The 103,446-nt window shown below is 36.1% G+C and carries 99 protein-coding genes, 3 pseudogenes and 1 riboswitch; of the genes and pseudogenes, 79 read left to right on the top strand and 23 right to left on the bottom strand.

What is annotated here, in order from left to right:
* Nucleotides 1-481: 481 nt before the first annotated feature.
* Nucleotides 482-739, top strand: coding sequence for a hypothetical protein (locus BKP35_RS17055; RefSeq protein WP_071314582.1), 258 nt, complete (start codon nucleotides 482-484; stop codon nucleotides 737-739).
* 93 nt (nucleotides 740-832) lie between these two features.
* Here BKP35_RS17055 and BKP35_RS17050 read toward each other — a convergent pair whose 3' ends face one another.
* Nucleotides 833-1,399 (bottom strand): TetR/AcrR family transcriptional regulator, encoded by a 567-nt coding sequence (locus tag BKP35_RS17050; RefSeq protein ID WP_071314581.1) that lies wholly within the window; start codon nucleotides 1,397-1,399, stop codon nucleotides 833-835.
* Between the two features lie 143 nt (nucleotides 1,400-1,542).
* Here BKP35_RS17050 and BKP35_RS17045 point away from each other — a divergent pair, with 143 nt between their 5' ends.
* From BKP35_RS17045 to BKP35_RS17020, 6 genes and pseudogenes are all read left to right on the top strand, one after another.
* A complete protein-coding gene (locus BKP35_RS17045) occupies nucleotides 1,543-3,609 on the top strand; it encodes an efflux RND transporter permease subunit (protein WP_071314580.1) in 2,067 nt (688 codons plus the stop codon).
* Nucleotides 3,606-5,441 carry a coiled-coil domain-containing protein gene (locus tag BKP35_RS17040; RefSeq protein ID WP_071314579.1) on the top strand — a complete coding sequence of 612 codons (1,836 nt, stop codon included), beginning with the start codon at nucleotides 3,606-3,608 and terminating at the stop codon, nucleotides 5,439-5,441. Before BKP35_RS17045 ends, BKP35_RS17040 begins: the two co-directional genes overlap by 4 nt.
* A 136-nt stretch (nucleotides 5,442-5,577) precedes the next feature.
* Nucleotides 5,578-5,754 (top strand): annotated as a pseudogene (locus BKP35_RS19065) (hotdog family protein); the annotation flags it as partial.
* 225 nt (nucleotides 5,755-5,979) lie between these two features.
* On the top strand, nucleotides 5,980-6,639 hold the full coding sequence (locus tag BKP35_RS17030) for a Crp/Fnr family transcriptional regulator (protein ID WP_084031722.1): 660 nt from the start codon (nucleotides 5,980-5,982) through the stop codon (nucleotides 6,637-6,639).
* 288 nt (nucleotides 6,640-6,927) lie between these two features.
* Nucleotides 6,928-8,871 carry an anaerobic carbon-monoxide dehydrogenase catalytic subunit gene (cooS, locus tag BKP35_RS17025; RefSeq protein WP_071314578.1) on the top strand — a complete coding sequence of 648 codons (1,944 nt, stop codon included), beginning with the start codon at nucleotides 6,928-6,930 and terminating at the stop codon, nucleotides 8,869-8,871.
* A 21-nt stretch (nucleotides 8,872-8,892) separates the two neighbouring features.
* On the top strand, nucleotides 8,893-9,678 hold the full coding sequence (locus tag BKP35_RS17020; RefSeq protein ID WP_071314590.1) for an ATP-binding protein: 786 nt from the start codon (nucleotides 8,893-8,895) through the stop codon (nucleotides 9,676-9,678).
* Between the two features lie 210 nt (nucleotides 9,679-9,888).
* Here the strand turns inward: BKP35_RS17020 and BKP35_RS17015 are convergent, their stop codons facing one another.
* Nucleotides 9,889-10,482, bottom strand: a complete 594-nt coding sequence (locus tag BKP35_RS17015) for a CBO0543 family protein (RefSeq protein ID WP_071314577.1) — start codon at nucleotides 10,480-10,482, stop codon at nucleotides 9,889-9,891.
* Nucleotides 10,483-10,850: 368 nt separating this feature from the next.
* On the opposite strand from BKP35_RS17015, the gene BKP35_RS17010 reads away from it, so the two are divergent.
* Both BKP35_RS17010 and BKP35_RS17005 read left to right on the top strand, forming a co-directional pair.
* Nucleotides 10,851-11,336: a cation:proton antiporter regulatory subunit gene (locus tag BKP35_RS17010; protein WP_071314576.1), complete on the top strand. Its 486-nt coding sequence runs from the start codon at nucleotides 10,851-10,853 to the stop codon at nucleotides 11,334-11,336.
* Entirely contained in the window at nucleotides 11,336-12,505 is a 1,170-nt protein-coding gene (locus tag BKP35_RS17005; RefSeq protein ID WP_071314575.1) for a cation:proton antiporter, read from the top strand. Before BKP35_RS17010 ends, BKP35_RS17005 begins: the two co-directional genes overlap by 1 nt.
* Nucleotides 12,506-12,737: 232 nt before the next feature.
* On the opposite strand, the gene katG is transcribed toward BKP35_RS17005, so the two are convergent.
* From katG to BKP35_RS16990, 3 genes are all read right to left on the bottom strand, one after another.
* Nucleotides 12,738-14,948 carry a catalase/peroxidase HPI gene (gene katG / locus BKP35_RS17000; RefSeq protein WP_071314574.1) on the bottom strand — a complete coding sequence of 737 codons (2,211 nt, stop codon included), beginning with the start codon at nucleotides 14,946-14,948 and terminating at the stop codon, nucleotides 12,738-12,740.
* A 689-nt stretch (nucleotides 14,949-15,637) separates the two neighbouring features.
* Nucleotides 15,638-15,823, bottom strand: coding sequence for a YjcZ family sporulation protein (locus tag BKP35_RS16995; protein ID WP_071314573.1), 186 nt, complete (start codon nucleotides 15,821-15,823; stop codon nucleotides 15,638-15,640).
* A gap of 183 nt (nucleotides 15,824-16,006) precedes the next feature.
* Nucleotides 16,007-16,864, bottom strand: coding sequence for a protein-glutamine gamma-glutamyltransferase (locus tag BKP35_RS16990; protein WP_071314572.1), 858 nt, complete (start codon nucleotides 16,862-16,864; stop codon nucleotides 16,007-16,009).
* 370 nt (nucleotides 16,865-17,234) lie between these two features.
* Between BKP35_RS16990 and BKP35_RS16985 the strand changes: the two genes are divergently transcribed.
* Nucleotides 17,235-18,242, top strand: coding sequence for a zinc-binding dehydrogenase (locus BKP35_RS16985; RefSeq protein WP_071314571.1), 1,008 nt, complete (start codon nucleotides 17,235-17,237; stop codon nucleotides 18,240-18,242).
* Nucleotides 18,243-18,298: 56 nt separating this feature from the next.
* Here BKP35_RS16985 and BKP35_RS16980 read toward each other — a convergent pair whose 3' ends face one another.
* The 4 genes from BKP35_RS16980 to BKP35_RS16970 all read right to left on the bottom strand — a co-directional run bounded on the left by BKP35_RS16980 (nucleotide 18,299) and on the right by BKP35_RS16970 (nucleotide 23,552).
* The gene (locus BKP35_RS16980; protein ID WP_071314570.1) at nucleotides 18,299-18,859 is read right to left on the bottom strand and encodes a hypothetical protein; all 561 of its coding nucleotides are present in this window, start codon (nucleotides 18,857-18,859) and stop codon (nucleotides 18,299-18,301) included.
* A 136-nt stretch (nucleotides 18,860-18,995) separates the two neighbouring features.
* Nucleotides 18,996-19,124 (bottom strand): hypothetical protein, encoded by a 129-nt coding sequence (locus tag BKP35_RS20165; RefSeq protein ID WP_281244266.1) that lies wholly within the window; start codon nucleotides 19,122-19,124, stop codon nucleotides 18,996-18,998.
* A 594-nt stretch (nucleotides 19,125-19,718) separates the two neighbouring features.
* The gene (locus BKP35_RS16975) at nucleotides 19,719-21,977 is read right to left on the bottom strand and encodes a TOTE conflict system archaeo-eukaryotic primase domain-containing protein (RefSeq protein WP_071314569.1); all 2,259 of its coding nucleotides are present in this window, start codon (nucleotides 21,975-21,977) and stop codon (nucleotides 19,719-19,721) included.
* Nucleotides 21,978-22,352: 375 nt separating this feature from the next.
* Nucleotides 22,353-23,552, bottom strand: coding sequence for a flavodoxin family protein (locus BKP35_RS16970; protein ID WP_071314568.1), 1,200 nt, complete (start codon nucleotides 23,550-23,552; stop codon nucleotides 22,353-22,355).
* 402 nt (nucleotides 23,553-23,954) lie between these two features.
* On the opposite strand from BKP35_RS16970, the gene BKP35_RS16965 reads away from it, so the two are divergent.
* Nucleotides 23,955-25,334, top strand: a complete 1,380-nt coding sequence (locus BKP35_RS16965) for a Glu/Leu/Phe/Val family dehydrogenase (protein WP_071314567.1) — start codon at nucleotides 23,955-23,957, stop codon at nucleotides 25,332-25,334.
* Between the two features lie 35 nt (nucleotides 25,335-25,369).
* Here BKP35_RS16965 and BKP35_RS16960 read toward each other — a convergent pair whose 3' ends face one another.
* Complete coding sequence (locus tag BKP35_RS16960) at nucleotides 25,370-25,753, bottom strand: N-acetylmuramoyl-L-alanine amidase family protein (protein ID WP_084031721.1); 384 nt, start codon at nucleotides 25,751-25,753, stop codon at nucleotides 25,370-25,372.
* A gap of 185 nt (nucleotides 25,754-25,938) precedes the next feature.
* Between BKP35_RS16960 and BKP35_RS16955 the strand changes: the two genes are divergently transcribed.
* The gene (locus BKP35_RS16955; RefSeq protein WP_245741993.1) at nucleotides 25,939-27,351 is read left to right on the top strand and encodes a serine hydrolase domain-containing protein; all 1,413 of its coding nucleotides are present in this window, start codon (nucleotides 25,939-25,941) and stop codon (nucleotides 27,349-27,351) included.
* A 101-nt stretch (nucleotides 27,352-27,452) separates the two neighbouring features.
* Here the strand turns inward: BKP35_RS16955 and BKP35_RS16950 are convergent, their stop codons facing one another.
* Nucleotides 27,453-27,650: a hypothetical protein gene (locus tag BKP35_RS16950; protein ID WP_071314564.1), complete on the bottom strand. Its 198-nt coding sequence runs from the start codon at nucleotides 27,648-27,650 to the stop codon at nucleotides 27,453-27,455.
* 505 nt (nucleotides 27,651-28,155) lie between these two features.
* Between BKP35_RS16950 and BKP35_RS16945 the strand changes: the two genes are divergently transcribed.
* The 6 genes from BKP35_RS16945 (at nucleotide 28,156) to BKP35_RS20290 (ending at nucleotide 34,747) form a co-directional block, all read left to right on the top strand.
* On the top strand, nucleotides 28,156-29,421 hold the full coding sequence (locus BKP35_RS16945) for an MFS transporter (protein WP_071314563.1): 1,266 nt from the start codon (nucleotides 28,156-28,158) through the stop codon (nucleotides 29,419-29,421).
* A gap of 119 nt (nucleotides 29,422-29,540) precedes the next feature.
* A riboswitch (cobalamin riboswitch) is annotated at nucleotides 29,541-29,733 on the top strand.
* Between the two features lie 236 nt (nucleotides 29,734-29,969).
* Nucleotides 29,970-31,346: a cobyrinic acid a,c-diamide synthase CobB gene (locus tag BKP35_RS16940; RefSeq protein WP_071314562.1), complete on the top strand. Its 1,377-nt coding sequence runs from the start codon at nucleotides 29,970-29,972 to the stop codon at nucleotides 31,344-31,346.
* Complete coding sequence (locus BKP35_RS16935) at nucleotides 31,339-32,868, top strand: cobyric acid synthase (RefSeq protein WP_071314561.1); 1,530 nt, start codon at nucleotides 31,339-31,341, stop codon at nucleotides 32,866-32,868. Before BKP35_RS16940 ends, BKP35_RS16935 begins: the two co-directional genes overlap by 8 nt.
* Complete coding sequence (gene cobT / locus BKP35_RS16930) at nucleotides 32,855-33,904, top strand: nicotinate-nucleotide--dimethylbenzimidazole phosphoribosyltransferase (RefSeq protein ID WP_084031720.1); 1,050 nt, start codon at nucleotides 32,855-32,857, stop codon at nucleotides 33,902-33,904. The genes BKP35_RS16935 and cobT overlap by 14 nt, the downstream gene beginning before the upstream one ends.
* Nucleotides 33,905-33,939: 35 nt before the next feature.
* Nucleotides 33,940-34,500: a cob(I)yrinic acid a,c-diamide adenosyltransferase gene (gene cobO, locus BKP35_RS16925; RefSeq protein WP_071314560.1), complete on the top strand. Its 561-nt coding sequence runs from the start codon at nucleotides 33,940-33,942 to the stop codon at nucleotides 34,498-34,500.
* A gap of 70 nt (nucleotides 34,501-34,570) precedes the next feature.
* A complete protein-coding gene (locus tag BKP35_RS20290; RefSeq protein ID WP_420534847.1) occupies nucleotides 34,571-34,747 on the top strand; it encodes a DUF6979 family protein in 177 nt (58 codons plus the stop codon).
* Here BKP35_RS20290 and BKP35_RS16920 read toward each other — a convergent pair.
* Nucleotides 34,719-35,492: an RpnC/YadD family protein gene (locus BKP35_RS16920; protein ID WP_071314559.1), complete on the bottom strand. Its 774-nt coding sequence runs from the start codon at nucleotides 35,490-35,492 to the stop codon at nucleotides 34,719-34,721. The genes BKP35_RS20290 and BKP35_RS16920 overlap by 29 nt on opposite strands.
* 152 nt (nucleotides 35,493-35,644) lie before the next feature.
* Here BKP35_RS16920 and BKP35_RS16915 point away from each other — a divergent pair, with 152 nt between their 5' ends.
* Nucleotides 35,645-36,625 carry a tRNA dihydrouridine synthase gene (locus tag BKP35_RS16915; protein ID WP_071314588.1) on the top strand — a complete coding sequence of 327 codons (981 nt, stop codon included), beginning with the start codon at nucleotides 35,645-35,647 and terminating at the stop codon, nucleotides 36,623-36,625.
* A gap of 146 nt (nucleotides 36,626-36,771) precedes the next feature.
* Here BKP35_RS16915 and BKP35_RS16910 read toward each other — a convergent pair whose 3' ends face one another.
* Nucleotides 36,772-37,152 carry a toxin-antitoxin system HicB family antitoxin gene (locus BKP35_RS16910; RefSeq protein ID WP_211274638.1) on the bottom strand — a complete coding sequence of 127 codons (381 nt, stop codon included), beginning with the start codon at nucleotides 37,150-37,152 and terminating at the stop codon, nucleotides 36,772-36,774.
* Between the two features lie 12 nt (nucleotides 37,153-37,164).
* A complete protein-coding gene (locus BKP35_RS16905) occupies nucleotides 37,165-37,362 on the bottom strand; it encodes a type II toxin-antitoxin system HicA family toxin (protein ID WP_071314558.1) in 198 nt (65 codons plus the stop codon).
* 421 nt (nucleotides 37,363-37,783) lie between these two features.
* Here BKP35_RS16905 and BKP35_RS16900 point away from each other — a divergent pair, with 421 nt between their 5' ends.
* From BKP35_RS16900 to BKP35_RS16875, 6 genes are all read left to right on the top strand, one after another.
* Nucleotides 37,784-38,227 (top strand): HEAT repeat domain-containing protein, encoded by a 444-nt coding sequence (locus tag BKP35_RS16900; protein WP_071314557.1) that lies wholly within the window; start codon nucleotides 37,784-37,786, stop codon nucleotides 38,225-38,227.
* 95 nt (nucleotides 38,228-38,322) lie between these two features.
* On the top strand, nucleotides 38,323-39,771 hold the full coding sequence (locus tag BKP35_RS16895; RefSeq protein ID WP_071314556.1) for a DEAD/DEAH box helicase: 1,449 nt from the start codon (nucleotides 38,323-38,325) through the stop codon (nucleotides 39,769-39,771).
* Between the two features lie 146 nt (nucleotides 39,772-39,917).
* A complete protein-coding gene (locus BKP35_RS16890; protein WP_071314555.1) occupies nucleotides 39,918-40,118 on the top strand; it encodes a cold-shock protein in 201 nt (66 codons plus the stop codon).
* Between the two features lie 676 nt (nucleotides 40,119-40,794).
* The gene (locus tag BKP35_RS16885; protein WP_071314554.1) at nucleotides 40,795-41,025 is read left to right on the top strand and encodes a hypothetical protein; all 231 of its coding nucleotides are present in this window, start codon (nucleotides 40,795-40,797) and stop codon (nucleotides 41,023-41,025) included.
* Nucleotides 41,026-41,212: 187 nt separating this feature from the next.
* Nucleotides 41,213-41,374 carry a hypothetical protein gene (locus tag BKP35_RS16880; RefSeq protein WP_169819255.1) on the top strand — a complete coding sequence of 54 codons (162 nt, stop codon included), beginning with the start codon at nucleotides 41,213-41,215 and terminating at the stop codon, nucleotides 41,372-41,374.
* Between the two features lie 553 nt (nucleotides 41,375-41,927).
* The gene (locus tag BKP35_RS16875; protein WP_084031719.1) at nucleotides 41,928-43,148 is read left to right on the top strand and encodes a YecA family protein; all 1,221 of its coding nucleotides are present in this window, start codon (nucleotides 41,928-41,930) and stop codon (nucleotides 43,146-43,148) included.
* A 278-nt stretch (nucleotides 43,149-43,426) separates the two neighbouring features.
* Here the strand turns inward: BKP35_RS16875 and BKP35_RS16870 are convergent, their stop codons facing one another.
* Nucleotides 43,427-43,762, bottom strand: coding sequence for a hypothetical protein (locus BKP35_RS16870; RefSeq protein ID WP_071314552.1), 336 nt, complete (start codon nucleotides 43,760-43,762; stop codon nucleotides 43,427-43,429).
* 738 nt (nucleotides 43,763-44,500) lie between these two features.
* On the opposite strand from BKP35_RS16870, the gene dcuS reads away from it, so the two are divergent.
* The 4 genes from dcuS to BKP35_RS16850 all read left to right on the top strand — a co-directional run bounded on the left by dcuS (nucleotide 44,501) and on the right by BKP35_RS16850 (nucleotide 49,485).
* The gene (dcuS, locus tag BKP35_RS16865; protein ID WP_337959655.1) at nucleotides 44,501-46,099 is read left to right on the top strand and encodes a DcuS/MalK family sensor histidine kinase; all 1,599 of its coding nucleotides are present in this window, start codon (nucleotides 44,501-44,503) and stop codon (nucleotides 46,097-46,099) included.
* The gene (locus tag BKP35_RS16860) at nucleotides 46,092-46,799 is read left to right on the top strand and encodes a response regulator (RefSeq protein WP_071314551.1); all 708 of its coding nucleotides are present in this window, start codon (nucleotides 46,092-46,094) and stop codon (nucleotides 46,797-46,799) included. Before dcuS ends, BKP35_RS16860 begins: the two co-directional genes overlap by 8 nt.
* Nucleotides 46,800-46,925: 126 nt before the next feature.
* Nucleotides 46,926-48,116 carry an NAD(P)-dependent malic enzyme gene (locus BKP35_RS16855; protein WP_071314550.1) on the top strand — a complete coding sequence of 397 codons (1,191 nt, stop codon included), beginning with the start codon at nucleotides 46,926-46,928 and terminating at the stop codon, nucleotides 48,114-48,116.
* A 37-nt stretch (nucleotides 48,117-48,153) separates the two neighbouring features.
* Nucleotides 48,154-49,485, top strand: a complete 1,332-nt coding sequence (locus BKP35_RS16850) for a 2-hydroxycarboxylate transporter family protein (RefSeq protein WP_071314549.1) — start codon at nucleotides 48,154-48,156, stop codon at nucleotides 49,483-49,485.
* Between the two features lie 467 nt (nucleotides 49,486-49,952).
* Here the strand turns inward: BKP35_RS16850 and BKP35_RS16845 are convergent, their stop codons facing one another.
* A complete protein-coding gene (locus tag BKP35_RS16845) occupies nucleotides 49,953-50,228 on the bottom strand; it encodes an HPr family phosphocarrier protein (RefSeq protein WP_071314548.1) in 276 nt (91 codons plus the stop codon).
* Between the two features lie 128 nt (nucleotides 50,229-50,356).
* Between BKP35_RS16845 and BKP35_RS20215 the strand changes: the two genes are divergently transcribed.
* From BKP35_RS20215 to BKP35_RS19870, 6 genes and pseudogenes are all read left to right on the top strand, one after another.
* Nucleotides 50,357-50,437: a cyanase gene (locus BKP35_RS20215; RefSeq protein ID WP_337959656.1), complete on the top strand. Its 81-nt coding sequence runs from the start codon at nucleotides 50,357-50,359 to the stop codon at nucleotides 50,435-50,437.
* Nucleotides 50,438-50,514: 77 nt separating this feature from the next.
* Entirely contained in the window at nucleotides 50,515-50,793 is a 279-nt protein-coding gene (locus BKP35_RS19730; protein ID WP_169819254.1) for a hypothetical protein, read from the top strand.
* Nucleotides 50,794-51,042: 249 nt separating this feature from the next.
* The gene (locus BKP35_RS20015; RefSeq protein WP_245741992.1) at nucleotides 51,043-51,435 is read left to right on the top strand and encodes a hypothetical protein; all 393 of its coding nucleotides are present in this window, start codon (nucleotides 51,043-51,045) and stop codon (nucleotides 51,433-51,435) included.
* A 491-nt stretch (nucleotides 51,436-51,926) separates the two neighbouring features.
* A complete protein-coding gene (locus tag BKP35_RS16830) occupies nucleotides 51,927-52,184 on the top strand; it encodes a hypothetical protein (RefSeq protein WP_071314546.1) in 258 nt (85 codons plus the stop codon).
* Nucleotides 52,185-52,353: 169 nt separating this feature from the next.
* A pseudogene (locus BKP35_RS16825) lies at nucleotides 52,354-52,671 on the top strand (DUF3427 domain-containing protein); the annotation flags it as partial.
* Between the two features lie 122 nt (nucleotides 52,672-52,793).
* Entirely contained in the window at nucleotides 52,794-54,425 is a 1,632-nt protein-coding gene (locus BKP35_RS19870) for an ADP-ribosylglycohydrolase family protein (RefSeq protein WP_071314544.1), read from the top strand.
* A gap of 9 nt (nucleotides 54,426-54,434) precedes the next feature.
* Here BKP35_RS19870 and BKP35_RS20160 read toward each other — a convergent pair whose 3' ends face one another.
* The 3 genes from BKP35_RS20160 to BKP35_RS20005 all read right to left on the bottom strand — a co-directional run bounded on the left by BKP35_RS20160 (nucleotide 54,435) and on the right by BKP35_RS20005 (nucleotide 55,598).
* Entirely contained in the window at nucleotides 54,435-54,569 is a 135-nt protein-coding gene (locus BKP35_RS20160) for a hypothetical protein (protein ID WP_281244265.1), read from the bottom strand.
* Between the two features lie 115 nt (nucleotides 54,570-54,684).
* The gene (locus tag BKP35_RS20010; protein WP_245741991.1) at nucleotides 54,685-54,906 is read right to left on the bottom strand and encodes an RpnC/YadD family protein; all 222 of its coding nucleotides are present in this window, start codon (nucleotides 54,904-54,906) and stop codon (nucleotides 54,685-54,687) included.
* 134 nt (nucleotides 54,907-55,040) lie between these two features.
* Nucleotides 55,041-55,598 (bottom strand): RpnC/YadD family protein, encoded by a 558-nt coding sequence (locus BKP35_RS20005; protein ID WP_245741990.1) that lies wholly within the window; start codon nucleotides 55,596-55,598, stop codon nucleotides 55,041-55,043.
* A 345-nt stretch (nucleotides 55,599-55,943) separates the two neighbouring features.
* Between BKP35_RS20005 and BKP35_RS16810 the strand changes: the two genes are divergently transcribed.
* From BKP35_RS16810 to BKP35_RS16790, 5 genes are all read left to right on the top strand, one after another.
* Entirely contained in the window at nucleotides 55,944-57,566 is a 1,623-nt protein-coding gene (locus BKP35_RS16810) for a sigma-54 interaction domain-containing protein (protein WP_071314543.1), read from the top strand.
* A gap of 167 nt (nucleotides 57,567-57,733) precedes the next feature.
* Nucleotides 57,734-58,882 (top strand): iron-containing alcohol dehydrogenase, encoded by a 1,149-nt coding sequence (locus BKP35_RS16805; RefSeq protein WP_071314542.1) that lies wholly within the window; start codon nucleotides 57,734-57,736, stop codon nucleotides 58,880-58,882.
* 24 nt (nucleotides 58,883-58,906) lie between these two features.
* Entirely contained in the window at nucleotides 58,907-60,286 is a 1,380-nt protein-coding gene (locus tag BKP35_RS16800; protein WP_071314541.1) for a hypothetical protein, read from the top strand.
* Nucleotides 60,287-60,416: 130 nt separating this feature from the next.
* On the top strand, nucleotides 60,417-62,123 hold the full coding sequence (locus BKP35_RS16795; RefSeq protein WP_071314540.1) for an aldehyde ferredoxin oxidoreductase C-terminal domain-containing protein: 1,707 nt from the start codon (nucleotides 60,417-60,419) through the stop codon (nucleotides 62,121-62,123).
* Between the two features lie 34 nt (nucleotides 62,124-62,157).
* On the top strand, nucleotides 62,158-62,379 hold the full coding sequence (locus BKP35_RS16790; RefSeq protein WP_071314539.1) for a MoaD/ThiS family protein: 222 nt from the start codon (nucleotides 62,158-62,160) through the stop codon (nucleotides 62,377-62,379).
* Nucleotides 62,380-62,531: 152 nt separating this feature from the next.
* Here the strand turns inward: BKP35_RS16790 and BKP35_RS16785 are convergent, their stop codons facing one another.
* On the bottom strand, nucleotides 62,532-62,873 hold the full coding sequence (locus BKP35_RS16785; protein ID WP_071314538.1) for an RpnC/YadD family protein: 342 nt from the start codon (nucleotides 62,871-62,873) through the stop codon (nucleotides 62,532-62,534).
* A gap of 134 nt (nucleotides 62,874-63,007) precedes the next feature.
* On the opposite strand from BKP35_RS16785, the gene BKP35_RS19715 reads away from it, so the two are divergent.
* From BKP35_RS19715 to cyoE, 6 genes are all read left to right on the top strand, one after another.
* Entirely contained in the window at nucleotides 63,008-63,151 is a 144-nt protein-coding gene (locus tag BKP35_RS19715; RefSeq protein WP_169819253.1) for a hypothetical protein, read from the top strand.
* A 9-nt stretch (nucleotides 63,152-63,160) separates the two neighbouring features.
* On the top strand, nucleotides 63,161-63,628 hold the full coding sequence (locus BKP35_RS16780; RefSeq protein ID WP_071314537.1) for a cytochrome c oxidase subunit II: 468 nt from the start codon (nucleotides 63,161-63,163) through the stop codon (nucleotides 63,626-63,628).
* Nucleotides 63,629-63,642: 14 nt separating this feature from the next.
* The gene (locus BKP35_RS16775; protein ID WP_071314536.1) at nucleotides 63,643-65,328 is read left to right on the top strand and encodes a cbb3-type cytochrome c oxidase subunit I; all 1,686 of its coding nucleotides are present in this window, start codon (nucleotides 63,643-63,645) and stop codon (nucleotides 65,326-65,328) included.
* 70 nt (nucleotides 65,329-65,398) lie between these two features.
* A complete protein-coding gene (locus BKP35_RS16770; RefSeq protein WP_071314535.1) occupies nucleotides 65,399-66,031 on the top strand; it encodes an SCO family protein in 633 nt (210 codons plus the stop codon).
* A 3-nt stretch (nucleotides 66,032-66,034) separates the two neighbouring features.
* Complete coding sequence (locus BKP35_RS16765) at nucleotides 66,035-66,592, top strand: hypothetical protein (protein WP_139192907.1); 558 nt, start codon at nucleotides 66,035-66,037, stop codon at nucleotides 66,590-66,592.
* Between the two features lie 19 nt (nucleotides 66,593-66,611).
* On the top strand, nucleotides 66,612-67,544 hold the full coding sequence (gene cyoE / locus BKP35_RS16760; protein ID WP_071314533.1) for a heme o synthase: 933 nt from the start codon (nucleotides 66,612-66,614) through the stop codon (nucleotides 67,542-67,544).
* A gap of 508 nt (nucleotides 67,545-68,052) precedes the next feature.
* Here cyoE and BKP35_RS16755 read toward each other — a convergent pair.
* On the bottom strand, nucleotides 68,053-68,451 hold the full coding sequence (locus tag BKP35_RS16755; protein WP_071314532.1) for an HlyD/EmrA/EmrK family protein: 399 nt from the start codon (nucleotides 68,449-68,451) through the stop codon (nucleotides 68,053-68,055).
* A gap of 311 nt (nucleotides 68,452-68,762) precedes the next feature.
* Complete coding sequence (locus tag BKP35_RS16750; RefSeq protein WP_071314531.1) at nucleotides 68,763-69,425, bottom strand: hypothetical protein; 663 nt, start codon at nucleotides 69,423-69,425, stop codon at nucleotides 68,763-68,765.
* Nucleotides 69,426-69,713: 288 nt separating this feature from the next.
* On the opposite strand from BKP35_RS16750, the gene BKP35_RS19710 reads away from it, so the two are divergent.
* The 19 genes from BKP35_RS19710 to BKP35_RS20155 all read left to right on the top strand — a co-directional run bounded on the left by BKP35_RS19710 (nucleotide 69,714) and on the right by BKP35_RS20155 (nucleotide 87,589).
* On the top strand, nucleotides 69,714-69,872 hold the full coding sequence (locus BKP35_RS19710) for a hypothetical protein (RefSeq protein WP_211274637.1): 159 nt from the start codon (nucleotides 69,714-69,716) through the stop codon (nucleotides 69,870-69,872).
* A 138-nt stretch (nucleotides 69,873-70,010) separates the two neighbouring features.
* Nucleotides 70,011-71,939 carry a DEAD/DEAH box helicase gene (locus BKP35_RS16745; RefSeq protein WP_071314530.1) on the top strand — a complete coding sequence of 643 codons (1,929 nt, stop codon included), beginning with the start codon at nucleotides 70,011-70,013 and terminating at the stop codon, nucleotides 71,937-71,939.
* Nucleotides 71,917-72,498: a hypothetical protein gene (locus BKP35_RS16740; protein ID WP_245741989.1), complete on the top strand. Its 582-nt coding sequence runs from the start codon at nucleotides 71,917-71,919 to the stop codon at nucleotides 72,496-72,498. The genes BKP35_RS16745 and BKP35_RS16740 overlap by 23 nt, the downstream gene beginning before the upstream one ends.
* A gap of 19 nt (nucleotides 72,499-72,517) precedes the next feature.
* Nucleotides 72,518-72,679, top strand: coding sequence for a hypothetical protein (locus BKP35_RS20000; protein WP_245741988.1), 162 nt, complete (start codon nucleotides 72,518-72,520; stop codon nucleotides 72,677-72,679).
* Nucleotides 72,680-73,315, top strand: a complete 636-nt coding sequence (locus tag BKP35_RS16735; RefSeq protein WP_071314528.1) for an HIRAN domain-containing protein — start codon at nucleotides 72,680-72,682, stop codon at nucleotides 73,313-73,315.
* Between the two features lie 125 nt (nucleotides 73,316-73,440).
* The gene (locus BKP35_RS16730) at nucleotides 73,441-74,232 is read left to right on the top strand and encodes a hypothetical protein (protein WP_169819252.1); all 792 of its coding nucleotides are present in this window, start codon (nucleotides 73,441-73,443) and stop codon (nucleotides 74,230-74,232) included.
* Between the two features lie 687 nt (nucleotides 74,233-74,919).
* Nucleotides 74,920-76,713: a competence protein CoiA family protein gene (locus BKP35_RS16725; protein ID WP_071314526.1), complete on the top strand. Its 1,794-nt coding sequence runs from the start codon at nucleotides 74,920-74,922 to the stop codon at nucleotides 76,711-76,713.
* A 171-nt stretch (nucleotides 76,714-76,884) separates the two neighbouring features.
* On the top strand, nucleotides 76,885-77,253 hold the full coding sequence (locus BKP35_RS16720; RefSeq protein ID WP_071314525.1) for an HIT family protein: 369 nt from the start codon (nucleotides 76,885-76,887) through the stop codon (nucleotides 77,251-77,253).
* A 20-nt stretch (nucleotides 77,254-77,273) separates the two neighbouring features.
* A complete protein-coding gene (locus BKP35_RS16715) occupies nucleotides 77,274-77,600 on the top strand; it encodes a nucleoside triphosphate pyrophosphohydrolase (RefSeq protein ID WP_071314524.1) in 327 nt (108 codons plus the stop codon).
* The gene (locus tag BKP35_RS16710) at nucleotides 77,593-80,004 is read left to right on the top strand and encodes a DEAD/DEAH box helicase family protein (protein WP_071314523.1); all 2,412 of its coding nucleotides are present in this window, start codon (nucleotides 77,593-77,595) and stop codon (nucleotides 80,002-80,004) included. The genes BKP35_RS16715 and BKP35_RS16710 overlap by 8 nt, the downstream gene beginning before the upstream one ends.
* A 321-nt stretch (nucleotides 80,005-80,325) precedes the next feature.
* A complete protein-coding gene (locus BKP35_RS16705; protein ID WP_071314522.1) occupies nucleotides 80,326-80,538 on the top strand; it encodes a hypothetical protein in 213 nt (70 codons plus the stop codon).
* A 37-nt stretch (nucleotides 80,539-80,575) separates the two neighbouring features.
* Nucleotides 80,576-81,769, top strand: coding sequence for a DNA (cytosine-5-)-methyltransferase (gene dcm / locus BKP35_RS16700; protein WP_071314521.1), 1,194 nt, complete (start codon nucleotides 80,576-80,578; stop codon nucleotides 81,767-81,769).
* A gap of 117 nt (nucleotides 81,770-81,886) precedes the next feature.
* Nucleotides 81,887-83,047 (top strand): phospholipase D-like domain-containing protein, encoded by a 1,161-nt coding sequence (locus tag BKP35_RS16695; protein ID WP_071314520.1) that lies wholly within the window; start codon nucleotides 81,887-81,889, stop codon nucleotides 83,045-83,047.
* A gap of 443 nt (nucleotides 83,048-83,490) precedes the next feature.
* A complete protein-coding gene (locus tag BKP35_RS16690) occupies nucleotides 83,491-85,092 on the top strand; it encodes a DUF262 domain-containing protein (RefSeq protein WP_071314519.1) in 1,602 nt (533 codons plus the stop codon).
* A gap of 330 nt (nucleotides 85,093-85,422) precedes the next feature.
* Nucleotides 85,423-86,241 carry a ParA family protein gene (locus BKP35_RS16685; protein WP_071314518.1) on the top strand — a complete coding sequence of 273 codons (819 nt, stop codon included), beginning with the start codon at nucleotides 85,423-85,425 and terminating at the stop codon, nucleotides 86,239-86,241.
* Nucleotides 86,241-86,741 carry a hypothetical protein gene (locus BKP35_RS16680; protein WP_071314517.1) on the top strand — a complete coding sequence of 167 codons (501 nt, stop codon included), beginning with the start codon at nucleotides 86,241-86,243 and terminating at the stop codon, nucleotides 86,739-86,741. The genes BKP35_RS16685 and BKP35_RS16680 overlap by 1 nt, the downstream gene beginning before the upstream one ends.
* 22 nt (nucleotides 86,742-86,763) lie before the next feature.
* A complete protein-coding gene (locus BKP35_RS19225) occupies nucleotides 86,764-86,913 on the top strand; it encodes a hypothetical protein (protein WP_169819251.1) in 150 nt (49 codons plus the stop codon).
* Entirely contained in the window at nucleotides 86,906-87,292 is a 387-nt protein-coding gene (locus BKP35_RS16675) for an HRDC domain-containing protein (RefSeq protein ID WP_071314516.1), read from the top strand. Before BKP35_RS19225 ends, BKP35_RS16675 begins: the two co-directional genes overlap by 8 nt.
* Before the next feature lie 165 nt (nucleotides 87,293-87,457).
* Nucleotides 87,458-87,589 carry a hypothetical protein gene (locus tag BKP35_RS20155; RefSeq protein ID WP_281244264.1) on the top strand — a complete coding sequence of 44 codons (132 nt, stop codon included), beginning with the start codon at nucleotides 87,458-87,460 and terminating at the stop codon, nucleotides 87,587-87,589.
* A gap of 798 nt (nucleotides 87,590-88,387) precedes the next feature.
* On the opposite strand, the pseudogene BKP35_RS20210 reads toward BKP35_RS20155, so the two are convergent.
* Nucleotides 88,388-88,612: pseudogene (locus BKP35_RS20210) on the bottom strand (SDR family NAD(P)-dependent oxidoreductase); the annotation flags it as partial.
* 196 nt (nucleotides 88,613-88,808) lie between these two features.
* Between BKP35_RS20210 and BKP35_RS16670 the strand changes: the two are divergent.
* The 14 genes from BKP35_RS16670 (at nucleotide 88,809) to BKP35_RS16605 (ending at nucleotide 103,263) form a co-directional block, all read left to right on the top strand.
* Nucleotides 88,809-91,949 carry a type ISP restriction/modification enzyme gene (locus tag BKP35_RS16670; RefSeq protein ID WP_071314515.1) on the top strand — a complete coding sequence of 1,047 codons (3,141 nt, stop codon included), beginning with the start codon at nucleotides 88,809-88,811 and terminating at the stop codon, nucleotides 91,947-91,949.
* A gap of 511 nt (nucleotides 91,950-92,460) precedes the next feature.
* Nucleotides 92,461-93,132 carry a hypothetical protein gene (locus BKP35_RS16665; protein WP_071314514.1) on the top strand — a complete coding sequence of 224 codons (672 nt, stop codon included), beginning with the start codon at nucleotides 92,461-92,463 and terminating at the stop codon, nucleotides 93,130-93,132.
* A 19-nt stretch (nucleotides 93,133-93,151) separates the two neighbouring features.
* Nucleotides 93,152-93,502: a hypothetical protein gene (locus BKP35_RS16660; protein ID WP_071314513.1), complete on the top strand. Its 351-nt coding sequence runs from the start codon at nucleotides 93,152-93,154 to the stop codon at nucleotides 93,500-93,502.
* Between the two features lie 549 nt (nucleotides 93,503-94,051).
* Complete coding sequence (locus BKP35_RS19220; RefSeq protein WP_071314512.1) at nucleotides 94,052-94,294, top strand: HRDC domain-containing protein; 243 nt, start codon at nucleotides 94,052-94,054, stop codon at nucleotides 94,292-94,294.
* Nucleotides 94,260-94,382: an HRDC domain-containing protein gene (locus tag BKP35_RS20285; RefSeq protein WP_084031716.1), complete on the top strand. Its 123-nt coding sequence runs from the start codon at nucleotides 94,260-94,262 to the stop codon at nucleotides 94,380-94,382. The genes BKP35_RS19220 and BKP35_RS20285 overlap by 35 nt, the downstream gene beginning before the upstream one ends.
* A 165-nt stretch (nucleotides 94,383-94,547) precedes the next feature.
* Nucleotides 94,548-94,898, top strand: coding sequence for an endonuclease NucS domain-containing protein (locus tag BKP35_RS16650; RefSeq protein ID WP_071314511.1), 351 nt, complete (start codon nucleotides 94,548-94,550; stop codon nucleotides 94,896-94,898).
* Nucleotides 94,899-95,703: 805 nt separating this feature from the next.
* A complete protein-coding gene (locus tag BKP35_RS16640) occupies nucleotides 95,704-96,393 on the top strand; it encodes a response regulator (protein WP_071314509.1) in 690 nt (229 codons plus the stop codon).
* Nucleotides 96,390-97,757: a sensor histidine kinase gene (locus BKP35_RS16635; protein ID WP_071314508.1), complete on the top strand. Its 1,368-nt coding sequence runs from the start codon at nucleotides 96,390-96,392 to the stop codon at nucleotides 97,755-97,757. The genes BKP35_RS16640 and BKP35_RS16635 overlap by 4 nt, the downstream gene beginning before the upstream one ends.
* A gap of 119 nt (nucleotides 97,758-97,876) precedes the next feature.
* Nucleotides 97,877-98,821: a Gmad2 immunoglobulin-like domain-containing protein gene (locus BKP35_RS16630; RefSeq protein WP_071314507.1), complete on the top strand. Its 945-nt coding sequence runs from the start codon at nucleotides 97,877-97,879 to the stop codon at nucleotides 98,819-98,821.
* A 713-nt stretch (nucleotides 98,822-99,534) separates the two neighbouring features.
* A complete protein-coding gene (gene merR, locus BKP35_RS16625) occupies nucleotides 99,535-99,942 on the top strand; it encodes an Hg(II)-responsive transcriptional regulator (RefSeq protein WP_071314506.1) in 408 nt (135 codons plus the stop codon).
* A gap of 174 nt (nucleotides 99,943-100,116) precedes the next feature.
* A complete protein-coding gene (locus tag BKP35_RS16620; RefSeq protein WP_071314505.1) occupies nucleotides 100,117-100,578 on the top strand; it encodes a putative iron-sulfur cluster-binding metallochaperone in 462 nt (153 codons plus the stop codon).
* Nucleotides 100,579-101,086: 508 nt separating this feature from the next.
* A complete protein-coding gene (locus tag BKP35_RS16615) occupies nucleotides 101,087-101,596 on the top strand; it encodes a CBO0543 family protein (protein WP_245741987.1) in 510 nt (169 codons plus the stop codon).
* Entirely contained in the window at nucleotides 101,593-102,042 is a 450-nt protein-coding gene (locus tag BKP35_RS20280; protein WP_071314504.1) for a CBO0543 family protein, read from the top strand. The genes BKP35_RS16615 and BKP35_RS20280 overlap by 4 nt, the downstream gene beginning before the upstream one ends.
* A gap of 846 nt (nucleotides 102,043-102,888) precedes the next feature.
* On the top strand, nucleotides 102,889-103,263 hold the full coding sequence (locus tag BKP35_RS16605; protein WP_071314503.1) for a hypothetical protein: 375 nt from the start codon (nucleotides 102,889-102,891) through the stop codon (nucleotides 103,261-103,263).
* Nucleotides 103,264-103,446 lie beyond the last annotated feature (183 nt).

Below are 103,446 nucleotides of genomic sequence, written 5' to 3'. Positions count from 1 at the left end.
TCATTATGAAGTCCTCCTTGGTTAACTAAGTTAGGGGTCATCTCGGTGCACGATTTGACACCCCGTATCATACCAGGAGGGCTCTTTTTTTTTCAAGTCCCCGAAAATCCTTCTAACAGGAATGCTCCTTATATCTTTTTAGAATTTCAGTAAAAAAGTCGCATAAAACACTTATAGATATGTATCTTTTTTAGATTATATTTTATCTAAATAAATAACAACTACAATGAAATTATTTTCATAAAATAGTCACAAAATTGCACTTTTAATAATTTAAGCAAGTTTAAAACATTTATTACCTTTTTAATATAATAAATGTGAAATCCGAAGTGCAGTAAACTTTAACGAACTAGGGGCAGGTCTACCTATGCCATAAATTACTTTTTCCCAATATTCGTTTCATAACAGGCGTTAACCCAATCCGATTAGGCTATAGACGCATATCATTTAGTGTAATGAGAATAAAAGAGGAGGAATCACTTTGTATAATCATTATCATTACATGCTACATCCTCAGCCGTATAGCCGTCATGCCGGTGACCAACGAGTTGCACCTGGATTTATTGGACCAGGACTTGGATTAGGGCTTGGTTTTTTAGGTGGTCTTGCTACTGGAGCACTATTAACTCCAGGACCAGGATTCGGATATGCCTATCGACCACCATACTATTACCAATACCCATATCATTACCCATACCCAGTTTACGGATATCCTCAAAGTCCTTACTTCCATTACTAAAACTGAGATTTATTAAAGTAAGTAGGGCTATTGGATATAAGTACTCTATTTTTAAAAGAGTATATATAGGTAGTGTACCTGCCCCTCAGTACCTTATTGAAAAGCGGAAAGTCCTTTATTGGCAAGCTTAGTAATCAATTCGGCCATCTCTTTCGGTGATTCTTTTACCCCGTTTTTCAACCAATGTTGGACAATATGAATACTTCCGTTGGCGATATATAGACTTACGTATTCGGAGTAGAAGGGGATGTTATTACTGTCGGCCATCAATGAATTTAATAAATGAGTATGGGCTAACACCATTACTTTTTTTTGGAAATTGGGATCACCATGTTCACTGAATAAGATTTGACAGCTTTCACGATTTTCGGCAAGGTACTGTAATAACTTTTCTGTCATTTGAATGGCTTCATCATCTTTAGTGTAATTATAAGCGGACAGCGTTTGATTCATGTCTTCGATGATGCCATCCTCGATTTGATATAGAAGATCATATAAATCTTTGTAATGGGAATAAAAGGTTGATCGATTAATATCTGCAGCTTCGCACACTTCTGTAATTGTGATGGTTGATAATGGCTTTTCTTTCATTCGTTTCATAAAACTTTCTTTCAAAACGTTGCGAGTATATTTTTTACGTCGGTCTAATTTTAAACTCATCGAAATTCTCCTTTTTGTTACTTAACCAACAATTAAGTTTTAATTGTTGGTTATTTGGCGTTTGCTAACCAACTGTTCGTTGATTATTCAACACAGTGTTATTATAATTAGACATTAGTTACTATGCAAGGAGTGGGTTAGTTATGTCAGACATCGCTCGAAAAATCATTAAATATAAAAAACCTATTGTGATTATTTTTATGATTTTAACAGTGGTCAGTGCAATTGCACAGTTTTTTGTTTCGGTCAACTACAATATGAGTGACTACATGCCAGAAGATGCACCTTCGACAAAAGCGATCGAGGTCATGGAAGAAGAATTTGATCGCTCACTGGCGAACGCGCAAGTAATGATACAAGATGTATCCTTGCAGGAAGCACTTTTATATAAAGAATTGCTTGCAGAAATTGATGGTGTTTCTGATGTAGTTTGGCTTGATGAGGTCATTGATTTAAAAATTCCTATAGAAATGATAGAAAAGGATTTAGTAGAGTCTTATTATAAGGAAAATAATGCCTTGTTTTCTTTGACGATACGTGAAGGTGATGAAGTAGCAGTTACAGACGCGATTTATGAGCTGATCGGTGATGAAAATGCGTTGGCAGGAGAAGCGGTCGATACTGCGGTTTCTCAGAAAATGGCATTTAGCGAATCGTTGTATGCAGCTTTGTTGTTAGTTCCTCTCATTGTTATCATTCTCATCCTATCGACAACCTCGTGGATCGAACCGGTGTTTTTCCTAACTGCGATTGGTGTATCTGTCATTATAAACTTAGGTACGAACATATTTGTTGGAGAAGTTTCCTTCGTTACTCAATCTGTGGCTCCTATTTTACAGCTTGCTGTGTCACTAGATTATGCCGTTTTTCTTCTGCATAGTTTTTCAGATTATCGAAAACAGACGAATAATCCAGAAGAAGCGATGCAACTAGCGATAAAAAAATCATTTCCTGCGATCTCAGCGAGTGCTGCCACTACGTTCTTCGGTTTTATGGCACTTACGTTTATGCAGTTTGAAATTGGCGCAGATTTAGGTATCAACCTTCTTAAAGGGATTGTGTTGAGCTTTATTAGTGTAATGGTGTTTTTGCCAGCATTAACGGTATTGTTTTATAAATGGATCGATAAAACTCAACATCGATCTTTCGTACCAAGTTTTAACTCTGTCGGTAAGAGCGCTATGAAGGTAAGAGTGCTTAGCTTACTTATTGTTTTTCTCGTCATTGTTCCGAGTTACTTAGCACAAAAAGAAACAACATTTATTTATGGAATCGGTGAACAGCCAGAGACCACCCGATTAGGAAGCGACATTGTCGCAATTGATGAAGTATTCGGAACGTCAACGCCTATTGTGCTACTCGTTCCGAAAGGGGATGTCGCGAGAGAAGTAAGCCTTGAACAAGATTTAGAAAAAATCGATCGCGTTACAAGCTTGATTTCTTATAATCAATCGGTCAGTCCGGCTATACCACCAGAGTATTTAGATGAATCTATTACGGAGCAGTTTCATTCAGAAAACTATAGTCAAATCATCCTTTTTACAAATACTGAATCTGAAGGTGATGTGGCGTTCAACGTCGTCGAAACGGTTCTCGATATAGCCGCGTCGTACTATGGTGAAGAATTTTTCGCTCTTGGCGAAAGTGTTTCCTTGTACGATATGAAAACAACGGTATTGAAAGATAATACAGTTGTCAATACATTGACCGTCGTTGCGATTGCTACCGTATTATTATTTACATTCAAATCGATTTCGATTCCGGTCGTTTTATTACTGACGATCCAAGCGTCCGTATGGATTAATCTTGCAGTACCATATTTTACAGAAACACCTTTAGTGTTTGTAGGTTACTTGGTCGTTGGTACTGTGCAGCTTGCAGCAACGGTCGATTATGCGATTCTCTTTACTGAAAATTATCTAGAAAATCGAAAAGAGATGACTGCTCGAGAATCGATTGTAAAAACATTAAATGAAAAGACGTTCTCGATTTCGATCTCGGCGGCGATTTTATCGAGTGTCGGCTTCATTTTATGGATTACTTCTACGAATCCTATTGTCGCATCGATCGGTTTACTACTTGGTAGAGGAGCCTTGCTAGCTTTTGTGATGGTACTGTTTTTCCTACCAGCGGTGTTGATTGTGTTTGACAAGGTGATTGGTAAAACCACGTTAAAAGCGAAATTCTTTAAGGGGGAAAATGCAAAATGAAAAAAATTACTTTAGTTTTTATGGCGATGTTACTCGTCTTTCCCTACTATGGAGGGGCTGATCGAAACGATGGAAGTGATCGTTCCACCGATGAAGCAAAAATAGATACGAATGCCATTGGCGAAGTTTCTTCAAAGGATGAAGTTGTGTACGGCAGGTTAAGTGCGAACGGTACTTTAAATGAACTATATGTTGTGAATATGTTAAATGTAACGAAACCTGGTTCGATCATCGATTTTGGAGATTATACGTCAGTGAGAAATTTAACAAATTTATCCGAAATTGAGCAAGTTGGTGATAAGGTTCAACTCGAAGCTTCGCCCGGATGGTTTTACTATCAAGGTAATTTAGAAGACCACGAATTGCCATGGGATGTTAAAATCTCCTACAACCTAGAGGGAGATGAAATTTCTCCTGATCAACTGGCAGGAAAAGAGGGCAGCTTACTGCTAAAGATAAAAACATCTCAAAATGAAAACGTCGACCCGCTGTTTTTTGAAAACTATGCTATGCAAATTTCTTTAACTCTTGATACAGACTTAATGAGCAATATCCAAGCACCAGAGGCGACGATTGTAAATGTCGGGAAGCAGAGACAATTCACTTATACGGTGATGCCTGAAAGTAACGGGGAAATTAGTCTTCTAGGAGATGTCGTGGATTTTGAGATGGAAGGGATCGATATCTCTGCGGTTCCATTATCAATGACGATCGATAATCCAGAGCTTGACGAAATGACGAGCGAAATGCGGACATTAAGTGATGCCATTGGAGAAATAAATGACGGTGTTTTTGATTTAAAAACAGGTGTTTCAGAGTTGAACGATGGTGTTCAAAGCTTAAATAACGGCTCTAGTGAATACAATATCGGAATGAGCGAAATCAATGATTCTTCCTCTGAAATCAAGGAAGCGTCAGAGGTGATTGGTGAATCACTTGTACGGTTAAACGAGGAGTTGAATGGCTCATCTGAAGAGATGGACTTAAGCGAATTGGAACAATTGCCAGAAGGCTTATTATTAATCGCCGATGGTCTAGGGGAAGTAGCTGAAGGCTTAACTCTATTAAATGAAAATTTCTCGATCGCCTATTCTGCTTTGGACGATGCGATGTCACACATTCCTGCGCAAGCTGTGACAGAAGAAGATATTCAGCAACTATATGCGACTACGTCTGTAGAAAATCATGAAACGATCGATTATCTTATGGATGTCTATGTTGCTGCTCAAACTGCCAAAGCAACATACGACAAAATAAAAGAAGCATTTACTGCAGTAGAGACGACACTTGAAGAAACAAGCGGAGCTGTCAATGAGATGGGGAACCAATTAACGTTGATCGCTAGCGAACTTTCCGTAGCTTTTGAAAATATGGAAGGGTTGGACGCATTAAGCGAATTAAAAGAAGGGATCGCCTTGCTTAGTAACAATTACGGTGAGTTCCATTCAGGTCTTGTTTCCTATACCGACGGGGTTTCTCAGCTTGCGGACGCCTATAATGAAATTGATTCGGGGTTCGATGAATTGGCACAAGGAACGTCTGAACTAGAAAGTGGTGTAGGAGAGCTTTATGACGGAACCGAAGAATTAGCTGATGAAACTAAAGATTTACCTGAAAAGATGCAGGAAGAGATTAATGAGATGATGGACGAATTCAATACATCTGACTTCGAGCCGGTATCCTTTGTGTCACCGAAAAACACAAACATTAATTCTGTACAATTTATTTTAAAAACAGAAGCAATTGAACGAGAAGACGAAGAAGAAACAGCGATTGTTGAGGAAGAAGAGAGCGTTGGATTTTGGCAACGTTTAAAGAATTTGTTTACGTAATAGAGCAAGAGTTCTTAGTGAGAGAAGAGAATTGATGTAAGAAGGTAAATCTCGAGCTACTAGGTCATTGAAGGAAGCATCAAGTTGTAATAGAGCGCTATACTCAAATAAAAGAGTAGGCGCCTTCTTTTGTTTAGAACGGGTTCATCATATCACCCCAGATGAACAAGGAAGACTTGTGGTTCAAGGTTTACTTACTTCAACTTTACCAACAAAAGTGGGTGGGGATCATAACTTATTGGCTCGTAAAATGAATTTCGAATTTTTGAGACCTGTATATACAGAAGACACAATCATTTGTGAAGAGAGAATTTATTTAATCAATTCCTTATGTGAGTGAATTTCATAATTACTAAAAACGAGCCACATCAAGCAATATATAGTTTGCGAATGGTTTTGACGCAACTATATATTGATCTTCGTGGCGAAAATAATGAATTATGAAATTCATTAATGTACGCTATAATAGAAAAGTATTTTAATATTCTGTAATTCCAGGCAGTGTTAGTACCTATAAAATTACAGGGAGTGTAATAAATTGGATGAATTGAAACAATCAAAAATACTTCATGAACTACCAGAAGCGATGTTAGAAAAATACGTATACAATTGCCGAATTGAAACGTTTAGAAAAAAAGAAATTGCTTTTAAACCGTATAGTCATAATGAATATATGTACTTAATTTTGAATGGTAGAATACGAGTTACATTAAACTATCCGAACGGTAAAGAATTTACAGTGGCCCTTTTAGACAAAGGGGATGTGTACAGTGGGCATGCTCGCGGGCTAGGGATTGCGGTCGAAGAAACGGAAGTCGCCTTTTTACCGTTGCGACTGTTTCGGGAAATGATTATAGAGTACCCTAGCTTTGCTTTAAATGTTTTATCAGCAGTAGGAAGTACACTTGAAACAACATTTAATGTCATCGAAAATTTAGCATTCCGTGATGTCAATGAACGAATCTATGCTTTTATTTTATCGATGTTAGATTCAAAGGGAAAGGTCAAGAAAGATGGAGTTGAAATACCATTAGGTTTGACTCAAGAGGAACTTGCAACAATTGTTGGCTCAACTAGGCAAACGGTTAGTTCGGTGTTAACGTACCTTCAAAAAGAACAAATCATTAGTTTTAGTAAAAAAAAGCTTACGGTCCATAACATAGATCAACTAAAATCACTCATAAATGAAAAACATTAACGCCACTAATATACTACACCAAGCTGAGTTCAACTTCTTTGGTGTAGCATGATGTGTCTATTTTTTGATATTTCACTCAAACAAGTGAATTTCATTACTACATAAATTGAGCCATATGAAACTATAAGTAGTTGCGAACGACTTAACGCAAGTGCATATAGTTACTTAATGGCAATAATCTTGAATTATGACATTCATTAAAATAATAAATAAATTCTGAAAATGTCATCTCCCCGACAGTTTTCATCTTCACGGTTTCTTATAATGGAACAAAAAGGAGGAGATTTCATGGCAAAGATGCGTGATTTAGAAAGCGTTTCCATCGACCCTCAAGTACAATTTTTACTAGATAAGGCGAGAAATGAAAATGTTTTAACTGCGTTTGATCGAGCCGATATGATGAATATTTGTGGTTTTGGTTCAACCGGTGTCTGTTGCAGGCATTGTTTGGAAGGACCTTGCCGTATTGCTCCAAATGGAAAAGGGCCACAAACTGGTGTATGTGGCGCCGATGTTCACCAAATCGTCGCTCGTAGTTTTTTAAATCATCTTACTCAAGGGTCTTCAGGGCACGCCGAGCACGGTAGAGAAGTGGCGTTAACATTGTTGGAAGTGGCTGAAGGAAAAGCCCCTTATCAAATTAAAGACGTCGATAAGTTATATCGAGTCGCTCATGATTTAGAAATTGTTACTGAAGATTTATCGATGAATGAAGTGGCGAAAGAAGTTGCTTTAAAAGCGTTAGAAGATTTTCAAAAGCAAACAGGGATTATGAACTGGGTAAAGCTTCGCGCTCATGAAGATTCATTAAATACGTGGAACAAACTGGGCATTACTCCGGTGAATGCTCATTTAGAAATTACGAAAGCAGTCGCTAGAAATGCGATGGGATGTGATGCAGACCCAACAAACTTAATCCTCGGTGGAGTGACGATGGGATTGATTGATGGGTATGCGGGACTTCATTTATCGACCGACCTTCAAGATATATTATTTGGCACCCCGAAAGCAGTAAAAGCAAAATATAGCATGGCTGTTTTAGATGAAAAAAAGATCAATATTGCAGTGCACGGTCATATTCCGATGCTATCGGAAAAAAGCGTGGAGTGGTCAAGAAGGCTTGAAGATGAAGCAATCAAACAAGGAGCGACCGGAATTAACATTGTTGGCGTTTGCTGTACTGGAAATGAATTATTAATGAGACAAGGAGTTTCAGTCGCTTCTAGCTTTTCAAGTCAAGAGTTAGTAATCGTCTCAGGAGTACTCGAAGCGATGGTTGTTGATATTCAATGTATTATGCCAGGTATCCAACAAGTAGCAGAGTGCTATCATACTGAAATCATTACAACTCTTCCGTACGTTAAAATTGCAGGAGCAACTCATGTAAACTTTGAACCATCAGAAGCAGACGAAGCTGCCCAAGAAATTGTTATGAAGGCGATCAACAGGTTTTCTAAACGCGATCCCGAAAAAATTTCGATACCTGATCAAACAGTCGATGCTTACGCAGGTTTTTCAACCGAACAAATCGTTGAAGCTTTATCAGGGCTTAATGGAGAAGATCCATTAAAGCCAGTGATCGATGCGCTTGTTTCTGGTAAAATACGTGGGATTGCTGCACTCGTTGGCTGTACGAACCCAAGAGAAAAACAAGATTACGGAAATACGGTCGTAACAAAAGAACTATTAAAAAATAATGTATTAGTCGTATCAACAGGGTGTGCCGCGCATTCGTTAGCGAAGCATAATTTAATGAACTTTGATGGATTAGAGTATTGTGGTGAAGGTTTAAAAGAAGTGTTAGAAGCCGTAGGGAATGCCGCTGGTTTACCAAGTTTGCCACCGACAATGCATATGGGGAGTTGCGTTGATAATTCTAGACCCGCAGATTTATTAACGGCGATTGCTAATCGTTTAGGTGTTTCGATGAATGAACTTCCAGCTGTTGGCTCGTGTCCGGAAACTCATAGCCCGAAAGCTTTATCGATTGGGACGTTCTTTATCGCTCATGGCATTGACGTTCACATTGGGGTTAGTCCACAACTATCTGGTTCCGAATTTGTAACGAATGTCCTTTACGGAGATCGAACAGATGAACATGAAGTCAATGCAGATAAATTATTTGGTGGCAAACTCATTTATGAACAAGACCCTTATACTGCTGCCAAATTATTACTAGAACGAATTGATATGAAACGAGAGACATTACTAAATAAATTAGTAGCTAAATAGGGGGGAAGATCCGTGAAAGGAATGAAGATTGCAATTACTGGAAAAGGTGGCGTCGGAAAAACGACTTTATCGGCCTGTTTAGCACACCTTTTAAAACAAAATGGAAAAGAAGTTTTAGCCGTTGATGCAGATCCAGATGCTAACTTTGGGATGGCACTTGGCTTTTCAGAAGAAGAATTAGCAGATGTTAAAACAATTGCAAATGATAGAAAACTTATTAAAGAGCGAACAGGGGCTGAACCTGGTATTAGTGGACAATGGTTTTCGTTAAATCCAACGGTTGACGACGTACCTAAAAGATATGTTTCAGTTCATAATGACATTAAACTGTTGCAGTTAGGTTCTGTTGAAAGTGGTGGAGCAGGCTGTGCTTGTCCGGAAAGTACAATTTTAAAAGCTTTGTTAAATCACATTATCTTAAATGATGATGATGCCGTGATCTGTGATATGGAAGCAGGAATTGAACATTTAGGAAGAGGAACAGCAGGCAGTGTCGATGCGTTCATCATTGTCGTTGAGCCTGGAAAAAGAAGTATTGCAACTGCTAAGACAATTGTTAAATTAGCAAATGACATTGGCGTAAATAATATTTATGCCGTAGTTAATAAATGTGTCGGAAACAATGCGGCAGAAATTGAAAAAGCATTAGGAAATATTCCAGTCATCGGTACGATCCCTTACATGCGGGAAGCACCAGAAGCGGACTTAAATGGTATCCCATTATTTGAGCATTCACCTAGCTGCTTGTCTTATGTACAACCGATTTATGATTTTTTATTAAAACAATACGAAATGAAACCTGTGTAAATATAGTTCCAAAAGTGGGGGACAGCCAGTCATAAATAAATTATATAAATAACAAATGCAATAAGTGACTATAGTTCATGATAGTTACTTATTGCATTTTGTTTCTAAGAAATTACTCACATTTAAGAACGCAACATAAGTAAGTGACAAAGTTTCCTGATAAACTGGAATAAACTTTTTGTGAAACAAGAATTTTCGGGGAGTGACACGCTACATATTTTTCTTCTTTTCAACTTGTTTCACTTTGAGAATTATCCATCTAAGAACAGCGCCACCAAAAATATAAATAGGGAAGGAATATATGTATTTCCAGTGATATATTTCGTAGATCCCTAACCACGCAGTCACTGGCTCTAATATGAAAGCAAAAATAAAAGAAGCGGTTGTTAAAGCAATTAAGAAAGACTTCCAAGTGTTGTAGTATTGATAAATAATCATATAAATAATCGGTAGATGAAACTTATGAATTTCAACGATTGGGGTTATCAACGGGAATAATCTGTCTGGATAAGACCATAAAACTAACGAAATACCGATCATGTCTAAAACGAATACAGCTGTTCCGACTAAAAGGCCAAATGAAGCAATCTCTATAATTCTTTTCTTGTCCAAAACGATTAACCATACGACGAAAAAAACAATGGTAGTGAACAAAAGAAACCACCAATTGAAAGTAACTACAGTTTCGGTCATCCAATATGTCATTAACATATTTTTAAGCTCACGGTGTAAGTGGATGATCTCATCCCAGTTAGTAGTGGCCGAAGATACATTTATTGCGGTTAATAGTTTAAATAAAGACATGAAGTGATATCTCCTAAAAAAATTATTTCCATTTATTACTTATAATTGGCTAAATATTAGAGATATATTCTTGAAAGAAGTATAAGGGTTCAAATAAATGGTGTTAGCAACTTGTTTTTGCACGTTTGAGGAAATTAGTTTAAATTCAATGAAGTTCATAATTCATTATTCTCGTCACTAAGATCAATATATAGTTGCGACAAAATCGTTCGCAAACTATATATTGTTTAGTGTGACTCGATTTTGGTAATTATGAAATTCACTCTATTAAATGAAAAAGGAATTTCACAAAAAAACTAGTTACTTTTATTTATGAAAATACTAAAATGTAGTTACTAACTAAATTATTTTTAAAGTGAGGTAAGCGAATGAAAGTCAAAGTTACAGATTTACCACATATCGGAAAAAAGGTCACACTCATAACAGCAAAGAGAGAAAAGATTAATATAATCTCTCATTACTGTGGGAAGCGAGATTTATATTTTTCACAACACGAAGATGATGATGAGGCTGACTATGCAGTAGAACTCTCATCTCAAGAAACACGAGAGTTAGGCGCACAACTTTTAGGCGCAACATACCAACCAGTCGATCAAGAGCAAGTAAAGTTTCTAAAAGGAAAACTAGTAATGGAGTGGTTCAATGTAAGTGTGAGCAGCAAGTTTGTAGACAAAACAATAACTGATTCAAACATTCGTCAACAAACCGGTGTTTCGATTATCGCAATCACACGTGGTGATGATACGATCATAACTCCAGCACCGGATGAAGTTATAAAGGTAGGCGACACGTTGATGGTCGCAGGAAAACGTGAACATATTGATGCATTCGAAGTGTTAGTGGGTGCCAAATAATGTTTACAGAATTTCCGATTATTTTGAATGCAGGAATATTATTTTTACTATTATTTGCTGCAGGTTTCATTGGAGTTAAAGTGAAAATACCGAATGTCATTATTTATATTTTATTAGGTATTGTAGTGAGTGGTTTTTTCGTTGATTTAAAGTTACTACATGTAACCGGTGAAATAGGAATCATCCTACTATTTTTCTTACTAGGCCTGGAATTCCCAATTAAAAGACTTGCTCAAATTGCAAAGAAAATTGCGCCTGCCGGTATTCTAGATGTCGTGTTAAATTTGGGTGTAGTTATGGCGGTTTGTTTGTTATTTGGTTTAGATTTCTTAACGTCATTTATTATTGGTGGTATCACATACGCAACGAGCAGTTCCATTACTGCTAAAATGTTAGAAAGTAATAAACGGATGGCAAACACCGAGAGTGAGTTTATGCTGGGGATATTAATTTTTGAAGATATCGTCGCACCAATCGTTGTTGCCGTTTTAGTAGCGTTGACAGCAGGTACTGCATTAGGGGCATTTGAACTTAGCATGGTATTTACAAAGATTATTATCATGACAGTCGTCGCTATTTTATTAGGGGTATTTGTATTTAGTAAGCTAGCTGACTTTTTTGACTCTTACATTAATAGTGATGTCATGATCATGCTACTCGTCGGCTTAGCATTGAGTTACGGAGGTTTAGCACTTCACCTTGGTTTATCTGAGGTACTTGGCGCATTTTTAATTGGGATTACGCTAGCGGAAGTGAAGAGACCAGAACCAATCGAACATTTACTTTTACCGATGAAAGACTTATTATTACCGTTATTTTTCCTTTACTTTGGTACAACCATCGAATTTGGCGAGATCCCAATGTTAGGATTATTAATTACGTTAGTACTTTATACAATAGTAGCGAAGGTGATTGTTGGTATTGTTGGGGGGAAATGGTACGGTTTATCTAAGAAACTAGCATTCAAAGCTGGTTTGTCACTAGTGTCCAGAGGAGAATTTTCTGTTATCATAGCAAGTTTAGCAGTTGGTAGTTTAGCGCTATTTGGTGGTATTTACATTTTAATCATCGCAACGATAGGGATCATTTTATTCCAACTTGCCCCAAAACTAGCTGACAAAATATACGGTAAAAAGAAACCGAAACAAAAGATAGCAATACCGAGTTAAACACCTGGAAGCTAAATTGAGATTTCCTATTACTTGAGGTGCCTGACCCCCAGTGCGTTAAAGCTTACTGTGCTGGGGGAGGCGCTTTTTTTGGGGTGTAATATCTTTGGCCTTTTTGAATACGTTTGTTTTTGGAGCCTGGGGAAAGTTCACTAGCTTTTTTCGTATCGCTAAAAAAAAGAAGGGGGCTGCCCAAAAGTTTCCGAAACTTTTGGACAGCCCCTTCAGAATTTTAATTTTCTCTTACTTGATCTTTCTTCAACTTAAGGTCAAAACGGTCTGCATTCATTACTTTGACCCAGGCAGCGATAAAGTCACGTACAAACTTTTCTTTGTTATCGTCTTGGGCATAAACTTCTGCAATGGCACGTAAAACAGAGTTTGAACCGAACACTAGGTCAACTCTAGTTGCTGTACGCATTACTTCACCTGTATTGCGATCACGGCCTACATATACGCCGTCTTCTACAGGCTTCCATTCAACGCCCATGTCAAGCAAGTTAACAAAGAAGTCGTTAGAAAGTGTGCCTACACGATCAGTGAATACACCGTGTTGTGTGCCGCCATAATTTGTACCTAGAACACGCATACCACCTACAAGTGCAGTCATTTCTGGTGCAGTAAGGTTTAACAGTTGTGCCTTGTCTACTAGCAGTTCTTCAGCACTTACACTGTACTCTTTCTTTTGATAGTTGCGGAACCCATCAGCGATAGGCTCTAGCACTTCAAAGCTTTCTGCATCCGTCTGCTCTTGTGTGGCATCGCCACGTCCAGAATCGAAAGGAACCGTTACATCAACGCCTGCATCTCTAGCTGCTTTTTCTACTGCGGCACTACCACCAAGAACAATCAAATCAGCGGTGCTAACTTTCTTATCTAGGTCACTTTGAATGCCTTCAAGTACATTTAGCACTTTTGTAAGTTGTACCGGATGATTCACTTCCCAATCTTTCTGTGGGGCAAGACGGATGCGGGCACCATTCGCGCCACCACGATTGTCTGAGCCGCGGAAGGTACTAGCTGAAGCCCAAGCCGTTGTTACAAGTTCGCTAACTGTAAGCCCTGAATCTAGGATCTTTGATTTTAGCGCTGCTACTTCTGCATCAGTTAATTCATAATCGACAGAAGGTACCGGATCTTGCCAAATATAATCTTCTTCTGGGACTTCAGGACCTAAATATCTTTCTTTAGGACCCATGTCACGGTGTAATAGTTTGAACCATGCACGAGCAAAAGCATCGGCAAACTCTTCAGGATTTTCATGGAAACGACGAGAAATCTTTTCGTATTCTGGATCATAACGCAATGCCATGTCTGCCGTGGTCATCATCGTCGGAACTTTAACAGATGGATCTTCAGCATCTGGTGCGAGATCTTTTTCATCAGGATTTACAGCGAGCCATTGAAATGCACCTGCAGGACTCTTTGTTAGCCACCATTGATATCCGAATAATAGATCAAAGTAACCATTATCCCACTGTGTCGGATTGGCCGTCCAAGCACCTTCAATACCACTTGTGATCGTGTCACGACCTTTACCGCTTCCGTGTGAACTTATCCAACCTAAGCCTTGCTCTTCAATAGGGGCAGCCTCTGGCTCTGGTCCAACTAAAGACGCATCTCCAGCTCCGTGTGCCTTACCGAAAGTATGACCACCAGCCACTAGGGCAACTGTTTCTTCATCGTTCATTCCCATACGTGAAAATGTTTCGCGTATGTCTTGAGCACTTGCAAGCGGATCTGGATTACCGTTTGGACCTTCTGGGTTAACATAAATAAGCCCCATTTGAACCGCTGCGAGTGGATTTTCAAAATCTCGTTCGTCTGTGGAACGTTTATCATCTAGCCACTCTGTTTCATTACCCCAGTAAATGTCTTCTTCTGGGTGCCAAATGTCTTCGCGTCCTGCTCCAAAACCTATTGTCTTTCCGCCCATTGATTCAATAGCAACATTACCTGCTAGAACGAGCAAGTCGGCCCAAGAGATTTTGTTACCATACTTTTGCTTAATCGGCCAAAGAAGTCTACGGGCTTTATCAAGGTTGCCGTTGTCTGGCCAGCTATTAAGTGGAGCAAAACGCTGAGCGCCCGTGCCACCACCACCTCGGCCGTCACCTGTACGATATGTACCTGCAGCGTGCCAAGACATCCTGATAAATAACGGTCCATAATGTCCGTAGTCAGCAGGCCACCAATCTTGGCTGTCGGTCATTAAATCGTGAAGATCTTGCTTAAGAGCGTCATAGTCTAGCTTATTGAATTCTTCTGCATAATCAAATTCTTCTCCCATAGGGTTAGATTTTCTGTCATGTTGATGTAAAATGTTCAAGTTCAACTGATTTGGCCACCAGTCTTGATTTGAAGTACCGCTAGATATGTTACTAGTAGCGCCTCCGTGACCAAACGGGCATCCTCCAGTGTTACCATTGTTTTTAGCGTCCATATTTTTTCCCCCTCCGTGTAAATGTTGAGCTTAAAAATTTCATAACCCTTACTTGACGCCACTAGGATGCAACATCTCGTTGAGTTCAATCGTTTTTAACGAGCTGTAGATTGATGTGGCTAGTTTATAAGAATTACGAAATTCACTCAAATAATTATTCCTTAATTTAGAATGAAACTTTGAAACTGGATATCAATAATTATCCTATTATAAATTCTACTAAACTATTCCCTGAAATTAAAAATGATAACCACTAAAAACACAAATTTGTAACATTTGAGTGGTGTTTGTTTATTTTTTAGTTGTAGATATCATGGGTCCACGGTAGCGCAGTCTATATCGTGAGAAAGTCATTAGCTCGAAAATATGAAAGAGGGTGGGACAAAACAAAGTGTCAGACACCGCTAGACACCGAATATAGACATATGATAAATCTTTACGTCTATATTTAGTAGGATCCGCGTGGTGTCAGACACTTTTGTCCCACCTTCGAGTGAATTTCATAATCACATAAATTGAGCCATATCAAACTTTATGTAGTTGCGAGCGCTTTAACGCAACTGCATATAGATACTCAGTGGCGAAAATATTTAATTATGAAATTGATTAAACTTTTAACATCAAAAAAATTCCTGTACAAGTGTGCACTGTACAGGAATTTTTTAAGTGAGTGGGTTAAGGTAGCATTTTTAGGCGATATAACTTGCACCTACAATGACTAATAAGATAAATAGCACTACGATTAAAGTGAAATAATTAGTATGACGAGCAGGAGCTGCATAGCCATAACCATAAGCAGGAGCTGCATAAGTTGGCATAGGTGGAATATTTGGTGGAACATTTGCTCCGAGAGTCGGTGGTAAGTTAGAATACATTTTTACACTTCCTTTCTTTGGGTTAGTGTGGTTATACCTACATAATACTCTCAGAGATAAAATTTGAGCCCGTCTATACAGAAAATGGGTGAGTGTAATGGGTGATGCTAGGTTGTAATAAGTAATTTAATAGGCACATGCGCATTGAATATATCGGGAAATGAAACGAGTTTTATTCGGTTTCTATTTATCTTCTGTCTCATTAATTCCATTAGATAGATAATATAGATACAGCACATAGGATATGGAATTTTCGTTATGGTGAACAATCGGATGTTGCAATTTGTATGCTCTATGACTTGTTTGCTGACTTACCAAGCTGCCTAAATGGTTAAAAGAAGGCCTCGTCACTAAAGTTGCTAAATAAGCTGATTGTTGACTGCCGGGTTTTCTGAATTCATTGAGAGTTTCAATCATTTGTTCCAACGTCCTTATCGAAAATCCATGTCCAAAAAATCGACCATCGTCAAGAAGTACGGCATTAAGGCCTCTAAACCATGGTGTATTGGGATGAAAGTCAGGATTATTAATATAAACTACATCACCGGGTAAAAAATGATTTGCATGAAAGGTAGTTATACCTAGGTCAGGATCAGTATGCCAGCTATAAAGATAAAGATTTTGAAACAGAGCATTAAATAAATTGCTGCCAATACTATACAAAGTGGCATGGTAATAAATGATGACAGCAGCAGTTGCACATTCAAATCCATACAGTGAACTGTTCCTATAAATGTCTAAAATCGCATCAGCCGGTTGCACGTCAGGTCTTATCAGAAACCCGCCTTGCCTTGTTAATTGCCAGTAGTTGGGATTACAGCGGGCATATTCAAAAGTGGTAAACTCAGCTTGACCTTGATCCATTGCCTTTGCACTTTTGATCATGTTTTTACGTACTTTAACTTCAAACAATAATTCACCCTCGGAATAATAAGAATATAACACGGGAGCATCAAGCATATGTTGAATGATGGTTCTTTCAATACTTTCAAGCTGCCAGTTTTCATTGAGCTGAAGCGGTACCCCTGATATTTGTATCATATAATCCTCCATTCTAAGATTGCTTATCATCTGTATTCATACTTATCGTATTCGCATTTCGTTTCAATAATGTTTTTCCAATAGAGTGAATTCATAATTACCTAAATTGAGCCATATCAGACTGTATGTAGTTGCGAGCAGCTTAACGCACATATTACTGGAATATTCAAAAGTGTATTGCTAGAATTGATAGAAGAAGAGGAGCGAATGGGACACTGTACCCCTGACCCTCGCGACTGGAGTGCACATCAAACCCGTCCCTGAAATACTTGTAAGAGATTAAATGTTCTAATATAATAAATATTAAGAAAATTCTATTAATGAATGAGCGAGCGTTCGCTCATTTAAAATTTTAGAGGGGGTTTATGAAATGAAAGCGATTGTTTTAAGAGAACTAGGTGGGCCTAATCAATTACGATATGAAGATGTGGAGGTTCCGACTCCGAAAGAAAATGAAGTTTTAGTACGACTCAAATATGCAGCGTTAAACCGAAGAGATCTGTGGATTACTTATGGAATGTATCCAGGGATGAAGCTTCCGTCTATTTTAGGATCAGATGGCGCAGGGGAAGTCGTTGCTGTCGGAAACCAAGTATCTGACATTAAGGTAGGTAGTGCAGTGGTTATTAATCCTGCGTTAAATTGGGGAGAAAATAGAAACTACAATGGACGGGAACATCACATATTAGGAATGCCAACGAACGGTACATACGCGGAATATGTGGTAGCACCAGCTGAAAATGTATTTACAAAACCAGAATATCTTTCTTGGGAAGAAGCGGCCGCACTGCCTTTAGCAGCTTTAACGGCTTTTCGCTCCCTGATGTTCAGGGGTAATCTCAAAAAAGGAGAAAACGTTCTTATTCCCGGAATTGGCAGTGGTGTCGCTTTATTAGCATTACAAATCGCTGTGGCTCACGGTGCGAATGTCTTTGTTACCTCTAGTAGTGATGAGAAACTTGAAAAAGCAAAACAACTAGGGGCTAAAGGTGGCGTCAATTATCGCTCGGATTCTTGGGTAAAAGAAATGAAAAAATTGATGGGGGGCGCAGATCTTATAATTGATGGTGTCGGTGGAGAAAACTTTAATCATATGCTAAGCTTAGCAAACCCTGCGGCACGTATCGTTAACTTCGGTGCTACAAGTGGACCGATTAAAGAGCTATTACTACCGCGGATATTTTTTAAACAATTAGATATTAAAGGATCAACAATGGGAAGTCCAGAAGATTTTAAAGATATGCTGCAATTTTTTGGAGAACACAAGATTTCTCCTTATGTTGATAAATGTTATTCTCTTAAAGATGCGAAAGAGGCACAATTGTATATGGAAAAGGGAGAGAATTTCGGAAAGATTACCCTTGAAATTAGTGAATAAACTTATGAATGCGAAGAGCATCCAAAGTCACTTGACACTTAAAATGTGAAAGTCATTCAATAATCCAAAGTTTCTACCGGTATAACATCAGAAATGTGAAGAGCATCGACTGAAAAAAAGCAATATAAGTCAGTTACACCATTTTGAAGTTTACAATTTCGTATTAAAAAACCTTCATACCCGTGATTAATTAAATTGTTACGAAATTTTGCATTAGCTTCATCTTTATTTAAAAGAATGGCCTCATCTTTCCAGGTGAGGTTTCTTTTTTTTGTACTGAAATAATCACAGTATTTATCACGGTCGGTCATAAATAATTCATATGCATCAACTGAATTAGATTGATATATCTTAAGATTTGGTTCATCGATATATACTTTGTAAATAAAGCCAATTACCGGTCTTTCAATTGGAACTACCTTAGGTTCTCCATCTTCCCAAAATTCTGTTTCTGATTTTTCATAAACAGTCTCAGTTCCGATTGCATAAGGTATCGCAGTTTTGATATCAGAAGTAAACCAAAATCCAATCGTTTTAATATCGTCTTGTGCATTTTGAATGAGCGTTTCTTTATTAAAATTTTCGAATTTCTCCATAGCTCCAAAATAAGCGATCATACTTATTCTCTCCTTTTTTAAAGGTGCCGAAATGTGAAAACAAGCCAATTAACTGACTTGAATAAAATGCCCATTTTTAAAGCAAAAAATTCTTCACCACTTAAGGTGAAGATTTTTGTTGCAAGTAGTCACACGTTTAAACTTCGTTGTTGCCCTCGGCATCTTTTTCCCAAGCAATTAATACTATCCCAAGCTCTTCTTCGAATTTCGATAATTTTTCTTTTTCATTTTCAGTAAGGTCTGCTAAGTAATAACCTTTTTCCATGAGAACCCCTCCAATAGCTTTTTTGATATAGTTTGAACGCGTTTACTTTGTTTAAGTTATACAATTACATATCTTATTTTTAAAATAACCAATAAAAATTGAAGTATGTAAATGGATAAAGCTGTGCAAGCATTATCATTGTTTTTTTGAACGGAAGTGCGCGTATCAGTGTGCTGGCGGACATGAGATCCCTTATTTAGCTGAAAAGGGCAACTATTAAAAGTTAAGCGGACATCAGTTCCTTTATTTGCTCAAAATCACATCGATCGGTGCTGATTTTCTTAAAATAACGGAACATATGTCCGTAAAAACGAAAAAAGTGCTAAAATTGACAAAATAGAGGAACGTATGTCCGCTAGCTATCTATGAAATCAAAAATAAGTGCCTGTCAGGTCAACCTAGGCTTGGTTGCTCTGACAGGCACGAATTAAAGTTAGAATGGAGATAGGTCAGGTCCCTCCTGTGTAATTCGTTATTTCTTTGAAGCAAGGAGGGACCTCATGCTTCTTTCTTTTCGCTTAAATAAGAAAATAGTGGAAGGCTGAATTCAACTGGGACAATGCACCTGTCCCTCCGCATAACTCCATTATTGTATTAAAACAACTGCATTTGCTCGCTATCATGACTACCTTTTTTATCTTCTTTAGTTTTGTAACCTAGGGCTTTATAGCCTGTTAATCTTTTTTCATACATTTTTAAGAGGGGAGGAACGTGTTTGTCAACATAATCATAAACCTTCACTTCTGATTTATTCCAATGATTTCGATGAAGTCTACCGACATATTGCTGCAGGGTTCCTTTCCAAGAGATTGGCATCGTTAAGAATAAAGTATCTAATCGTGGATCATCAAAACCTTCTCCAATATACTTTCCAGTCGCAATCAACAATCGTTCTTCCGTATCAGGAATGTCTAAAAGTTTTTGCATTGCTTCGGTACGCTCTTTTTTCTTCATAGCGCCAGAAAGAATAATAATATTTTTCGCAAAGTTTTTAAATCTATTTTTTAGTTCTTCAATATGCTCTAATCTTTCAGTTAATATAATCGGTGATCGTTTTTCCTCAAGTGAGAGAAGAACATCGTCAAAAATCATATCATTGCGTCCGTCGTCAAATGAGATGCTAGAATAAATTTTTTGAATATCTGTTTCATTTGTTTTAAAAATAGTATTTCTCACGACTAATGTTTGCGTAAACGAGCGTATTTTTGCTTGTTTTTTCGGATCAGTTTTATAGCGAATTGAACCGCACTGCATAAAAATAATTGGATGTAATCCATCCTTTCGAATGGGAGTCGCTGTTAAGCCATATACATTTTTTGCTCGTATCGCTTTTAATACTTTTTCAAAGCTCACGGCTGGGATGCTATGGCATTCATCAACGATCACTTGACCATATTGCGTAATTTCTGATCTCAAACCATCTTTACGACGGAGACTTTGAATTGTCGCCACATCGATAACTCCTGTAGACTTGTTCTTCCCACCACCAATTTGCCCAATATCATTCTTAGAGATATTCAAAAATTGAGAAAGACGCTCGATCCATTGTTCGATTAATCGAGTACGGTGAACAATAACAAGTGTATTGATTTTATTGTTAGCAATGATCGCTGCAGCTGTCACCGTTTTTCCAAATCCAGTATCAGCAGCTAACACACCACAATCATGCTTAACCATTGCTTCAACAGCTTCTTCCTGCTGATAACTCAATTGCCCGTGAAAATGAACATCAATTTTTTCACCTACATTACGGTTATCCTCAATCTTTATCGGGAGAGAATGCTCTTTTGCAATATTGTTGATATTTTCAAAGCAGCCCCTTGGTAAGATTACAGTATCATTTTCAATTTGAGAGCAATCTATAAACCTTGGAATTCGATAAGTTGAGTAACGCTTTGCTTGTGCTTTAAAAAATTCAGGATTCCCGAAAGTAGCAGTTTTGATTAACTTCGATAAAAATTCAGAAGGAAGCTCGAATTTTTTAATATGAATGCCATTTTTCAAAGTAAGAGAAAGCTGTTCTAACATATTTATTTCTATATTTTCATTCGTTGATTTTAAAATGCTATGGATCTTTGCTTTTGATACCCTCTTTATAGATGCAAGGTAGCGCCACTGATCAGAGAATGGTTCGAAGTTTTCATCTAAAAACAGACTATTCCCACTTTTTCTTGGCTCACGTTGAAGAGGGAGGGCGATTAAATTTCCGAGGCCGCCTTTTTGAACAAAATCTTGCGTTGGGAACATGCGATCAAAGGAAGTTAATTTTCGCCCGGTGTGAGTTAATAAAAATTTTCCTAACTCACGAGCAAGAGATGCTGGTATCATTTCTAAAAAGAAAATCCATAAATGACAACCGTTCCCCGATCTAGAGATTTCTATAGATGTAGGAACATCGAACTTTTGGCAAGCCGCAATCAACGATTTTACCTCTTCAACCCAGTTTCCTTTATCAAAATCGAAAGCTAAAAAATAGCACATATGATTTTCTAATAAAGGATAGATACCTATTGTCTGTTTCCCACTTAAATGATCATAAATCTCCCGGTCAGTTAGAGGTACATATTTACGATTTTTTTGACGGACTGGCGTGTAACCATCACCATTTTTAGCGGAAGTGTATCGAACGGCAAAAACATCTGATCTTCCTCTGAATAAACTTTTAAAAATCGTAATTCTTTTATTAATAATCTCAGTTTTTGAAGCTTTAGAATCACCCTCATATACAAAATTAGTATCGGGAGCAGAATAAGAGATTTGATTTTTATCTAACAGATCCTTTAAGTATTTATTTTCCGCTCGCAATCGCTCACATTCTTTTAATGCTTGTTTCAACCTTTTTTCTATATTCATAACATTCCCTCAATTTGTTCGATTATATGGTACAATTGTAACCGAAATTGATTGAATGTAGTAGTTTGAAACAGGATTTTTCGGGGAGTGACACTAGGAACGAAAAAAATAGAAACGTACTGAGTTTTTTTTAGAATTAAAAGCAAAACATGGGATGAGGGGACCATGTCCCAGCTAGAAGTATGGTGCTCGGTACTTAATGTCTTGAAAAAGAGATGATCAGATTTAGGGAGTTGTTATCAGGCAAGGATAAAAGCAACTTCAAGCTTAGGGAAGCGAGAGGACAACTCTCTAGCTTTTTTTGTTTTGCTACACAAAGAAGGGAAGGCCGAATTCAACTGCGACGATGCACCTGCCCCCCTGTCCCTCCGCAGTTTAAGATAAGTAAGGGCGATCAAAACGTTTCTCATAGGCATCATTCTTTTTAAGGTGTGCATCCCAGAAAAAATAGTTTAATAGTCCAAACTTCAAAAATAATTTAAAGAAAAGTTTGCCGCCCCCTTCAAATCGAACGGGTTTGGCTAATTGGAATACTTTTGTTTCGTTAAATTTTCCTTCATCCACTAAGTTCGCAATAGCTTTGACGATTGGTTCCATCATGCTTTGTTGAGCTTTAGCTGGTCTCATCTGCAAACCTTCAACCCCGCCTTTAATGGCTGTACCCAGATAAGTTCTTCCGAGTCGAAGAGCGAGCTGTTCAAAATATGCTTCAAGATAGTGAGATTGACTACTTTCAGGAAAACCAGATTGTACAAAAAAGCTTATACTTCCTTTTGATGCTGGAAGTTTCTCAATAAACTTCATGACGTGGGAAGGCATTGCATGAACATAAAGGGGCGTAAACAGCATCATATGTTTTTCAACTTTAAAAGCTTCTGCCCATTCCTCCCATTGATCTCTTTTTTTCAAATCGCGAATCTCAACTTTATCACCGAGGACTTCAGCAACTTTTTTCAAAATAAGTGTCGAGTTGCTGCCAGTCCTTCTAGGAGAACCGTTGTAAATGACTAGTTTTTCCATCGGTTCCATTGACGAAAAAGGCACAAGTCGGTTTTTAGCCTTCCTTGATTCCAATGGAAGCAATTGAAGTGCGCCATCTTTTACAATGCGGTAGCCTTTAGATTTAAACTGATAAGCAGTGCGATACAAATAATCTTCAATCACTTGTCCTTCTTGATTTGTTAAGTTATCAGTTTCATAGAAAAATACCATATTAGGATAAGAATCGTATCTAGCCTCATGGTGACACTCTCCATCGATCATTTCTATATATGGATGGTAGTGAGGAATGGTTCGATCAATAAAAGCTTTCGCTTGATGGTTGATAAATCCTTGAGCGGTATCGATAAGCAAAATGACAGTATCACTGTTTACATAGTTAGGATAAAATTCAGTCATTTGATCCTTCATTACGCATTTGCCAGGGGTTCTTAGCCAACAGGTCCAACAGCCAGTACATGGAGTTATCGTTTGATTTCCTAATTTCACGATGTTCAGAGGCTCATCATAAAGATTTTCGATCGTATCATACATTTCACTTTCTTGTTTTTCCCTTAGATCAAACAACGTTTTCATTTTTATCTCTCCCTTAATATACTTTTCTTGCATGTTTGTCAAGAGTGATGGCAGCAGCGTCTCAGCGATATCATTGGTCGTTCAATTTTAAAAAGGTAAACTAAAAAAGAGAATTCCACGAAATGTGCTAGTGAACTTCTAAATTATACCATTTATACCGTTGGTTTTTCGTATAACATTAAAAAAATTGTGAAACAAAGGTGACTTAAACACTAGCATGTTGCCGTGTTTATCATAGGTAGTTGTCGCATCGTAAATGAAATAAAGCGTGTAATCGTTAAGTAACATTTGGCCAGGATTACCACCCCCTGTCCCATCAAGAAAGATTAACTATTAGAAATACGGGTATTAGCACTAAGAGGTTTTTAAAAAGAATTGTTTAATTAGGGAGGTTGTGTTTTTATGGAGAGTCAAACACGTAAGATTATTCAAGCGTCATTAGATGCACTATTAGAGGATAAAAATTTCTTGCCAGAATTGCAGGATGAAAAGCGTAAGCAAGCATTTACTTCACTAACTGCGATTCTTTCAACCCCTAACCATGTTCATAAATCATTTTTACGGATTGCTTTAGAAGATGGAAGAGTTGTTCGAATGCCTGCCTTTCGAGTTCAACATAATAACAGTTTAGGACCATACAAAGGGGGAATTCGTTTTCACGAATCAGTGAATGAAAGCGAAGTTATTAATCTAGCATCATTAATGACATTAAAAAATGCTTTGCATGATGTACCCTTTGGTGGTGGAAAAGGAGGTATTGTTTTAGATCCAAGAGATTACTCAGTGGCTGAATTGTACCTCATTGCTAAAAAATACGTTCAATATTTTAACGATATTCTTGGGCCAGATAAGGATATACCAGCACCTGATGTAGGTTCAGGCGAAAGGGAAATGGACTGGATGATGGCCGAGTACAAGAGTATTCGACGAGGGGAACCTTACCGAGGCAGCTTTACTGGAAAAAGCGTTGTAAGTGGCGGTTCATTAGGTCGAAGAGAGGCGACAGGCAAAGGTGTTTACTTTACGTTCAAATATATGATTTATGATTTTTTAAAAGTGCAAAAAACACTCCTTACAAAAACGGATAATATTTTTGCAAAAACGTTATTAGCTTATGGAGAGCGTCCTTTAACGATGGCCGTTCAAGGATTTGGTAATGTCGGTTCTGTTTGTGCACTTGAAGCTTATCAATGTGATCAAGTGCAAAATAAGGTTATAGCAGTTAGTGACCGAAATGTAACACTATATAATTCAAGTGGATTAGACATACCTGCTTTAATTCATTTTACAGCAAAAAACAGAGGTGATTTACCAACAACCGAAGAACAGTTAGCAGCAAGTGGAGTAGAAGCAGAAATCCGACCTCGGGAAGACGTCCTAACCCTTAATGTTGATGTTCTTACGTTAGCTGCTTTAGAAGATCAAATCCACTTAGATAATATGGACATTATAAAAGCAAAAATTATCGTTGAAGGTGCGAATGCCCCAATTACAGAGGAAGCAGACAAATTTTTAAGTGATAAAGGTGTCATTATTATTCCTGACATTTTAGCGAATGCAGGGGGCGTAATTGTCTCTTACTTTGAGTGGTTACAAGGCCGCGAAACGCAATTTTACACAGAGGAGCAGGTTTTTAAACTTTTAGCCGATAAAATGCAAAAAACAATGGATATGATCTTACCACAATTTTTTGGAGATCCATTCCCGCTTCGCCAAAACTGCTACATTCATTCGGTCATGAAACTATCAACGGTGCTCTACACACAAGGAAAGTTATATTAATTGGGACGGAGGGACAGGTCCCTGTCCCGGACACTTCACTCGCTTTCCGCTGGGTAAAGTAAGAAATATTCCTCAATTGCGCTGACGATGGCTGCGACAAGTTCATCTTGGGAGCTTTCCTCAGTTAATATTTTAAAATCCTTATGATTACTAATATAGCCAAGCTCGACAATGGTCGATGGCATGTCGAGTTTTTTCATAAGAAAGTAAGGGTTTCCTTTTAGAATAGGTTTTTTTATTCCATAATAATTATTGAGATGATCTTGAATGATTTGAGCTATATGATAACTTTCTCCGCTTACTTGATAAATAACTACAGGTCCTCTAAGGTTTTTATTTTTTGACCAATTTACATGTAAGCTAATAAAAATTTTCGGGTTAATCACATCAGCAATTAGCTTTCTTTGTTTTAAATCTATTGGAGGAAATACTCATGAAAAAGGAAGAAAAGAAAAATCCTTGTGAAAAATGTGGAACGGGTAAAAAACAACCAATAAGCTGGGTATGTGAGGATTGTAGGGTATAGAATATTTAGATTATAGAAATAAATTGCTTACAAACTATGATTAGAAAGTGGTGCGTTGAGAGGGATAAACAAAACTGGGTGACGAATTACGAAAATTATGCTGAAAAAATTTTAGAAAAGTATAAAGCACCAGGAGCTGCCCTTGGTGTTGCTAAAGATGGGGAAGTGGTTTATGAGCGCGGCGTCGGCCACCGAAATGTAGAAGAAAACTTAGAAGTTACGAAAGAGACGATCTTTGGAATTGCTTCGATTACAAAATCGTTTACGGGCGTTGCCATTATGCAGCTACAAGAAGCTGGGAAATTATCTGTAAATGATCGAGCGATTACTTATCTTCCAGAGTTAAAGTTTAATAGTAAAGAGCATACAGAGAAGGTCACGGTTCATCATCTTCTTACACATACGGCAGGTTTACCACCGCTCCCAACTTTATATCATGCGATGAGAAGAACGATGGAAAATGATTCTTCTGTATCTGAAAAGCAGCTTGAAAGATTAAAGGAACATGACCCGATCGATAATTATGATGAGTTAATGAAGTTTATTGGGGAGTTAGAAATTGATTTACTAGGGGAACCTGGGACACAGTTTAGTTATTCAAATGATTCTTACGCGCTATTAGGGGCAATCATTGAAAGAGTAAGTGGCACGCCTTACGATGTTTACGTAACAGAAAATATCCTGAAGCCTGCAGGAATGGATAGGAGTACGTTTGATATTGAAACCGTTTTAAAATCAGATAATGTGACGACTTTATATGCAAAAGATAATGTAGGAGAAAAAGGAGTGTACGCTTCCCGTGCTTGGTGGGATTCAGAGGCAATGTGTGCAGGTGGTTTTCTTCGCTCGACGTTAGCTGATATGCTAAATTACACGGAAATATTCCGTAATGCTGGTTTAGTAGGCAAAAATAGAATCCTTACTCCTGAAAGTGTAAAAGAAATGATCCATCCTCATGTTCAATTTCAGGAAAACAAGTATTATGGGTACGGGTTAATGATCACAGCAAATTTCAACGGTGGAACGCTCGTCGAACATGGTGGTAGCTTAAAAGGCGTTTCATCAAATATGGGGGTAATCCCTGAAAAAGGCTTGGCAAGTGTTGTACTTATCAATTTAGCAGGAGTTCCTGCTTTCAAATTAATGGCAGCATCTTTTAATGCAGCGTTAGGATTTGCACCAGAAAAGCCTGTTGCTACTTACAATGATTATGAAATTTCGATCGAACAGTTAAAGAAATATGTAGGTAATTTTAAATCTGGTGAGGGAGTTGAGATGTCTGTGAAAATAGAAGACAATCAGCTGCATTTTGAAAATGAGGGGATCACATACAAGATGAGGCCAGTAGGGGAGCATTTATTTACCATCGAAATGAACGAAGCAGAAACACCGATTCGATTCTTATTTAATGAAAAAAATGAAATGTATGGTTTATTTCTAGGTGTTCGTCAAATATTGAAAGAAAAAGTAAAAGATGAAGTTGCCAAGTAAAAAACGTGGGTGTTCCAAAACAAGTGTCAGACACCGTTCTTGCGCGTGATGCCTGACACTTTTGGGACACCCTCTTAAATGTACCTAATTATGATTAAAAGCTACCTTTTCTTGGAATCTTCTGCATTTTTAGCTATAAGTTCAACTTGAACATTTACGGAATTTCTACCCGTACGTTCTACACCTATGATTTTTCCTTTACGCCCTTTAATTTTTACCCCAGCACCTTCTTCAGGTACATTTTTGAGAAGCTGACTTAAGATAAGTTCTTCTTTTTCATAAAAATTCACATTTACCATTTGCCTCACCCATTTCATCTAAGCTTTTAAGTATCTTCAGTATGAAATATATGATGGGATTTTCGATTTAATTCTAAGGAATTCATTCAATTACTGATAGAGTTGGATAAGTGGAGGTCAACTATAGAATTAATTCCGATAGCAGCTTTCCTTCGAACTAATATTCATAAAGGTTGCTAGCGGACATGAGATACGTTATTTTATTGAAAATTGCTATATTTCAACGTTAAGCGGACATCAGATCCTCTATTTGCTGAAAATACCTTCGATCCAGGCTGTTTTTTAAAAAATAACGTATCGTATGTCCTCTAAATCAAGAAAATGGCTAAAATTCAAGAAATAGCGGAACGTATGTCCGCTAAGCTATTGCAACCAAAATTTCTCCATGTCTGACATTTCTCGATTAAAAGCGTACGGAAGCGTAGACAGGCACGGTTAAAATTGTTGTTACAATCCTATAGGCAACTCATATAAATAAAGTAAAAGCTAACAGGAGTTGAAATCTATGGACAAACAAAATAGTAAATTTAGATGGGTAGTATTTGCTTCCGTGCTGTTTACGTATTTGTTAATGGCGAGCCAAAGAACAGCTCCTGGTTTAATAACGGATCAATTGATGACCGATTTTAGTGTAACTGCTTCAACGATTGGACTATTAACGAGTATTCAGTTTTTAGTTTACACAAGTTTGCAAATTCCGATGGGGATTTTGGCTGATCGATATGGTCCTAATTTTTTTCTCATCATTGGTGCAGCCCTTGTAGGTGTAGGAACCATCATCTATAGTTTCGGTACGCATGAGCTTGTTTTGTTTTTTGCAAGAATTTTAACAGGGACGGGGGATGCGACGATCTGGGTTAACATGGTATTAATTTTAAGTCAATGGTTTCGTGCCAAAGAATTTGTTCGATTCATAGGTTTAGCAGGGATGACCGGAAGCCTCGGTTTTCTTTTAGCGACTGTCCCTTTCTCCTTATGGATTGAACTACTAGGCTGGAGAGGAGCCTTTTTTTCCGCTGGGCTATTATTGTGTGGATGTGGGCTACTGCTTTACTTTGTACTGATAAAAAAACCGAAACAACTCTTTCCCAACGAGCCCGTCGTTTTAGAAAACGAAATAAAACGTGAAAAAATAATGGTTATATTAAGGAGAATATTTTCAACGCGGCAAGCATGGGCTTTATTCTTTTGTCATTTCGGGCTTGTCGGCGGGTATTTAGGTTTTATTAGTTCGTGGGCAGTGCCATACGGGATGAATGTCTATGAAATGACCCGTTCTGGTGCAAGTCAACTCATTATGATTGGTTTGATCGGCGCACTGATTGGAGCCCCACTAACTAGTTGGATTGCAAGTCGCTTAGAAACAATTAAACGCCCTTATGTCGTTGTTCATTTCATTATTTTTATGAGTTGGTCTTCATTTCTTATCTTTCAAGGCCATCCGCCCGTTCCTTTACTAATTATCCTTTTCTTTATTATTGGTTTTGGTTTTGGAGCAAGTGCCTTAACTTTTGCCGTCGTGCGCCAATCTTTTCCAATGAAAGAATCTGGGCTCGTTTCTGGCTTTGCAAATACAGGTGGCTTCTTGAGTGCGGTATTGTTGCCAAGCATTTTTGGTAGGATATTGGATCATTTTAATTCTGCTTCAAGTCACTTAAGTGCCGGATACAACTACGGTTTCATCATTCCAGTGATTTTTTCGATGATTGGACTCATTGGAGTGATGAGCATTAGTGAAAAACAAAAGAATGCAGAAAAGATTCTTATGTAAGGTTGTGGTGTATTTAAACGATCTACTTTTCTTGAAAAGAAGCTGGAAAAATATATGATAAATTTGGAGAAGTCCCTTGCAAAAGTTTATGTAATGTTGTTTAATGAATTTAGAAAATTAAATATTTTAAGCTTAAAAGTGCTTAATACTAAATAGTATTGAGATAATAGGGAAATCGGTGAGAAACCGATGCAGCCCCCGCTACTGTAAGCGCTGATGAAATTGCGATAATCCACTGACAATAACGTCGGGAAGGAAGCAAAAGTAAGTAGAAGCGTAAGCCAGGAAACCTGCTTTTAAAGTTGTTTGTATTATTCTTCGGAGGGAAGGATAGGATTCATGATGTATAGTTTTGTTTTAAAACTATCAATATATGTATTCTTAATCCTTAACTTCGTGTTAAGGATTTTTTGTTTGAAAGTTGGTTTGTTGGTTAGTGGCTAGTTGGTTAGGACACCCACCCGACTTTTCATGTTAGATGGTGGCGGCAGGCATGCCGCCATGAAGGCTTTGTATGGAAAAATTAAATATCATAAAGAGGTAATAAAATGACAGAACGACGCATCGTCATCGCAGGAACTGGTAGTGGAGTAGGAAAAACGACGATAACGATTGGGTTAATGGCGGCATTGAAAAAAAGGGGGTTGGTTGTTCAAGGATTTAAATGTGGTCCTGATTATATTGATCCTACTTATCATACGGCTGTCACCAAAAGAACATCACGAAATCTCGATAGTTGGATGTTAAATGAAGAAATTGTGAAAGGGATATTAAAAAACGGAAGTATAGGAGCGGATATATCCATTATAGAAGGGGTGATGGGCTTTTATGATGGGAAAGATCCAAGAAGCGATAAAGGAAGCACCGCCGATATTAGTGTTGTTACCAATAGCCCAGTCATCCTTGTCGTTAATTGTGCAAGTATGGCTCGCAGTGCAGCAGCCATTGTCAAAGGGTTTCAGTGTTTATCTGAAGAGGTGAATGTAGTAGGTGTCATTGCCAATCGTGTAGGTAGTGATGGGCATTTTCAGCTTGTAAAAACCGCGATCGAACAAGAGTGTCAAGTTCCGGTGATTGGTTATTTACAGCGTGAAATCGATATTGAAATTCCAGAAAGACACCTAGGCTTAATTCCATCAATTGAACGAGGTGAGCTTGACGGATTTTTTGATCGTTTAGGTGACTTAATTCTTGAAACCATCAATATTGAACACTTGCTTGAGCTCTCTAAAACAGATCCTTTAGAATTAGATGATACTCTCTCACTCTATTATAAAAAAGCAGAGACAACTTGTCGTATCGCTGTTGCCAAGGATGCCGCATTTAACTTTTATTATCAAGAAAACTTAGAGTTGCTAGAAGCACACGGAGCAGAACTCGTTTATTTTTCTCCTTTGGCAGGTGAGGTATTACCAGAAAATGTCGATGGTTTATACCTTGGTGGAGGTTTTCCTGAAGAATTTGTCGATAATCTTGCAAAAGAAAAAGAAGTAAAAGAATCGATCAAGGTAGCGATTGAAGCGGGAATGCCTACCTTAGCTGAATGTGGAGGGTTTATGTATTTAACCGAAGCGATAGTTACAACGAATCAAAAAGAGTATGAAATGCTCGGAATCATTCCTGGAAAAGTAGAAATGCAAACTAGACTTGCTGTGCTTGGCTATCGCGAGGTTAGTGGGAAGAATGGGAACTTTCTTTTACTAAATGGTGTAAAAGCGAAAGGGCATGAGTTTCATTATTCTACTTTTCATTCGAAAAAGGAAATTCCTTATGCCTATGAAACAAAAGGAATGCGTGGCGTCACTTCTGAAGGATATATGGCTCTAAATCTAGTTGCTGGTTACACACATTTCCATTTTGCCTCTTGTCCTCAAATGGTAGAAAACTGGATACAAAAATGTAAGGAGAAAAAAGTATATGCGTAAAGCTCTGCCTCTTATGATCCAAGGTACTCATTCAGATTCAGGGAAAAGTGTATTAGTAACTGCCTTTTGTAGAATATTTTCACAGGATGGATACAGTACTGCCCCATTCAAATCACAAAACATGGCTTTAAATTCTTACATTACGATTGACGGTAAAGAAATAGGAAGGGCGCAAGGTGTTCAGGCCGAGGCTGCCGGTGTGATTGCAACTACGGATATGAATCCGATTTTAATCAAACCGAACCGTGAAAATGAGTCGCAAATTGTCGTTCACGGCAAGCCTTACAGAAATATGCAAGCAGGCGAATATCGAAAAGAGTTTTTTTATCAAGGGTTACAGCTTATTGAAGAAGCACTCAGTTCTTTATCGAATCAATATGAACGAATCGTCATTGAGGGGGCGGGTAGCCCAGCAGAGGTGAACTTAAATGATCGTGAACTTGTGAATATGCGGGTTGCTAACATTGCAGATGCACCGGTGATTCTTGTTGGTGATATTGATAAAGGTGGCGTTTTTGCTAGCTTAGTAGGAACACTACAGCTGTTATCTCCAGAAGATCGTGATCGAGTCATTGGTGTAATCATTAATAAATTCCATGGTGATATTAAACTTTTAGAACCCGGCTTAACATGGTTTGAACAGTATACGGGCAAGCCAGTTCTTGGAGTGATCCCTTATTTATCAAACTTAAATATTGAAGCGGAAGATTCGGTCATTCTTGATCAATATAAACCTGATGAAGATCAAACAAAAGATATTGATATTGCAGTGATTCGCTATCCGAAAATTTCAAACTTTACAGATGTCGACCCGTTCTTTTTAGAACCTGATTGTCATGTTCGCTTTATAACAAAGGCAGAACAGTTAAAACAGCCGGATCTGATTATTTTACCAGGAAGTAAAAATACGATTGAGGATTTAATGTTTTTGAAAAACTCTGGTTTGAAAGAGGCAATTATCGCCCTACATAAAAATACGAATGCAACAATTTTTGGCGTGTGTGGTGGCTTTCAAATGCTCGGGTCATCGATTGACGATCCTTACAACATAGAATCCCCTTATTTAATGGAGGATGGACTAAAGTTATTTCCTTTAAAAACGACGATTACTCAAGAAAAAACAACGGTTTTATCAGAGGGAACCCTCTCTTTTGGAGGTGTTTTAACCGATGTATCAGGCTATGAAATTCATATGGGGCAGACTGCTTTTGAAGGAGAATTTCAATCTTTCATTGAATTGGAAGATCGAAATGAAGGTTGTAAAAGTGAAGATGAACGTGTTTTAGGCACATATTTTCATGGGATTTTTCACAATGACGAATTTAGAAAACAATTATTAAACAAGCTCCGCGTACAAAAGGGGTTAGCTGAAATAACAGAGCGAGTTTCTTTTCAGCAAATTCGTGAAAAAGCGTTTGATCGATTAGCAGATCACGTACGGAAACACGTTCAATTAGATGTAATAAATGAAAAAATAAATCACGATCAAATGAAGGAGATGAATAAAAATGACCATCATTAAAACAAACTCTATACCAGCTCTTGATATTGAAACAGGTCGTACCGTAGAAAACTATATGAATACTTTAACGAAACCACCTGGGAGCCTAGGTAGATTAGAAGAATTAGCGATTACCATAGCAGAAATGACTTCTGATGAATTTCCCACAGTAACCCCACCTGGAGTGATTGTTTTTGCTGCAGATCACGGAGTCACAACTGAAGGGGTTTCTGCATTTCCCCAGGAAGTAACAGCGCAAATGGTGAAAAACTTTTTAACGGGTGGAGCTGCGATTAATGTTTTTAGTAAACAAATTTCGGCACAACTAAAAATTGTTGATATCGGGGTTGCCACTGACATAGAAGGTGAAGATTTAATAAGTAAAAAAATTCGCAACGGTACAGCGAATTTTTGCCAAGAAGATGCCATGACGAAAGAAGAAGCAGAAAAAGCGATTGATATTGGATTTACACAAGCAGAAGAGTTCATTAAAAAAGGGGTAAAATGCCTGATCTTAGGAGAAATGGGAATCGGAAATACGACAACGAGCAGTGCCATTTTGGCCGCGATAAGTGGGAAGGACGTTCAATCACTTGTTGGTTTTGGGACTGGTATTCCAAAGGAAAAAATAGTTCATAAACAACAGGTCATTGAAAGAGCGTTAAAAGCAAGAAAGCCTGATCCTTCTGATCCAATCGATATCCTTGTGAAAATTGGTGGTTTAGAAATCGCAGCTATGGCAGGAGCAATGCTAGCAGCGGCTAGTAGGCGAGTCCCAATCCTTGTTGACGGGTTTATTTGCACAGTAGCCGCACTTATCGCAAAACTTATAGATAGTAGAGCCGCAAACTATATGATCGTTAGTCATCGCTCAGTGGAGCCAGGTCATAAAACAGCCGTCCAACTTTTAGAGAAGGAGCCTCTCATCGATTTAGGATTACGCTTAGGGGAAGGAAGCGGTGCCGCTGTTGCCCACCCAATCTTACAATCTGCAACATTAATGTTGAAAGAAATGGCAACCTTTACTTCAGCAGGTGTTAGTGATAAAAAATACTGATTGATAATAGTCAACAAGGAGAGGTGGTAAGCGCCATGAATGTAGGTAAAGTTGAGGATAATTGTAACGAAGGCTTAACCTTAGTATATACAGGAGATGGAAAAGGAAAAACAACAGCTGCCCTTGGCTTAGCTATTCGAGCTAAAGGGCAGGGGAAAAAAGTTTTAGTTCTTCAATTTATTAAGTCTCCAGAACGTACCTATGGAGAAAAGATGATGTTTGATGAGATAGGAATTGAGATGCACCAATTAGGGAGTGGTTTTACATGGACGAAGACACCCGAAGAACACCGCGATAAGCTTTATAAAGCGTGGGAATTTACTAAAGAGAAAGTATTATCAGGGGACTATGATGTCATTATTTTAGACGAATTAAACAATGCCCTTGCTATCGAACGTTTCCCAATTGATGATGTACTTCCATTAAATGAAGTCGTAGATGTTATTCGAAATCGTCCTAAACATATCCATTTGACAATTACAGGCCGTTCCGCAAAGCAGGAAATCATAAATATTGCAGATTTAGTAACTGAAATGCATCCAATGAAACATTATTATGATGAAAGAATTCCTGCCGTTCAAGGAATTGAATTTTAAAAGGCAAACTTTTTCCATTATGGAGTAAAACAATAACTATGGAGTAAAACAATAACGATTTGGCAGGCAATTGAACGAGCTATGGAAGCGCGTTTTAGAAGGAGAAGAAAAATCTCATAATGCCCAAATGGATGTCGTGCTTTCATTATGGAACAATGAATTAATAAAGTTGTATCCGCATGGTGTCAGATTCTTTTGGGCCACCCTCTTTCTGGCGGTTACTTATTTTCCAATATTATTTTCTTAACCTCTTTTTCCGATAATTGGGTGACTGTAGTAATTGTTTTCATGTCACAACCTTGGTCAAGCAAGCGGAATATCATTTCTTTCCTTTCTTTCTCAATGCCTTTTTGAATTCCTTCTTCTAGGCCTTTCTCAATGCCTTTTTCAATCCCTTCTTCAAAGCCTTTCCGTTCCCATGAGTTCATAAGTTCCACTACTTTCACCCTTTCTTCTTTTTCTAAAAGCTGAACATCCTCGTTTAAATTTATAGGTAGATAGCACTCGAAGAAACCAGAAACTAGGGCCATTCGCGCTTTATCGTATCTTGTTTCAAGTTTAATTAGCATGCGAAAGAATTCTCGCTTTAACTCATCCTGCTCTGTTTTTGTGTAGTTCATCTTACTTAATAATGCTGCAGTTACTGGGTTTTCATCTTTTATATATTCTCTCCAATTCTTTTTGTTTAGTTCTAGCGTCAAGAACTCGAATTGCATAATTGGTAATGTCGGTATTGATATTTGGAATGTGTTAGGTTCATTTTTTCTTTCATCATAACTATACACAGCAATTGGAATAATCGCTTTTCGATGTTTTTCATATAGTCGGCTAAAGTAGATAAACATCCGCTCAGCGAAGTCTTTTTGATAATAAGCTTGGGTTTCTGTATGAACGATAATCGCTACATCTTTCCCTTTTAGCTTCGTTTTCACAAGGATGTCTACGCGCCGTTCTTCGCCTTTAATTATATCAGTGAATAGTTCTTCTGACAAAAAGGTAAGTTGATTAAATTCAACCTCTTCATTACTTGATACCTGTGCTTAAGCATGGTATAAGTGTAAAAGAAACAGGGGCATTTTGGGTTTAATTTTGGGAACAAGGTTTGGCCTCGATCCTATAATAATGAGAGGATTTGAATTTGAATATGAAAGAAAATTTTTGGCGTGATTTACCACGACCTTTTTTTATACTGGCACCAATGGAAGAAGTGACGGATGTTGTTTTTCGCCATGTAGTGAGTGAAGCAGCCAGACCAGATGTGTTTTTTACAGAGTTTGCAAACAGTGAGAGTTATTGTCACCCCGAGGGAAATAAAAGTGTACGTGGGCGTTTGACTTTTACAGAAGATGAACAACCAATTGTAGCCCATATATGGGGAGATAAACCTGAAAACTTTCGGCAAATGAGTATTGGTATGGCGAAACTTGGGTTTAGGGGTGTGGATATCAATATGGGCTGTCCTGTACCTAATGTGGCACGGCATGGGAAGGGAAGTGGCCTTATTCGACGTCCAGAAGTTGCAGCAGATTTAATACAAGCAGCAAAGGCAGGCGGATTGCCGGTAAGTGTCAAGACAAGGCTTGGTTACACGGATATCGACGAATGGCACGAATGGCTGACTCACATATTGAGACAAGATATTGCAAATCTTTCCATTCATCTGCGGACAAGAGAGGAAATGAGTAAAGTAGATGCGCATTGGGAGCTGATCCCGGAGATTAAAGAACTTCGTGACCGAATAGCACCAGATACACTCTTGACAATCAATGGCGATATTCTTGATCGTCAAACTGGCTTGAAGCTCGCCCGCCAATATGGTGTTGATGGGGTTATGATTGGCCGTGGTATTTTCAATAATCCATTTGCCTTTGAAAAAGAGCCGAAAGATCATAGCAGTAAGGAATTACTTGATCTTTTACGAATGCATATGGATCTCCATGATAAATATTCAGGATTAGAGCTACGTCCGTTTAAGGCTCTTCATCGCTTTTTTAAGATATATGTCAAGGGATTTCGAGGGGCAAGTGAATTGAGAAATCAACTAATGAACACAGAGTCAACAGATGAAGTGCGTGAATTGCTCGATAAATTTCAATCAAAGAAATTTGAGGGCATGGAGGAATAGTAGGAGTGCCCCCATTCCGCGGACAGGGGGACAGGTATGTCCCGCTAGAAAATGAAGAGGATGACTACAAAATGAAGGTAAGTAAACGCATGAATCGAAATAGGCAAAAGGACCGGCAACAACTGCCGGTCTTAATGAATGATCGTCTATTGAGTTTCATCTTCTCTAATGGATTGACTTAGTTTGTAAATCATATATTGATTTAACGAAACGCCTTCTTGTTTAGCCTCACCAGCTAATCTCCAATGAAGTGTTTTTGGCATTCTTAGAACAATTTTACCACTAGGCAATTCATTTGGTTCTGGAATTGGGTCTCCATATTCCAGTTTAATTTCAATATAATCCTGTTTCACTTCTTCAAGTTCTTCTAAGAGTTCTTCTACTGTGTCCGATGTAGTATGACACCCATCTAATTCTGCTATTTTCCCATAATAATAAGGTTTTTCTTCGTCTTTGACCTTGTTTATTACTACTGTATAGTCAAGAGACATATAATAATTAATATCTTTAACTTTTATGTTAGACATGACACCATCTCCTTAGATTTCGTTAATTCTACTTAAACAATCTTCGATGTAAGAGATTTTTAAAGGATTTTCTTCTTTTAAAACTATTAAATCACCTGCATCATTTCGGAAATGCCTGTGCGAACCTTTCTTTCTTACCAATATGTAACCGAAATGATTAAGAACCTTTGCTGCATCTGCATACCGTATTCCTCTAGGTTGAGTTTTCATTTTTTCTTATTTTTTCAACACTAGCCACTTCAGCACCTCTTTATAATATAGTATCACATTTAGTATCATTATAACCCTTTTATGTTAAAAATATATATAAAGTTCTAGCAAAAGACCTAACCAGTCATCTAGTGTTAATCCTCAAGCGGACAGGGGGACAGGTACATTGTCCCACTAGAAAATGAAGAGGATGACTACAAAATGAGGGTAAGTAAACTAGAGCTATACGTGAGATAATCTACATTGCGGTAGTTGTGTATTTACTTTCATTTTTGCTTTTATGAAAACCACAACCAAAAAGAGGGTGGGCTAAAACAAGTGACAGGCACCGTTTCGAAACTTGTATGTTAAAATGCAATTAAAGGTAAACTTTCTTTTAGGGTTTTGGGTGAATATATAAAGAGAAGAAGGGGTGAATGATTTGAGTAATCATGAAGAAAGAACAGATTTACCTGCGAATTTCGATGAATTAAAAAAGTCCATCAATAGAACAGCAAATTGGCGGGAACGATTGGACGCGGTGGAAGAGTTGGGGAAGTGGAAGACGAGAGAGACGATTGAATTGTTAAAGCATAGCATGACAGGTGATTCGGTTTATAAAGTTCAGGAAGCTGCTTACCGTCAACTTCAAGCCTTAGGAGAACAGGTAACAATGCCGGAACAGAAGGAAGGCGATGCCATTAAAGATACGAAAAAAATCCTTGTTCGTATAAAAAAGAGCTTGCCTAAGGATCACTCCTATGAAGATTTCAAAGAAAAACTGAAAAAGATGAGAATTGATGTGTATGATACATATGAAGGAGAAAAGGGTACGGATTTTGATAAGTGGCTTGAGCAATTGTGGTCTGAATTACGGACGAGATAATTTAAAAGACAGTTCAAAAAGCTCCGTTTTTGAGCTTTTTGAACCTCCAACATTAACAAAGCCTAAATAGAAACTAAAAAAAATGGGGTTAGGGTATGAGTGAACGAAGTTTTGATGAGTATCAGTTAAGTGAGGAAATAAAACGCGCACTTTCATTAATGAAATATGAAATGCCAACAGAGGTTCAAGGGGAAGTAATTCCACTAGCCATGAAAAAGGAAGATCTAGTAGTCAAATCTCAAACGGGTAGCGGGAAGACGGCCGCCTTTGGAATCCCTATTTGTGAAATGATGAATTGGGAGGAAAGAAAGCCCCAAGCGTTAATTCTCACACCAACAAGGGAGCTTGCAGTTCAAGTTCGGGAGGATATCGCCAATATTGGTAGATTTAAGCGGATCAAAGCCATGGCTGTTTATGGAAAAGAGCCCTTCTCAAAACAAAAAGAGGAATTGAAACAAAGAAATCATGTTGTTGTTGGAACACCTGGTCGGGTACTAGACCATATGGAAAGAGAAACCTTAGCATTGGATGACATTAATTATCTCGTTATTGATGAAGCAGATGAGATGCTAAATATGGGTTTTATCAACGCTGTGGAAGCGATTATTAAAGCACTTCCTGCCAACAGAGTGACGATGGTGTTTTCTGCAACGTTGCCTAAAGATGTCGAAAATCTTTGTCATAAATATATGGAAAATCCTAAGCATATTGAGCCAGCGTCTTCAGGGGTTACTACTGCTTCGATTGAACATCATTTAATTGAGGTTAACCCAAAAGGGAAGTTAACGCTCCTTAAAGATATAACGGTAGTGGAGAATCCAGACAGTTGTATTATTTTCTGCAATACGAAAGAGCATGTGGATTCGGTGTTTACCGAATTAGAACTTGCTAATTATTCTTGTGAAAAACTTCATGGTGGATTAGAGCAAGAAAACCGTTTTTCCGTCATGGACGGTTTTAAAAAGGGGAATTTCCGTTATCTTGTTGCGACCGATGTTGCTGCTAGGGGAATTGATGTTGACAATGTATCGTTAGTCATTAACTATGACGTACCCATGGAAAAAGAAGGTTATGTTCACCGAACAGGAAGAACGGGCCGTTCTGGTAATAAAGGAAAAGCGATTACGTTTGCTACACCAAACGATGGGAAGTCCCTTAAAGGGATCGAAAAGTACATTGGTTTTTCCATACCGCTCATGGAGGCACCTTGTGAGGAGGCAATTTCTAGAGGAAAAGCTGCTTTTGATGAAAAAATTAGTGGCCGTCGAGTCGTTAGAAATAATAAAACGGCACGGATAAATAAAGATATTATGAAGCTCCATTTTAGTGGTGGGAAAAAGAAGAAGCTTCGACCAGTAGATTTTGTTGGAACGATTGCTAATATTCCTGGGGTAACGGTAGAGGATATTGGGATTATCACTATCCAAGATACGTTAACCTACGTTGATATTCATAATGGAAAAGGTTCGTTAGTGTTAGAAGCAATGGAAAATACAACGATCAAAGGAAAGAAACTGAAGGTTAGCTTAGCCATTAAAGCTTGACATTTTGAATTTAAATTGTTATTATAAAAAAGAATTATTTTTGTTCGTTCTTTAAGGAAAGAATTAGTATTTAAACTTTTCCCCTTTGATAATTGAGCAATAATAGTAATAAATAGTGGAACACATCCACACAGGAGGAAACAAACATGGAACAAGGTACAGTAAAATGGTTTAACGCAGAAAAAGGATTCGGATTCATCGAGGTTGAAGGTGGAGACGATGTATTCGTACATTTCTCAGCTATCCAAGGCGAAGGGTTTAAATCTTTAGATGAAGGTCAAAAAGTTACTTTTGACGTTGAGCAAGGTCAACGTGGACCTCAAGCTACTAACGTAAACAAGGCATAATTATTAAAGGACTCTTTTATAGAGTCCTTTTTTTGTTGTCAGGAAATTATAAATACAAATCATTTGTGGATAACATTTTAACACGAAAGCTGTCTAGCTTCAGTCGCCATCGGCTCGACCACTTCAGTCCTTCCCTTGCGGTCTAAAACCTGACCGCTACAGGCAGGCCTTCCAGTGGTTTTCGCCGATAGGCGGGCGCCTTGCGCTTTTCTTGTTTGCTGTGACTGTTCGCTGCAAGCTGGATCTTTAGTTAATGAATTGTATCAAAAAAGCTGACTAATTAATGCCGCATCCTAATTAAAACTTAAAAATAGACCAATGTTAAGAAAGAGTCTATATTTTCGTAATTAATGGATTAGACATTTTAGCCAGCCTCAAAGAAAACATGATACAAGTATTAAAATGGTTAGATAGAGCATAACATGTTTTCGTCAAAAAACCTAATAAAATTTCAACTAGGATAATGCCCATTGAGTTCCAGGCACCTTTTTATAGATAAGATGTGACGTGCACTGGTGGGGGTTCGGGACCTTTTCAGAAAGTGAAAGAACGCCCAGTTGGGTATTGGCATTTGTTTTATCGGGGAGTGACACCGATGCGGGAGAGTGGCAAGCAATCCTTTATTAATTGTCTTTAATCATTTATAATTATAAAAAATGCTAAGTGGGTGTTTTAAATGAAACCTATAAAAATTGATAACTTAGACATTAAAAAAGTCGTTCAATCTGGAAATTCGTATATTCAGGTCGGTGAACGAAGATTCTTATTGATGGAAGTCGAAAATTCAAAGGAAACTGATTGTTATGAGGTCACGGACCCAGATGAAGAAAAACAATTGCTAAAAGCTCTAAATGAAAATAACCCAGTCTTATCAGAAGAAGAAATAAAAAACAAATTGGGGAAGTAGCATTGGTATGAAAAGCAGCTTCATTCCGTTTATTAATAAAATCACGCCAGTTTTTGCGTTTCAGTTGTAGTGTGAAATAGTTGAATGTTAGAACATTTTGTGCTTTCCGTGAAACGCCGCTGTGAAACAAGAATTTTCGAGGAGTGACAGGCACTGGCACGAATCAATCTTTGAACTACTTACAAAGATGAATCATGAATTTCAAGAAATGAAAACTGAAATTAATAATTTAAGGTCTGAAATGCACTGTCGTTTTGACAATGTTGATGCAAAATTAGAAGGCATTGGGCTACAGTTTGAATTAACAAATGATTCGCGAATAAATGACGTTGGGTTTATAACTCAATGAATTTCATAATTCATTATTTTCGCCACTAAGATCAATATATAGTTGCGTCAAAACCATTCGCAAACTATATATTTCGTGATGTGGCTCATTTTTGGTAATTATGAAATTCACTCTGATAAAGTTAATAAACTTGAAAAAGAAGTTTTTATTATTAAAACAAATAAAAATTAATGGATGGTAGTATATGCCCTAAAAAGTGTTACGTAAATTCATAGCCACGGAAGTACCTTCTAAATATTTCACTCCAAAAAACTTACCTTTCGAAAACCCATAGATGGAGTTAAAAGAATATATTTTTAAAAAAGCAGTCGACCATCTAGTCGGCTGTATTTTTATATTGAGAGGCGCATGACTTCGGGGAGTGACACCGAGTACCCGAGTACGAAATATAGATTGTAAAAGTTAAGTGCCTGGCACTTAACTTTAAAGGCTGTAAATTTAGGAGAAGATACCGACACTGTCGCAGCCGTTGCTGGCGCTTTTTATATTTGCTTCATATTATTGTATAATCTCCTTATATGATTCTATCAATAAAAAAATAGAGGAGATTAATATGGATCGAAAAACTGGAAAAATGTTACTGGATGCTGTTGAGAGAGCCAAAGTGCATCATAAAACTTTACAGGAGAGGCATGAGGAGAAATCTTGGAAACCAATTAATCTGTCGAGTAACCTTCTGAATGCTCTTAGTAGTTTAACGAAAAATGATTTGGACTCTATCAGGAAAAATTACCAGTTACAAGGTATAAGTTCTTTAAGAAAGCAAGAGCTTGCAATAGAACTTTCTAAGCAAGTCCCGGAAAAGTTTGCGAGTAAACTCTACCTTTTAGATGACGAGCGATATAAGTTAATTAAAAAGATCGTAAATCATTCAGGTTTCCTATACGACTATGATCTTTCATTTAAACAAATAAGTATTCTCAGAGATTATAGTATGATTTTTCCCGGCAAATACGATAATAAAAATGTGTTATTTATGCCAACAGAACTCATTCAAATTTTTAAAGATGCGGACGGGTCGGAGTTAAAACGTGCGATTCAAGAAAATACCGAAATCATACGTATAGTACATGGAATGACTTATTATTATGGAGTTGTCGATAGCACGTACCTTGCTAAGCAGGTTGAAAAATTAACAGGTACAAAAATTGACCGTATGAACTTCTTTACGACACTTTCATTTGCAGCCAAATACCATGGTCAAGTAAAAGAGACGTATGATGGTTACGTTGATTTTCGAATTTTTACACATAGTGATATCGTAAAAGCTCATAAAGAAAGAGCGAATATCGATTATAAATCATTTACAAAAGATCAATTAATTGCAGCTTCTCAAGAATTTTATTTTGAAAAAAATAAGACGATGATGGATTTGCTAAAGTTTTTTAAAGATCATTATGAAATCTCAAATTTAGAGCTCGAGGAAGTAGGGCTTCAATTAGAAAGTTTGATTAAAGAAGAAGCACCACCAAACAAGCTAATTGAATACTTGCAAAGTGTTTTTGAATTTCCAACGTTTGAGTTTGTACAAGACTTAACTGGCAGGCTAATGGATTTGTACAATCATACGCGTTCATGGATTTTAAAAGGCCATACACCAAACGAAATCCATCAATTAGAAAAGAAACATTTGCAGCCCCTAAAAGAAACGCGATTTAGTACAAATGCCGAAGATAATAAAGTTATACAACTGAGCAATTACAAAAAGACAGGCAGAAATGAACCCTGTCCTTGTGGTAGCGGTAAAAAATATAAGAAATGTTGTAAAAATTAAGTAATATATGGATTCACAGGACGGGGGTACAGGTACCTTGTCCCCATATCAGCTAGATGCCAAGTACGAGCAAAGAAAAAATTGTTTTAATCATAACTTGCCACATAGCAAAGAACGTTAATAGCTTCACTAGCTTTTAACGTTCTTTTTACTATTTTGCAAAAAATGAGATCTGCAAAAAGGTGAGGGGCGAACCAAATGGGACGATGTGTCCCCCTGTCCCGGGCACTTAACTTTTCTAGGTAGCACATTTCGGAAAGTGATGGTGCCACTAAATATTACATTACTTTCCCTAACTCCGATGACACTCCGAAATTCAAATTCCCTCTGGCGATTTTATCGAGGTGCCACCACCACTGTTCATGAGGAATGTTATTTTCATCTGAAAGTTCAAAGTCGTACACGTTACTTATATGTTCCACCATTCTATTAGCATTCTCAATTAATTTTAGGTCGTAACGCCCTAGGAGGACTTTTTCATCAAAATCCAATTCTTCAAGTACCATTTGGATCTTAGTTCTATCATGTAACATTCGTAAGCTCTCGAATGGACTATTTTCTAGATCATTGACATCTTCACCGTAATTAAGAATGTCCTGCTTATAAATGCTCATTTTAACACATCCTTTACTTTACCTAGGTAAGTATATCCAGGATTACTTTTAAAGTAGTTATTAGGATTTCCCATCATACATGTTTCCATCAATCCATCTTCTCCAAACATAACTATCCATGTACCATCGTCAAAAGTAAAATATCTTTTTTCGAATTTTGAAAGAGAGTAGAGGTGAACATCATTATCTTTTATTATATTTAAAATAACATTATTAAACTACTAATTACTTATACTACCAATGATTAGTGTCAGAAAAAAAGATTTATGCTTTTGAAGCAGTGGTGGTTAGTGTGTGCGGACATGAGATACGTTATTTTATCGAAAATACCTATATTTCAAAACTATACGGACATCTGTTCCTCTATTTGCTGAAAACGACATCGATTCGAGCTGTTTTTTTCAAAATAACGGAACATATGTCCTCGAAATCGAATAAAAAGCTAAAATTCACAAAATAACGGAACGTATGTCCGCTTAGTAGGGGCTAGGCATGAATATTACAATAAACACTCGTTTCGGCGGGACTTGGCACCACTAATCAAACGAGGCCAATTAACGTAGTAGAAAAAGGGCGAATCAACTGGGACATGACCTGTCCCCCGTCCCACTGGGAGTGACACCTCAAAAAAAGGAAAATGAAATTTCTTGACATGAAAGCAACACAAAGTGAAAATAATCACAAAGCATGAAACAAATTATGAAATGATTTATTTAATTACCAAAAAGGAGGAAGCCATTGTTAATTAGAATGTTTAAAATGCGCACGATAATTATTTGGCTCGTATGTATTGTCGTGCTGATGTCATTGATTATTACTGATTTGTTAGTTAGTAGATCAATTAACGAAAACAGTGTGAATAATGAGGAAGCTAAGGCACTTACGGTAGCTCGCATTGTCGCCCAATCAAATATTGTTCAAAGTGGTTTAGAAGAAGAAAACGTGGAGCAAGTTCAGGTATATGCCAATGAAGTTCGTCAGTCAGCGGAGGTTCTTTTTGTCGTGGTAATGGATATGAATAGAATTCGTTATTCTCATCCAAATAGTGAACTAGTGGGTTTACCTTTTGAGGGTGGCGATGAGGATGCGGTTTTCCAAAGAGAAGAGTACAGCTCTATATCTGAAGGAGCTCTTACCACGTCGCTCCGCTCATTTACACCGGTAATTAACAACGATGGTGAACAAATTGGTGCCGTTGCTGTAGGAATTTCGATCGAGCATATTCAACAAATTATTAATCAAAATCATCGAAATGTCATTATTGGTTCATTAATTGGTTTACTTTTCGGACTTATTGGTGCGTTATTTATTGCCAATTACATAAAGAAAACATTATACGGATTGGAGCCCCCTCATATTGCAAAAATGTTAGAAGAAAGAAATACGATGCTGCAATCGGTCCACGAAGGAATCATCGCCGTTGATCGAGAAGGGAGGATAACTCTCGTCAATAAATCAGCTCAAAAAATGTTCAAAAAAGCGGGGTTACCGAACAATCCTATTGGCATGGAAGTGATGAGCTACTTACCGATGACAGGTCTGGACCGTGTCTTAAAGTCAGGTGAAATGGAGCTTGGTGAAGAGATAACGATTAACGAGATCTCTTTAATCGTTAATCGCGTTCCTCTTATTGTAGACAATAAAGTCATTGGTGCTATTTCAACATTAAGAGATAAGACAGAAGTAAAAGAAATTGCCCAGCAATTATCAGGTGTAAAACTATATGTCGACGCGCTTCGTGCCCAATCTCATGAGGTGAAAAATAATCTTCACGTCATACTAGGGATGATTCGAATCGGTGCCTATGACCAATTAAAAACGTTCATACATGAATTAGTTAATCATAAAGATCATGAAATAGGACAAGTAGCTGAGATTCAAGATGCTGTCCTATCAGGATTTTTATTAGGTAAATTAAGTTATGCTAAGGAATGCGGTGTGAATTTAACGATTAGAAGTACTAAAAAAATCCCAATAGCAAAGTCGGACGATCAAATTCATGAGTTAATAACGATTTTAGGAAATTTAATAAATAATTCGATAGAAGCAGTTGAAACTTCCACTTTCAAGAGGGTAGAAGTTATTTTAAAACTTAATGAAAATCGTTTAACAGTAGAAGTGAAAGACACTGGTTCAGGTATAAAAACAGAGGATTTAGAGGAAATATTTGAAAAAGGTTTTTCCACCAAAGGAGAAGGGCGGGGCTATGGCTTAGCTCTCGTTAAAGCAAGTATTGACAATCTCAACGGTAACTTGACGATAGATACGTTCGAAGGAACTGGTACAACCATTATTGTTGAGGTTCCATATGAAATAAAGGAGAATTTCCATGATTAAAGTATTAATTTTAGAAGATGATCCAATGGTAGCTGAATTGAATAAACGTTACTTACAAGAAATAGAAGGCTTTGAATTAGTAGCAGTGGCGAGGTCTTTTAACGAAGCACAGGTTGTGATCAAATCACAACAAATTGATTTACTGCTATTAGATATCTATATGGCAGGGAAGAATGGTTTACAACTATTACAACATATTCGCAAGGAAAACAAATGCAGTATTGATTGTATTCTAGTAACAGCGGCGGATGATGTTGAATCGATCCAGACTGCATTACGCTACGGTGCGGTAGACTATATTATTAAGCCATTTGAATTTGAACGTTTTAATCAAGCCCTTACGAACTATAAAGAAAAGTATTATTTACTTAAAAACCAAAAGTCCCTAAAGCAGGAAGAATTAGATCGGAATTTTTTAATGCAAAATGAGAAAAAACATATGTCTTTACCGAAAGGATTAACGTCTAATACCCTTAAAGTCATTGTAGAAGCTATTCTTGAAAAAAATGAAGAGGCCTTTTCAACCGATGAAATCGCAGAACAAGTGCAAGTATCACGAGTTTCTGTTCGGAAATATATTAAGTATTTATTGGAAATCGGCGTCCTTGGAGAAAGAATGACTTACGGAGCAATTGGAAGACCAGTTTATCTATACATCAACAGAGACTTGAGTAAATCAACGTTTCAAAACCTTTTTTAAGCGGCCTATGGTCGCTTTTTTTAGTTACAAAAGTTTTCTTAAGTTTCATAAACTGTCACAAAATATTCAAATTTATTAAACTGAGTGTAGGTTAAATGAAACCGATTTCAACAAGGGGGACAAATAATGAAAGCTCAAAACTTAAAGGAACAGGCGATCCAATTGCATCGCGACTATAAGGGGAAGATAGGTGTTAACAGTAAAGTCGAGATTAATAGTCTAGAGGATTTAAGTCTAGTTTATACACCTGGTGTTGGGGATGTTTGTAAGGAAATCGAGAAAAAGCCAGAGGAATTAAATCATCTTACTTCAAGAGGAAATATGGTAGCCGTTGTAACCGATGGAACTGCAGTTTTAGGACTCGGTGATATTGGTCCGGGTGCGGCCATGCCGGTCATGGAAGGGAAATGTATGCTTTTTAAAAACTTTGCCAATATTGATGCCTTCCCATTATGTCTTGATACAAAAGATGTTGATGAAATCATTGCCATTGTGAAAGCGTTACAACCAACTTTTGCTGGCATCAATTTAGAGGATATCTCAGCACCACGTTGTTTTGAGATTGAAGAGCGTTTAAAGAAAGAGGTTGATATCCCAGTATTTCATGATGATCAACATGGAACAGCGATTGTGGTGTTAGCTGGTTTATTGAACGCATTAAAAGTCGTCGGAAAACAAATGAAACAGGTGAACATTGTTATTAATGGTGCTGGTGCTGCAGGAATTTCGATTGCTAAATTACTATTAGAAGCAGGCTTTACTAATATTACGCTTGTCAGTTTAGAAGGTGTTGTGAATAAAAGCGAACATTGGTTAAATCCAAGTCAACAAAAAATCGCTAAAGTTACGAATAAAGAAAACATTACTGGAACATTAGCTGATGCAATTATTGGTGCTGACGTATTTATTGGTGTATCTGGACCAGCTGCACTAAATTCCGCTCATATTAAAAAAATGGCGAAGGATCCTATTGTATTTGCCATGGCAAACCCGATCCCAGAAATCTACCCGGAGGAAGCACTTGCAGCAGGAGCAAAAGTAGTTGGGACTGGACGTTCAGATTATCCAAACCAAGTAAATAACTTATTAGCATTCCCAGGGATATTTCGCGGAGCAATAGATGCTAGGGCGTCAGACATCACCGTTGAGATGAAAATTGCTGCAGCTTATGCGATTGCAAACATTATTCCTAATAATGAATTAACGGCAACATATGTAATTCCTAATGCACTGAACAAAGAAGTGCCGAAAGTCGTGGCAGAAGCCGTTGCTAGTTGTGTACTTGAAAAAGGAAAGATTACTGAAAAGACTAGTTAAGTTGATAAATATGAGAATATGAGAAGGAGTGAGGAGTATGGGACAAACAGCAAAAAAACTCGAAGATACACAACCATTGCAAAATGATAAAAAAACATATGACCTTTATCCAAAAGAACAGGTAAAGGTCATGGGATTACCAATTGTTTGGTTTGCTATTTTTCTATTAGTAACAATTGTAACCGTTTATACTGGAACCCTTCCAACAGGAATGATAGGAAGTTTGCTCGTAATGGTTGTGTTTGGTGAAGCTTTAGGTTGGATTGGCGATCGTATGCCGATTATCAAGTCTTATTTAGGGGGAGGAGCAATTGTAGCGATCTTTGGCTCCGCTTACATGGTATATAGTGGAATTTTACCTGAAAGTGTTGTTACTGGTGTAGATGAATTCATGACCGTTGGAGGTTTTCTTGACTTCTACATAGCTGCCTTAATTACTGGGAGTATTTTAGGCATGAATTCAAAGGTTCTCATGAAAATCGGTGTTCGTTATTTTGTTCCTATTTTTGGTGCTGTGTTAGGCGCGATGTTAATCGCTGGATTAGTTGGATTTTTTGTAGGCTTTTCAATTCAAGAAGCTGTTTTAGTTATCGCACTTCCAATTTTAGGTGGGGGAATGGGTGCAGGAGCAATTCCGATGGCACAAGTGTATTCTGAATTTTTAGGACAACCTGCAAGTTATTATATTTCTATTCTTGTCCCAGCACTAGCTCTTGGAAACGTGTTTGCAATCGTGTTTGCGAGTTTATTGAATAGCCTTGGGAATAAATTTCCATCGCTATCTGGAAACGGTCAACTAATTCCAGGCTTTAAGTTGGAAGAAAAGAAATCGACATTTGATATTTCAAAAATGGGAATAGGTTTACTGATAGCGTTACTATTTTTTGCAAGTGGACAGTTACTAGGAGCAATAATTCCACTTCATCCATATGCATTGATGATCATTTTAGTAGCGATTGCTAAAATTGCCAACCTCATTCCTCAAAACGTAGTCGAAGGTGCTAGCCAATGGTATCAATTTGTAGCAAAAACATGGACATTAGCTTTACTATTCGGAATTGGCGTAGCATTTACTGATTTAAACGCAGTACTAGCGGCTCTTAGTCTACAATATATTTTACTTGTCGCTGGAGTGGTATTTGGAGCAGTATTAGGAGCTGGCTTATTAGGTAGATTAGTTGGTTTCTATCCAATTGAATCTGCTATATCTGCAGGGCTTTGCATGGCGAATATGGGAGGAACAGGTGACGTTGCCGTACTTTCTGCCTCAAAACGTATGCAGTTAATGCCTTTTGCCCAAATAGCATCTAGACTTGGTGGAGCATTGATCTTATTAATAGCAGGTTTAATTATTCCACTGTTTCTTTAAATAATATCAACATTAAAAAAGTCATTCAATTTGGAAATTCGTGTAGTTAGATTGACCGAGTGTTGGAGCACTCGGTCATTTTTTAGTTCGTAAAACATCGCTGTAAAACATAATTTTTCGGGAAGTGACACAAGGTACCAGGTTATTTTGAATCAGTGGCTAGTTAGTGTGCGGACATGAGGTACGTTATTTTGTTAAAAGTGGGTAGATTTCAAATCTGTGCGGACATCTGTTCCGCTATTTGCTGAAAATGACTTCGATTCGAGCTGTTTTTTTCAAAATAACGGAATAGATGTCCGCAAAAGTGCAAAGATTGCTAAAATTCAAGAAATAACGGAACATATGTCCGCCAACACTTTGTAATTGGTTAAACCCGTAAAAACTCAAGTTTGATTAAATCCATTATCTTTTAGCTGTTCTTTTTTACTCCTCAAGTCTTAGTCAAACTCGAAAAAATTTTCGGATTCTTATTGTATACGTAGTTTATTATTTCCGAAAAAATCAATAATTTTATTAATATCCTTTTCAGCGTTCTGACCTTTCACACTGATTATAAATTCTTCCTCTTTTTTGGATGTAAATACTACACTAACAATCGAAGTAATACTTTTAGCATTGAAACGTTGTTTATTTTTAATAAGATATATTTCACTTTGAAACAGTGTGTTAAGCTGAACAAACTCTATGATTCTTTGTAAACTAAGCCCTACACTTGGAATTTGAAAAACGACCATTTTTTCCATATGAAGCCCTCCTAGTCATTTGGTAACTATGATTTTAGTAAATAATTCAACTTTTCTCTACACTTTTGTCAGAATATATCTCCTGAAATATAGAATGAAGATGTAAATAAAAAACTTTGTAAAAGAATCTGACTAAAAAGGAAGACCCGAATGGTGACCGAGTAATAGTTACATTTGTCGGTAAATTTTTACCTTATAAAAAATGGTAATTAACAACTTGCTATTCATTTAATAAAACATAAGGGGGGATATGGATGGAACAAAATGAAATTAGACATAATGATGATTGTTTATTAGCGACTGTAATTGTGAGAAACACCAATATAAAGATGCTAAAATTAGAGACCGTAAAGATATCGTTGAATATGAAACGGAGATCGAAGGTTTAGGAATTGTCCAAACCCCTAACTATTACCGTCCAATCACAAGAAGAAGCTTTGTTAAAAGAGTAGTGATAGGAATGGGGATGCTAGCAGGAAGTGGGGTGCTCACAACTTTAAGCGGATGTTTCTCTTCTTCATCAACGTCAGATAACTCGGACAATGTTTTTTTGTGGAAAGCCTAACTCTTCACATTTTTCTAGATTGTCTTTTCGTGGTAACACCTAAAAAAATACTAGTAAATAGACCAAATTCTTTGTATAATTTTTTTAGAGTTAATGAATTTCATCATTCAATATTTTCGCCACTAAGATCAATATATTGTTGCGTCAAAACCATTCGCAAACTATATATTTTCGTGATGTGGCTCATTATTGGTAATAATGAAATTCACTCAGGTAGTCCAATAGTCAAAAGTCTGGAGGTGATCGTAAATGGAAAAACAAATCTTTGAACTACTTACAAAGATGAATCATGAATTTCAAGAAATGAAAACTGAAATTAATGGAATGAAAACCGAAATTAATGGAATAAAAACTGAAATTAATGGAATGGGAACTGAAATTAATGGAATAAAAACTGAAATTAATGGAATGGGAACTGAAATTAATGGAATAAAAACTGAAATTAATGGGGTGAATACCGAAATTAATAATTTAAGGTCTGAAATGCACGGTCGTTTTGACAATGTTGATGCAAAATTAGAAGGCATCGGTCTACAGTTTGAATTAACAAATGATTCGCGAATAAATGACGTTGGGTTTATTACTGATAAAGTTAATAAACTTGAAAAAGAAGTTTTTATTATTAAAACTAATAAAAATTAATGGATGGTAGTAGATGCCCTAAAAAGCGTTACGTATATTCATAGCCACGGAAGTATCTTCTAAATATTTCACTCCAAAAAACTCACCTTTCGAAAACCCGTAGATGGAGTTAAAAGAATATATTTTAAAAAAAGCAGTCGACCATCTAGTCGGCTGTATTTTTGTTCGCCCACGCCTTCGGGGAGTGACACCGCGTACGAAATATAGATTGTAAAAGTTAAGTGCCTGGTACTTAACTTTTTCATAAGAGATTTTTAAAGGATTTTCTTCTTTTAAAACCATTAAATCACCTGCATCATTTCGGAAATGCCTGTGCGAAACCTTTCTTTCTTACCAATATGTAACCGAAATGATTAAGAACCTTTGCTGCATCTACATACCGTATTCCTCTAGGTTGAGTTTTCATTTTTTTTATAATTTTTCACATATTTGTGGAATTTGCAATTATGTGACTAATTGATAAACTAAAGGGGACAGTTAGGAGGTTATTAATGGATAAGCACATACTTGATTACACTATTCAAATCCTAGAAGAACACTTTGATACTCTAGATTTTCACAGGAAAGAACAACGAGATGATTGTGTTTTTATAATTAAAGAAATAGGAAGGGATTTTTCCAAAGAACTTAATAGGTATCGTGAAACTGAAGAGAAGACGTCAAGTGTAGAATTTGCTTTGGAAATATTGAAAAGAGTAAGAGGTAGTAGTAACCATGTAAATGAAAACGAAGGCTCTTCTTCATTGTAATGGCTATCTATGAGTAAAAGAAAATTAGACAAGTGTGACAGGCATGCGAAAACAACTGGGACAATCCCCCCTGTCCCTCGATGTTATATCCAAATTGAAAAACAAGCGAAAGAATACGTTTTGCGTAATGCTTGCGATGTTTTACTATTCGTTTTATAAAGAAGCACCGGAAAAAGACTTTTCGCCATCAACTTTATATGATGATTACGCGATTAATGAATGCCTATTTCACTGGCAAACCCAAAGCCGCGTCACACCAACGAGCCCAACCGCCAAGCGCTACATTCATCATAAAAAGAACAAACACAAAATCGCCTTGTTTGTCCGCGAATACAAAAAAGAACACGGCTATACATCACCATTTACGTTCCTAGGTACCGCCGAATACGTCAGCCACTCCGGCAGCAAACCAATGAGCTTTGTCTGGCGGTTGAACGAGGATATGCCAGTGAAGTTAGTGCCTGTAGCGAATAAGGGTAGTATGTAGGAAATAGATTTGGCTTTCCAGAGTACAAAGTACCTTTAGACGGAGCTCAATAATAGTTTTAATATACCAGGAAATGCTCTAGTACCGTTGACAATACGAAAATGCATGAAGGAGGATAGCTTATGATGGGTGCGATTATTGGTGATATTGTTGGATCTCGTTTTGAATTCAATAATCATAAAAGTAAGGAATTTGAGCTTTTTACTAAAGAATGTCATGTAACAGATGACAGTATTATGACACTTGCTATTGCTAAAGCGATTTTGGAGACAGAGAAGATGATTAAGCCTTTATTTAACGGCGCTGATTTTGAAAACGACTATTGCTTAATACTTGAGGGTATGACGATAAAATATATGCAGGAAATAGGGCGTAAGTACCCAAATTGCGGTTATGGAAATATGTTTTCTAAGTGGGTTTTTAGTGAGAATCCTGAACCGTATAACAGTTATGGGAATGGAGCCGCTATGCGAATAAGTCCAGTAGGGTTTATTGCACGATCAGAGGGCCAGGCTACTAGGCTATCTGAGATTGTAACAGGAGTGACTCACAACCATGTTGAGGGGTTTAAGGGTGCAGAGGCTACTGCAGTGGCAATATTTATGGCCAGACGCGGTTTTACTAAAGAAGAGATTCGAAATAAAATTAATGAAAATTACTATTCTTTAGATTTCACCATTGATAATATAAGAGATTCATACCAATTTAATGCAACCTGCCAAGAAACTGTACCACAGGCCATTGTGAGTTTTTTGGAAGCTACTTCATTTGAAGATGCTATTAGGACTGCTATTTCTATAGGTGGTGATAGCGACACTTTGACAGCTATTACAGGTTCAATAGCAGAAGCATATTATGGAGTGCCTGAAAAAATCAAAGAGAAGGCACTTACCTACCTAAGTAATGACCTTCGTACAATTTTTGATGAGTGGTTTCGAATTAACGGGGCGGTAAATATTCACGGTAAATTTAAAGTACTTACGAAATATATTGGAAAAATAGCTGCTACAGAATCTTTTGGTGAACGGTTTATTGACTATGAAAATGACGGGACTATCGGACATCCAATACAAATACCGTTTGTAAATTTTGATGAGCTAGTAAACATATTTGTTGAAGAATTCTATAATTTTTCGGATAATCATCCAGAATATAAGCTTGTTACTTATGTATCCATTTTAGAAGATAACCGTCTTCAATGGGATGATATGGTTATGCGAAGTGCAGAAGTGGAGTCACTTGATGCTCAATGTATTCTTGCAATGATCATGGGGGCTATACGCGCTGAGAGATTCTGTGATGGAGCACTTCTTAGTTTTTTCAAAGATGGATTTATCTCAAAATGGTTAAAAAGACTTAAAGCAATTGATGGTAGTAATGTGAATAAACCTATTGAAGAGATTTATTTTGAAATCGGTAGTTTTGGTGATTACGATACATATCATATTATTTTTGAAGAAGGATCATCATCGGTTTTTAAAACAACCTTATCGAATGAGCTTCCAGTTGAAGAACATTATTTATTAGAGAAAACGACTCGATTACTTAACGATTTTAACGCTCTACAAGTTGAATATTGGGATAGTGAGTATATCGATCCTTGCGTTTGCGATGGAACACAATGGGAGCTCGGTGTAAAATATAAAGGGGAAAGAGGTACTGTGTGGGAAGGTAGCAATGCATATCCACCTAATTGGGACGATCTCCTTGTCTTTTTTGGAATTGAACCTGATGACGAAGATGAGGAAGAATAGGGAACTGAGTTATAAATTAAAGAAAATTGTTCCAAATGTATATAAATTTCTGCTTTTTAACACTTCTACTTGTTCTTTGTATGTAGTAGGTGGTTTTAGATTGAAATCATTTCTTTCTGTATTCAATTTAGTTCCCCATTCCACAAAAAAATGACCCACCTTGGTCCGCATTTGTTAAGAGGCGTGGTGGGTTCTATTACTATTATCTAAATTTTATTAGCTCTTTTAGTCAAGTAATGTTTTTTAGTTTGCCTCATCACTATTTTTCTAATTCTTCTTTCATCTTTATTATATCTTCTTCAGTAATTCCAGTTAACTTACAAATTTCTTTTATAGTATATCCTTCTGCTAGCATTTGTTTAGCTACTTTAATAAGCCCTTTTTCAATTCCTTTTTCAATTCCTCGCTCAAAACCCTTTCCAATTCCTTCTTCAATTCCTTTTTCAAAACCTTTTTTCTCCCATGAAGTCATCAGTTCCATAATTCGATCCACCTCATCTTTTGGAATATGTTTTAAAGATTCATTAAACTCTATTTCTTCTTCAGTATTTAAGGTAAGATATTTTTCGAAAATACCATATACTAAATGTTCTCTCGCTGGGTTAAGTTCTAAGTTTACAAGAACCCGTAAAAACTCAAGTTTGATTTTCGCTTTTTCGTGATCATCATAGCCATCTTCCCAAGCAATGCAAGAGCAGCTTCATTTGGTTTATTAATAAACTCACGCCAGTTTTTGCGTTTCAGTTGTAGTGTGTAATAGTTGAATGTTAGTACATTTTTAAAGGGAAAAGAAATGTTTAAGTGGTCTTTTTCTTCTTTAATTTTATCATAACTAAAAACAGCAATAGGAACAATAGGGCGACGATATTTTTCATATAGGCGGCTAAAATACACAAACATTCGATCATTAAAGTCTTTTTCATAACTAGATTGACTCTCGATATGGACGACAATTAATGCATCTTCACCTTTGAGTTTCGTTTCAACTAAAAGGTCTACAGTTCCTTTATTTCCCTTAATGATATCCGTAAAAACTTCCTGTTGTAAAAAAGTAACGTGTGTAAAATCTAGGTGTTCATAAACGTCATGAAAAAAGGCGTGGATAAACTCCTCAAAAAATGTTGTAATCAACTCTTTAAACCAACGATCATGATCATTTCTTACATCACACAATTTACTCACCTCATAAACAGAACTTTTGTTCTTATTATACAATAAAGAACGTCTGTTCGTAAATATAATTGAGGAAATTTATTATACCTTTATGAAAAATTAAAAAAATCAGCTGTTTTCAACAACGTGTCGAATACACGTTAAATATAATTTTCTTTTTTGTTCTCTCCGTGAAACATCGCTGTGAAACAAGGGATTTCGAGGAGTGACAGGCACCGCTTCCCAGTTACGTTCTTTAACGCACTAGGAAGCGGGTACTTTCTTTCGTGATTTATATCATTTGATCATTTACATATGTAAGTTATAATGGGAAAGTATTTTAATATTCTGAAAGGAACAAATTCTATGAGGGTAAAGAAGAATATTTCTGTTGAAGAAGCGATTGTACATTTCAATAAACAAAGAGCGGATGTTTTAGAAGTTACTGATGAGGCAAACAAGTTTGTAGGTTATTTTACTTTGGATAGTTTGCAAATAGCTATTCAAAAAGGTGATTTAGCTGGTGAAATAGAAAATTATGTGGCAAACGATGTCCATTTATCTAGTTCAATAATCGATGAAGATGTTATAAGAAATGAAAAGGTTATGAATGAATATGAATATCTTTTAAATAAAAATTATTTAAAAATCCTGAATTCATTGCATGACGGTGTGTATATTACCGATCAACACGGCTTTACGGTTTTCGTTAATCGTGCTTACGAACGAATAACAGGCTTAAATGCTAACGAATTTATTGGAGTACATATGAATGAGATAATTAATAAAGGATACATATCAAAATCTATTTCACTAGAAGTAATAAAACAAAAAAAACCTGTGACAATGATGCAAAAAATTATAAATGATCGCAAAATAATTGTTACTGGTACACCTATCTATTCGAGTGAAGGAAATATAATCTTTATTATAAATAGTGTTAGAGATATAACAGAATTATTAAAGTTAAAGCATGAGTTGGATGGGTTACATTATTGGTCTAATTCTGACGAAGTTAATTCAGCTTTACAAAGCGATATTAATATTAATGAACTCGAACTTTATGTATCTAGCCCGGAAACGAAGAAGCTCTTTGAATTAGCTGAGCGTGTAGCCAAAACTGATGTGAAAGTATTGCTACAAGGGGAGACGGGCGTAGGGAAAAGTTTAATTGCTAGATTTATTCATGAAAAAAGCGATAGAAATAAAGAGGTGTTTTTAGAATTGAATTGTGGGGCAATTCCAGCCAATTTAATTGAGGCAGAATTATTTGGATATGAACCTGGTGCTTTTACCGGTGCTTCAAAGTATGGAAAAAAAGGGTTGCTTGAGCAAGCAGATGGAGGGACTTTATTTCTAGATGAAATTGGTGATTTACCATTAGAATTACAAGTTAAATTGTTAAAGGTCGTTGAAGAGAACCGATATATGCGTATAGGTTCTACGGTCGTTCAAGAAGTTGATGTTCGAATATTATCCGCTAGCCATAAAGATTTAAAAAAACTTGTTAGAAACGGTAAGTTTCGTGAAGACCTTTTTTACCGTTTAAATATTGTGCCTATCCATGTACCGCCACTAAGAAATAGAAAGCAAGAAATCATCCCTTTATTGCAAAGGTTTTTAGAACGGTTTAATGAAAAATACAATGCTAATAAACGTTTTACGATTGAATGTTTAGAATACTTAACGAAACACTCTTGGCCTGGGAATATAAGAGAGTTAATCAATATCGTTGAACGTTTAGTAGTGACGACGATTGAAGATGAAATCACCATTTATCATTTACCAGAAGAGTATCGCAACGTATTTTTGGCAAACAATCATAATGGTGAAGAGATGACATTAAAAGAAGCAGTGGAACAATTTGAAAATAATTTAATAAAAGAAACGCTGACAAAATATAAAACGACAAGAAAAGTTGCAGAAGCATTAGGAGTAAGTCAATCAAGTATCGTCCAAAAGTTAAAACGTATAAATGTTGATCAATAAAATAATCAGTTGATTATTTTATTGATCGTTTTTTTAATTTTTTATAACAATATTCAGAAAAAAAGTATTAAAAAACTTACGAATAGTTAGTAATTTCAGAAAAATGAAACTCTTAAAAATGTTGGCATGGAATTTGCAACAAAAAATAATAGAAGGGGAGTGATGAAATGAATGTTGCAGAATTTAAAATTGCTAACAAATTAATTACTGGAAGTGATGCACTTAACAGTTTGGAGGGGGAAGTACGGAACTTAGGTATAAAAAAACCATTAATCGTCACAGATGAAATTTTACAAAAAGTTGGAGTCGTAGAAACTGTAGAAACAGAACTTAAAGATTACGAAGTTGGAATTTATAATCGGGTTAAACCAGAACCGGAAATTGAGCTAGTAGAAGATTGTGTAAATGAAATTAAAAGCGGACATTATGACGGTCTTATTGCAGTGGGTGGTGGTAGTGCGATCGATATTGCTAAAGCTGCTGCTGTACTTTATACGAATAACGTTCCCATCGAGGAGTTGTTCGGTACTGATAATGTACAAGAACGAGGATTACCAGTGATTGCTATACCAACTACAGCTGGTACAGGGTCTGAAGTAACGAATATTTCAATTTTATCAGATAAAAAAGAACAACTTAAAAAAGGGATTGTAAGCCCTTACTTATTACCAGATGTTGCACTTGTATCTCCAGAAATGACATTGACTATGCCGAAATCAGTCACAGCGGCAAGTGGAATCGATGCGCTAGTACATGCGATTGAGGCTTTTATCTCGGTGAACGCTTCACCAATAACCGATGCATTAGCGCTAAAAGCGATTAAGATGATCACAATATATCTACCGAAAGCATATGCAAACCCTAATGACTTGAAAGCTAGAGAAGAGATGGTAACTGCTAGCTTAATGGCAGGAATGGCTTTTGGAAATGCCGGAGTTGGTGCAGTACACGCTCTAGCTTATCCTTTAGGGGGGAGATTCGATATTCCTCACGGTATAAGTAATGCTTTACTACTTCCTTACGTTATGGAATGGAACAAAATTAGCAATCTAGAAAAGTTTAAAGAGATTGCTCAAGCTATGGGAGTTGACACAAGAGATTTGTCTGATGATGAAGCAGCTGATAAAGCGATTAAAGCAATGCAACAGTTAAGCTCATATGTTGAAATACCAACGAGTCTACAAGAGTTTGGAATTACTGAAGAGGTTATACCACATATGGCTGACGACGCTAGTAAAATTACGAGATTATTAAATAACAATCCGAGGTTGTTTGATGTAAAAGATATCGAAAAAATTTATCGAGCTGCTTTTTAATCGATTAGTAAGGGGGGATTACTTATGCTTTGGAAACAAAGAAAAGATGGGGAAGAAACACCTTATATACCGGCAGGACCATTTAAAGTTCGTTTACCTTTTATTCATTATAAATTTGAGACACCAGATTACTTTCAAGGGTTATTAATGTGTGCGGTTGATTTAGCGGCTATTCCTTTGATGATGCAATATTTAGGTATGCCTTTTGAAGTTGCGCTTGCAGTTGTTATTTTAAATGGTATTTTATATTTAATTCATCATCTATTAGGGGATCCAGTAATTCCAGGTTGGATTACACCTGCTATTCCGTTAATGATTTTATTTTTAACACAGTTTCCGGAAGGACCAGAGAGGATTTACGCCTTAATTGCCTTCCAGTTAACGCTCGGGATTTTCTCAATATTACTCGGGGTAACGGGGCTTGCTAGTAAAGTCGTTCGACTTGTACCGAATGCGATGAAAGCGGGGGTCATTCTCGGGGCAGGTATTGCTGCTGTTATTTCAGTGTTTGAAGTCGGGGGACGTTTTGAAATGTTCCCGGTTACGATTAGTATTGCTGTAGGTGTCGCGTTTTACTTAATTTTTTCAAAACATTTCGAGAAATTAAAACGGCGAGGCGGTATATGGAGAGTAATATCTAATCTAGGTATATTCCCGATTATCGTCTTAGCAATTTTCATTGCACCATTATTTGGAGAAGCACCTTGGCCTACTATTCAGTGGGGCTTTAGTAATCCTGATTTTAGAACGTTGTTTGCAGAGTTCACGGTATTCGGACTTGGATTTCCACCGTTAATGATGTTTATCGCTTCAATCCCAACAGTAGTTGCTACTTACATTGTCTTATTTGGTGATGTATTACAAAGTAAAGCACTAGTGAGCGAAGCTGATGATATTCGTAAGGATGAAAAGGTAGATTATAACCCTAACCGTGCGCACTTAATCTTTGGTGGAAGAAATGCAACAATGGGGATCTTTGGACCAGATATTGTTATGTGTGGACCGATGTGGGCAGCAATGCAAGTAGTTGTTATAGAACGCTTTAAAGAAGGTAAAAAAGCGATGCACTCGATCTTTGGGGGATCAGGATCATTCCGTTGGGGGACAAATACAGGACTACTATTATTACCTATCGTAAGTTTAGTAGAGCCGATCCTAGGCATTGCGTTAGCATTAACACTATTGATTCAAGGTTACGTAAGTGTTCGTATTGGTATTTTACAAGCGAAAAGCCAACGTGATTTAGGTATTGCCGGTATTATCGGTGCTGTTTTAGCTACGAAAGGTGCAACGTGGGCCTTTGCAGTAGGAATTATTTTATGCCTACTTATCTATGGTAAAAACTTCTTTAAAGGCGACGAAAAAGAAGACTTTGATTATGAAGAAAAAGGAAAAATTAGTTAATAACAAATGGTTGATAACGAAATCAGTGGGGATTTACTCCCCTCTGATATTTGTTTATTTAGGGTTGAAAAATGCTAGTTTAATACATTGAAGAAAGCTATAAATAGTAAGGAGATCTAGGAGGCTGCAGATGAAAATATTGAGAATTAATATGAGTAATTTAACCGTTAAAGCAGAAAGTGATGAGAAGTTTAGGAAATTAGGGGGAAGAGCACTCACTTCGACAATCATAAATGATGAAGTTCCCGCTACAGGCCATCCTTTAGGGGCTAAAAACAAATTGATCTTTGCAACAGGACTTTTAACCGGTTCAGGGGCTTCTAGTGCTGACCGTTATTCGGTAGGGGCTAAAAGTCCGTTAACAGGAGGGATTAAAGAAAGTAATGCAGGTGGAATCTCAGGTTTGACCTTGCGAAAAATAGGAATAAAAGCACTCGTATTTGAAGATATTCGTGATGATTTTCAAATTATTCATATATCAAAAGATGGAGTGAAGTTTGCTGATGCACAACCAATCGTTGGCAAGGATTTAAGTGAAGCAGCTAGTTACTTGCGAGATAAGTATGGTAAAAATGTTGCAGTTTGGTTGATTGGTGTTGCGGGAGAACAGAAGATGAATTTAGCAGCAATCGCTGGGCAAGATCGAGACGGGGAACCGACAAGGTACAACGGGCGAGGCGGCTTAGGTGCTGTAGCTGGCTCCAAAGGGGTAAAAGCAATTGTGTTAGATGCTAGCGAAGTTGAAAAGATACGTCCAAATAATAAAGAAACATTTAAAGAAACTTTAAAAAAATACCACGGTTGGCTCATGGAAACTCCAGCTACTTCAAAGGTACTTCCTGAACTCGGATCATCTTCACTAGTAGAAACGACGAACGCATTAGGGGCACTTCCTACTAGAAACTTTTCGATTGGAACAATTGAAAACTATAAAAATATTACTGGGGAAACTCTACGAAAAACAATACTAGAACGAGGTGGAGAAGGGACAACAACTCACGCATGCATGCCAGGATGCATGATACGTTGTTCGAATGTATTTGCAGATAAAGACGGAAAAAGAGTCACTGGACCGATAGAGTACGAAAATATCGGTTTATTAGGTTCAAACCTTGATATTACTAATCTTGATACAATCGCAGAACTAAATCGTTTATGTAATGAATATGGGGTTGATACCATTGAAACAGGAGGAGCTTTAGGCGTTTTAATGGCTCAAGATGTCATTCGATTTGGAGATGAAAATGGAGCGATTGAAGCGTTAAAAGAATTGAAAAAAGGTACTCCTCTAGGAAGAATAATTGGTAGTGGCGCGGAGCTTATCGGAAAAATTTATGGTGAACCTCATGTTCCGACAACGAAAGGACAGACAATGCCAGCGTATGATCCACGTGCAGTTAAAGGTTTAGGAGTCACGTATTCAACCTCGCCAATGGGAGCGGATCATACCGCAGGGCAAACTGTAAGAGCACAAATTGACCACCATTCCAAGGTTGGGCAAGTAGAAGTATCAAAAAATGCTCAAACTGTAAATACGATTTGGGATAACCTTGGGCTCTGTATGTTTAGTTCAGGTGCTGTTCAAAACCGTTGGGATATTTTAGCTGAATTAGTTTCTGCATATACTGGGGAAGAAATTACAGGCGAAGATATTGTCAACTTAGCAAACGAAACTATCAAAGTAGAGCACGAATTTAATAAAAAAGCTGGATTTACAAAAGCTGATGAAAAGTTACCTGATTATTTTTATGAAGAAGAAAACAAAGCAAGTGGTACGGTGTTTGATGTTTCTCACGAAGAAATGAGCACGATAGGCATCGAGAGAGAGGATTTATAAAGCCATAAATTTGTTCATATTGAGGTGAACAGAATTGAAAATTAGCGTTATTTCCTATGTCCCTTACTTAAACGATCTAAAAAATGAATATATTTTAGACAATAAGACGTCGGTTGAGGAGTTCATTAATTCACTCGGGATAAAATGGGACGATGATGTTTTAATTGTCGTCAATAAAGTAATTATTACCGATAAATATATAAATTTAAAAGATGGAGATATAATCGAACTACTGATACCTCTATCAGGTGGATAATCTTTTGTACCTGATCCCCGTTGCGGTGAAACTGAAATGTACGGGAGGCACTTAAAGTACACGATGTAAATCCAGTCTTAATTACATTTGTAAATTATTTTGTTTAAAAATTAAGAGCGCTACATAAAAGCGCTCTTTAAATATGCCAATAATTATAATTCAAGCTCATTCTTCAACCGTTCAATTTCTCTATCAGTTAGCCCGGCTAACTTACGAATTTCTTGTATATTATATCCTTCTGCTAGCATTTGTTTAGCCACTGTTATAAGCCCTCGCTCAAAACCTTTTCCAATTCCTTCTTCGATTCCTTTTTCAAAACCTTTTTTCTCCCATGAAGTCATCAGTTTCATATTCGTTTTTTCGTGATCATCATAGCCCATCTTCCCAAGCAATGCAAGAGTGGCTTCATTTGCGTAGGTAGACCAGTACGGACCAAGGGGACGGTTCTTCTGGTCTTTTTTATTGTTTCTTTTGAAATGAACCAGAAGAACCATCCTCTTGGTAAAACCTGTGGCGAAAGATTAGATAATAAAAACTATCTATATGTTGTTAACGGTGACTATTGTCACTTACATGATTATCATTATCAACTATTATGAGGGTAAGAAATAAAGAGGAGGTTGAAAAAATGGAAATGAAAAAACTTGATCAAAAGCCTGATCACAAAGAAGAAACGTCTCGAGTTGGGACAGCGATCGGAGTTGGATTTGTGGGAGTTGTTATTTTAATTTCCTACATTACTTTATACGGTTTTTATCTAGTTAGAGTTTAGAAAGGGGAGATGAACATGCATAAATCAGAAAAAGTTTGGCTTACTATAAGTTTTGGAATGATCATGTTATTTATGATCGCAACAGGCTATCAAGCATTTGCACTAGGAATGGCACCGCCGGGTGGGGTGGAATTAATTGACCCACAAAAAGTCAATGAAACTGCCCCGTTTGATCAACCAGGAATAAAGCAAATTGGAGATAACGAATATGAAGTGGTGATGACATTACAACTTTTTAGTTTTACTCCAATGGAACTTGAGGTGCCTGCTGGGGCTACCGTTCATTTCAAATTAACATCAAAAGACGTTGTTCATGGCTTTCAAATTGTTGGTACGAATGCCAATGGGATGATAGTGCCTGGGTATATTACAGATATAACTCAAACATTTCATGAACCAGGTGAGTATTTAGTGATATGTAATGAATATTGTGGGATTGGTCATCAGGTTATGGCCACAACTATTAAGGTTTACTAAAGGGGGGAATAACATTGGAAGCAATTAACGCGAATGCAGCATCACTTAAAAATAAAGCAAATGAAATTTTAGGAGTAAATCCAGAAGATGCAAAATTAACGAAATCATTTTTATTAGTATCATTTGTAGCATTACTTCTCGGGGGTCTATTCGGATTACTGCAAGGGATAAATCGTGCAGGTTTGCTTGAATTGCCATCATGGCTTAACTATTACCAAGTCCTAACTGCCCACGGTTTACTGTTAATCGTTGTATTTTCCGGGTTCTTTATGATCGGTTATTTTTATTCAGGTCTTTCCCATACATTAGGAGGTCTTCTTCCTAAAGTTAGAAAGCTTGGTTGGATCGGTTATGGATTAAGTATGTTTGGTACAGTATTGGTAGTTATTATGGTTTTAATGAATGAAGCAACGGTATTATTCACTTTTTATCCGCCAATGATGGCGCACCCAATTTTTTACTTTGGATTAGTATTTGTTGTTTTAGGTATTTGGTCGTGTTGTATTGGAGCTTTTATTCAAGTAGCGGATTGGAGAAAGAAACATAAAGGGCAACATCTTCCTATTCTCTCATTCTTTGCAACTGGCGCTTTTGTTTTACTGTTAGGTTGTACATTATTTGTTGCAGTAGAAGTATTGTTCCTCATCCTTCCTTGGTCACTTGGCTGGGTTGATACAATCAATGTTATGTTAGCACGAACACTATTTTGGGCGTTTGGGCATACTGCAGTAAATATATGGTATTTAACAGCAGTATCTGCTTGGTATGTAATCGTACCAAGAGTGATTGGTGGAACGCTTTGGAATGATACGTTAACACGGGTTGTCGTTATTGCCCTTGTTATTATGAACATTACGGGTGGTTTCCATCACCAAATCGTTGACCCTGGTATTTCGGATACGATCAAATATATGCACGTGTTTATGAGCTTAGCGATTGGTTTTCCTTCATTAATGACGGCATATGCACTATTTGTTGTTATGGAGCGTGCTGGTAGAAGAAAAGGTGGAAAAGGAGCTCTTGGTTGGCTTAAGAAATTGCCTTGGGGCGATGTACGTTTCTTAGCACCTTTCATTGCGATGCTTGCATTTGCTCCTGCTGGTGCAGGTGGTATTGCCCAAACAACATTCCAATTAAATGCAGTTGTTCATAATACGATGTGGGTTGTTGGACATTTTCACTTAACACTTGGAATGTCTGTTGCGATGACATTCTTTGGGATTAGTTACTGGTTAATTCCTTTTATTTCAGGTCGTGTCTTAACGCCAGCGATGAACAAATTAGGGGTTATCCAAACGTATATTTGGGCAGCAGCTATGGTTCTAATGGCATTTGCGATGCACACTGCAGGGTTATTTGGTTCACCACGAAGAACTTCTTATACAACGTATGGAGATCACGCCGCAGCACTTGGCTGGGATCCTTACATGTTGTTAATTGGATTTGGTGCAGTACTTCTAACAATCGGAGTTCTAATCCAGTTCTATGCTGTCATTCATTTAATGTTCTTTGCACCAAAAGGTCAGACAGAATTTCCAATTGCTCCAAAAGAGCCAGGGGATGTAACTGGCTACTGGACAGAACGATGGGGAGTATGGGTTGTTCTCTTGATCATCGTTGTTGCAATGGCTTATGTTGTGCCTATTGTCGACATGATTGTAAACGCACCACCAGGTTCACCGCCAATTAGACCTTGGTAAGATAGTTTCATAAAGAGATAGCTTTAAAATTTACGGCTATCTCTTTATTTATAAAAAGGATGTGACCTACATGAAAAAACTTGAGCATAATACAATTGCAATCATTGTTGTTTTACTATTTGGATGTGTATTGTTTTATGTAGGAACAGATGGCTTTCGAGCATTTACAGCAGAAACAGCTAGAGTGAATCAATTAATAAAAGAAAAACCGAAATTTCCAGATGTAACGTTTGAGGATAGTTTTGGCCGTAAGTATTCTTTTTCTGAGTTTGAAAATAAATATGTATTCATTACATTTTTTTATACAGCTTGTACGACGGTTTGCATACAATTAGAAGTGAATATGGGGAAAGTTTATGACATGCTTCCCGAACAATATATTGACGAAGACATTGTTTTTTTAAGTATTAGTTTTGACCCAGAGAAAGACGATCCTGCTACGTTAAGTAGATATAAAGACTATTTTAATAGTGATGGAGAAACTTGGAGAATGGCAACCATTCCTGACCAAAAAGAGCTAGATTCGTTGTTACAGGAGTTTGGTGTCATTGTTATCCCTGATGGAAAAGGACATTTTGCCCATAACTCAGCTTTTTATATTGTGGACAAACAAGGCTTTTTAACGAATGTTTTAGATTATCGCGATCCTGAAACGGCTGCGGACGTAGTTAAGACTATACTTGAGAATGACAAGGGGGAGTAAATGATGGACCAGTTTAAAATAGGGTTAGCCTTATTTATTTTCTTAGCAATTCCTCCTGTTGCTTCTTTTATGGAGTCGGTTATGGTCATTCACATGCATATGCAAATGCCGATGCTTGTGATCGCAGGTTTATTAATGGCACCTTTTTTTCAAAAACAATTTCCGAATTTTTTTGAGAAGTGGAACGAAAATGGGATACCAGGGATACTTTTGTTTATCATCATTATAAGCTATTGGTTACTCCCAAGAACGATGGATGAAGCGTTATCATTAACAAGTGTGGAAATCTTTAAATTTATTAGCTTACCGTTTTTAGCAGGAGTTCCTTTGCGTGACAGTTGGAAAAAACTTAGTGATTTCAGTAAAAATTTCGTGATCACTCTTTTTACAATCGTGTTTTTGGGAATGGGTTTCCTTTATATTTTCGTTCCAGTACAATTATGTAACAATTACCTTATTATTGAACAAATTGCACTAGGTTGGGCATTCCTATTAACTGCAGTGGGAATGATCGTTTATCTTTTATATGTAGCTTTTGTTGACCCTTCGGAATATGAGTGAATTGTAGGTGGGAAATAAGATGAATATAAAAAATATAAAAAGCGCAGTTTCATCTCAGAAGAATGTGAGAACGAATGACAAAAACTTACTCGTTGATTTGAAACTATTACTAAAAGGTCCTGTATTAATTGCCAATGTTCTTCCGGTATTTACCGGTTTTTGGTTAGCGTTATTTGTTTCAAACGCTTCCTTCTATGAGTACTTTGATGTGTTCGTTTTCACGATCATTGGGAGTACACTAGTAATGGCTGGTGCACTAGTTCTTAACAACTGGTACGATGCTGATATTGATGCGATCATGTCGAGGACGAAACAGCGACCAACAGTAACCGGCAATATTTCGCTAAAAACGGTATTAATTATAGGGATTACGCTAACGTTGCTTGGATTTCTTTTCTTATTTTTCACCACTGTGGGGGCAATCTTCTATGCATTTATTGGCTGGTTTACCTATGTGTTTTTGTATACGATGTGGTCAAAACGGAAATATACACTAAATACGGTAGTTGGAAGTGTATCAGGGGCAGTGACGCCGTTAATTGGCTGGGCAGCTATAGCCCCCTCCAATCATATCATTCCGATCATCTTATTTTCGATCTTGTTTATTTGGCAAATGCCCCATACATTTGCAATAGCAATGAGGAAATATGAAGAATACAAAGCAGCGGGGGTTGCTATGCTCCCTGTTGTTCGGGGATTTAAAATGACGAAAAGGCAGATTCTCGTTTATGTCGCATGTTTACTGCCGTTACCTTTTTATTTACATGAGCTTGGTATAGTCTTCGTTGCGATTGCAACAGTTCTTAATCTTACTTGGTTAGGGATAAGCGTTTACGGATTGTTTACCAAGGACGATCAAAAATATGCGTACGTGAGCTTTCTTTATTCAGTCAATTACATCAGTATTTTATATGTGTTTATGATCTTAGTGACAATGCCGGTATTCAAGTAGTGAGACGAAGGACAGGGACTTGTCCCCCTGTTCTATGGAAAAATATAGTTAATAAACAATAATAAGGGAAATATTTGTGAAAATGCTTTAATTTTTTATAAATTCAACTGTCGATCGAAGCGATTAGTATGTGTATGCGGACATGAGGTACGTTATTTTGTCGAAAATGGCTATGTTTGAAAGTTAAGCGGACATTTGTTCCTTTATTTGCTGAAAACACCTTCGATTCGGGCTGATTTTTTAAAAATAGCGTACCAGATGTCCGCCAAAATCAAAAAAACGCTAAGATTCATAAAATAACGGAATAGATGTCCGTAAAAGTGTATCGGGGAGTGACAGGCACTAAAAAAATATGTAGGGATTGGACCTTGACCACTCACAATACTTTATCGGACGGACCAATCCCTTCGTCCAAACTATTCATTTAAAGTACTGGTAAGGCAAAGGAAGTTAACTGTTTGGTAATAACTTGCGGGGATGATCTATGAGGCTCGACTATTATAGAAAATTACTGTTTTTCATTAATCAACTGTAACACATGTTGGTGTTCTTCTTGAATTTTACCAAATTGCTTCATTTCGCTACTGAGTTCGAGTTTAGTATCATCTAGTTTTTTCATCATACTACCATAATAAAAGGCGACTTCCTTACGCATTTCTGCTTGCTCAAGGGCAATTGCGTCTTGTCCACTTTGTAGGTTAGCTTGACCGCTTTCTAGGTTAGCTTGTCTTCTTTGGAGGTCTGCTTGAGCCCTTTGAAGGTTTGCTTGTCCTTCTTTTAAAGAGATAGTGTCTTCTTTTAATGAACTGATCTCCTTTTGCATAGAAGCTTGTCCTTTTTGAAGGTCAGCTTGTCCAGTGTCTAAAACGTCTAATTTAGTTAATATTTGCTTTAACATTTCTTCCATGATTTCACCTCCTTTTTTGATTATTATAGTACGTCCACTCAACAAATTTCAATCCTTTTTATATTGGGACAAGGGAAAGATTTGTTTCATCAGAAAAGTATAAAATTTTAGCAATGATGAAAATTCTGGATGCTCATTATTAAGTTCCTAACGTAAGTGCAACTACGCCCCTTTTTAAACGCTTAACTCTCAAAAAGCAAAGTAATTTAGTTTTAGGAAGTCTGATTTTAAACAAGGCTTTTCAAATAAACATTGTAGTAAAAAGAAGTTTTTGGTGACTTAAATAAGCAAGAGAGCATCTCTTGCTTATTTTAATTTTTTCCTACCTCTCCGTAAGTTTCATAGAAGTTGAAGTTACAAACTTCACAATTGAGTGTGCCATCTTGTATAAGCGCTTGCTTTTTTCTCTGTTCTATTAATCGGCTATTTCGCTCTTTTATTTTATGAAGACGATAAATTTCCTTGCCTTCTGGAAAAATTTCTTCATCCAATATTGCCGCCTCAGGTTCATTAAAAGATATCTTCCCATTCCTAATCCAATCACCAATTTCTATTTCTTTTGATAATAGTAAAAAATCATGCTGCGATATCTCTCGAGTAGTAATCACAAAATTTCCCCAAGACTTAAGACTCCGTTTTTGACCAGACGTATTTACTCCGTTGAACCAATCTAACCGTTCTCTGATTTTAGGGTCTGACAAATCAATAGGATCATCATATACTACCAAGTCTTCTAATTCAGCAAACCAAATAAAATCAATGTAATTTGGATTATCTTGCAGCTCGGGTCTTTCTACTGGAGTTTCTTTTAACACCGCATGGGCTTGTACTGACTTTGTACGAGACGTATAAAATAAAACCATACTTCCTTTTTCTATGGATGCAGGATCAAGAGTTTTCGTTTTCCTGAAATTTGTTCTGTTAAATCTTCTTTCTTGCTCAAGATCTGAATTAGGTTTAATAAAGTATTGCACGAAAGTTGTCACCACCAACAAAATAAGTTTGTGTTTAGTATGGAAGGAGTTATTTTTATTATTCTTTAATTAAAGAACATTAAAGGTAAATCGAATGTTAAATGGTAACTTATTTTTCTTGATAACATTGTATATTTGGATATAAGGCTATTAATTCCTACGTAAAAAAACGATATCGTTTTTTTACGTTATAAACCCACTTAAACAATAGGGAATGTTGTTAAGAGGAAAAGGAGAAATTAACTTATAGGGAACGCCCAATAGAGATAAATTAGTAGAAGGTTTGCTATGATTTCTAAAGGAAGGGAAGTGTTTTTTCAGGCGGTTTCGAATTCAAGTTGGGCTAATGAAGGCTATTTAGTTGCGGTAGATATTGATACGAGCAATGATAATTTAATCCACTTCGGGGAGTTACAGGCACCACTAATCAATAAAACTTTGCCGTAAAATGGAAAATAGAGCGGAATTATAGTAGAATATGTAAGTAGAGTGATAGATTTTGTAAAATTCACAAGATTGACATTCAGTGCTTCAATTCTTGAAATATATTAATTATATTAGCTTTTCGCGAAAGAGGTGAACGACATGGCTTTTTCTGTTCCAGAAACAATTAGACAAACGGCGACGGCAGGGGAACGGTTACTGTTTCACACGTTAAAGCAGTACTTGCCTGATGATTATATTGTTTATTTTGAACCTGAAATTCACGGGAGACACCCAGACTTTGTGATTCTTGGTCCTGATTTAGGGATGGTAATTTTGGAAGTGAAAGATTATACGAAAAATACACTCTTTCAATTAAATCAAGATGAATGGATCATTCGCACTTCATCTGGTGAGCAAAAAACGGTTAAAAGCCCAATGAAGCAAGCACGTGACTATATGTTTCATATCTCAGACGTGTTGAAAAAAGACAAGAGCCTCATTCAACTAGAGGGGAAATACAAATTTAATTTAAAATTTCCGATGGGGTACGGTGTCGTTTTTACTAGGCTTTATCAAAAAGACTTTGTAAAAGACGGTCTGTTTAGCATTATCGATCCTAATCTTGTTTTATCAAGAGATGAAATCGATCCTGACAACGAAAACTTTTCTGAAGAAATTTTCATTGAAAAAATTATTAACATGTTCGTCGTCCCGTTTCGACTGAATCAATCATTAACGAATGATGAAATACGAGCGATCCGCTATCATCTATTCCCAGAAGTTCGAATTAGCTGTGAGTTTAAGCAACCGGTTCCATACCAAGATCAGCTGTTACTTTCACTACATGATATAAAACTGATGGATCTGCATCAAGAAAATTTAGCGAAACAATTAGGCGATAAAAATCGTTTAATTCGAGGTGTCGCGGGGAGTGGTAAAACGCTTATATTGGCGAGTCGTGCCAAGTTACTATCGAAAGATCATCCCGATTGGAAGATTCTTATTTTATGCTACAATATCTCACTTTCACAAAATATAAAACAAATGATTAATCTCATGCTGCAAGAACCAGATTCTTTATTTGATTTTGACTTTAATGAAAATCCAGAAGGGAAAGTAGCTAATAAAAATAACATTACCGTTCGTAATTTTCACGAATGGTTAAAACACGATTTGAAAATTAACGAAGGTCGTCTCCCGACCGTTTTAGAAAAACTTGAAAATAATGAAGTAATCTTACCGAAATATGATGCGATCCTCATTGACGAAGGTCAAGATTTTCAGCCGGAATGGCTAAAACTCGTTAGCTCTTTATTAAATCCGACGACACAATCGCTATTACTCGTCGAAGACCGTGCCCAAGTAATCTATCAGAGAAAGCGCTCGTACGTAAAAGATACTGGCTTAAGTTTTCAAGGTCGTTCGAAAATTTTAAATATCAATTATCGCAATACCGCCCAAATCGTCGACTTTGCCTGGGATTTTTACCAAACCCATTCATCGCTAAAAAAGAAAGTCGTCGAACAAACCGTCGAAGGCATTGAAATCATCGCGCCACAGTCAACAAGACGAAAAGGCCCAGAACCTGGCATTTTAAAAGCCGAAAATTTCACGAAAGAAATGAAGATCATCGCCAAACAAATCACAATACTCCATGAACAAAAAGGCGTTCCTTACTCAGAAATGCTCATCTTGTATCGCGTCAAGCGAACCCACAAAGTCAACATCATCGACACGATCCAACGAGCCTTAAAAAACGAAAAACTACCTTACTATTGGATTACCGAAGACGAAACATCCAAGCGAAACTTCGACCGCGACGAAAACACGATCAAAATTAGCACGATCGACAGCAGCAAAGGCCTCGACTTCCAAGCCGTATTCGTCGTCAACCTAGACAACATGCCTTTCCCACTCGAAGAAAACAAAGAACGCGAAGTCTCACTCCTATATATCGCCATGACACGAGCAAAAGAATACTTATGTGTCTCTTACACTGGCGAGTCAGAGTTTACCGCGTATTTTGAACAGGTGAAGGAAGAGCAGATATTAAAGAAAAAAGAGCATGACCAGAAGAAAGGTAGTTAATATGAATGAAAAAATAAGCCAAATCATTCACTTAGCGATCAAAGATGTATGGTTAAATGATCTGAAGAACGATTATACAAACCACTTTCTTCTCAAAGAAGATTCCTTAAAAAATGCATTCTATTTTCATCTCAGAACTAGATTAGGAGAAGCTTTTTTGAACGAAAATCATCTCCGTATTTTCACAGAGTATTATGTTGAAGGTGAAAGAATCGATTTAGTCGTTGTTGAAATAGACCCTGTAAGAGCAGAAGGAAATTATTTGGGGGATGTTGTAAAAAGAGTATTAGCCGTAGTAGAAATGAAATATAAAGGGTGTTTTGTTAGTGATACTGTATTTTACAAAGATATAGAAAAAGTAATGTCATTTATAAATAGTTGGGGCAGTAACACAAGTCATTACATAGCATTTTTACAAGAAAAGTATTTTAAGAGGGAAGAAGTAGTTAACTGGTTAAGTGACGAACAAGCAGTGACGGCCAGTGGAAAGTTGACAGAGTTGTATGCCTATTGGGATGAAGATAGTGATGAGGCCGTGTGGAGGGTGGTGGAGTATTAGGTTTTGTGCAGTTAAATGAATGAAAAAGCACCTAATACGTTGTTCATTCTTAGAAAATGGTATTATTTCGGTATTATGGCTTGTGTGGCAAGATCCTAAAAATAGCTTATATCATGTCGGTACATTATCATATTTTAATGGGAAGTATGAATTTAATTATACAGATGCGACTGATGAGTAAATGAAGCTAAGTGAAGCACAATCAAATGGATATATGCTACACCCAGCTTTTCCAGACCCACATAAAAAATATATATCAAACTGCCTTTTCTCTGCTTTTGATCGTCGAATACCTTCCCCAGATCGACATGATTTTTCAGCAATTGTAAAAGATCTAGGCTTAACTGAAAAAAGTTCTAAAATGGACTTGTTAGAAGCGACAAGAGGTCGACTAGCCAATGATTCTTATTCGTTTGAACGTGCACTACGGGTAGAAAGTGATGGTAAGTTGTTGCATACTAGTTTCTTTAAAAACGGCATGCGATACTGCCATTTACCTGATAATTGGCCAACGTTTTTGCAAATTGGGACTGCTGTAAACTTGAAACATGAGTCTAATAACAAAGTAGCCCCCTATGCAGTAGGAGTATATACTTTAACTGGTACACATATTGGCTATGTCCCAAGGTTTTACTCTAAAGCTATATCCTCTTTATTAACTGATGGCATTGAACCTAATGCCGTAATAACGTACGTTAATGAAAAATCAACTCCACATTGGTGGGTGAAGTTGAAGTATGAAAGTGAAATCTCTGGTACACAGAGATGGATTTATGATAACTTAAAATCTGCTTCAGAAATTTCACAGCATGTATAAATATTTAGCCAGACGCTGCACTTTCTGCATCAGTCTGGTTATTTATATATTAAAATTTATGAATAGGACATTCTATTAATCTCATAATCTTAAATAAAAAAGGAAGGATTTGAGATTAAGTGTTAATGGTAAAATATTTATCAGCAAATGAAATCAAGGTCAGGCATCAATATTTACCAGGACGTAACACTGCTAATAAAAAGTATCCTATCGTTATAAAATCGGAAAGACCATTAATGCATGTGTACGAAGATGAAGATGGCAATTACCTTTTATTCAAAGGAATTGACGTATACCATACGTTAAAGGTATCAAATAATTCATATAAAGTTCCATGCCAGATTCATTGTACTACATTGAATTTATATGATTGGACCATTAAGCTTTTACAAACCTCTTATAACGAAAATGTGTATTGGAAAGTTAAGTATGAGTTAATTAAGGTGTTAATAAATGAGGATAATAAATCTTCAGTACAAATTAGCCGAGATAGTGGTGTTGATATAGAAGAAATTGAAAAACATATCGTTGATTCAAAAGTTCCAGATCATATTCAAAATCTCGCTATTAAAAACAATAAGGAAAAACTAATTAATGAAATTTACAAAGAAAAGTGTCTAACTGAGGTTTGTAAATCTTTGTTATACGAAGCGGTTTTTTATGAAGAAACTCTTTTAACTGACACTAAATTTAAGTTATTTAAGAAATATATTAAATCAGGGTTTAAATTTAATCCACTAGCAAGTAACGCGTTAAAAAAACTTAATCAAATTGTAGATAAAGACACTGCTTTAAAGTTTTATTGGTCTTCATTAAATTCTGACCCGCCACCTTACTTTTACCGAAGTTTTTACTTAACAATATTAGATATTAATCGAAATAAAGAAAATAAACACGTTAAAATACAGACATTTTAAGGTTGGGATAAAATTAAGAAGTGCGGGATATAAGCTCATATCTTCTTTAGTTTCATAAAAAAGTCTTACAGGAAATGTAAATTTATAAAAAAATAAATTAACCAAAACAGCGACAATCCCCATTGTCGCTATTTTTTTGCAGGTTTTCCCACCTTCCTGTCGAATAGGTGGTATTGTAATGGAAAAATATAGTTAATGAACAATAATAAGGGAACATTTGAGAAAATGCTTTTATTTTTTATAAATCCAATCGGCGGATCAGATTGATATGCTCGTTTCTTTTATTAAGTGGAGCGGCCTTCGCTGTATTATCAAAGTTGAGGTTTATACTATAAAAGAATAATAGTTTTACGGATATTAGGGTGTCGGAGAGTTGAAGGTTTAAATATTTTTGAATGAAAATCACTCACAAATATTCACAGAGTACCACGTTTAAGGAGATGTTTTGAAACATGATTATTCAAGACCTGCACTCAGTGGCACCACTATAATTTTTTGGCCGTGAGCACAAAAGAACTTCCGTAAAATGGAAAATCTAGCAGAAATATAGTGGAATATATATAAATATAGCCACAGATTTTTGTGAAATTCACAAAGTAGACATCGTGTGCATGATATAAAGAGCTAAACTTACTTTTCTTAAATAATACAAAGAAAAACTTAGGCTTTCTTGGAGAGGTGTTATTGATGCGAGAAGCATATCATGTTTTAGAGAAAAAGATAGAGTCGCTACCATTAAAGCTCACTGGTCAAAATGTAAGACATTATAAACAACTTGCAATAAAGGGTGTTTACATTTGTCCTTATTGTGAAGCACAATTAATTGTCAAATATGGTGAAATGAGAGAAATACACTTTTCTCATAAACAATCGGAAGCTTGCTTGGAATCCCGAACTGCTGAAAAGGCAGAAAAAAAGTATCGTAACCAAACCGTTAGAGAGAGTGAAGCGCATAAAACATTCGTTGATATTTTTATTGATGAGTTAAATGTAGCATCGAAAACTAACCGGAACGTTCGTGTTGATTACGGGTACCGTGCCAAAAAAGAGTTGAATTACTTCCCAGATATTTGGTTAAAAATCAATAATAACGAAATTGCAATGTCCGTTGTGACAAATGTAAGCGCGAATGAAGATCCTACGTTAGCGAAGGATATTAAAAAGCGTCACAAATACTTTATTGAAAATGGAATGCATCCTGTTTGGTTTATTGAAAGCAAAGAATTGGCAATTGAAAAAGAAAAGCAATCCATCGTTTTATGGGAAGTAGAAGAAAGCATTGCTCTTAAGACGAAAGAAGATAAAAAATGGGAAGAAGATTTGAAAACAATTGCTACTGATCTATCGTTTTTTAATCTTTATAATTACACACCCTCCATGCATAGGTTAAATATCAACGTACAAAGTTTGTATTATGTACATTCGTCAGATGGTGGAATTTCTATTTCTATTTATCGCTTTCTGAAGGACAGAAGTATTAAGCCATTTAGAGCCTTCTTATTAGGTGAGGGTTATGACATCCCATTTTCTAAAGCGTTAGTTATAAATGAAGGTAGGCTCAACTTAAGCAATCCAATTATTGATAAAAAGAATAGGGAAGATTTTATAGCCCATTATAATTCATTGGTAAAGCAGCATCAAGAAAATGAGCGGATAAAAAAAGAGTATGAAGAACAACAAAGAAGAGAATTAAGTAAAAAAAAGCATGTTGAACAACAGCAAAGAAATGAAAGAGATCGTAATAGGGCATTAGAGGAAAAAATAAAAAAACAAAAAAGAGAGGAAATGCAGAAAAACTTAAATACATTACTTGAAAAAGCTAAAGATTATTTAGCTAACATCCCATTTGAAAATTACAGTGAAGCACAATTATGGTCTAAACAATCTATGTTCATATCTGATTTTAAAATCAAATATATGAAAGGTAAATACTTAAATATCGATATTGATAAGTTTACTTTTAAAATGGAGCAGTTAATTGCTGAACAATTTGTAGCTAAACAACCACTTAGAAAAGTTAAACAACAAAAATTAAAAGAAGAGATGTTAGCAATTGTAGAAAAAGAGTTTAATAAAAAGAGTTTAGATTATTTGAAAAAAAATACTTTGGCTACTGATCCGTATATATCGATTCCTTTATTTGAAAATATGTTAACAAAACTAAGTAACTATGCCAAAAAAGCGAATTGGAAGTTCCGTGTAACTGATTGGATAGACCGCTCAGACATTGGTCAATGTTTAATAAATATCATTAATGAACGCGAAAAAACCGAAGGACAAGAATTAAGGCGAAAGCTAGAACAAGAACAACTAGAGAAAAACAGACTTTGCGATGAAATAAAGGACATGCAACAAGTTGAAGGTGTCCAACTTGTTGAAAATGTCGATGAACTAAGAAATTCAGATTTTAAAAAAATCAAAGAGCAACATAAATTTGTATTGAAATTATATGAGAAAAAGACAAGGCTATCATTATTTTGAAATTGAATGGCTCATCATACTACAAAGCAAACGAATGGTCAATTTCAGGGAGTTACCAGGCTCGCTATATATCTAATCACATTGTATGAACTCATTAAGAGGATGCTCGAACCTATTGGTAAACTTTGCTATAATTTGTAGAGATAATAACCAAATAAGGAGCTTTTAATTATGAACAACCCATGCCCATTCTGCACCCCAGAAAACATCGTTTTATCCAACGAACTAGCATACGCGATTTTTGACATATATCCAGTAAACAAAGGACATCTATTAATCATTCCGAAACGTCATGTGAGTGGCTTTTTTGATACGACGACAGAAGAGAGAGAGGCGATCAATGAGTTGCTGGAACAAGGAAAGTCATTACTAGAAGAAAAGTATCAACCAGACGGCTATAACATCGGCATTAACTGTGGCGAAACGGCTGGTCAAACGATCTTTCACGTTCACGTGCATTTAATTCCACGTTATGAAGGGGATATGGAAAATCCGAGAGGTGGAGTTCGTGGCGTAATTCCGGAAAAAAGAATTTATTAATACTAAAAGGAGAAACGAATATGCCTACCTACAACAAACTCGTCCGCGATCGCATCCCTGAAATTATCGAACAAGCAGGGAAGAAGTATACATCTTCGACTTTAAATGACGAACAGTACTTAAAAGAGTTAAAGAATAAAAGCTTTGAGGAGCTTGAGGAATATACATATGCAGCAAATGACACTGAGGCGATTGAAGAGTTAGCGGATGTGCTTGAAATTATTCATGCCTTAGCAACTTGCCATGGCGCAACCTTTAAAGAACTAGAAGAAATCCGCCGGCAAAAAGCCGAAAAACGTGGTCGCTTTCAAGAGAAAATCTTTTTACATGAGGTCGAAGATGACTAAGGCGCAATTAATTACGGAACAGTTAGTCGAACATCTCGTCCAAGGTATCGAACAGGCCTCAAGTATTTGTATATTAACATCCTTTGTGATGAAGTCGGGCAGTGACATCCTTCGTGAGCCGTTAAGAAAAGCCGCAGAGCGTGGAGCGGATATTAAAATTTGTACAGGGGATTACTTATTTATCACCCAGCCGGAAGCGTTAAAAACATTAATGAATATTCATGAAAAAATTGAAGTGCGTTTATGGCAAAGCAATGGGACGTCATTTCACCCGAAGGCTTACCTTTTTCAATTTAATGACGAAGGACATCTCATCGTCGGTTCGTCCAATTTATCAAGATCGGCCCTAACGACAGGGGTAGAATGGAACCTTTCGTTATCGGAAAGTCCTGACGTATACGCTGAAGCGCTTGATCAATTTACAAAACTGATGTATCACGAGCGAACGATCGAAGTGAATGAAGAAACGCTGAAAACGTATGAAGAGACGTATGAAAAATTTCATCAAAGTCACCCGAACCTCGTTCGTACGTGGACGAAACGAGAAGAAATCGAATTAATGTTACCGACACCAAAGAATGAAGAACCTGAAATCATCCAAGAACAACAAGCACCATACGGGGAAGAAATCACTCCACGTTTTGCCCAAATTGATGCCCTTGATGAACTAGAAACGACGTTACAAGAAGACTATAAAAGTGCACTCGTTGTCATGGCCACTGGATTAGGGAAGACGTATTTAGCAGCATTTTTTGCTCAACACTTTCAACGTGTTCTTTTTATCGCACATCGTGAAGAGATTTTACATCAAGCAAAAAACTCATTTGAACACGTCAACCCTGGAAAAACGTACGGGATCTACAACGGAAAGCAAAAAGAAGGACATGCTGACTATGTGTTTGCCTCGATTTTCACATTAAGTATGAAGCAGCACATCGAAGCTTTTTCAGCGGATGAATTTGATCTCATCGTCGTTGATGAGTTCCATCACGCGGCAGCGAGTTCGTACCAACGAGTGTTAGACTATTTCCAACCGAAGTTTTTACTAGGCATCACAGCAACGCCTGACCGAAATGACAATAAAGATGTTTATGCGATTTGTGATGGCAACGTCGCGTTTCGGATCGACTTTCTCGAAGCAATCCAACGACAATGGTTAGCGCCGTTCCATTATCATGGCGTTTACGATGATACAGACTACCGCCAAATTACTTGGCTTGGTAACCGCTACGCGGAAGAAGAACTGTTGCAAGTACAACTACGAGAAGATATGGCTGAAAGAATTTTAAAAGCGTGGGAAAAACATAAGCAAACGCGAACACTCGTATTTTGTTCATCGATCAAACAAGCCGACTTTTTAGCGAATTATTTCAATGAAAATAGCTATAAAACCATTGCCCTTCATTCAAAGCAAGTGGAAGTCGGGCGTAAAAAAGCGATTCAATTACTTGAAACAGGGAAACTTGATGCGATATTTACCGTCGATTTGTTCAACGAAGGAGTCGACATTCCAGCCGTTGATACACTTCTATTTGTGCGCCCAACCGAATCACTAACCGTTTTCACCCAACAAATCGGTCGTGGATTACGACTACACGAGGATAAAGATTATTGTGTCGTCATCGACTTGATCGGAAACTACCGAAATGCTGATGTGAAACTAAGCGTTCTTGATACGGCTAGAGAAGCAAAAAAGACCAAACAAATACAACCAGCAGTTCCTGCGGGCTGCGTTTTTGAGCTCGACACACAAGTCATCGACCTATTAACCGAAATGGCCAGAAAACGCCAACCACGAAAAGAAAAGTTAAAAGATGATTACTTCACATTAAAACAAGATCTGGGCAGAAGACCGACGTACTTGGAGTTACACTTAAAAGGACAGTCAGAAGTAAAAGATTATAAAGAATTTGGATCTCTTTTCGGCTTTTTGTATTGGGCTGATGAACTAAGTAAACGTGAAAAAGAGGTGTTTAAACGTTATGAACCGTGGCTTGTTGAAGTTGAAAAAACTAAGATGAGCAAAAGCTATAAAATGGTCGTATTATTAGCGATGTTAAATAGAGGCTTTAGTGACTGGTATAAACCTATCACGGCAAAAGAAATCGCACCTTTTTTTCATCAATACTTAACTGAAAAAGAGTATCGAAAAAAAAGGGATTTCTCTGACAAGGGAACAAAACGCCTCTGGGAATATAATGAAAAAGAAGTAAGTAAATTAATAGTTGAAAATCCCATCACATTTTGGAGTGGGAGTTCAAAAGGATTAGTGACGTTTGAAGATAACCAGTTTGCGTTAAACTTTGATGTTGTCGTAGAGGATGAAGAGATCCTTTATGAATGGACGAGGGAGATTTGCGAGTACAGGTTGCATTATCATTTTGAGAGAGTAAGTAAGTTTTAAAATGTTAGACACGCTCAATATTTGTTGGGCGTGTTTTTATTATCAGTATTTTGTACGTTATCTTAAATAGAATAATTAAATTATTTTTCATCATTAAATTTTATTAAGTAAAATTACTTATATCATTAACCTCTATTTTAACTTCATAATAGTCTTGATTATAATAAGCCTAAAAATAGTTAACTAAATGTCTCAGGTTAATATTTATGAAGTGTTTCTCTCAAGCTTTCCTTTTTATAAGCCGTATAGTAAGATATTATAATATAATAAAAAGAAGAGTAATTCTCTGAAAAACATATCATTTTTTAAAGGGTGAATAGGTTGGATAATAGTTGGGGCGGTGTAAGGGAAGGTTCTGGAAGAAAGAAACTTCCTGAAAAAGATAAGAAAAAAGGATATACATTTCAACTAACATACGACGAAATTACTTTTATAGAATCATTTGAAGGTAAAAATAGAAGCGAATCGCTCAGAGAGCTGGTCGATGAATATAAAATCTTGAAAAAACAAATTGAAAAATCAAATTTAGAATGATAGAATGAAATAAAATATAGTAGAGGAGATCAGCTTGATGGAATATAAAGTTGGTAGTTTATTTGCCGGTATTGGGGGCATATGTTTAGGGTTTAAAAATGCAACCCATGCAGACGGCTCTTATAAAATGGTATGGGCAAATGAAATTGATGAGTATGCTGTAGAAACATATAAGAAGAATTTCAACCATCCTATGATTGATGGAGATATTGAAAAAATATTGCAACCAGAACGGGAAGAGAATGAGGAGTTACGATCGGATTATTACAAAAAGCGTGAACAAATCTTACAACATCAAATCGATGTGCTTACAGCTGGTTTTCCTTGTCAGGCGTTTAGTATTGCTGGGTACAGGAAAGGGTTTGATGACGAACGCGGAAACCTGTTCCTAAGTATCATCGACCTGATTCAACAATTAGGAGAAAAGCATGAGAAGCCAAAAATGTTGTTTTTAGAAAATGTGAAAAATTTGAAGTCTCATGATAAAGGAAGAACATACAAAGTTATTAAAGAAAAGCTTGAAGAAGAAGGTTATTATGTAAAAGAAGCAGTGTTGAATACGAAAGAGTTTACTAGATTGCCTCAAAACAGAGAAAGAATATACATCATTGCTTTTCGAGATTCGATAGAAGCGACAAATTTTACGATGTTTGAGAATCTTGAGAATTTTAAAGTGGAACGGAATCAAGTAGAAAGAGTTGAGGCAATTGACGGTGTTTTAGACTTACATTTAACAAAGGAAAATGCTGATAAATATTACTATACAAAGAAAAAATACCCTTCATACTTTTTAACGGAAGAAGAATACAATAATATAGATGAAACGGAACGAAAAGAACATAGAATTAATATCGACGAAGAAATAACAGAAGAGTACCAGTTTTATCAAGTAAGAAGAGGGATGTACGTTAGGAGAAATATGAACGGAGTATGTCCAACACTTACAGCAAACATGGGTACTGGTGGTCATAATGTTGCATTAATCAAAGTAAGAGATGGCGTCAGAAAATTAACTCCAGCAGAAACATTTAAACTGCAAGGATTTCCTATTGGTCAGGGTTATGAACTTCCAAAGGATTATAAAGGTCGCCCATTTTCTGATGGAAGGTTATATAAGCAGGCTGGTAATGCTGTTTCAGTAGATATGGCACAATTAATCGCTGAAGAAATGCTAAAAGCGGTGACAATTACAAAAAAACATTTCTATGAGGATGTTATAGTAACAAATTAAGTATAATTATGACGAATAGGTGGAAGGTTAATTTACTTCGGTAAACTAACCTTCCATTTTCATTCATTAATAACATTTGCTATAATTACCATATATTTGATGTGAGGGTGGATAGCGATGTTTTATATAAGGGAAGCAGCTGACAGAAAAAGCGAATATATCGATTTGTTAAAAGAAGTAGGTTCACTTTCTAATCTTTTTTCAGAAAATCCGGTTCCATACTTATATTACCGCGCGGCAGAAAATATCTTTTGCCGTGCTTTTAATGCAGAAAACTTATCTCGCGGTGATGTTTCTGCTGATGCAGCGAAAAATAAAATAGGTATTGGATTAAAAACATTTATGCATGGAAATGGAAAGACTCTGCAAAAAGTAGCAGAATTTAATAAAGATGCGAATACGTTTGAAGGAAAGGAAGCTGAAGAAATTGCCACGATCATTTCTGAGATGAGAAATGACCGACTTCAGTTTACAGAAAGAGCATACGGGTTAAATGAGATGATTTACCATATGGTGACAAGGGAAGAGGGGAAGTTTCACCTCTTTGAAGAACCAATGGACCATATAGATTTATCTAGCCTTAAAGTGTTAAAGCGTACAAAGAATGCCGTATCATTTAAGGATAGACATGCGGAATATAATTTTTATATTCCGAAAAGCACTTTGTTTAAAAGGTTTATAACAGATAAAGCGATAGAAACTTTTGATGTAGACATACTAAAAGATCCATTTACTCATTTGTTAAATAAACCTGAAGATACACTCTATCTTGTAAAGGAAAAAGAGGTAAAAGAAGAAACTTTTGATTATGTATATCTTCCTTTATATTCTCCAAATAATGGTGAAGTTCATATAAGTAGTGGTTTAAATCAGTGGAATGCTAAGGGGAGGAAGAGACATCATGATGAACTATATATCCCTGTACCAGTGTGGATTCATAGGGATTTTAAAGATTTCTTTCCATATCAATTAGGGAGCGGACAAACAGGTACACCATTTACTTTAAAACTCCCAGATGGTATAGAGTACACTGCTAAAATATGCCAAGAAAACGGAAAAGCCCTAATGACAAATCCAAACAGGTTGCTCGGTCACTGGTTGTTAAGACACGTACTTCAAATCCCAGTAGGTAAACTTGTTACAATTGACATGCTAGAAAGTATTGGGATTGATTCGGTTAAACTTACGAAACTCTCAGATAATAAGTTCAGAATTGATTTTGCAAAGGTTGGTTCCTACGAACAGTTTGAAAATGAATTTAAAGATAGCAAAAAATAAAACCATAGATCCAAGTGAATAAATATGTGTTTTCATAAAATATTAGCCCCCCTTCATTATATTAATCAAGCAAAACCTGTACAATTTATTCTAGCAGTCACAACATTTCATCACCTTAACGTTTAATGTCTTTTTCCTTAATGATTTAACATACATTCGCTTATTTTTTTGGTTAAGGAAAAACGATTCGGAAGGGGTGGACACTAATGAGATAGAATTATGCGATCTTATTAAGAAGGTGAAGGAGGAAAATTTGGCTTTGTTGGTTTAGTTAACGCTAATAGTATTTAGGATGTTTATACCTGTTGCTGGAGGGTCTTAAATTATTGCAAAAGTACTCCTCTAGCTTTTCGGTAGATTGTTCGATGTCAATATTAACTTATGAATTCTTTTCTTTTAGTTATATTAATAATTAAAAGTTATATTTTTAAGGAGTTGGAAAAATGCAACAACCAGAGCCTCAATCAATCAATTTTTCAACATTACTTACTGACATTAAAAAAGGTTTAATAAAAATCCCACAGTTCCAACGTGAGTTTGTTTGGTCGTTAGAGCAATCTGCACAACTCTTAGATAGTATCGTTAAAGGGTATCCTATTGGGAGCTTTATTCTTTGGGAAACCAAAGAGCAGTTAAGGTTTATTCGAAATCTTGGTGGAGCCATTTTACCCTACACACCTGAAGGTCATTCAACTCAGTATGTATTAGATGGACAGCAACGTATGACAACGCTTTTTGCTTGTTTTGAAGGATTAAGAATTAACAGAAATAATAGGGAAGAGGATTTTTCCAAAATTTATATCGACCTAGAAGCGGAAGTAGAAAATGATGAACCGCTTGTCATTATCGACATAGAGGGTAGAGAGGAGAGCGAGTTAATTACACTCCAGGATTTACTCTTTGGTGGGAGGAAAATTTATAGAAATTATGATGAAAAATATGATGAGAAATTAGATAATTATAAGGAGCGTTTCCAGTCATATCGTTTTTCGACCATTTTACTAAGGGATGTGCCTATTGATGTGGCGACGGAAGTGTTTACGCGTCTAAATGTTGGAGGAAAAAGTTTATCCGTTTATGAAATTATGGTAGCAAAAACCTTTGATCCTAGTAGAGATTTTGATTTAGAGAAGAAATATAAACAACTTACTGAAATCTTCGAAGAAATAGAGTATGATACAGTTTCTGCATCGACCATTCTTCAATCTGTGGCCGTTATTTTAACAAAAGAATGCACAAAATCAGTCATTCTAAAGATACCGAAGTCAGATTTTATAAGTAATTGGAAAGAGGCTATCGAAGCGATTAAATCAGCCATCGATTACTTCCGAAATTTTTATCGAATTCCAGTTTCTCGAATACTTCCGTACAATGGTTTAATTGTACCTTTTGCGTATTTCTTTTTTTATTATAAACATCGACCGTCTGGAAAGATAGCTGATTATCTTCAAGACTTCTTTTGGCGAACTTCCTTGTCCGAACGGTATTCAAGTTCATTAGAAACACGAATTAGTCAGGATATCCGTAGGATTGATCAAATTCTTAATGGGGAGTACCCAAAGTATGATTATCGAGTAAATATTGATCCTAAAGAGATTATTGATAACGGTTGGTTCAGTGTTGGACGTAGTTATATTAAAGCAATTCTATGCTTGTACGCTTTTCAACAACCGAAATCATTTATGGATAACTCGATTGTATCTATGAATAATAATTGGCTTAAGCAAGCGAATAGTAGAAACTATCATCATTTTTTCCCGAGAGCTTTTCTTAAAAAAAGAGGAGAAGAGGAAGTGCGAATTAATAATGTGTTAAATATTACTATTGTCGATGATTATTTAAATAAACGGAAAATTGCAGCAACCGCACCATCTGATTATATGAATCAATTCCGAAAAGAAAATCCACAACTTGAAGACACAATGAAAACTCATCTAATTGATAATATTGATGAATATGGCATTTGGACAGATGATTATAACACTTTTTTTACAAAACGAGCGGAAAAAGTTAGTGAAGAATTAAAAAGACGCTTAATATTATAGTTCGAATGCGTGAAAAATTGTAGTAAGTTTATTACATAGTTCATAAAGAAATGCTGGTAAGTTTACTAGCGTTTCTTTTTGTGCTTAATTTAATTCCGAAAACATAGTATTTATAATACATTTTAGTCAATGTAATTAAGTTAATCTCAGGCAATCCTCAAAAAATTTTTTTCCACACAAATGCCCCACTACGCAGTAGATCAGTCATCTTTCACTAATTAAATCAATTTTAAAACATCTTGTCCTCAGAAATATCCTTACATTTCCTTTCATATATCTAATTGAAGTGCTTTTACTGACAGCTTAGATTAACGAAAAGAGGGATGTGTAATGGCAAAGGTTGTTTCATTTTTGAACATGAAAGGTGGGGTAGGGAAGACGACGCTTACTTATAATTTGGCTTGGTATGCTGCGCACAATAAGCATCATAAAGTGTTAGTCATTGATCTTGACCCACAGTCTAACCTATCACAATCGTTTATGGGCGATGAGGGGTATCAGCAATTTTTAGAAAATAATGATGAGTCTGTCATTGATGTTTTTGAAATAAGTAGAGGAGAGTTTAACGATGAAATCATTCATATCGTCGAAGAATGGACAGATGGGAGTTTAATACATATTGTCCCTTCTAAAATTGAACTTTCAAGGACGTTGAAAAATCCGACGATGAAAGAACATAAATTGCGCAAGTTTGTTAACACCGTCAAAGAAAACTATGATTTAGTTTTAATCGATTGTCCACCAACTGATTCAATTCTTTCAGTCGCCAGTTATTTATCAAGCGACTCATTAATCATTCCCGTCAAACCTGAAAAGCTAGCGATTATCGGTTTGCCTCTTCTAGAAAGCAGCATTGCAGAATTTAATAATGACTATAGAGGTGAGTTTGAAATTAATGTAGCTGGCATCATTTTTAACAATGTGGAAATGGGTGATCCCCCTGAAAGTCGAATTTCGAAAAGAGAAGTAAGGGCGATTGCGGAAGAAAACGATTGGTATGTCTTTGAAAACGAAGTACGTACCTCGAAGGCTTATGTGAATGCGATAAGAGAAGGAAAACCGATGTTTCATGCGTCAAGAGTGAGAGAACACGTCATGGAAGAGTTTTATGTAGTCGGTGATGAATTTTTACAAAGGATTGGCTTATAATGACACAACCATCAAAGCTATTATTATTAGAATTGATCATGTTAAAAGAAAAGTACAATCAAAAGGCGTTCTCCGAAGTCAAACAAATCCTTAATAGTGAGGATCATGCCATTTTAACGGAAATCATAGCCTCATTACAAGCTCTCGACAATAAGAATAAAAAAACACCGACTGCTCCAAAACAAACCATCATTACTGCGGCAAATGAAAATGTAGAAATTTCAAATGAAATAGAAAAACTAATAAGAGATAAAGAAACATTTAAGCGAGTAAAAGAATTGCAAGACTTCGTTTCTCAAAAAGTAAAATTAACGGCCAAAAAGAATACGAAAGAAAAATTAATCGAGATTTATTTTGAAGAGGTAAGCAACTATTCTGAAGCAGAGTTACAAAAAGAAAAAGAGTTATTAAATGAGATAAAAAATTCTAAACAAGATGTGTCTGCCTTTTTAGGAATGGCAAAAGAAATTGTTAAATCGAGAAAGAGGAGCGATAGTTAAGACTCTTAAACAAAAGATCTCTATGTCGATTGTTGTTTTAGCAAACCCTAAATCAATCGATAATAGGTCAAAGGCACCGAAAGATATCCAAAAATCGATCATTAAAGTAGATCAGCTAGTCGATTTCTTGTCAAAAGAATTTACGGCATTAAAAAAGAAACTTTATGCTTGATAAGCAAGTGTACGAAATTGCAGACTTTATATCGGAAAATCACCAACCAAAACCTTTGGATTTAGTAAAGTATTTCTTGGAGACTGACGATGCAACCGCAACCGTTGAAGTCGAGGAAAAACCCGAACCGGTTGAAACTGTCAATGAACAACCTTTAACAGACGAGGATCTCAGTATAGAGTTAAAAGCATTCAGGTTAGCTCAATCGAAAAAAGAAAACGTCAAGGCGTACTTAATATTCTATAACTCTACCTTAGATGAACTCGTCGCTGAGAAACCATCTACGAGTGACGAACTATTAAAGATCAGTGGCTTTGGAAAAGTGAAAGTAGAGAAATATGGAGCAGAGATTGTTGAGATTATAAAAAAGTATGTTTAGTTTCAAGCACCCGTACTGGGTGTTTCTTTTTTATTAATTAAACAAAATCCATCTGCACAACACCTAAATCTTATTGAAAAATCGATTGTTTTTGTCACCGCTTCCCCTCCTAAACCTGTACTTATATAGTAAAGACAAAATTTTAATAGGGAAGAGTGGCAATAAGTGAAAGAGTTAGATGTGCAAAATGCTTTAATTATTAATCCGATTTTAATAGAAGAGGGTTTGACTTTTAAGGAGCGTGAAGTTTGTTTAAATGGCAAGCGGTGTGACCTTTTGTTTATTGATATGGGTTAGCGAATAATCCAGATGCTAGGTTTATGTTAGTTGGTTTAGATATTTTAGATGGGTTGGAAGAGGGGCTTGTAAAAAAAGGTTATGAGTTTAAATTGTTAGATGAAACCGAAATTTCTAAGTTGATTTCATAGCTTATGCACGTGACTTTTCAAGGGAAACCTAGTGCCAGTGAAAATGACGATAATGACTGGTTAGACGAAGTGCGCTCGCTCGTTTTCGCCATACGGCAAAGTTGAAGTCGATCGAGATGCAACAAACGTATGTAGAAGATCGCATTGATTTTTTATTAACAGAAGTAACGAGAATGAGAGAAAGAATAAACCGGTTAGAGAGTTTTGGTGAGAGGTGAACACCTAAAGAAGCGAGCGGGATCTCTTGCTTCTTTCAGGTCGCCGATTACCGCAATTGAAATGTACCACCTCTGACATAGCATTTACCACCAAATGAAAAAAGTGTACCATTGAATGTCCGCCTGTTTTACCACTGGCTGAAGTCCTGCTAGTTGAGTGAATTTCATAATTACCAAAAACGAGTAGTATGAAACTATATGTAGTTGCGAGCCATTAAACAACTACATTATAGGCTTGATGGCGAAAATATCGAATTATGAAATTCACTTAAGATTATAAAAGATGTTATAAATATTTTATTAATTTTCATATAAGAACAGTTTTTGCGAGCGGTCGAGATTGCTTTGTACTGCGTAGTAGACTCAATACTGCGCAGCAGTTGTTTTCATTTTTAGGTGAATTTTGAAATGATGATTAGGCTACCGAGAAATTATCGACAGCCGGATTGTTCCGAAAGAATCCATTTTGTTACGCCATATTCCGCATAGTCTGGGTAAGCTTTAACTCCAGCAACTGATCAAGTAGTGATTATATGTCCAGATTTTGTGGTAAATGTTAGTATTACTGCGGCGATACTGTTTAATAAACCTTTAATATTTACGTTAACCATACTGTTTCATTCGTCAGTTTTTAACGCAGATAGTGGTGAATTAGGAATTATTCCAGCGTTTAAGCGACACACCAATAGCGTCTTTAGCTACTTCTACAATTTATTCACTATCATAATTATTAACCACGTCTGTAACACGCAACTATTTGTCTCGATTTCTTACCAATTCTTTTCAATGCTCTTCAGGCCTTGTCTTTTTGCGTTAGTAGGTTCTTGTCTATATCCCTTTCTAATAAATATAGAAAGGGGGCGATTTTACATGGGGAAAGACTTAATTAAAAATTATCTTAATGGTTTAGAAAAGGAATTAGCAATCGGTAATTTTACAGAACATTCGTTTAGGCCGATACTAAAAAGCTTAATTGAATCTATAGACAAGGATATAGTGGCGATAAACGAACCACAACGGATTGCATCGGGGGCACCAGATTTTCTAATTACGAAAAATAAGTTCCCATTAGGTTATATCGAAACTAAGAAGATAGGTATGGATCTAAATGCAGTTGAAGAAAATGAACAACTTACAAGGTATCGCCAAAGCATCTCAAACTTAATATTAACGAACTATACAGAATTTAGATGGTATTCATCAGGTGAATTGAAATTGTCCATTGAAATAGCCAGCGTTAACGTTAATAATAAATTAAAAAAGAGGCCTAGCCAATACGAAGATTTTTTAAAATTAATTATAGTTTTTTTTGGTTCCTTTGCCCAAATAAATACTCCTGAAGAACTCGCTAAACGAATGGCTACATACGGAATATACATCAAAAGAGAACTACATCAATTACTCGAACAATCAAAAAAGAACGTCAATTCATTAAGACAACAACTAGAGGGATTTAGGCTCATCTTATTGGAAGAGTTAACTGAAGTAGAGCTTTCTGATATGTATGCCCAAACTATCTGTTATGGATTATTTGCTGCACGGGTAGCCATTCCTAAACAAGATAAACTAACTAGGCATAATTCATCTGATGTAATACCAAAAACAAACCCCTTTTTAAGAAAGATGTTTAATCAAATAGTTGGGCCAGAACTACATGATAATGTCATATGGATAGTTGATGATTTAGTTAAACTACTTAACTCAATAGATATTAAAACAGTATTAAAATCCTCTGACGATCCAATTGTTCATTTTTATGAAACGTTCTTGTCATATTACGACGCATCAATTAAAACTCTAAGAGGAGTTTATTTTACACCAAAACAAGTTGTTTCATATATGGTTAGAAGTGTAGATGCCATTCTGAAAAATAACTTTAATCTTGAAGATGGATTAGCTGATTCGAGCTTAATTAAAAACGAAAATGACAAGAAATTACATAGAGTACAAATTCTCGATCCTGCTACTGGGACCGGTACTTTCCTTAATGAGATTGTGCAAGAAATTTACAAGTCTTTTGTGGGAAATGAGGGTATGTGGTCAGGATATGTATTTAATCATTTACTTCCCCGCCTATATGGTTTTGAATTGTTAATGGCACCTTATACCGTTTCTCATATGAAGCTAAGTCTTGGATTACAAAAATTAGGTTATGATTTATCAAATGATGAAAGGTTAAGGGTTTATTTAACAAACACCCTAGAAGAAGCACATGAGATGATTGAGCAACCATTATTTTCGTATTGGTTGGCTGAGGAGGCAAATGCAGCAAGAAAAGTAAAGAGCGCAGTACCTGTTATGGTTGTTATTGGTAATCCTCCTTACTTTGGTAATTCTGCAAATAATAATGAATGGATTAAATCACTTGTACAAGATTATTATTTTGTCGATAATAAACCACTTAATGAAAGAAATACAAAATGGCTTCAAGATGATTATGTGAAATTTATAAGATTCGGTCAGTGGCGAATTGAGCAAACAGGCACTGGAATTTTAGCGTTTGTTACTAATCATGCTTACCTAGATAATGCTACCTTTAGAGGCATGAGAAATCATTTAATGAAAAGTTTTGATGAGATTTTTGTGTTAAACCTTCATGGTAATGTTAGGAAACAGGAAAAAACACCTGAAGGAGAAACAGACGAAAATGTTTTTGAAATTGAACAAGGAGTAGCAATTACATTTTTTATTAAATATAATTCCGAAATGTCTGACGTATCTGCTATATATTATAAAGACTTATGGGGAAAACAAATCGAAAAGTATAAGTTTCTTGAAAACAATGACTTGTACTTAACAGAATGGATTAAAATTAATCCAATAGAACCTCATTTTTTGTTTGTACCTCAAGATACAAGTAATTATGAAGAATATCAAAAAGGATGGAAGATGACAGAAATATTCAATGTATATTCAAACGGAGTAGTTACAGCAAGAGATCATTTTACTATTAACTGGTCACCAGATGAAGTCATGGATAAAATTAGTGATTTTGTCAAAATTGATGTTGAAAGTGCAAGAGAAAAATATAAACTAAGAAAAGATGTAAGAGATTGGAAAGTTAAACTAGCACAAAAAGATATTATAGATTCTAAATTGGATCCTGAACTAATAAAACCAATAATGTATCGTCCTTTCGATATTAGGCATACTTACTACACAGGAAATAGCAGAGGTTTTCTATGTATGCCAAGAAAAAAGGTAATGGAAAATTTGATTAATGGTAATAATATCGCTTTAATCACATCACGACTAACCAAAGGTGAGACATTCAAACATGCATTTGTAAGTAGAAATATAACTGATGCTGCTTTACTTTCATCAAAGACATCAAACAACGCTTTTGTATTCCCAATCTATTTAATCGACAATGATGACTCAACTTTGATAAGAAAATCCCCTCCTCATCATAATTTTAATTATAAATTTCTTAAGTATATCGAGAAAAAACTAGATGTAAAGTTTGTGAATAGAAAAAGAAATACTAAAAATGAATATACCGGCGAAGACGTATTAGGTTATATTTATGCAATTCTGTACAGCAATGGTTTTCAAAATCGTTATAATGAATATTTAATAAGGGATTACCCACATATACCTATAACAAATAATTTTGAATTATTCTTTAAATTGTCTGAATTAGGTAATCAATTAGTACATCTTCATCTATTAGAAAAGCAGGTCAACATTGTTACGAACTTTCCTATAGCGGGTACAAATAAAATAGATAAAATATTGTACGAGGAAGTAAAAAATAATAAAGGTAAGGTTCATATTAACAATAAACAGTATTTTATAAATGTGGAAAAGGAAGTTTGGAATTATGAGATTGGTGGATACAAACTGTGTCAGAAGTGGTTAAAAGATAGAAAACAGCGAATGCTCTCTTATAATGATCTTCTATATTATCAAAAGGTAGTATCGGTAATAAAGGAAACTATACAACTTCAAAATAGCATAGACAATGTTATTGAAAATAGTGGAGGATGGCCAGTTAATGGATTTCAATAAATTTGTTAAAAAGGGTTAAAGAAAAAAACATATTCTTTCTATTGTTTATTTCACAGTACAAAAATACTATGCAATAAAAAGTGATCTTCCTCAACCTGGCGCGATTGCGGAAAACTATAAGCATTATTTTTCGATAAAAATAAGCGATGGAACGGTCTCTTGCTTCTTTCACGTATAAAACAAAGCGAGCAAGGGGTCTTTGCTATACCTTATCATGTACCTACTTCATATAAAGAACAGCCGCTGGGACGAGGAACCCCTGACTCCTCGTCCCTACTGCAAGTCTGTCATCTCATAGACTCAACCCCATTACTCCTTGCTTATTTAAAAATATTGTTTTAAAACGAGCGGACGTTAGCTAAACTTCCTCGCTTTTAGGACAAGGGCCTGCACAAGTTACCACTGGAACTTCCCGATAGTAAAGTGCATTACATATTTTTAATAACTCATATACAATATTTTCCTAAAATCATGTACAATTGTAGTAATACTTTTGGTGAGGGGGATTTTAGTGACAACAAAAATGGTGACTGTTCAACAGTTTTCTAGATCGGTATATTCACTAATTAAGTCTGAAAGAGATCATTATACATTAAGACCTTTCAATCAGTTTCAACCACTTGATAGTATGTGGTGGATCATTCCATCTAAAGATTGGCCAGCATATGAGAAAGCGAAGTTCTGCTTTTATAAAGAAAATAAAACAACGGACACCATGCTTTTTTCAGGGATTCATATTGAAAAAGGTAGAACAGCATCACTAAGTTCAAAGGAACTGATGGATCATCGTTGGGCTTGGAATTCACTTGTTCAAAGTGAAACTTTAGCAGCACTTACAAGTTCCCTCGTAAGAATTTCTGGGAAGTATACTCCTTTCATTCAACTAGATGCTCATATTACAAAGGATGACTACCATAGTATTCAATTTTCTTTCCAACCTAACGGTCAACTCATAAAGCAGCCGACTAATCGTAATGAGGAATTATTTGAAGCAGTAATGGAGGAAACAACATTAGATGATTTATTAACGAGATGTACATTAGATCCTACGTTGTCATATGTTTGGATTGATTTGTATATCGGTGTTAAGCTCGATTTAAAAGATTTTCATAGAGGAGAAAAGGATGAGCATTTGATTTATCAGGATGTTTTAAAAGATTTAGAACAGTTTGTTTTGATTTAAAAGTAGAGGTGAAACGTAAATGGAACTAGAAACAATAACAATTGAAGTCGATGAAGTGAAGTCGGGTAAAGTAAACATTATTTCTTTTTATCGAAAAGGTCAGTTGATCGATCGCCCGCCGTTACAGGCAAAACTGAAATCAGAGGAATATCACTATCATTACCGCCACCATTTAGATGGCGATGATTTAGAGCGGCTAAATACACGATTTCCTACGATTTTCCCGTTTGATGATAGAAAAAGTATTAATGATTGGGCGGATGAAATGAAGCGCGAGTTTCAAAGATTAATAAGTGATGGGCGTTTGGATAGACAGGTGGAAAAAGACGGAATTATTTATGAGATCCGGTTAGTGTGGGTGAGAAAATAAAGGGACGAGAGGACAGGTGTGAGTCTCAAACCATGGGCACGTAGTTTTTATATGAATAGGAAGCAAATGCTGTACGCTATTAAAGAATTATGTCACTTTTTGCATCGGAACGGACAAAATTTTTAATAGAAAAGAGACCGTACGTTCGTTATAATGGATGTAGTAACTACATAAAGCGGATGGGCGGTTGACCATCTCCCAATAGAAGGGAGGTGGGAAGAGTGACAATCTTTGAGGCAATGAATATAGCACTTCAATCGAATTTAGTATTGATAGGTGTCATAACATTGGTTTTATTAATTGTCAAAGAACGAAAAAAGTAACCCGTCCAACGCCAGACCAAAGGTTAGGATGAGTTACTTTTTTCAGTAGCTTACTTAATGTAATGGTCACCGCTCTTCTAGCGGATGTAGTTGCATCGACCGGACGTTCGTAGCGTTCGGTCATTTTTATTCTAGCGTGTATCTAGTTAAATTATACATGAAACAGTGGTTTTTCATCAATAGTTCACTCATTTTTTTAGCTGTTTTTTATCACATGTAGCATTCTGTGAAACATCTTATGAAACAAGATGTTTCGAGGAGTGACAGGCACTTAAAAACCGTTGAAGTCGAGGAAAAACCCGAACCGGTTGAAACTGCCAATGAACAACCTTTAACAGACGAGGATCTTAGTAAAGAGTTAAAAGCATTCAGGTTAGCTCAATCGAAAAAAGAAAACGTCAAGGCGTACTTAATATTCTATAACTCTACCTTAGATGAACTTGTCACTGAGAAAACCATCTACAAGTGACGAACTATTAAAGATCAGTGGCTTTGGAAAAGTGAAAGTAGAGAAATATGGAGTAGAGATTATTGAGATTATCAAAAAGTATGTTTAGTTAAAGCACCCGTTTTGGGTGTTTATTTTTTATTGATTAAACATAATCCATATGCACAATACCTAAATCTTATTGAAAAATCGATTATTTTTGTCACCACTTTCCTTCCTAAACCAGTACTTATATAGTAGAGACTAAAATTTTAATAGGGAGGAGCGGCAATAAGTGAAAGAGTTAGATGTGCAAAATGCTTTAATTATTAATTCGAGTTTAATAGAAGAGGGTTTGACTTTTAAAGAGCGAGAAGTTCATTTAAATGGCAAGCGGTGTGACCTTTTGTTTATTGATAAGGCCGGTAAAGAGTTGTATGTAGAGGTGAAATTGAAAGTTTCATATCATTCTGTCGGGCAGTTGATTCGATATGATGGGTTAGTAAATAATCCAGATGCTAGGTTTATGTTAGTTGGTTTGGATATTTTAGATGGATTGGAAGAAGGTCTTGTAAAAAAAGGATACGAGTTTACATTGTTAGATGAAACCGAAATTTTTAAGTTAATTTCACAGCACAGCACGTGACTTTTCAAGGGAAATCTAGTGCCAGTGAAAATGACGTTAATGACTGGCTAAACGAAGTGCGTTCGCTCGTTTTTCGTCATACGGGAAAGTTGAAGTCGATTGAGATGCAACAAACGTATGGAGAAGATCGGATTGATTTTTTATTAAAAGAATTAACGAGAATGAGAGAAAGAGTAAATCGGTTAGAGAGTTTAGGGCAGAGGTGAACACCTAAAGAAGCGAGCGGGATCTCTTGCTTCTTTCAGGTCGCCGATTACCGCCATTGAAATGTACCACCTCTGACATAGCATTTACCACCAAATGAAAAAAGTGTACCATTGAATGACAGTCTGTTTATCGCTAACTGAAATCCTGCTAGGTGTGTGAATTTCATATTATCTAAACTGAGCTATAACAACTATATGGAGTTGCGAGCCATTTAAGCAACTACATTATAGGCTTGATGGAGAAAATATCGAATTATGAGATTCACTTAAGTTATAAAAGATGTTATAAATATTTTATTAATTTTCAAATAAGAACAGTTTTTGGAAACGGTCGAGATTGCTTTGTACAGCGTAGTAGACGCATACTGCGCAATACTTGAAAAGTATATATGTACTAAACGTAGAAGAAATTAAAGGGGTTATTGAACTTAATTCTAAAATTTAGAAAGTTAGGGCCAATGACAGAAAATTTCAAATGGAGATGTTTTTTGTTGACGTTTATTGCTTTTGAGGACTTTCTCAACTTTTTATTTCTTAATGGAATTTCTGAATTTATCTGAAATAGACTCGGGCATAATGTAATTAAGAGGTGGATGGAAATGAAAACTTTTTTACTCGTCGAGGATGAACAGATATTAGCAAAAAATATTGCTTTTTTTCTAAAAAGAGAAGGCTATGAAGTTGATGTGCAATTTGATGGAGAAGAGGGTTGGGCTTCATATTTAGGGAAATCATATGACCTTATATTGTTAGATTGGACCTTACCAAAAAAAGATGGGTTGGAACTCTGTAAGCAAATCCGTAAACAGTCAAATGTTCCAATTATAATGATCACTGCCAAGAGTGAAATTTTAGATAAGGTTATATGTTTAGAGGTGGGAGCAGATGATTATATCGTTAAACCATTTGACCCAAGGGAATTATTGGCTAGAATTCATGCACTATTAAGAAGAAATGAAACATCGAGCACTCACACGGACGTGGGACACTTGCTTCAATATGATGAACTTAAGTTAGACCGAGAAAAGTTACTAATCATTTTCAAAGACCAAGTTATGCCACTTACAGTCAATGAGTATAAGTTGATGGAAATGTTAATGAAAAAACCAGAAAATGTTTATTCTCGAGAATTATTATATGAACAAATTTGGGGTGGTTTGCTCGGATATAGTGATCGAACTGTTGATGTTACTATTAGTCGATTAAGGAAAAAACTAATGGAGCTTTCGGGGAAGAAATATTTTCATGCTGTAAGAGGCATGGGGTATCGTTTCGGAGGAAAATCATGAAGCTTCAGTATCAATTGTGGCTTATTTTTTCAGGCTTATTTATTGTTGTTTGTTTCGCTGTATATGTATTCATATCAAATACGTATGAACAGCGGTTGCAAGTTGGATATGAACAATTATCAGTTGCTCAAGGCTATACGATTTTGGAAAGAATTAAAAACACATATCCTAATTCTCCAAATCGCAGTGTGGGTTACCTGCGCACATACAGTGAACAAACAAACAGTCGCTTAATTATGTTAGATGATGAGAAAAGGGTATATGCTGATAGCTATCAGCAGCTTGAGAAAAACGCTAGAGTTAACCTTGATATATTAAATCGCCAAAATATTGCTCCTTCCTCTCTCTTTATAAAAACTGATTCTTTTGGATATGTTCAATATACTATATTCTCCTTTGAGACGGTTGACAGTGAAGGGTATTTATTAATGGTTCAAGGAGCAGATCAACTTTATGATGAATTAACCTCCTTTCGAATCTGGATGATTCGAACCCTACTGGTTGCTGTTTTTGCGTTCTTTTTTATTACCTATTTTGTATCGAGTTGGTTTTCTAGGCCTATTCGTAAAATGATAGCTCAATTGAAGAAAATCACTCCACAAAAACGTGAATTTTCGGTGAAATATCAGCGGCAAGATGAGATTAAAGAATTAATAGATGCAACACAAAGTATGGTAGCAGAATTAAATCATTATGATGAAAGGCAGAGACGTTTTTTGAGTACATCCTCTCATGAATTAAAAACTCCACTGGCTACTATGCAGTTTATTCTAGAGAACTTGCCATATGTTCGTGACAATGAAAGAACTTATCGCGAATATATACAAGATCTATCATTTCAGATTCAAAAAATGAAACAAATGGTTGACCAATTACTACATATAAATCGTCTCTGGGACCAACCACTCAAGCTTGAAACTTTATATACTCAAGATGTAAAGGATTATCTTCTGCAGACATTTCAACATATTGCTCGTCAGAAACAAATATCATTGGACTTTAATTTTGATCAGGTCAAATTATATGTAGATCGAACATTATTTCTGCGGGGACTTGAAAATCTAGTTTCAAATGCTATTCGTTATTCAGATCAAACAAGAGTTGTAAAAATTAGCATTAAAGATGATAACCAGCAAATCAAGATCAGTGTTTGTGACAACGGGATTGGGATTTCAATAGACGACCTTCCTCATATCTTTGAACCTTTTTACCGTTCAAATGATGCAACAACCTGGAACCAAGAAGGGAGCGGATTAGGCTTAACCATCGTAAAGCAAATGGTAGAAATGCATAAAGGAAGGATTAACGTTGATTCAGAGAAAAACATAGGTACATGTATCTACATACTATTACCGAAAGGATAAGTAACAAAAATGTTACACTTCTTAAATTTTTATGATACAAAAGATGACTATTATTATAAGTGAGCTTAAGAAATAAATTAATGTTATTTTTATTTACAAAAAAATTAGGAGGGATTATTATGAAAAAACAATTAACCCTTATTTTAATGGTCATATTAGCTTTTAGTTCAATCCTAACCGCTTGCGGTAAAGATTTAACTGATCTTAATGACAATCAACGAGAGGATAAGGAGCAACATAATGAGGAGGAAGAACAAGATGAGCAAACTGTTCATGAAAAGGATTTATCCCCAACACCTGATGGAGATAAAGAAATACATGAAGTCGTTCTATACTTTTCAGATAACGATATGATGAGTACTTATCGTGTTAAATCAGAAGTGGAAGTGAGCAATGAAGAACAAATAGCTAAAGCCGCATTAGATGCATGGGTTACTGGACCTGAACACGAAGAATTAACTGGATTAATTGATTCAGAAGTGATTATCGAATATGTTGATGAAGTTGATGGGATTGCCCATGTGAGTTTTTCAAAAGAAATTCAGTATAATAACCTAGGTTCAAGTGGAGAATTGATGTTTGCTGAACAGATAGCCATGGTTATGCAGCAATTTGGATTTGAGCAAACTCAAATCTTAGTTGAAGGAAGAATTGGGGAAACCTTGCTTGGACATCTTTACACTGGAAAACCAATCGTAGCCAAAGAACCTGAAAGCTACCAATGGGTTGATGAAAAAGATTCGCAGGAGATAGTATTGCAAAATGTAGCATTCCGAATTTATGAACCGGCACCATACACAAATGTAAAAGATCGTATCGTCGTAAGAGGATTAGCCCGTGTTTATGAAGGGACTGTATTATATGAATTTGAAGATGGTCACTTTATTCTTGATGAAGGGTTCACAACAGCTACTAATGGAGCTCCTGAATGGGGGGAATTTGAGATTATTATTGAACTAGATGACGTAACTAATTATTCAGGTAGAGTAATACTATATGAAGAAAGTGCGAAAGATGGATCTAGAATTAATGAATTGAAAATTCCTGTTAATGTAAAGGACTAATCGTAGCCCTATTTATTGTTCCATAATTGCTAAGAATGATGTAAATAGAGATTCAGAAAAATCATATTTAAATAATGTATTACGAACGGATGCTTATCCACAGTATAATTTTCCACCGTATTTAACGTAAGTAAATATATCAAAATTTCCAGTTTTGTATCCTTGTAGCATTATTTACAGGTAAGTATTTATAGTTTTCAACGTAAGATATGATAGGACTTTACTTGGAGGGGTATGATAGGCTCGTATGCCTGATGGAACAACTGCGCCAGCCTTTCAAGACCAATCATGCCCACAGAGGCTTAAGTCAAGTCCTTAAACGCCATATCTATGGATACATCTACACAAAGATAAAAGGTGCACAAAATTAACGTTTTACTGATACTGTAGATAAGCTCCTTTAGTTTAACAAGAACTGTCATTTATAACAGGATCTTTTGCTTCGCAGTACAACGATACTGGAATAGATTAATCCTCTAAAGAGACGATTGTTTTTAAAGTGATCGTCTTTCGTATTTGACCTATACTGCGCAACAAAAGTCATCTTTTTAGAGGACTTTATGAAATAATGACTTATGACTTAAGCAAACGAACCAGTTTATTGGAACAAGCTATTTCTACTGTTGTGACGCTATCAGGCAGAATCTTAAAGATATTATTTCTTGACCATGTACTATGGTACATGGTTTATAATTGCTTTAGAGGTGGAAATAATGAATTACCTAATTAGTGAGCTTGCCGATAAGTGTGGTGTAAATAAGGAAACAATAAGGTATTACGAAAGAAAAGGATTACTATCTGAACCCGCAAGAACAACAGCAGGTTATCGAATATACGCAGATGATTCTGTTAATCGCATTTATTTTATTAAGCGAATGCAGGAGCTTGGATTTTCTTTAGGAGAGGTTGATAAATTACTGGGTGTTGTTGATAAAGATAATGAACGATGTATGGATATGTATGAGTTCGTTGTAGAAAAAATCGACGAAGTGCAACAGAAAATAAGTGATTTAAAAAGAATTGAGAAAATGCTTTTAAATTTAAAAGAATGTTGTCCAGATGAGAAAACTATTCACCACTGCCCTATCATTGAAACCTTAATGAAACAGAAGAAAGCGTAATTTAACTAATAATGAAAGGATCGGTAAGAAATTGAAAACAAAACTTGCAGCAATAACATCATAAATAACTGTATTTTTCGCTAGTTTTTGATGAATTTAATTTGCAATATCGGTACCACTTGGTCTAGAGTGATTGATTATCATTTAGTAAGTAAAAATTAGGGAGTGATTAAAATGGCGGATTGTTGCGGTAATAAAAAAGTGCTAACGATGGAAAAGGACCAAGAGTGTCCATTCTGCAAAGTGAAGGGGAAAACTGTAAAGTTAATTACTTTAAAATCAATGCTTAGACCAAATAAATTAGAAACGCTTAATGCAGATGCAGTTCATTATTTTTGTTCTAACGAAAAATGTAATGTAGTTTACTTTGATACTAATAACAAAAAATACGTAAAATCTGATATAAAAGTTCCTGTATTTCAAAAAGAAACTTTAAACACAGTCCCAGTTTGTTATTGCTTTGACTGGACGAAAGAGAAAATTAAAAAATATAAGGAACAAGGGGAAGTAACAATACCTGTTGAGCATATTAAGCAAAATATTAAAGAAAATCGTTGTGGTTGTGAGGTGAACAATCCTCAAGGTAGTTGTTGCTTAGGGAATGTAACACAATATATTAAAAGTCTTTCTAACTAGAATTATTCCATTGATATTATGAAGAGACTTTAACCGTGAGCTTATGTGAATAAGAAATACAAAACAAATTCATTTACTGCACATTATAAGGATACTTGTAATTAAATAGTCATATGAGGCGGTCACTTTTTGGAGTGATCGCTTTTTCGTATTAGACCTATACTGTGCAACAACGAATTTTATGTTTGGCTTAATTTTGTCTTTTAATATGCATTTAAAAATGAGCTGTAAAAAAGAGGAGTTACTTCAAAAGGTGCCTTATATTAAGTACATGGTACCTTTTTTGTTTCAAAAAATCATTTCCATATTTATGAAATGGTGACAACGAATCGTTATTTTCTGGTATCATTTTAGTATGAAGATTGGCGACATTGTGAAAATTTTCACTTAAAGTAACGAGCAGTTTAGCACAATAAACTGTAAAAATTTATATTCATTAAAGGAGAATTATTTGCGTTCATATTTTACCTTTAATGGAGCATTCTAATGTAAGAAAGGAGAATGCTTCATGATGAGAAGAGGAAATAAATTTGATAAGTTATTCTTAAGAGTAACGACTGTTATTACATCGATTAGTTTGCTATATTTATTATTTAGGAAACCTCCGATTAAGGATTGGGTTTTGGCATATTTATTTAATGCGGTTACGAATTTATTTATTGACAGTTTCCTCGCATCGTACAAAATAGTGAAATATCCAGTTCGTTTTTTTCCGAAAGTATTTAAAAGTCATATACTATTCGACTTATTGATATATCCAACATTTACGATACTATATAATCAAATAACTGAAAAAGATAAATCTTTCGCCATTTTTTTGAAACTACTGTTCTTTACAGTCCCTATGTTTTTTATTGAATATTGGGCAGTCAGGAAAACGAATTTAATCAAATGGAACAAAGGGTGGAAATGGTATCACACTTTCATAAGTGTTACTGTAAAGTCATTAGTAACACGTGGTGTCGTTGGAGCTTTAAGAAAAATTGATAAAGTACAGCAGAAGGACCAAGGGATATGAAACATATTGCTATGGTATTGATACTATTACTTTTAAATATAAAATATAAGACTTGGAATAAGTTTCGTGCAAATGTTCCTTCGCTTATTTACGTAACATTAATAAATTGTTTTTATTATATTTTTTGTCGTAGAAAGCTCTTGTGGGAATTTCAAACTGAGGATATCTCTTTAAAAAAGGTTAGATTGATACAGACATTTATAGGAACGCCATTAATTACACAATTATTCCTTTCATGTGTACCAAAACAATCAAAAAAACTAAAGGGTCTATATTTGTTTTCGTGGGTTATTAGTTCTACGATAATGGAATGGTTTGCAAACAAAAAGTTTAAAATGGTTACCTTTTATAATGGTTGGAATACTAAATGGTCAGTAATGATATATCTGAAAATGTATTTGTTTAGCTATCTACATAAAAAAATCCATTTATTACTTGGGTACTAACTTTCCTTACTATGGAACAATATGTCCAATTGTTTAAAATTCCATTAAGTATAAATATGTTAAGTCTCTCATCAATTAAAGATTCGTTCATAATTAACTTTATAGATAAAAAATAAAGTATCCTTTTGTATCGTGAAAAATTGTACTTAAACTATCGAGGGCAATAGTTTAGTAAGCTGTCGCTGTTGTGGTGGTGCTAACGAGCAGAAGAGCAAAACAAGATGAACAGTCTAGCGAGCGTGTGTAATATCGCGTGGGGACTGTGTATTATTATTAAAACTTAATCATGCAAGACATACTACGAACTCTCTAGGGTGGAATGGCCCCCTCGACCTTTGCAGATACTAAAAAGCTAAGTTGAAAATTGATCATTGCTGAGCTAAGCGGACACCAGGGACGTTATTTCACCAAAAACATATGTTTTTAAGAATTATCGGACATGAGGGACCTTAAATGGCAAAAAACGAAGCAAAAACTGCTGATTTAGAGGAAATAAAGTCTGTGGTGTCCGCTAAATTGTAAAAACGAATCAAATCTATGAAATAAGGCCTCTCATGTCCGGAAAAATTGGTAGAGTGCGCAACACAACAGCGATTGACGTACAGAAACTACAGAATTTGTAAAGCCCGCACATCAAAACGCAGATTGACACTTCGTTTTTACAGTATTTGTCAATGATCCTCCGTCACCATTTTGTTGCGCACTCTCCCCATGCTGTACAATATCCATCTTGAACTAACGTAGCATTAGCTGCAAAAATTTATCGCTGCCCTTGTGTCGCTAACGGGGAGGGTTTCTTGAAAAAGAATTTTAAGTATTATTAAAACTGTTAATGGAGGTAAAAAAATGAAAAAGTTAATTTATGTTGTATTTATATTAGGCTTATTAGGAATAATGACTGGTTGCTCACAGGACAACACAAGTATGGAAATAGACGAGGACTTGTTAGAGGGTAAGTTTGATGATTTCAGGGGTAACATCGAAAAATTTAATTATGAAAAGGCAGACAAGTTATACGCTGAAATAACTGAAACTCTAGATAATAATAAGCAAATCGAAAATAGAGATGTTTTGAAAAATTATTTAATATCTTTTTATCAGGTTATAGAAAAAGGCTTTATCCCATATGAAGAATTTTTAATGGATTTACCTAAAGGTTATGATGGTATTCATAGCGATATTTTATGGAGAGATTATAAAATAATTTTTGAAAATGATTAAAGCTACCGTTGCTGTCGTTGTGGCACTAACGGAGAGCGTTACTGGAACAGTGACATTGGCGCTTTCTTTTAGTATTGAGCAGGTTAATTTAAAATAGTAAAGATTGGGGGATAGAAATATGTTAGAGAAAATAAAAACAAATAAATTCAAGCTAATAGCAGGAATTCTTGTTGTGTTGATAGC

The sequence above is a fragment of the Anaerobacillus arseniciselenatis genome (assembly GCF_001865995.1).
Lineage (GTDB): Bacteria > Bacillota > Bacilli > Bacillales > Anaerobacillaceae > Anaerobacillus > Anaerobacillus arseniciselenatis.
Note: the sequence above shows the minus strand (reverse complement) of the source record. Positions and strands in the feature narration are given on the sequence as shown.

What these genes read in the sequence shown, in the direction of transcription:
- BKP35_RS17050 (WP_071314581.1), bottom strand. Translation starts at nt 1,399, where the DNA reads ATGAGTTTAAAATTAGACCGACGTAAAAAATATACTCGCAACGTTTTG.
- BKP35_RS16740 (WP_245741989.1), top strand. Translation starts at nt 71,917, where the DNA reads ATGACCAGAAGAAAGGTAGTTAATATGAATGAAAAAATAAGCCAAATC.
- BKP35_RS16830 (WP_071314546.1), top strand. Translation starts at nt 51,927, where the DNA reads ATGGATAAGCACATACTTGATTACACTATTCAAATCCTAGAAGAACAC.
- BKP35_RS16785 (WP_071314538.1), bottom strand. Translation starts at nt 62,873, where the DNA reads ATGGTTCTTCTGGTTCATTTCAAAAGAAACAATAAAAAAGACCAGAAG.
- BKP35_RS16680 (WP_071314517.1), top strand. Translation starts at nt 86,241, where the DNA reads ATGACACAACCATCAAAGCTATTATTATTAGAATTGATCATGTTAAAA.
- BKP35_RS16855 (WP_071314550.1), top strand. Translation starts at nt 46,926, where the DNA reads ATGAAAGCTCAAAACTTAAAGGAACAGGCGATCCAATTGCATCGCGAC.
- BKP35_RS16845 (WP_071314548.1), bottom strand. Translation starts at nt 50,228, where the DNA reads ATGGAAAAAATGGTCGTTTTTCAAATTCCAAGTGTAGGGCTTAGTTTA.
- BKP35_RS17010 (WP_071314576.1), top strand. Translation starts at nt 10,851, where the DNA reads ATGAAAGTCAAAGTTACAGATTTACCACATATCGGAAAAAAGGTCACA.
- BKP35_RS16670 (WP_071314515.1), top strand. Translation starts at nt 88,809, where the DNA reads ATGGGGAAAGACTTAATTAAAAATTATCTTAATGGTTTAGAAAAGGAA.
- BKP35_RS16915 (WP_071314588.1), top strand. Translation starts at nt 35,645, where the DNA reads ATGAAAGAAAATTTTTGGCGTGATTTACCACGACCTTTTTTTATACTG.
- BKP35_RS16940 (WP_071314562.1), top strand. Translation starts at nt 29,970, where the DNA reads ATGACAGAACGACGCATCGTCATCGCAGGAACTGGTAGTGGAGTAGGA.
- BKP35_RS16950 (WP_071314564.1), bottom strand. Translation starts at nt 27,650, where the DNA reads ATGGTAAATGTGAATTTTTATGAAAAAGAAGAACTTATCTTAAGTCAG.
- BKP35_RS16970 (WP_071314568.1), bottom strand. Translation starts at nt 23,552, where the DNA reads ATGAAAACGTTGTTTGATCTAAGGGAAAAACAAGAAAGTGAAATGTAT.
- BKP35_RS20010 (WP_245741991.1), bottom strand. Translation starts at nt 54,906, where the DNA reads ATGGAACTGATGACTTCATGGGAGAAAAAAGGTTTTGAAAAAGGAATT.
- BKP35_RS16885 (WP_071314554.1), top strand. Translation starts at nt 40,795, where the DNA reads ATGAAACCTATAAAAATTGATAACTTAGACATTAAAAAAGTCGTTCAA.
- BKP35_RS16720 (WP_071314525.1), top strand. Translation starts at nt 76,885, where the DNA reads ATGAACAACCCATGCCCATTCTGCACCCCAGAAAACATCGTTTTATCC.
- BKP35_RS16810 (WP_071314543.1), top strand. Translation starts at nt 55,944, where the DNA reads ATGAGGGTAAAGAAGAATATTTCTGTTGAAGAAGCGATTGTACATTTC.
- BKP35_RS16910 (WP_211274638.1), bottom strand. Translation starts at nt 37,152, where the DNA reads ATGTCTAACATAAAAGTTAAAGATATTAATTATTATATGTCTCTTGAC.
- BKP35_RS16635 (WP_071314508.1), top strand. Translation starts at nt 96,390, where the DNA reads ATGAAGCTTCAGTATCAATTGTGGCTTATTTTTTCAGGCTTATTTATT.
- BKP35_RS16730 (WP_169819252.1), top strand. Translation starts at nt 73,441, where the DNA reads ATGGTAAAATATTTATCAGCAAATGAAATCAAGGTCAGGCATCAATAT.
- BKP35_RS20280 (WP_071314504.1), top strand. Translation starts at nt 101,593, where the DNA reads ATGAAACATATTGCTATGGTATTGATACTATTACTTTTAAATATAAAA.
- BKP35_RS16905 (WP_071314558.1), bottom strand. Translation starts at nt 37,362, where the DNA reads ATGAAAACTCAACCTAGAGGAATACGGTATGCAGATGCAGCAAAGGTT.
- BKP35_RS16745 (WP_071314530.1), top strand. Translation starts at nt 70,011, where the DNA reads ATGGCTTTTTCTGTTCCAGAAACAATTAGACAAACGGCGACGGCAGGG.
- BKP35_RS16990 (WP_071314572.1), bottom strand. Translation starts at nt 16,864, where the DNA reads ATGATACAAATATCAGGGGTACCGCTTCAGCTCAATGAAAACTGGCAG.
- BKP35_RS17015 (WP_071314577.1), bottom strand. Translation starts at nt 10,482, where the DNA reads ATGTCTTTATTTAAACTATTAACCGCAATAAATGTATCTTCGGCCACT.
- BKP35_RS16725 (WP_071314526.1), top strand. Translation starts at nt 74,920, where the DNA reads ATGCGAGAAGCATATCATGTTTTAGAGAAAAAGATAGAGTCGCTACCA.
- BKP35_RS16880 (WP_169819255.1), top strand. Translation starts at nt 41,213, where the DNA reads ATGAATCATGAATTTCAAGAAATGAAAACTGAAATTAATAATTTAAGG.
- BKP35_RS16870 (WP_071314552.1), bottom strand. Translation starts at nt 43,762, where the DNA reads ATGAGCATTTATAAGCAGGACATTCTTAATTACGGTGAAGATGTCAAT.
- merR (WP_071314506.1), top strand. Translation starts at nt 99,535, where the DNA reads ATGAATTACCTAATTAGTGAGCTTGCCGATAAGTGTGGTGTAAATAAG.
- BKP35_RS16690 (WP_071314519.1), top strand. Translation starts at nt 83,491, where the DNA reads ATGCAACAACCAGAGCCTCAATCAATCAATTTTTCAACATTACTTACT.
- cooS (WP_071314578.1), top strand. Translation starts at nt 6,928, where the DNA reads ATGGCAAAGATGCGTGATTTAGAAAGCGTTTCCATCGACCCTCAAGTA.
- BKP35_RS16735 (WP_071314528.1), top strand. Translation starts at nt 72,680, where the DNA reads ATGAAGCTAAGTGAAGCACAATCAAATGGATATATGCTACACCCAGCT.
- BKP35_RS16875 (WP_084031719.1), top strand. Translation starts at nt 41,928, where the DNA reads ATGGATCGAAAAACTGGAAAAATGTTACTGGATGCTGTTGAGAGAGCC.
- BKP35_RS16980 (WP_071314570.1), bottom strand. Translation starts at nt 18,859, where the DNA reads ATGATCGCTTATTTTGGAGCTATGGAGAAATTCGAAAATTTTAATAAA.
- BKP35_RS19225 (WP_169819251.1), top strand. Translation starts at nt 86,764, where the DNA reads ATGTCGATTGTTGTTTTAGCAAACCCTAAATCAATCGATAATAGGTCA.
- BKP35_RS16755 (WP_071314532.1), bottom strand. Translation starts at nt 68,451, where the DNA reads ATGGAAGAAATGTTAAAGCAAATATTAACTAAATTAGACGTTTTAGAC.
- BKP35_RS16695 (WP_071314520.1), top strand. Translation starts at nt 81,887, where the DNA reads ATGTTTTATATAAGGGAAGCAGCTGACAGAAAAAGCGAATATATCGAT.
- BKP35_RS16795 (WP_071314540.1), top strand. Translation starts at nt 60,417, where the DNA reads ATGAAAATATTGAGAATTAATATGAGTAATTTAACCGTTAAAGCAGAA.
- BKP35_RS16800 (WP_071314541.1), top strand. Translation starts at nt 58,907, where the DNA reads ATGCTTTGGAAACAAAGAAAAGATGGGGAAGAAACACCTTATATACCG.
- BKP35_RS20000 (WP_245741988.1), top strand. Translation starts at nt 72,518, where the DNA reads ATGAAAAAGCACCTAATACGTTGTTCATTCTTAGAAAATGGTATTATT.
- BKP35_RS16630 (WP_071314507.1), top strand. Translation starts at nt 97,877, where the DNA reads ATGAAAAAACAATTAACCCTTATTTTAATGGTCATATTAGCTTTTAGT.
- BKP35_RS16715 (WP_071314524.1), top strand. Translation starts at nt 77,274, where the DNA reads ATGCCTACCTACAACAAACTCGTCCGCGATCGCATCCCTGAAATTATC.
- katG (WP_071314574.1), bottom strand. Translation starts at nt 14,948, where the DNA reads ATGGACGCTAAAAACAATGGTAACACTGGAGGATGCCCGTTTGGTCAC.
- BKP35_RS16615 (WP_245741987.1), top strand. Translation starts at nt 101,087, where the DNA reads ATGATGAGAAGAGGAAATAAATTTGATAAGTTATTCTTAAGAGTAACG.
- BKP35_RS17045 (WP_071314580.1), top strand. Translation starts at nt 1,543, where the DNA reads ATGTCAGACATCGCTCGAAAAATCATTAAATATAAAAAACCTATTGTG.
- BKP35_RS16995 (WP_071314573.1), bottom strand. Translation starts at nt 15,823, where the DNA reads ATGTATTCTAACTTACCACCGACTCTCGGAGCAAATGTTCCACCAAAT.
- BKP35_RS16850 (WP_071314549.1), top strand. Translation starts at nt 48,154, where the DNA reads ATGGGACAAACAGCAAAAAAACTCGAAGATACACAACCATTGCAAAAT.
- BKP35_RS16605 (WP_071314503.1), top strand. Translation starts at nt 102,889, where the DNA reads ATGAAAAAGTTAATTTATGTTGTATTTATATTAGGCTTATTAGGAATA.
- BKP35_RS16985 (WP_071314571.1), top strand. Translation starts at nt 17,235, where the DNA reads ATGAAAGCGATTGTTTTAAGAGAACTAGGTGGGCCTAATCAATTACGA.
- BKP35_RS16805 (WP_071314542.1), top strand. Translation starts at nt 57,734, where the DNA reads ATGAATGTTGCAGAATTTAAAATTGCTAACAAATTAATTACTGGAAGT.
- BKP35_RS16975 (WP_071314569.1), bottom strand. Translation starts at nt 21,977, where the DNA reads ATGAATATAGAAAAAAGGTTGAAACAAGCATTAAAAGAATGTGAGCGA.
- BKP35_RS16620 (WP_071314505.1), top strand. Translation starts at nt 100,117, where the DNA reads ATGGCGGATTGTTGCGGTAATAAAAAAGTGCTAACGATGGAAAAGGAC.
- BKP35_RS17020 (WP_071314590.1), top strand. Translation starts at nt 8,893, where the DNA reads ATGAAGATTGCAATTACTGGAAAAGGTGGCGTCGGAAAAACGACTTTA.
- BKP35_RS19715 (WP_169819253.1), top strand. Translation starts at nt 63,008, where the DNA reads ATGGAAATGAAAAAACTTGATCAAAAGCCTGATCACAAAGAAGAAACG.
- BKP35_RS17040 (WP_071314579.1), top strand. Translation starts at nt 3,606, where the DNA reads ATGAAAAAAATTACTTTAGTTTTTATGGCGATGTTACTCGTCTTTCCC.
- BKP35_RS19870 (WP_071314544.1), top strand. Translation starts at nt 52,794, where the DNA reads ATGATGGGTGCGATTATTGGTGATATTGTTGGATCTCGTTTTGAATTC.
- BKP35_RS16935 (WP_071314561.1), top strand. Translation starts at nt 31,339, where the DNA reads ATGCGTAAAGCTCTGCCTCTTATGATCCAAGGTACTCATTCAGATTCA.
- BKP35_RS16895 (WP_071314556.1), top strand. Translation starts at nt 38,323, where the DNA reads ATGAGTGAACGAAGTTTTGATGAGTATCAGTTAAGTGAGGAAATAAAA.
- cobT (WP_084031720.1), top strand. Translation starts at nt 32,855, where the DNA reads ATGACCATCATTAAAACAAACTCTATACCAGCTCTTGATATTGAAACA.
- BKP35_RS16780 (WP_071314537.1), top strand. Translation starts at nt 63,161, where the DNA reads ATGAACATGCATAAATCAGAAAAAGTTTGGCTTACTATAAGTTTTGGA.
- BKP35_RS16965 (WP_071314567.1), top strand. Translation starts at nt 23,955, where the DNA reads ATGGAGAGTCAAACACGTAAGATTATTCAAGCGTCATTAGATGCACTA.
- BKP35_RS20015 (WP_245741992.1), top strand. Translation starts at nt 51,043, where the DNA reads ATGGAAAAACAAATCTTTGAACTACTTACAAAGATGAATCATGAATTT.
- BKP35_RS20165 (WP_281244266.1), bottom strand. Translation starts at nt 19,124, where the DNA reads ATGGAAAAAGGTTATTACTTAGCAGACCTTACTGAAAATGAAAAAGAA.
- BKP35_RS16890 (WP_071314555.1), top strand. Translation starts at nt 39,918, where the DNA reads ATGGAACAAGGTACAGTAAAATGGTTTAACGCAGAAAAAGGATTCGGA.
- BKP35_RS16945 (WP_071314563.1), top strand. Translation starts at nt 28,156, where the DNA reads ATGGACAAACAAAATAGTAAATTTAGATGGGTAGTATTTGCTTCCGTG.
- dcm (WP_071314521.1), top strand. Translation starts at nt 80,576, where the DNA reads ATGGAATATAAAGTTGGTAGTTTATTTGCCGGTATTGGGGGCATATGT.
- BKP35_RS16765 (WP_139192907.1), top strand. Translation starts at nt 66,035, where the DNA reads ATGGACCAGTTTAAAATAGGGTTAGCCTTATTTATTTTCTTAGCAATT.
- BKP35_RS20285 (WP_084031716.1), top strand. Translation starts at nt 94,260, where the DNA reads ATGAACTTGTCACTGAGAAAACCATCTACAAGTGACGAACTATTAAAG.
- BKP35_RS16640 (WP_071314509.1), top strand. Translation starts at nt 95,704, where the DNA reads ATGAAAACTTTTTTACTCGTCGAGGATGAACAGATATTAGCAAAAAAT.
- BKP35_RS16710 (WP_071314523.1), top strand. Translation starts at nt 77,593, where the DNA reads ATGACTAAGGCGCAATTAATTACGGAACAGTTAGTCGAACATCTCGTC.
- cobO (WP_071314560.1), top strand. Translation starts at nt 33,940, where the DNA reads ATGAATGTAGGTAAAGTTGAGGATAATTGTAACGAAGGCTTAACCTTA.
- BKP35_RS16860 (WP_071314551.1), top strand. Translation starts at nt 46,092, where the DNA reads ATGATTAAAGTATTAATTTTAGAAGATGATCCAATGGTAGCTGAATTG.
- BKP35_RS16675 (WP_071314516.1), top strand. Translation starts at nt 86,906, where the DNA reads ATGCTTGATAAGCAAGTGTACGAAATTGCAGACTTTATATCGGAAAAT.
- BKP35_RS16660 (WP_071314513.1), top strand. Translation starts at nt 93,152, where the DNA reads ATGGAACTAGAAACAATAACAATTGAAGTCGATGAAGTGAAGTCGGGT.
- cyoE (WP_071314533.1), top strand. Translation starts at nt 66,612, where the DNA reads ATGAATATAAAAAATATAAAAAGCGCAGTTTCATCTCAGAAGAATGTG.
- BKP35_RS16685 (WP_071314518.1), top strand. Translation starts at nt 85,423, where the DNA reads ATGGCAAAGGTTGTTTCATTTTTGAACATGAAAGGTGGGGTAGGGAAG.
- BKP35_RS17005 (WP_071314575.1), top strand. Translation starts at nt 11,336, where the DNA reads ATGTTTACAGAATTTCCGATTATTTTGAATGCAGGAATATTATTTTTA.
- BKP35_RS16770 (WP_071314535.1), top strand. Translation starts at nt 65,399, where the DNA reads ATGAAAAAACTTGAGCATAATACAATTGCAATCATTGTTGTTTTACTA.
- BKP35_RS19710 (WP_211274637.1), top strand. Translation starts at nt 69,714, where the DNA reads ATGATTTCTAAAGGAAGGGAAGTGTTTTTTCAGGCGGTTTCGAATTCA.